Here is a 110,759-nt window from a genome sequence, read left to right on the forward strand (position 1 = left end):
AGCGCCGGGCGTTCCACTAGGCCGTTGGTCATGTGTCGCCTGGGCTGGCGCTATCGCGGGGCAAGCCCGCTCCCACGCCACCCCGAGCCCGCAGGGTTATTCCTGCATCTGTGGGAGCGGGCTTGACCCGCGATAGGGCCCGCCCAGGCACCGATCATTTCAGGGAGAGTGAGCCATGAACACAGACGACACCACACCCCGCACCACTGCGGGCAAAACCAAGTTCTACCAAGGCGAAGGCATGACCGCCCCGCTGTTCTGCATCGAGCCCGGTATCCCCTGCCAGCATGCGCGGGACCAGGCCTCAGAGCTGATGGGCTGCGTGCGGGACCTGACCATCGCCGGGATCATGGAGGAAAAGCCGCAACTGCTGTGGGCGTCGTATTACCTGAGCGCGCTGGCCAAGGCGCTGATGGATGATGCGGAGCTTGGGATGAAGCACTGAGCCCTTTGTTGCCTGGGCAGGCCTGTTCGCCGGCCAGGCCTGCGCCTGCAGGGGGCGCAGGTCCCTTGGACAGGCCGGCCAGTACCCGAGGCTCAACCGCCGAAAAGGCGAGGATCAAGGATAATCGGGGCCACGAAATCAGGCGTTCGCGTGCCCGCAGGCACCATGTAAGGATCATCCATCGGCAGCTTGTCCAAGGCCCTCAGCACGACCTCATCAAGCTGCGAATCGCCGCTGCTTTCGAGAAGGGAGACGGTGGGGCGACCCTGCTCTGCCGGGAACCGATACGACACTTTAAGCGTCATCGCCTCGGTGTAGCTGAAGTTCTTGAGCGACGCCCCGCGTCTGACCTGTAGGCTCTGAAGGCTCATGAACCCGCTGATCCAGAGCTGGTTGTACTTCTCCACCTGTGCGGCATCCAGCGACATACCGTTGGCCAGAAGCGTACGCATGGCCACCCACGCAGGGTCACGGAATTTGCGGGTCATCCACATGTACAGTTTCAAGGCGCCCTGCACATCCTGCGGCCCGCCCTTGCCCTGCTCCATCAACCCCCCCAGCCCCACCACACCACCTGGGCCGGCCTGCTTGAAGAGGGCGCGCGCCCGGACGAAGTCGACCGGCTCGCCGATACCGTCACGCGCCATACGGCCCAGCTCGGCGTAGGCAGAGGGGTCGTTGGGGGCTGCTTGCAGGTAAAGCATGCGGGCGCGGTACAGGTCCTGCGGCACCCCATTACCGGCTTCGTAGAGGGTGCCCAGCAGATGCTGACACAGCGCATGGCCTTGCTCGCTGGCCATCGTGACCTGCCGTACATCGTCCGGCCGGGCAGTTCGGTGGTTCAAAACGCGGTAACAGGCTTTGGATTGGTCATCGCGGTGGCTGAAGTCGATGGTTCCGAGTGCCCCGTACAGGTTGCTGATGCCATCGAGGTAAGTCTCTATGGATGTACGGGGTTGCGGTTTGAGGTAGGCCCTGAGGTATTCCTCGGCGTCCTGGCCCAGCATTTCCAAGGCCTGGCAAACGCCGGCGGTGGCCATCAGGGCAATGAATGTGAGGTAGCGGATCATGAGCTGGCGGTGTCCATACGTGTCATGGGGGCGATCCATCGATGTTGCGCGGTGCGCATGCTATCAGGCGTGCCCAAGGCGAGTCATTGCTGATGAAGCCCATGGCCATCATGTTGCGCACACGGCAGATTGCTGTTGGGGGCCTGCGTTCTCAAATTCACTCAATGAAACGAGCAAACGGGGTAGGTGCGTTGACGTCCAGCCAGCGAGGGGCGGAAATTAAAGGTAGGTCATAATGAAAGTTACCTCTGTATTTGCCGTCCCCGCTTCTAGCGATTCAGAAGGTAGGCGATAGTAGCTAGCGCTCAGTGGGATCTGGAAGTCCCCCCCACTGCTGTTGTAATCGGCGAATTTCTGAGGGATTTCGAGGGGTATGGGGTTGTCGTTAGTGTCGAATAATTGCAGCGCTATTCCTTTGGCGGTTGAAGATGCATTAAGTGAAACGACACCTCGGGAAGTGTCGACTGGCTGAGTGTTTGCCTTTAAAGTGTAGTTTACGTTTTTAATGCTACTAGGGCAGCCTATCAGCCGTATATTAAAATGCACTTTCCTTGCGATACCAGCAGAGTATTCGAAATCACTCAACTTGTAGTCAGTTCCCATTTCGACACGAACATCTGGCGTCTCGCAAGACATCGGCGTTATGACGCTGCCATTTATTTTAATCCCCAAAGCATATATTTCTTCATACTGTCGGTAACCAAGGATCCCCGCTGGAATTTTGACACCACCATGTATATCACCTGTTTTAACCAACTGTATTGAGAGCGAGCTTCTGTTAAATCCATATTCATTGGGCCTATTAACTACAGCAGGGTATCCCAAAGTAAAACTCTCTGTTCTGTGATTGTAATACCTCCAAGAAACTCCTGTGTTGCCTATAGGGAACAGCTCCGACCCTGGAGTGGTGTCGCCTACGTTGTTTTTAACTCCGGACCTGCAATCGGCAAGGCATCGAACTGTGCTATTTATAGGATAAAGATCCAAGCGCGGACTTTCAAATATGACAGTTCCATTTGGAGTGTCTCGTGCTACTGATATTGTCGCTGGGATATCAATTGTTCTGAAGTTAAGTTCATTCCCAGGAAGAAATTGAACGACTGCCGCCTTCGCACCCACTGAACAGGCCAAGAGAAAGTTAAGCACGGATATTTGCGTTAATGTCATCTGCAGGACTGGCCTATGGATTAGCTCTATAAATGCCACCTAACCTTATTGGCACAAGACAATTTAATGCGCAGCTTTTTCAGCTAACAAGATGGCGACGCTTTGAAAGCATAAGACATGAAGCTATGCTGGATGAATAAGACGGTTCTTAAACAGGAAATGCGAGCCAGATAACTCATCAACGTGAAGAAACGCTTCACAAATCAGTGGGACGCTTAGGCGCTCAGCTCGCAGCAGCTCTTCGAATGGCAGAAGATGACACACCCTGAAACCCTCACCGAAATCCAGCGTGCGGCGCGGTTCTTCTACCTTCAGCAACGTGTTTTCATTGGCAAGTGCACCAGGCAGACCCTCGGCACCATGACCACCGGCCCGGCTATGAACCTGCTACGCATCGAGGAGAACCTCTCTAACGCCTGGCCGGCACCTACGTCGAGAACCTGTCCTGGCTCGATATGGATAAACAAGCGCTGGGCTCGCCGCGCATTGTGCACAAGGCAGGGCCACGGCTGGACTTGCAGGATGGGTCTGCGGGTTCAGCGGGCTGGGCTGGATGTTGCAAAAATGCCAACATTTTCCTCACTAACTGCTGGCAATAGGGTCATTGGATTTTCCCCGGCGATATCCCCCATCCAGCACTTATCGCCGATCGGATCGGACGAATCTCCCCGCGCTTGGTAAACTGGCGCCCATCTACCTTTCCATCGCCTGCCAGCGGCCCGCCGCCTGGCTCCGTCGAGTGCGTGCCCCAGCCTTATGCCATCACCAACCGCTACCTCCCCTGCCCTGCGTCCTGAGCCGTCCCGCCGCTTCAGCGTTGCGCCGATGATGGACTGGACAGACCGCCACTGCCGGTTCTTCCTGCGCCTGCTGTCGAAAAACGCCCTGCTGTACACCGAAATGGTCACCACCGGCGCGCTGTTGCACAACGACGCCCAGCGCTTCCTGCGCCACGATGAATCCGAGCACCCACTGGCCCTGCAACTGGGCGGCAGCGTGCCGGCCGACCTGGCGGCCTGTGCGCGGCTGGCCGAGCAGGCGGGTTATGACGAGGTCAACCTCAACGTCGGCTGCCCCAGCGACCGGGTGCAGAACAACATGATCGGCGCCTGCCTGATGGGCCACCCGGCGCTGGTGAGCGATTGCGTCAAGGCCATGCAGGATGCGGTCGGTATTCCGGTGACGGTCAAGCACCGCATCGGCATCAACGGCCGCGACAGCTATGCCGAGCTGTGCGACTTCGTGGGCCAGGTGCGCGATGCTGGCTGCCGCAGTTTCACCGTGCATGCGCGCATCGCCATTCTTGAAGGGCTGTCGCCCAAGGAGAACCGCGAGATCCCGCCGCTGCGCTATGACGTGGCGGCGCAGTTGAAAGCGGACTTCCCGGACCTGGAGCTGGTGCTCAACGGTGGCATCAAGACGCTCGAAGAGTGCCGCACCCACTTGCAGACCTTCGATGGGGTGATGCTGGGGCGCGAGGCGTACCACAACCCGTACCTGCTGGCCGAGGTTGACCAGCAGTTGTTTGGCAGCGAGGCGCCGGTGGTGAGCCGCAGCGAGGCGATGGAGCGGTTGCGGCCTTATATCGTCGCGCATATGCAAAGTGGCGGTGCGATGCACCATATCACCCGGCATATTCTCGGGCTGGGCCAGGGGTTCCCGGGGGCGCGGCGCTTCCGGCAGTTGCTGTCGGCGGATATTCACAAGACCGACACGCCGCTGGCGGTGCTGGACCAGGCGGCGGAGTTGTTGCAGGGGCGGTAAGGGAACCTGGGGTGGGGTTTTGCATCGAAGGCTTAGCCTTTAATGCAACCTCGGGCCATCAGGCCCGGGGCTGCTGCGCAACCCATCGCGGGGCAAGCCCGCTCCCACGCAGACAGCGTGGGCGCGAACGTGCCGGCGATGGGCCCCGATCCGTATCCGGCGGGCCTTGAGTGGCCGCCGGGGCTCGGGTAATGTCGAGTCATTGCACAGGACAGAGCACGCCCATGACCTCCAAGCTGGAACAACTCAAGCAGTTCACCACCGTGGTCGCCGACACCGGGGACCTGGACGCCATCACCCGGCTCAAGCCGGTCGATGCCACCACCAACCCGTCGCTGCTGCTCAAGGCCGCTGCCATCCCGGGTTACGCCGACCTGCTGAAAAAGGTCAAGGCCGAGGCCAAGGGCAATGTCGACCTGGCTTGCGACACCTTCGCGGTGGCCGTGGGCGCGGGCATTTTGCAAGCCATCCCTGGGCGGATCTCCACTGAAGTGGATGCGCGCCTATCGTTCGACGAGCCGGCACTGCTGAAAAAGGCCCGCCTGCTGATCGAACTGTACGAAGCCTCCGGTATTTCCCGCGACCGCGTGCTGATCAAGCTGGCCTCCACCTGGGAGGGCATCCGCGCCGCCGAGAAGCTCGAGAAGGAAGGCATCCAGACCAACCTCACCCTGCTGTTCTCCTTCGCCCAGGCCCAGGCCTGCGCCGATGCCGGGGTGTTCCTGATCTCGCCGTTCGTGGGGCGCATCTACGACTGGTACAAGAAAAGCACCGGCAAGGACTACGTAGGCGCCGAAGACCCGGGCGTGCAGTCGGTCACGCGCATCTACGACTACTACAAGACCAACGGCTACAACACCGTGGTGATGGGCGCGAGCTTCCGCAATATCGGCCAGATCGAGCAACTGGCCGGCTGCGATCGCCTGACCATCAGCCCGGAGCTGCTGCAGCAGCTGTCGGACGATCAGGGCGAGCTGCCGCGCATTCTCAAGCCGGGCAATGCCGGTGAGGCCAAGCAGCAGTTGAACGAAAGCCAGTTCCGCTGGGCGATGAACGAGGACGCCATGGCCACCGAGAAACTGGCCGAGGGCATCCGCCAGTTCGCCCGCGACCAGGAAAAGCTCGAGAAGCTGATGGCAGAAAAGGCCTGATACATATCGGGTTTGCCAAGCGGGCGGGAAGTGCGCAGCATTTTCCGCCCGTTTTGTTTTGCCACCCTGCAAAGCATTTGAATTCAAGGGCCTCTTCGCGGGGCAAGCCCCCAGAGCCGTCGATGACCTCCCGCGCCCCATTGCCCCTAGTTCTTGCAGGCCCGCTACTGCGCCGCCTCGAACCCCAGCGCCTGGCCATCTGGCTAGTCGGCTCGCAACCGCTGCTGCCCGAATTCATCCTCGGCTACCCGGGCATCACCCCGAGCCTTCACTGCACTACCCTCGCGGTCGGCGCTCGGGCATTCGTACACCTGCTGGACATCCATTTCGACAAACCGCTGCCCTGCGACATCGCGCTTGAATACGACCTGCTGATCAACGGCCAGGGCATCGCCGACTGGGCGCCGCACCTGCTCTACCCCGGCAGCACCCGGCCAGATTTCGTGCTGCGCGAGCGCCTCGACCAGGTGCTCCACGGTTCATGCCGCAAGCCGCACCATCCGGCGGCCGACGGCCTGCTGTGCGCCGACCGCCTGCTGGCCGCCTGCACCCAGCCGCAACAACGCCCCGCCGTGCTGTTGATGACCGGCGACCAGGTGTACGCCGATGACGTCGCCGGCCCCATGCTGCGGGCAATCCATGAACTGATCGAGCGCCTCGGGCTGTTCGACGAGCCGCTGGAGGGCGCCGTGGTCGACAGCGGCGCGGCGCTCTACCGACACCCGGCCTGCTACTACCACCGCGCCGACCTGCTGCCGGCCCAGGAGAGCAACGAAACCCTGCGCGAGCGCTTCTTCGGCGGCAAGCGCAAGCCGATCTTCTCGTCCAGCAATGCCGACAACCACCTGGTGACTTTCGCCGAGGTGATGGCCATGTACCTGCTGGTGTGGTCGCCGACGCCGTGGGCGCTGGTGCGGCTGGACATGCCGGCGGATCTCACCGAGCAGCGCCAGGCGCGCTACCGCCACGAACTGCCGCTGATCGAAGCGTTCCGCGATGGCCTGGGCCAGGTGGCGCGGGTCATGGCCCACCTGCCCTGTCTGATGATCTTCGACGACCACGACATCACCGATGACTGGAACCTCTCGGCGCAGTGGGAACAGACCGCCTATGGCCACCCGTTCTCGCGGCGCATCATCGGCAACGCGCTGCTCGGCTACCTGCTGTGCCAGGGTTGGGGCAACGACCCGGACGCCTGCGCGCCGCTGATCGAGCAGTGCCAACGCTTTGCCCAGCAGCGTGCCAGCCAGGATGAACTGATCGGCGAGCTGCTGCGCTTCCAGGGTTGGCAATATGAGCTGCCCAGCAACCCGCCGCTGCTGGTGCTGGACACTCGCACCCGCCGCTGGCGCAGCGAAAGCAACCTGGGCAAACCGTCCGGCCTGCTCGACTGGGAAGCGCTGTGCGAACTGCAGCAGGCGCTGATCGACCATCCTTCGGCGGTGATCGTCTCGCCGGCGCCGATCTTCGGGGTCAAGCTGATCGAAACCGTGCAGCGGGTTTTCAGTGCGCTGGGCTATCCACTGCTGGTGGATGCCGAGAACTGGATGGCCCACCGCGGCGCGGCACAGGTGATCCTCAACATCTTCCGCCACTCGCGCACGCCGGGGCATTACGTGGTGCTTTCGGGCGACGTGCATTACTCGTTCGTCTATGAAGTGCTGATCCGCCACCGTCAACGCAGCCCGCACCTGTGGCAGGTGACCAGCAGCGGTATCAAGAACGAGTTTCCCCGGCGCCTGCTGGATGTGCTCGACCGGCTCAACCGCTGGCTGTATTCACCGCGCTCGCCGCTCAACTGGTTCACCAAGCGTCGGGAGATGGAGGTGGTGCCGCGGGTGCCCAGCCACAGCAAGGCCGGTGAGCGGCTGTGGAACAGCGCGGGGCTGGGGCAGGTGTTTTTCGATGAGCAGGGGCGGCCGGAGCGGGTGTATCAGCTGAATGCCGATGGCACGGCGGCGACCGAATTCATCCAGGGCTGAAACAATCGCGGGGCAAGCCCGCTCCCACGCCGAATTGTGGGAGCGGGCTTGCCCCGCGATGAATATCAGTCAGGAACGCTCGAGCGCGCTCACCAGGTCGTGGAACGCCTCGCGGTTGGAGTCGTTCAGCCCCATGAGAATCTTGTGCGCCTCCAGCACCTTGGAACGCACCACGTCTTCGCTCTGATCCTGCGACGGCAGGTCGGTCAGGCACTCGGGGCATGGCACCGGGCGGTCGACGATGTTGAACACCTGGTCGAAGCCCATGGACTGCAACAGGCGCGAGATGTCCGGGTTGGTGGTGACCACGGTCGGCAGCAGGCCAATTTTCTGCCGCGACAGGATCGACAGCTTGGCCAACAGGCCCAGCGTGGTGCTGTCGATGCTTTCGGTTTCGGTCAGGTCGATGACGATGGCCGAGAAGTTCAGCGCAGTGAAAATCTTCTCGATCGTCGCATCCAGCGCCGAACACAGGGTCAGGCGCACTTCACCGACAAATTTCAGAACGAAGGTGCCGCTCTGTTCGGCGAACTGGATTCTACCGGTACTCATTCAAGGTTCCTGCTCAACACCAATAGGGCGATATCATCCGGCATCTCCCCAAGCGTAGCCAATTCGAATCGTTGGCGCAGCCCCTCCAGGCTACCCCCCGCTTCCTTGACGATTTCCGGCAAGGTCGCTTCCTTATCTTTGAGTGTGCCCCCTGGCAAAAGGTCCAGAATGCCATCGGACATGAGCGTGAGGCTGAACTGCGGTGGCAGCTCCAGCACCAGGTCCTGGTAGCTGGCCTCATCGAACAGCCCCACCGGCAGGCCGCGGCCTTCCAGGTAGCGGACTTCACCCGGGGTGTACAGCACCGGCAACGGCAAATGGCCGCCGACACTGTAGGTGAGCAGGCCGGTTTCCTCGTCGATGACGCCACCGACCATGGTCACATGCTTGCCCAGCTTGCAGTTGATCAGCCCGCGGTTGATGTGGCTGAGCACTTCAGAAGGCTTGAACTCGCGCAACTTGCTGCCGCGCTTGAATTCGAACAGCAAACGCGTGGTCATGAACTTGAGCAGCACGGTCACGAACGCCGACGACGCGCCATGGCCGGAAACGTCTGCCAGGTAGAACGCAATGCGCCGGTCATCCACGCGGAAGTAGTCGGCGAAATCACCCGACAGGTACAGCGACGGGATGATCTGGTGCTCGAAGGTGTATTCGCCGGCAACCCAAGGGTTCTCGGGCAGCATGTTCATCTGCACCTGGCGCCCGGCGGTCTGGTCTTCCTGCAGCAGGTGCAGGCTGGCCTCGAGCTCGCGGTTGGCGGCTTCGAGCTTGTCGCGGTAGCGCTGGTTCTCCAGCACCAGGCGCGAGCGGTCGAGCGCGCGGCGCACCGAGTGCTCGAGCACGGCGAGGTCTTCAAGCGGCTTGATCAGGTAATCGGCGGCGCCCAGGCGCAAGGCCTCGACCGCGTCGCTCATGACACCGGCACCGGACACCACGATCACCGGCAACTGCGGCGCGCGCTCGCTGATCTGGCGGATCAGTTCGAGGCCGCCCATCTGCGGCATGCGCAGATCGCAGATCACGAGGTCGGGCTGGTGTTCTTCGAAGACCTGAAGGCCCTGCTGGCCGTTCCCGGCCTGGAGGACGCTGAAGCCACTGTCTTCCAGATAGGCGGCGAGGCTGGCACGGACCACATCGTCGTCATCGATAATCAGCAGCGTTGCACTGGTTTTCTGCATGTGGGCGAACGGCGCCGATTTGGTTGGCGTAGCGGGCGTCGGCAAGCCGGCGCAACGCTACTGGAATACTGTGTGATCACTCACTCTCTGAGTTGTAGGACAAGAAAACTCGCCCGGCAAATAGCAGTGGTGCCCTGTAAGGCGCAGACGGTACTCCCATCCGCCGGGCGTTTCAAGCACACAAGGGTCGAGTGCTGCGCAGTAATCACTCGTGGTTATTACGGGCTGTGTTTCGCACACTGTTATGCATATCCGCAGGCCCCCGCAGACGTTGCAGGCCTGCTCAGCAACTGGCGATTGCCGATGCAATTTGCCCGGACGTATGATCGGCGCTACAGCCTGCACAGCGGCGCAACCGATGGAAAGGACCGAGCATGCACCTGACGCCCGACAGCCACAGTGAAAAACGCGATTTCATCCGCATGCGCATCGACACCGAGGTCAGCCTGCTGCATGAGGGCCAGGTGATCGCTGCGGTGTGCCTGGACCTGTCCAGCAGCGGGATGCAGGTGCAGGCGCCACAGCGCTTCCAGGTGGGCGACCGCATCGAGGTGCGCATCGACTCCGACCACCCTGCCCTCAAGGGCCTGCATGCCAGCACCGAAGTGGTGTGGATTGCCGACCAACCAGGCGGCGAACAGAAGTTCGGCCTGCGCATCCTGGCCATGCACTGAACGCAAGACGCAAAAAGGCGACCCGAGGGTTAATGCCGGTCAGTTAAGCCCATTGGGGTCGCTGCGCGACCCTTCGCGGGTAAACCCGCTCCCACAGTACAGCGCTCGATTCAGACTTTGCGCGATCCTGTGGGAGCGGGTTTACCCGCGAAGGGCTGCAAAGCAGCCCCAACTAACTGACTGGCATTAACCCAAAGGTCGCCTTTTTCACATCGACAAGGCTTAGAAGTCGTCTTCGACTTCGCCGTCCTTGACCTTGAACTCACGGTTCTGCAGGTAGGCGTTGCGGATGAAGATGTACTTGTCACCCTGAATCAGCTTCTCGGCAGGCAACAGGCTGGCGCGGGTATCGATCACGTCCAGCGCGAAGATCGAGTTGCGCGTCGGCACGTGGTCGATATAGCGGTAGGGTTCGGTGTAGGTGTCCGGGTACTTGGCCAGGCCGTCACGCACGGTGCTTGGGCCGAGCAGCGGGATGACCACGTAGGGGCCGCTGGGCACGCCCCAGTAACCGAGGGTCTGGCCGAAGTCTTCGTCGCTGCGCTGCAGGCCCATCTTGGTGCCGACATCGAAGAAGCCGCCCAGGCCGAAGGTGGTGTTGACGATCAAACGAGCCGTGTCGATGCCCGCCGCACGCGGCTTGAGTTGCAGCACGTTGTTGGCCAGGTTGGTCACATCACCCAGGTTGCGGAAGATGTTGTGGATGCCATCTTCGAGGAACTGCGGGGTGACGGCCTGGTAACCCTGGGCCAGGGGCTTGAGGGCGTAGGTATCCAGCACATCGTTGAACTTGAAGATCGGTCGGTTGACCGTCTCCCACGGGTCGTCCTCGGTGGCCGCCTGGGTGGCTGCCACGGGCGCCAGCAACAGGCTGGCGCAGACACAGGCCTGGGTGAGTCGCTCGATCACTCCGGCACCGATCCTACGCATAGATGTTTCTCCATCGGATTTCACGGCGGCAACGGCCCTCGGCGCGCTGCGAACAAGGCGCCAGTATAATGGCTCGCTGGCTGATAAACAGCTTTACATATATTTGCTCAACATTTTGTGAACAACTGTTGCAGTCATCGCACGGTAACAAACGCCCGATAGCCTGCAGGGTATTTCAGGGAAGTTGCCATGCAAGACGCACCCGCCTTTACTGCCGTGCTGTTCGGCCTGCGTGGCTGCCTGGTCCAGGCCAGCAACGGCAGCCCCCTGCCCGCCCCCGGCGCCCTGGCCTTGCTGGCCAGTCTGCGCGCCCGGCAAGTGCCCTGCATCTGGCTCGACGAGGTCAGCCCCAGCGCGAGCAAACAACTGACCCGCGTACTCCCTGACTGGCTGCCGGGCCTGCCCGGCAACGGCTGCAAATGGCCGGCGCCCGATGCCTGCTGGCACGCCCTGATGGCCCTCGAAAGCCAGCGACTGGACGGCTGCGTGCTGATCAGTGGCGAACCGCTGCTGCTGCAGTCGGGCCTGAACGCCGGGTTGTGGACCGTCGGCCTGGCCGCCTGCAGCCCGTCCTGCGACCAGGCCTCAAGCCAGTGGCAGGCCATGACCCAACAGGAGCAGGAGCGTGCCCGCGGCAAGGCCACGCTCGAGCTGTTCGGCCTGGGCGTGCATTCGGTCATCGACCATCTGGAGTCCCTCGACACCTGCCTGTCGGACATCGCCCTACGCCGACACAAGGGCGAGAAGCCCTGACACATCCGCGTTGATACGGGTCATGCAAAGCACCGGCAGGTGGATTACGCTAGAGGTCAGGCACGAACCTTTACCATTGCGCCGAGGTCCATGCCTTGCCAAGCCATTGATGGAGAACGAACAATGCCTGCCCGCGAACTGCAAGAGCGCCTCAACAGCCTGCGCGAGCAACTGGACCGCAACGTGCCGCTTTCGGAAGAAGAGCTGGCCAACCTGCATGAAGAAGCCCGGCAGATCGAGGCTCAACTGAAACTCGAGGAAGCCACGCCGGACAACAACCTGGTGGATGGCGTGAACCTCGCCATCGAGCGCTTCGAGGCCGACCATCCCGACCTGACCGCCACCTTGCGCAGCATCGTCAATTCGTTGCACAGCATGGGGATCTGACCCCTCAAATCGATCGGGGCTGCGTTGCAGCCCATCGCGGGCAAGCCCGCTCCCACAGGTACAGCGCAGGCCGTGAAGGTGCGCGATACATGTGGGAGCGGGCTTGCCCGCGATGGGCCGCAGCGCGGCCCCGATTTACTGACGAACCAAGCGCAGGTTCTGCGGGCTGATCGCCCGCGTGCTGCGGTAAGGGTTGATGTCCAGCCCACCCCGGCGCACATACCGCGCATACACGGTCAGGTGCTCCGGCTGCAGCAGCTTCTTCAAATCCAGGTAGATGCGCTCCACGCACTGCTCATGGAAATCGGCATGCTGGCGGAAGCTGATCAGATAGGTCAGCAAGCTGGCGTGATCCAGCGCCCGCCCCTTGTACTCCACCACCACACTGCCCCAGTCCGGCTGGCCGGTCACCGGGCAGTTGGACTTGAGCAGGTGGCTGTGCACGGTCTCTTCCACCACACGCTCTGCGGAGCAGCGCAGCAACTCGGGCTGTGGCTGTTCGTAGTTGCTGATGGTGATATCCAGCGCATCGATGCATTGGCCCGGCAAGGCGGTCACACCTTGCGCTTCGACCTCGGCCAGGGTGCGCACCTTGACCAGCACCGGCTTGCCGGCGGCACCGGACAGGTCTTTCTCAAGGCAGGCCTGCAGCTCGGCCAGCGACGCGAACACGGTCTGGTTCAGCGAGTTGAGGTACAGCTTGAACGACTTCGATTCGATGATGTTCGGCGAGTCGCAGGGAATGGCGAACTCGGCGATGGCCACCACCGGTTTGCCCGACGGCAGCAGCCAGGACAGCTCGAAGCAGTTCCAGAAATCCACGCCCTGCCACGGCAGGGCGTCGCCGCTGACCCCAAGCTCGGCCCACTTGGCCAGGCGCGGAATGGGGAACAGCAGCTCGGGGGTGTAGGTGGCGATGTATTCGCTGGACTTGCCCAGCGGGGAGTGTTCGGCAGCGGGATGCATGGAAACTGACCTGAAGGTTCGAAAATGCCCCTAGTCTACCGGTTTTACACCCCGCCTTGGAGCGCAAGCTACTCGATGGTCAACGGGCCGACCATGCCGGCCTGGTAGTGCCCGGGTACGTTGCAGGCGAACTCGATGGGCGCCGAGCTGCGGAAGGTCCAGGTCAGCTCGGCGCGCTGGCCGGGCTGCACCAGCACGGTGTTGCCGCCGCCGTGCACGTGGCCGCCCTGGCTCATCTGGCCGTGGTCCATCTGGCCATGGTCCATGCCCTCGTGGTTCATGCCGGCGGTGAAGATCTTGCCCTGCATCGCCACCATTTCTTTCTGGTGCTCGGCATGCATGGCCTTGTCACCCAGGTTGAACTCGTGGGGCAGCTGGCCTTCGTTGACCAGTACGAAACGTACCGTTTCACCGGCCTTGACCTTGAGGCTCTTGGGCTCGAAGGCGATGTCCTTGAGCACGACCTCGACAGTACGGGTAGCCTTGGCTGCCGGCGCCGGCTCGCCGAAGGCAAAGTGCTGTGCTTCGTCGGCGAAGGTGGGCAGGCTGACCAGCGCAAGGGCGGCGGTGATGAACAGGTGCTTCATGTTAACTCCGGGAACTGCAGCGAGAATGAGGCCATTTTGGAAAGCGCCGGCTGGCAGCTGGCTGACAGGAAGATTACAACTTTGTCAGCTTGGGCGAGGCAGCGGATCGTCACGTATGATTTCGAGCACTGTCTTTGTGGGAGCGGGTTTACCCGCGAATGCTGCAGTGAATGCACCGACGCATTCGCGGGTAAACCCGCTCCCACAGGGCCCGAGAGACCCTTCAGAACTGTGGACACCCATGAAACTACTGATCGTCGAAGACCAGGCCAAGACCGGCCAATACCTGGCCCAGGGCCTGAGCGAGGCCGGTTTCAACACCGAGCTGGCCGGTGACGGCGACACTGGCCAGCACCTGGCGCTGACCGGCGACCACGATCTGCTGATCCTCGACGTGATGCTGCCCGGGCGCAATGGCTGGCAGATCCTCCAGGCGGTGCGCCAGGCGGGCCTGGCCACCCCGGTGCTGTTCCTCACCGCCCGCGATGCCGTCGAAGACCGCGTGCACGGCCTGGAGCTGGGCGCCGACGATTACCTGGTCAAGCCGTTCGCCTTCTCCGAGCTGCTGGCCCGCGTGCGCAGCCTGCTGCGCCGCGGCGCCAGCGCCAGCCAGGACACCTGCCTGATGCTCGCCGACCTGCGCCTGGACCTGATCCGCCGCCGCGCCGAACGCTCGGGCCAACGCATCGACCTGACAGCCAAGGAGTTCGCCCTGCTCGAACTGCTGCTGCGCCGCCAGGGCGAGGTGCTGCCCAAGTCGCTGATCGCATCCCAGGTGTGGGACATGAATTTCGACAGCGACACCAATGTCATCGAAGTGGCCATCCGCCGCCTGCGTCTGAAGATCGACGACAGCCACGCCACCAAGCTGATCCACACCGTGCGCGGCATGGGATATGTGCTCGAAGAGCGCCAGGACTGATGCGCCGCCTGTCCCTCGGCGGCCGCCTGGCCCTGCTGTTCGCCGCCTGCACCGCCAGCGTCTCGCTGGGCGCCGGGCTGTTGTTCAGCCGCGCCAGCGAACAGCACTTCGTCGAACTCGACCAGCAGTTGCTCAGCGGCCGGCTGTCATTGATGCGCAGCCTGCTCGAGGGTGTGGCCACGCCTGAGCAGCTGCGCTCACGCCTGCCCCTGTTGCGCGACGAACTGAGCCACCAGTCCGAGCTGGCCCTGCGTTTGCGGGGCGCCGACGGCACAACCTGGTTCGACAGCCGTCCCGGCCTGCCGGACGAACCGCGCGACGCGGGCCTTGCGACCCTGCATACCAGCGGCATCGACTACCGCAGCCTGAGCACCGCGCTGGCAGACCACCAGCCAAGCGCCCCGCAGCTAACCCTTTTCCTCGATATCACCCATCACCAACACTTCCTGCAGAGCATGCAGCGCCTGATCTGGCTCACCGTCGGCCTGTCCGCGCTGGCCACCGCGCTGCTCGGCGCCTGGGCCGCGCGCCGCGGGCTCAAGCCGCTGCGGCAGATGGGCAAGGTGGCCGCCAGCGTCAACGCCCGCTCACTGACCACGCGCCTGCCGCTGGCGCAGTTGCCCGAAGAGCTGGCCGAGCTGGGCGCCACGGTCAACGCCATGCTGCAGCGTCTGGATGACGCCTTCCAGCGCCTGTCGGCGTTCTCTGCCGACATCGCCCACGAGCTGCGTACGCCGCTGTCCAACCTGCTCACCCACACCCAGGTCACCCTCACCCGCCCGCGCAGCCTCGAGGAATACCGCGAAGCGTTGCACGGCAATCTGGAAGAGCTGCAGTGGATGGCCCAGCTGGTCAACGACATGCTCTACCTGGCCAAGGCCGACCACGGCCTGCTGATGCCCAGCCGCCAGCCACTGGACCTGGCGGCGGAGGTGGATGCATTGCTGGAGTACTACGCGCCGCTGGCCGAAGACGCCGAGGTGCGGCTGCTGCGCGAGGGGGCGGCGCACACCGAAGGTGACCGGCACATGCTGCGCCGGGCCCTGTCCAACCTGCTGGACAACGCCCTGCGCTTCACCCCTGCCGCAGGCGAGATCCGCGTGACGCTGGAGCCCGGGCTGCGCATCTTGGTGGCCAATCAGGGGCCGGCAATTGCGCCAGCCTTGCTGGAGCGGTTGTTCGACCGTTTCTATCGGGCAGACCCGGCCCGCCAGGAAGGCAGCAGCGAGCATGCAGGGTTGGGCTTGGCGATCACCCGCTCGATCGTGCAGGCGCATGGGGGAAGCATCAGGGCAGAGTGCGCGGATGGCTGGACGCGGTTTGTGATCGAGCTGCCTGACAGACCGTGAACCGGGGCTGCTTTGCAGCCCATCGCGGGGCAAGCCCGCTCCCACAGGGCTCGCGCAAGCCTGCTTTTTGTGGGAGCGGGCTTGCCCCGCGATGACAACCTGAAACCTTACTCGTAGCGCAACGCCATCGCCGGCTCGATCTGCGAGGCGCGATACGCCGGGTAGATGGTCGCCAGGAAGCTCATCACCAGCCCCGCCGTGCAAATCAGCGCCACATCGCCCCACTGCAATTCGGACGGCAGGCTGCTGATGAAGTAGATGTCGGAGGTAAAGATGTGCTGGCCGCTGACCCGCTCCAGCCAACCGACCACCGCGCTGACGTTCAACGCCAGGGCCACCCCGAGCACACCACCGAGCAAGGTGCCGACGATGCCGATCAGGCTGCCCTGGACCATGAAGGTGCCCATGATCTGCGCAGGGGTGGCGCCGATGGTACGCAGGATGGCGATGTCCGCGCCCTTGTCGTTCACCACCATCACCAGCGTGGCAATGATGTTGAACGCCGCCACCGCGATGATCATCATCAGCAGCAGGCCGATCATGGTCTTTTCCATCTTCATGGCGCTGAACAGGCTGCCCTGGGTGTGCGACCAGTCATCGGCGCGGTAGGCATCACCGAGGCCTGCGGCAATGGCCTTGGACACCTGCGGCGCGGCATACAGGTCATGCAGCTTGAGGCGCACGCCCTGCACCTGGCCCGGGGCCCAGCGCTGCATCTCGCCGGCGTCGGCGATGTGGATGTAGGCCTGGGAGCCATCCAGTTCGGCGCCCACCTTGAAGATGCCGACCACGGTCAGACGCTGCATGCGTGGGGTGATGCCGCCCGGTTCCTTGCTGACTTCGGGGACGATCAAGGTCAGCTTGTCACCGGTGTTGAGGCGAAAGCGCCGGGCCGTCAGCTCGCCGATGACCACCCCGTAGTCGCCCGGCTGCAACGCCTCAAGGCTGCCCTGGACGATGTGCTGGGTGACGATGGAGACCTTGCCTTCCTCGGCAGGGTCGATACCGGCGACCTGGATCGGCTGCATCGCCCCCCGGTACGACAGCATGCCTTCCATTTCGGTGATGGGTGCTGCGGCCATCACCGCCGGGTTGGCTTCGGCGCTGCCGGCGACCTTGCGCCAGTCATTCAGCGGCTGCACACCCAGGATGGCGGCATGCGGCACCAGGCCAAGCACGCGCGAGCTCATCTCGCGCTGAAAGCCGTTCATCACCGACAACACCGTGATCATTGCCAGCACGCCCAGCGACAGCCCGATCATCGAGGTCATGGAGATGAACGAGATGAAGTGGTTGCGACGCTTGGCACGGGTGTAGCGAGCACCGATGAACAAGGACAAGGGTCTGAACATGAACCGGGTTACCCAATATAAGTGTGAACCGGGGCGCCTCAGGGCGCCCCGCGCAGGCGATTCAGATCGCCACCAGGCGCCCGTCTTCCAGGCTCAGCACGCGATCCATCTGGCGCGCCAGGTTGAGGTCGTGGGTCACCACCAAAAACGCGGTCTGCGATTGCGTGGACAGCTCACGCATCAGCTCCTGGATACCCAGGGCGGTGTGGTGGTCGAGGTTGCCGGTCGGCTCGTCGAGCATCACCAGGCCTGGGCGGTTGACCAAGGCGCGGGCGATCGCCACGCGCTGGCGCTCACCGCCGGACAATTCGGCCGGCTTGTGATTCAGGCGATGGCCCAGGCCGACGCGCTTGAGCAGTGCTTCAGCACGCTCGCGGGCCTCGGCGATCGGCGTCTTGCCGATCAGCAGCGGCATGCAGGCGTTCTCCAGCGCGGTGAACTCTGCCAGCAGGTGGTGGAACTGGTAGACGAAGCCCAGCGCGCGGTTGCGCAGCAGCCCGCGGGCACGCTCGCCGAGGGCCGAGAGCTCTTCACCAGCCAGCCAGACACTGCCCTGGGTCGGGGTGTCGAGGCCGCCCAGCAGGTTGAGCAAGGTACTCTTGCCCGAGCCCGAACTGCCGACAATGGCTACCCGTTCACCCGGGTGCAGCTCAAGGTTCAAGCCGGACAGCACCTGGACCGACTCCGGGCCCTCGTCGTAGCTCTTGCCCAGGTTGCGGCAACTCAACACGGCTTTATCACTCATGCGCGACTCACTCATAACGTAGCGCCTCTGCAGGCTGGGTGCGCGAGGCACGCCAGGCCGGGTACAGGGTGGCGAAGAAACTCAGGACCAATGCCGCACCGCAGACCATCCACACATCCTGTGCCTGGAGCTGCGAAGGCAGGTAATCGATGAAGTACACGTCGGCATTGAGGAACTTGTGCCCGATCAGCGTCTCGATGCCGGCGATCGCCGCACTGACGTTGAGCGCGCCGAGGATGCCGACGACCGCGCCGATCAAGGTACCTACCACACCGATCACCGTGCCCTGGACCATGAAGATGGCCATGATCTGGCCCGGCGTCGCGCCCAGGGTACGCAGGATGGCGATGTCGCCGCGCTTGTCGTTGACCACCATCACCAGGGTGGAAATGATGTTGAACGCCGCCACCGCCACGATCAGCAGCAACAACAGGCCGATCATGGATTTCTCCATGCGGATGGCCTGGTAGAGGTTGCCGTGGGTGCGGGTCCAGTCACGCGGGTAGAACTCCTGTTCGCCCAGCTGCTGGGCGATGGCCCAGGCGGCACGTGGGGCCTGGAACAGGTCGTCGAACTTGAGGCGAATGCCCTGGACCTGGTCGGGTTTCCAGCGGTGCAGGCGCGACAGGTCGGTAATGTTGGTGAGGCCGAGATAACCGTCGATCTCGCCGGCGCCGACGTGGAAGATGCCGACCACGGTGAAGCGCTTCATGCGCGGGAACATGCCCGCTGGCGTGACGCTGACTTCGGGGGCGACGAAGGTCAGCTTGTCGCCGATGCCGACGCCGAGCTTCTGCGCGGCCTTGTCGCCGATCATGATGCCCCACTCGCCCGGTGCCAGCTTGTCGAGGCTGCCATCGAGCACGAACTTGTCGATGATCGACACTTCACGCTCGTGCGCTGGGTCCACGCCATTGAGCAGCACTTTCTGCACCTTGCCTTCATGCGTCAGCAGGCCCTGCATCTGGGTGAACGGCGCAACCGCCAACACCTGCGGATTCTGCTTTACTTTGGAGGCAAGGCCCTGCCAGTCGTCGAGCGGCTGGCCGGTCTCCAGCGTGGCATGGGGGATCATCCCCAGCACGCGGGTACGCATCTCGTGATCGAAGCCGTTCATGACCGACAACACCACGATCATCACCACCACGCCCAGGGCGAGGCCGATCATCGAAGTGAGTGAAATGAACGAGACAAAGTGATTGCGACGTTTGGCACGGGTGTAACGCGTACCAATGAATACGAAAAGAGGTCTGAACATGTCGGGGCTTGTTCGGATGAAAGGGAACGTCCTTGTGGCGATGCGCCTACGGCGGCTTTACACTCGGACCACCGCCGTAACCTTGGGTTCGCCATGACGACATTAGACGAAGAAGATCGCCGCGAATACTACCGCATCGAAGATCGGATCGCACTTCAAATCAGCCCCCTCAGCGCGGCCGAAGCCCTTGAGACAGAACTGTTGCAGGATGATTCCGAGCTGTTCAACCTGCTCAGCGAACTGCACTTGTCCGACTTCGAGTCGCAGCACCTGCTGCGCCAGCTGAGCGAAAAGGACCGTACCCTCGCCGCCTTCCTGCGCGCCCAGAACAAACGCCTCGACCTGCTCAGCGCCGTGGTCGCGCAAACCCTGCTCGGCGAAGTCGGCCAACCGCAGCCGGTGATCATTTCCGAAGGCGGCATCGAGTTCGCCCAGCGCCAACAGATCAGCGCCGGCACGCGGGTGAAAGTGAAGATGGTGCTGATGCCGCGCGCCCATGGTTTGCTCCTGCGTGGCCGCGTCACCCATTGCGACCCGCGCCCCGATGGCAGCTTCGAGGTGGGCACCGAATTCATCGACATGACCGACGCCCAACGCCAGCTGCTGGCGCGCTACATCCTGCAGCGCCAGCAACAGCAACGGCGCCAGGCACTGGAACAGAACAACCCCGCCTCCTGAGCCATCTTCTCTCTGATTTGAAGGAACGAACGTGACCCTGATCTATGGCCATCGCGGCGCCAAGGGCGAAGCCCCCGAGAACACCCTGACCAGCTTCCGCCAATGCCTGTCCCACGGCGTGAACCGCTGTGAACTCGACCTGCACCTGTCGGCCGACAACGAACTGATGGTGATCCACGACCCTACGCTCAAGCGCACCACTGGCCGGCGCGGCAAGGTGGTCGAGCACGCGGCTGCCGACCTGGTCACCTACGACGCGCGCCAGGGCGGCCCGGGCCATGTGCAGCCTTGCACCATCCCGCGCCTGGAAGAGCTGTTCGAGAAATGCCCGTTCGAGCATTGGCAACTTGAAGTGAAGAGCGCCTCGCGCACCCGCGCCGCCACCACCGTGCTGGCGATTCGCGAACTGGCCCAGCAGCATGGCCTGCTGGACAAGGTCACCATCACCTCGAGCTCACGGGAAGTGCTGGGCGCCGCCCAGGAACTGGTGCCCGACGTGAAGCGCGGCCTGGTGGCCGAATACGCCTGGCTCGACCCGCTGAAGGTCGCACAGAACTACGGTTGCGAGATGCTGGCGTTGAACTGGACGCTGTGCACCCCCGAGCGCCTGATCAAGGCGCAGCGCCAGGGTTTGCACGTGTCGGTGTGGACGGTCAACGAACCGGCACTGATGCGCCGGCTCGCTGATTTTGGCGTGGACAGCCTGATTACAGACTTTCCCGGTTTGGCCAAGACCACCCTCGGGTAGGGCTGAAATCGGTCTCCCCGACCGGCTCAGGCCACCGGCCGGAGCCGCTCAAAAAAGCCGGTTCAGGCCGTCGTAGGCAGCTACCCGATAGGCTTCGGCCATGGTCGGGTAGTTGAAGGTGGTGTTGACGAAGTACTTCAGATTGTTCTGCTCACCCGGCTGGTTCATGATCGCCTGGCCGATGTGGACGATTTCCGAAGCCTGGTAGCCGAAGCAGTGCACGCCGAGGATTTCCAAGGTTTCGCGGTGGAACAGGATCTTCAGCATGCCTTGCGGCTCACCGGCGATCTGCGCGCGTGCCATGCTCTTGAAGAAAGCCTTGCCCACTTCGTACGGCACCTTGGCCTGGGTCAGCTCCTGCTCGTTCTTGCCGATCGAGCTGATCTCCGGAATGGTATAGATGCCGGTTGGCACGTCATCGACGAAGCGCCAGCTGCCGTTGTCGACGATGCTGCCAGCGGCGGAGCGGCCCTGGTCGTGGGCGGCACTGGCCAGGCTCGGCCAGCCGATCACGTCGCCGGCGCCGTAGATGTTCGGCACGCTGGTGCGGTAGCTCTTGTCGACTTCGATCTGGCCACGGCTGTTGACCTTGATACCGATGTTCTCCAGGCCCAGCTTGTCGGTGTTGCCGGTACGGCCGTTGCACCACAGCAAGGCGTCGGCCTTGATCTTCTTGCCCGACTTCAGGTGCAGGATCACCCCGTTGTCCAGCCCTTCGACCCGGTCGTACTCCTCGTTGTGGCGTACGGTGATGTTGTTGTTGCTGAAGTGGTAGCTCAGCGCCTGGGAGATTTCCGAATCGAGGAAGCTCAGCAGTTGGCCACGGTTGTCGACCAGCTCCACCAGCACGCCCAGGCCGCTGAAGATCGAGGCGTATTCGCAACCGATCACCCCGGCACCGTAGACGATCAGCTTGCGCGGGGTGTGGCTGAGGCTGAGGATGGTGTCGCTGTCGTAGACGCGCGGGTGGTGGAAGTCGATGTCGGCCGGGCGGTAGGGGCGCGAGCCGGTGGCGATGATGATCTGCTTGGCGTTGAGCTTCTCGACCACACCGTTGGGGCAGACCACTTCGACGGTTTGCTCGTCGGCGAAGCTGCCGGTGCCGGTGAACACGTCGACGCGGTTACGGGCGTAGTAGCCGGTACGCGAAGCGACCTGCTTGCTGATCACCTTCTCGGCGCTCTTGAGCACGTCGGGGAACGAGAACCAGCGCGGTTCGCCGATGGCGCGGAACATCGGGTTGGTGTTGAACTGCATGATCTGCCGCACGGAGTGACGCAGCGCCTTGGACGGGATGGTGCCCAGGTGGGTGCAGTTGCCGCCGACCTGGCGACGGCTGTCGACCATGGCCACCTTGCGCCCTGCTTTGGCGGCGTTCATTGCCGCGCCTTCTCCGGCCGGGCCGGAACCCAACACCACTACGTCGTAGTTGTAGACAGCCATGCGTACTCCTTCAGAACTGGCCCGCCGGCCGGCTGGCCGCGGGGCGCGATCATGTCGCCTTAGCGCCATGAGAAAATTCGGGTGCAGTCTAATCAAGCGTGAACGCCGCGCACATTAACCCTTGGTCGCGTCGTAGGCCACTTTTGCCTGCACTACATGTGGTTTCACCGAATCCATGGTGGCGATCATCCGTGGCTTGCCTTTCATTCGCCTTTCAGCGCCCGCTCGAACGCCGGGGTGGAACGGGAGACGAAGCCACCTTCGGCCCGAGTCACCAGCACCGCGGCGATACCTTGGGCAATGGCGAAGTCCCAGCCCTGCTGCGGCCCCAGGATCAACAACAGGGTCGAGTAGCCGTCGGCCAGCAAGGCCGAAGCGTCAAGCACGGTCACCGAGGCCAGGTCATGTTCGACCGGGCGCCCGAGGCGGGCATCGAAGGTGTGCGAAAAGCGCTGGCCATTGTCCTCGAAATACTGCCGATAGTCACCCGAGGTCGACACCGCCAGCCCTTGCACGGCAATGACCTGGCGGGCGACCTGACGATCTTCGCGGGGCAGCTCCAGGGCCACCCGCCAGGGGCTGCCATCGGGCTTGCGGCCCACGGCCTTGAGCTCGCCGGTGGCCTCGGCGAGGAAGCTGTCGATGCCCATCTTTTGCAGGTGCGCGGCGATCAGGTCGACCGCATGGCCGGCGGCGATGCTGTTGAAGTCCAGCTCGATCGGCGCGTCCTTGCACAGGTTTTCGCCCTCGATGCGCAAGTGGCGGTAGCCGACCCGCTGACGGGCCAGGGCCAGCGCCTGGGCGTCGGGCACCTTGAGTTGGCGGGCTTGCGGGCCGAAACCCCAGAGGTCCAGCAGCGGCTCGACGGTGAGGTCGAAGGCGCCCTGGCTCTGCTCGGCCAGATGCTGGCCGAAGGTGACCAGTTCGAGCATGTCGGCATCGACGGGCAGGCACTGGTTGGCCGGCAGCTGGTTGAAGCGGCTGACGGTGGAGTCACCGCGGTAGGTGGAGTAATGCGCGTCGATGGACTGCAGGATGTTTTCGACGGCCGCCTGCACCCGCTCCGGCGCCGGGCCGCCGGCCTGGCGCACGTACTGGATGCTGTAGCTGCTGCCCATGGTCGGGCCGCCGAAGCGTTCGAGGGTGGGGCCCTGTTCGCAGCCAGCCAGGAGCATCAGGATGGACAAGAGTGCTGCGCGCAAATTGAATGTCTCGATAGTCAGGGCCGACCTTATCGCGGGGCAAGTCCGCTCCCACGCCAATCGCAGGACACCTCGTGGGAGCGGGCTTGCCCCGCGATATGGCCATTACAAAAACACCAATGCCAGGCGAAAAAAAACGGGAACCCGAAGGTTCCCGTTTTTTCAACGCATTACAAGCGGATCAGCGTGGAAACGCTGGCGGGTTCACACCGGCCATGTCTTCCATCACACGAACCACCTGGCAGCTGTAGCCGAACTCGTTGTCGTACCAGACGTACAGGACAACGCGGTTGTCGCTGCAGATGGTCGCTTCAGCGTCGACCACACCGGCGTGGCGCGAACCGACGAAGTCGGTGGAAACCACTTCCTGGGAGCTCACGTAGTCGATCTGCTTGTGCAGCTCGGAGTGCATGGCGGTCTGGCGCAGGTACTCGTTGAGCTCTTCGCGGTTGGTGGCCTTCTCAAGGTTCAGGTTGAGGATGGCCATCGACACGTTTGGCGTCGGAACGCGGATCGCGTTGCCGGTCAGCTTGCCCTTGAGCACTGGCAGTGCCTTGGCGGCTGCGGTGGCGGCACCGGTTTCGGTGATGACCATGTTCAGCGGCGCGGCGCGGCCACGACGGCTGCCCTTGTGGAAGTTGTCGATCAGGTTCTGGTCGTTGGTGAACGAGTGAACGGTTTCGACGTGGCCGTTGACGATGCCGTACTGGTCGTTGATGGCCTTGAGCACCGGCACGATGGCGTTGGTGGTGCAGGACGCAGCGGAGATGATCTTGTCATCGGCGCTGATGTCGCCATGGTTGATGCCGTGCACGATGTTCTTCAGCGCGCCCTTGCCCGGTGCGGTGAGGATCACGCGGGCAGCGCCCGGGCAGGCCAGGTGCTGGCCCAGGCCGTCGGCGTCACGCCATACGCCGGTGTTGTCGACGATCAGCGCATCCTTGATGCCGTACTGGGTGTAGTCGACTTCGCTCGGGCTCTTGGCGTAGATCACCTGGATCAGGTTGCCGTTGGCGGTGATGGTGTTGTTGGCTTCGTCGATGGTGATGGTGCCATCGAACGGGCCGTGCACCGAGTCACGACGCAGCAGGCTGGCGCGCTTGACCAGGTCGTTTTCGGCACCCTTGCGCACGACGATGGCGCGCAGGCGCAGGCCGTCGCCACCACCGGTCTTTTCGATCAGGATCCGCGCCAGCAGGCGGCCGATACGGCCGAAGCCGTACAGCACGACGTCGGTGCCCTTGCGTGCGGAGGCGTTCTGCTGACCGACCACATCGGCCAGCTCTTCACGCACGAACTGCTCGGCAGTGCGGCCATTGCCTTCCTGCTTGAACTTGTTGGCCAGCTTGCCCAGGTCAACCGAAGCGGCGCCCAGTTTCAGCTCGCTCATGGCCTTGAGCAGGGGGAATGTCTCGTGGACGGACAGTTCGGTTTCGTCGGTCTGACGGTGACGCGCAAAGCGGTGGGCCTTGAGAATCGAGATAACCGAACGGTTGATCAGGCTGCGGCCATAGATCGAGCTCACCACATTGTTGTTGCGGTAGAGCTGACCGATAAGCGGGATCATCGCTTCAGCCAGGGCTTCACGATCGATCCACTCACCAAGACACTGGTCGGGCTTCTGAGTCACGGTAACCTTCCACATGTAGGGGAACAAAAAAGGGGCTACATTATGACGCCCCGCGGCGTATCGGGCAATGAGCGCCTGTCGCCGGCCACAAGCCCCGTCGCCACGCCCTTTCGAGCCTGACAGCGCGCCCGCTCACCGGTACAATCGACCTCTTTGCCGCAACGCTTGGAGTCGGATCTTCCGTGTCAGTTCTGCGCCTACCGCAAATGTCGGCCACGGCCGGCAAACACACCTGGGGCAACCTGCCCGGTGCCGCCTTGAGCCTGGCCATCGCCGAAGCCGCCAGCAGTGCCGGCCGCTTCACCTTGCTGCTGACCGCCGACAGCCAGGCCGCCGATCGCCTGGAGCAGGAGCTGCGCTTCTTTGCCCCGGACCTGCCGGTGCTGCCCTTCCCCGACTGGGAAACGCTGCCCTACGACCTGTTCTCGCCGCACCAGGACATCATCTCGCAGCGCATCGCCAGCCTGTACCGGCTGCCGGAGCTGGACCACGGCATCCTGGTGGTGCCGGTGACCACCGCCCTGCACCGCCTGGCCCCCACGCGCTTCTTGCTGGGCAGCAGCCTGGTGCTGGACGTGGGCCAGAAGATCGACGTCGAGCAGATGCGCACGCGCCTCGAGGCCAGCGGCTACCGCTGCGTCGACACGGTCTACGAGCATGGCGAGTTCGCCGTGCGCGGGGCGCTGATCGACCTGTTCCCCATGGGCAGCAAGCAGCCGTACCGCATCGACCTGTTCGATGACGAGATCGAGACACTGCGCACCTTCGACCCGGAGACCCAGCGCTCGATCGACAAGGTCGACTCGGTACGCCTGCTGCCGGCCCGCGAGTTCCCCATGCACAAGGACGAGGTGACCCGCTTCAAGGCCCGCTTCCGCGAGCGCTTCGATGTGGACTTCCGGCGCAGCGCGATCTTCCAGGACCTGACCAGCGGCATCATCCCGGCCGGCATCGAGTACTACCTGCCGCTGTTCTTCGAAGAAACCTCTACCCTGTTCGACTACCTGCCGGCGGACACCCAGGTGTTCTCCCTGCCGGGCGTGGAGCAGGCCGCCGAACACTTCTGGAGCGACGTACGCGGGCGCTATGAAGAGCGCCGCGGCGACCTCAGCCGCCCGCTGCTGCCGCCGGCCGAGCTGTTCATGCCGGTCGAGGACTGCTTCGCCAAGCTCAAGCAGTGGCCCCGCGTGGTGGTCAGCACCGATGACCTCGAGGCCGGCGTGGGCCGCGAGCGCTTCCCGGCACGCGCCCTGCCCAACCTGGCCATCGAGGCCAAGGCCAACCAGCCGCTGGCGGCGCTGTCGAACTTCCTCGAGCAGTTCCCGGGCCGCGTGCTGTTCACCGCCGAGTCCGCCGGCCGGCGCGAAGTGCTGCTGGAGCTGCTCGAACGCCTGAAGCTGCGCCCGCAGACCGTCGAGGGCTGGGCCGACTTCATCACCGGCAGCGAGCGCCTGGCGATCACCATCGCCCCGCTCGACGACGGTCTGCTGCTGGACGACCCGGCCGTTGCCCTGGTGGCCGAAAGCCCCTTGTTCGGCCAGCGCGTGATGCAGCGCCGGCGCCGCGACAAACGCGGCGAGGCAGCCAACGACGCGGTGATCAAGAACCTTACCGAGCTGCGCGAAGGCGCGCCGGTGGTGCACATCGACCATGGCGTGGGCCGCTACCTGGGCCTGGCCACGCTGGAAATCGACAGCCAGGCCGCCGAGTTCCTCACCCTTGAATACGCCGAAGGCGCCAAGCTCTACGTGCCGGTCGCCAACCTGCACCTGATCGCCCGCTACACCGGCAGCGACGACGCCCTGGCACCGCTGCACCGGCTGGGTTCGGAAGCCTGGCAGAAGGCCAAGCGCAAAGCCGCCGAACAGGTGCGCGACGTCGCCGCCGAACTGCTCGACATCTATGCCCGCCGCGCCGCGCGCAAAGGCTACGCCTTCGCCGACCCGGCCGCCGACTACGCCACCTTCAGCGCCGGCTTCCCGTTCGAGGAAACCCCCGACCAGCAGAACGCCATCGAAGCCGTGCGCGAGGACATGCTCGCCGCCAAGCCGATGGACCGCCTGGTGTGCGGCGATGTCGGCTTCGGCAAGACCGAGGTGGCCATGCGCGCGGCATTCATCGCCGTGCACAGCGGCCGCCAGGTGGCGGTGCTGGTGCCGACCACCCTGCTCGCCCAGCAGCACTACAACAGCTTCCGTGACCGCTTCGCCGACTGGCCGGTGACGGTCGAGGTGATGAGCCGCTTCAAGTCGGCCAAGGAGGTCAGCGCCGCTGCCGCCGACCTCGCCGAAGGCAAGATCGACATCCTCATCGGCACCCACAAGCTTTTGCAGGACGATGTGCGCTTCAAGGACCTGGGCCTGGCGATCATCGACGAGGAACACCGTTTCGGCGTGCGCCAGAAAGAGCAGCTCAAGGCCCTGCGCAGCGAAGTGGACATCCTCACCCTGACCGCCACGCCGATCCCGCGAACGCTGAACATGGCGGTGTCGGGCATGCGCGACCTGTCGATCATCGCCACCCCGCCGGCGCGTCGCCTGTCGGTACGCACCTTCGTCATGGAGCAGAACAAGAGCACGGTCAAGGAAGCGCTGCTGCGTGAGCTGCTGCGCGGCGGCCAGGTGTACTACCTGCACAACGACGTGAAGACCATCGAGAAGTGCGCCGCCGAACTGGCCGAGCTGGTCCCGGAAGCACGCATCGGCATCGGCCACGGGCAGATGCGCGAGCGCGAGCTCGAACAGGTGATGAGCGACTTCTACCACAAGCGTTTCAACGTGCTGATCGCCTCGACCATCATCGAAACCGGTATCGACGTGCCCAGCGCCAACACCATCGTCATCGAGCGCGCCGACAAGTTCGGCCTGGCGCAGTTGCACCAGCTGCGCGGCCGGGTTGGCCGCAGCCACCACCAGGCCTACGCCTACCTGCTGACGCCGCCGCGCCAGCAGATCAGCGCCGATGCCGAAAAGCGCCTGGAAGCCATCGCCAACACCCAGGACCTGGGTGCCGGCTTCGTCCTGGCCACCAACGACCTGGAGATCCGCGGCGCCGGCGAGCTGCTCGGCGACGGCCAGAGCGGGCAGATCCAGGCGGTCGGTTTCACCCTGTACATGGAAATGCTCGAGCGCGCGGTCAAGGCCATCCGCAAGGGCAACCAGCCGAACCTCGAGCAACCGCTTGGCGGCGGCCCGGAGATCAACCTGCGCCTGCCGGCGCTGATCCCCGAGGACTACCTGCCGGATGTGCATGCGCGCCTGATCCTCTACAAACGCATCGCCTCGGCGGCGGACGAGGAAGGCCTCAAGGACCTGCAGGTCGAGATGATCGACCGCTTCGGCCTGCTGCCCGAGCCGAGCAAGAACCTTATGCGCCTGACCCTGCTCAAGCTGCAGGCGGAAAAGCTCGGCATCAAGAAAGTCGATGCCGGCCCCAATGGCGGCAAGCTCGAGTTCGAGGCGCAAACCCCGGTCGACCCGCTGACCCTGATCAAGCTGATCCAGGGCCAGCCCAAACGCTACAAGTTCGAAGGTGCAACCCAGTTCCGCTTCATGGTGCCGATGGAACGCCCCGAAGAACGCTTCAATACTCTGGAGGCGCTGTTCGAGCGCCTGACCCCACAGCCAAACTAAGGAAGTTCCATGCGTGCCATCCGTTGCCTGACCCTGCTGCTGGCGTTGTTCGCCCCGACCGCCTTCGCCGCCGGCCCCTATCAGGTGGAAATGATCCTGGTGCGGCAGAACGCCGTGCCGGCGATCACCAGCCCGTTCGCCCCGGAAGACTGGAGCGCCGGCGCGCCCCGCCTGGAAAAAGCCGCCGAGCGCCCGGCCGGCCTGGGTGACGAAATCACCCGCCTGCAGGCCACCGCCGACTACACCGTGCTGTTGCACAAAGCCTGGCAGCAGGACGGCGAGACCATTGCCCTGAGCGCCGGCAACGAGCAGTTCGGCCACTTCCCCATCGAAGGCAACCTGAGCATCAAGGAAGATCGCTTCATCGCCGTCGACGCCAACTTCTGGGTCAACCAGCTCGACAGCAATGGCAGCGTGCTGCAGAGCGAACAGCTCAAGCAGAGCAACAGCAACATGAAGGCTGGCCAGCTGACCTTCCTCGACGGCGGCCACCTGGCCGTGCTGATCAAGGTATCGCCTGCCGGCATGCGCAAGATGCCGCTGCCGGACCCGGAGATGATGGAGCAGTGAGGTGAGCGAAAGCGATGCGCAGTTCCTCGTCCGTAATCACGACGGCTGGACGTTCGCGTTCGACCGCGGGGCACTGCAGCGCGGCCTGAAGTATGCCGAAGAGGGCAGAAGCGAGATCGTGTCGATCCTCGACATGACCATCCGCGCCGAATGCCATGGCTCCGCTGGCCGCGTCTATTACCAGCGGATCACGCTGGACATGACCGAAGACGGCCTGACGTGTGACGGTACCTGTTCATGCCCGGTAGGCGGGAACTGCAAGCACTGTGCAGCGGCCTTGTTCGTCCTTGGGCGCGGCGCCGAGCATGTCGAAGGTGACCAAGTACTCCCGGCGGCCCACTCGCCAGCCGCGGCGCACTCCCTGGACTTGCCGCCCGAGCTTGCGCACTGGGTGGAGGCGCTCGAGGTACCGGCGACGCCCGCCAGCGAGCCGGCCAAGCGCAAGGGCCCAGCGCTCTACTACCTGCTGGATATCGATCACGGCCGGTGCATGCTCAGCGTGTTCAAGGGCACGCGCCAGGCCGACGGCACCTTGAAACTGACACGCCCCGGCTCGATGTCGGAGCTGATCTATTACACACCGCGCTATGTGACTGACGAAGACCTGCGCACGCTGCGCCTGATCGATGCCATGAGCAAGGATTACGCCCTGCCCATTGCCCGCCTGGAAGGCAAGAAAGGTGCGGACCTTTATGAGTACGCGCTGGCAACCGGCCGGCTGCTGTACAGCGAACAGCAGACCCCGCTCGCCCCAGGGCCCGACCTGCATGCCGATTTTCGCTGGGTGCGGCTGGACAATGGCAGCTACCGCGGCGCCTGGCACCATGAAGACAAGGCGCACTGGCTGGCATTGCCACTGGAACCGCTTTTCTACGTAGACCCGCAAACGGGACAGACCGGCAAACTGCTGCATGATCTCGACCCGTTCATCGCCAGCCAGCTGGCCAGCGCCCCCACGGTCCCGGAACACCTGATCGTGCCCCTGAGCCACCGCCTGAACGCCCTGAATCGCCAGGTACCGACGCCCACGACGGTGCGCAGTGAGCAGATCGAGGACATCCAGCCCACGGCGCGCCTGACCCTCGGCAGCCTCGAATACAGCGCCTACACACCCAAGACCGGGCGCATGCAGCGGCAGATGCAGCACCGCGCCGCGCTGTCGTTCGATTACGATGGCCTACGCACCAGCGGCAACGACAGCAAGCCGCTGACCCGCCTGGTCGACAGCACCAGCCAGCGTATCCGCCGCCAGCCCCAGGCCGAGCAGGCGCTGCGCAATGCGTTGCGCGATGCCGGCTTCAAACCCGCCACCCGCCAGAGCAAAGCGCTGCCCGACAGCGCCGGCGAGATGTATCAGTTGGCCGATGACGAAGCCTGGCTGCGCTTTGCCCGCGAGGGCCTGCCGCGCCTGCGCGAAGCAGGCTGGGCAGTGGATGTGCACCGCGATTTCGCCTTCAATTTGCACGAGGTCGACGACTGGTACGCCACCATCGACGAAGCGCCGGGCCATGAATGGTTCGATCTGGAACTGGGTATCGTGGTCGAGGGCCAGCGCCACAGCCTGCTGCCGATCGTCCTGCAGTTGCTGCGCAGCAGCCCGGAGCTGCTGCGCGCCAGCGAGCTGGCACGGCGCAGCGACGACGAACACCTGCTGATCGACCTCAACCGCGCCCGCCACGACAGCCCTGCCCTGCGCGTCGCCCTGCCCTACGGGCGCATCAAGGCGGTGATGGGCACCCTCGGCGAGCTGTACCTGCACGAAGACGCCGTAGGCCCGAGCCTGCGCCTGGAGCGCGCCGACGCCGCGCGCCTGAACGACATCGAACACCTGCCCCTGCTCTGGGAAGGTGGCGCTCAGGTGCGCGACCTGGGCCGGCGCCTGCGCGACGCCCGCGACCTGCAGGTGCAAGCACCCAAAGGCCTCAATGCCACCCTGCGCCCCTATCAGCAGCAAGGCCTGAACTGGCTGCAAGCCCAGCGCGAGATGGGCACCGGCGCCATCCTCGGCGACGACATGGGCCTGGGCAAAACCCTGCAGACGCTTGCCCACCTGCTGCTGGAGAAAGAGGCCGGGCGCCTGACGCAACCAGCCCTGGCGGTGATGCCCACCAGCCTGGTGCCCAACTGGCTCGACGAAGCCCAGCGTTTCGCCCCCGAGCTACGTGTGCTGGCCCTGCACGGCCCAGGCCGCAACAAACATTTCCCCACATTGGGCGACTACGACCTGGTGCTGACCACCTACGCGCTGGTACCCCGCGACCTTGAACACCTCAAGCCGCAGCCCTGGCACCTGCTGGTACTGGACGAGGCGCAGAACATCAAGAGCAGCACCAGCAAGGCTGCCCAGGCCGTGCGCGAGCTGCAGGCCACCCAGCGGCTATGCCTCACCGGCACGCCCATGGAAAACAACCTGGGCGAGCTGTGGTCGTTGTTCCATTTCCTGATGCCCGGCTGGCTGGGCGACAGCAAGCGCTTTACCCAGGACTACCGCACCCCGATCGAACGCCACGGCGACACCGAGCGCATGGCCCACCTGGCCAGCCGCATCCGCCCGTTCCTGCTGCGCCGCACCAAGGAACAAGTGGCCACCGAGCTGCCGGCCAAGACCGAGATGGTCCACTGGGTCGAACTCAGTGACGCCCAGCGTGACACCTACGAGGCGGTAAGGGTGGCGATGGACAAGAAGGTCCGCGACGAGATCGCTCGTAACGGCGCGGCGCGCAGCCAGATCATCATCCTCGACGCCCTGCTCAAGCTGCGCCAGGTGTGCTGCGACCTGCGCCTGGTCCAGGGCACCGAAAGCAAGGGCAACTTCGCCGACAAGGGCAAGCTGGGCAGCCTGCTGGAGATGCTCGAGGAGCTGCTCAGCGAGGGGCGCAAGGTCCTGCTGTTCTCGCAGTTCACCTCGATGCTGGCGCTGATCGAGTTCGAGCTGGAGAAACGCGGCATCCGCTACAGCCTGCTGACCGGCGATACCCGCGATCGCCGCGCCCCGGTGCAGCAGTTCCAGAACGGCGACAGTGAGGTGTTCCTGATCAGCCTCAAGGCCGGCGGCACCGGCCTGAACCTGACCGCAGCCGACACCGTGATCCACTACGACCCGTGGTGGAACCCGGCCAGCGAAAACCAGGCCACCGACCGCGCCTATCGCATCGGCCAGGACAAGCCGGTGTTCGTGTTCAAGCTGATCACTCGGGGTACGGTTGAAGAGAAGATCCAGCAATTGCAGCAGGAGAAGGCAGCGCTGGCGGCCGGGCTGCTCGATGGTGGGCAGGCCGGGCAGTGGCGGTTGGGGGATGAGGAGATCGACGCGCTGTTCGCCCCCCTGCCGGGCAAGCGCGGGCGTTAATCTGGGTTAGCCAGTGCCGGCCCTTCGCGGGGCAAGCCCGCTCCCACGGGGACAGTGTCGAGCTCAAGGGCTTGTGGGAGCGGGCTTGCCCCGCGATGAGGGGCGAGGTCAATCGACCAGTTGTGCCTCTTTCAACGCACCCAGCGCCTGCAGCCAACGCGGCTGCTGGCGGTAATCGGTGCATGCGAAGCCCTGCCCGCGCATGCGCGCGATGCGCGGCGACGGCTTGACCTTCATGCGCTGCGCTGCGCTCAGGGCCAGCTCCGCCGCCGCCCGGTCGTTGCACACCAAGCCCATGTCGCAACCGGCGCTCAAAGCCGCTTCGATACGGCTAGCGGCATCGCCCACCACATGAGCGCCCGCCATCGACAGGTCATCGCTGAAGATCACCCCATCGAAGCCCATCTCGCCACGCAGGATGTCCTGCAACCAGCGGCGCGAGAAGCCAGCCGGCTGGTTGTCTACCTGCGGGTAGATGACGTGGGCCGGCATCACTGCCGCCAACTGGCCGCTGAGGCGGCTGAACGGCACCAGGTCTGCGGCGCGCAGTTGCTCCAGGCTGCGCTCATCGACCGGGATGGCAACGTGGGAGTCGGCCTCGGCCCAGCCGTGCCCGGGGAAGTGCTTGCCGCAGGCAGCCATGCCGGCGGCATTCATGCCACGGATGAAGGCCCCGGCCAATTGCGTGGCACGCTCGGGGTTACCTTCAAAGGCCCGGCTGCCCACTACGGCGCTGCGCTGATGGTCGAGGTCGAGCACCGGCGCGAAGCTCAGGTCCAGGCCAACCGCCAGGACTTCAGTCGCCATCAACCAGCCGCATTGCTCGGCCAGGTACTCGGCGTTGTCGTTGTCGGCGATCGCGCGCATGGCCGGCAGGCGCACGAAACCTTGGCGCAGACGCTGCACCCGGCCGCCTTCCTGGTCCACTGCAAGGATGAGTTCGGGGCGCACGGCACGGATCGACGCGCACAGCTCGCGCACCTGGCGCGGGCTGTCGATATTGCGGGCGAAGATGATCAAGCCGGCCACTTCGGGCTGGCGCAGCAGATGGCGGTCTTCGGCAGTCAGCCATTTGCCGGCGATATCTACCATCAGAGAGCCTTGCAGGCTGGCGGTCATAGCGAGTCCTTCATTGAAGATTCAGGGAGGCCCAGTACGGGCAAGCGGCCTCGTCTATCCGTACCGGGCAATGGGCGGGTACGCGATCGAACAAGGCAAGCAAATCGTCGTTGCGCAGGCGTACACAGCCATGGGACAGCGGAGTGCCCATAGGTTCAGTGTCGGGTGTGCCATGCAGATAGATGTAACGCTGGAAGGTATCGACCGGGCCCAGCCGGTTGTAACCCGGTTCGCAGCCGCTGAGCCAGAGGATGCGCGTGAGGATCCAGTCACGATCGGGAAACTGCGCTTGCAGCGCCGGCGACCAGACTTCACCCGTCCAGCGCCGGCTGCTGAGCACCGCGCCCTCCGGCAAGCCGCTGCCAATCTTGGCGCGCACCTGATGCAGGCCACGCGGCGTGCACCCGGAGCCTCTGCGCTCTCCTGCGCCATTGAGCGCCGTGGAAATCGGCAGGCGCAGTTGCAATACGCCATGGGCGAAGCCATAGAGGCATTGATCAGCGAGGGAAATGTGCAGGAAATCGAGGTCGGGCATGGCGCTAGCTTATCTGAAGCGCCCTGCTCCGCCCAGTGTGTCAGGCCTTGGCCGGGGCGCTGGTTTTGCTGCGTGGGCGCAGCTGTGCGGCAGCCATGGCCTCGTCGGTGACGCCCGTGTCGGCGCGCATGCCGGCTGCCAGGAACGGCACCATCAGGCGCATCACCTGCTCGATCGAGGTATTGATACCGAAGTCGGTCTCGGCGATGGCGCGCAGGGCCTTGATCCCGGACATGCTGAACGCCGCAGCACCCAGCATGAAATGCACACGCCAGAACAACTCCAGCGGAGGAATGCGCGGGGCCGCCTCGTTGACCAGCAGCATGTAGCGGCGGAACACCTTGCCGTACATGTCTTCCAGGTAGCGCCGCAGGTGTCCCTGGCTCTGGCTGAAGGCCAGGCCCAGCAGGCGCATGAAGATGGACAGGTCGTTGTTGCTGCGCGGCTGTACCGCAAGGGCCTGCTCGACCAGCATCTCCAGCAGCTCTTCAAGCGAAGCCTTGTGCTCGGGGCGCGCCTGGTGGCGCTCCAGCTCACGCTCGAGGCTGGCGCAGAACGGCCCGAGGAACCGCGAGAAAACCGCCTGGATCAGGGCCTTCTTCGAACCGAAGTGATAGTTCACCGCCGCCAGGTTGACCCCCGCCTTGCTGGTAATCAGCCGCAATGAGGTTTCCGCGAACCCGCGTTCCGCGAACAGCTGCTCCGCCGCATCGAGGATGCGTTCAACGGTTTCCGATTGGGCCATGACTACTCCGCCTGACAAACAGTTGTTTGAAACATACGTTTCAGGCCTGCTGATGTCAAGGCTCGGTGACCGGGCAGTCGCCATTTAAAAGCGCCAAGGCACAAGCTGCAAGCGCCAAGATGCGCGGGGCTTTTGATCTTTCTTGCTGCTTGCAGCTTGCAGCTGGCAACCCACTGTATATAATCCCAGTCACTGTATAAAAAGACAGAGTCCTCGCCCATGCTGAAACTGACGCCACGCCAAGCCGAGATCCTGGCTTTCATCAAACGCTGCCTCGAAGACAACGGCTTCCCTCCGACCCGCGCCGAGATCGCTCAGGAACTGGGCTTCAAATCGCCCAATGCGGCCGAGGAACATCTCAAGGCACTGGCACGCAAGGGCGCCATCGAGATGACCCCAGGCGCCTCGCGCGGCATCCGCATCCCCGGCCTGGAAGCCAAGGCCGAAGAGAACGGCCTGCCAATCATTGGCCGAGTCGCCGCAGGTGCGCCGATCCTCGCTGAACAGCACATCGAAGATTCCTGCAGCATCAACCCTGCATTCTTCCACCCCCGCGCCGATTACCTGCTGCGCGTGCACGGCATGAGCATGAAGGACATCGGCATCTTCGACGGCGACCTGCTCGCCGTGCATACCACCCGCGAGGCCCGCAACGGCCAGGTGGTGGTCGCGCGCATCGGTGACGAAGTAACCGTCAAACGCTTCCAGCGTGAAGGCAGCAAGGTCTGGCTGATTGCTGAAAACCCGGAATTCGCCCCTATCGAAGTCGACCTGAAAGAACAGGAACTGGTGATTGAGGGCTTGAGCGTCGGCGTCCTGCGCCGCTGATCGAGGAGGCGTCATGCAGCCGTTCACCACTGCACCGCAACAAGTCCAGTTGCCACTGTTCGAGGCATTTTTCGCCAATCCGGTCTTGCCAGGTTTCAAGGCCCGCGAGCAGCCGCGCAAAAGCCATCAGCCCGAGCTGTTCAGCGAACTGGCTCTGCGCGGCGCCCCCGGCCATTGCCAAAGCCTGTTGGCGCCTGTTTTGCGCGAGCTCAGCGAAGAAGACGACAGCCGCTGGCTCACCCTGATCGCCCCGCCCGCCAGCCTCACGCAGGCATGGTTGCGCGATGCCGGCCTCAACCGCGAACGCATCCTGCTGCTTCAGCCAGGCAGCAACCAGAACGCCCTGCAGCTGGCTTGCGAAGCATTGCGCCTGGGCCACAGCCATACCGTCGTCAGCTGGCTGGGTAGCGTGAGCAACAGCGCTCGGCAACAGCTGCTGCGCGCCGCCGCCAGCGGAAAAGCACAAAGCCTGAACATCCGCCTTGGCTGATGTTCAGGCTTTGCCTGTCATCTGTTTGTAGCCGTGAACCTCTAGCGTGGTTCAGTGAAGGACTCGTGGCCCTTCATCACGCTCGAAATCGCCCTCTACCAAGCGACCGGCCATTTGCACACCGACGCTGAGCATGGCCTTGGCCACTTCCACATGCTGTCCTTGCAGGAATGCCTTGGCATCCTCGGAGAAATCCAGGGTTACCAGGGAACCTTCATCCTCGGCGCGGCGCAGCTCGATCCGGCCATCAGGCAACTCGACAATTTCTAGAAAGGACGTTGACATACTTGGGGCCTGCTTTTCACGAAAGGCCGATAGTGTATCAGCCATGATTGCTGTCAGCACTCACTCAGCGCGTCGCGGAATCGTCTCACCAAGCCCTTCAAGTTCTTGCGCCACTCTTCAAGCTCTTCTTGCGAGAGCTCTAGCGGCTCGGCCTCATCCAGATTGACCGCCTGGATCAACGGCTGGGTAACGTCGGTTTTCGCGCTTTTCTTCGCGACCGGCGGTCGGAACAAATCGGCATAAGCTGCAAGCAGTCGAGCCAGCCAGGTTTCCGGCTGCCGTGCCAGTTCCAGCATCTCTGCCATCTCCGGAATTGCCACGCTCTGCAGCACCTCATCGTTGAGCAGCAGCTCGGCCCGTGCCGCAGCCGCCTGTGGCAGGCGGTAGTAACCCGCGATCTCGTGGCACAACCCCAGCAACGCGCCATACAGGTGGAACAACGCCGCCTCGCGTTCGGCCTGGACCAAGCCCTGGGCGTTCATGGCACCGCTTGTGGTGGCCTTGGCCATGGACTCCAGCGCAAGGCCGGCAAAGAACAGTTTCTGATTGGTGCGGGTGTAGAGTTCCTGGGCCATTTTCGATGACCTCCCATGGGCAGCAAGGCGATGCTGCAGTGTCGGGGATTGGCAAGCATTACCGCAAGCACAAACGATCGCGGGGCAAGCCCGCCCCCACCAAGCAGTGGGAGCGGGCTTGCCCCGCGATTAGGCTGCGCTCAGATCAGCGCTTGTCTTCGACCTTCCATGCCTTGCCGTCGTAGAACGCCTTCCAGCCAGTCGGCTTACCGTCGACTTCAGACTGAACGTACTGCTCCTTGGTCTTGCGGCTGTAACGGATCACTGCCGGGCGGCCTTCGGGGTCTTTTTGCGGCGCTTCGCAGAGGAAGTGGTATTTCGGATCGATCTCGTGCTTGTGCGGCACGATTTCCAGCACCAGCGGCGCACGGGTTTCGCGGTTCTTGGGGAACTGGCTGGCGGCCAGGAACAGACCCGAGGCACCGTCACGCAGCACGTAGGTGTCGTCGACCTTCTCGCACTTGAGCTCGGGCATGTCCACCTTGTCCATCTTCGGCGGCGCCGCCTCGCCGCTTTTGAGCAGCTTGCGGGTGTTCTTGCACGTTGCGTTGGTGCAACCGAAGAACTTGCCGAAACGGCCGGTCTTGAGCTGCATCTCGCTGCCGCACTTGTCGCATTCCAGGCTCGGCCCTTCGTAACCCTTGATGCGGTAGCTGCCCTCTTCGATCTCGTAGCCGACGCAATCCGGGTTGTTGCCACAGATGTGCAGCTTGCGCTTCTCGTCGAGCAGGTAGGCGTCCATCGCGGTCGAGCAGATAGGGCAGCGATGCTTGCCACGCAATACCAGCGACTCGGACTCACCTTCGTCGTCGGCAGCGATCTCGTCGCCCGGCACCAGGTTCACCGTGGCCTTGCAACGCTCTTTGGGTGGCAGGCTATAGCCCGAGCAACCCAGGAACACGCCGGTGGAAGCGGTACGGATCATCATCGGCCGCCCGCATTCCTTGCACTCGATATTGGTTGGGGTCGGCTGGTTGGCACGCATGCCATGCTCGCTGGACTCGGCGGTCTGCAGCTTCTTGCTGAAGTCACCGTAGAACTCGTCCAGCACGTTCTTCCAGTCACGCTCGCCCTGGGCCACGTCGTCGAGGTTTTCTTCCATGCCTGCGGTGAAGCCGTAGTCCATCAGGTTGGAGAAACTCTCCGACAGGCGCTCAGTGACGATGTCGCCCATCTTCTCGGAGTAGAAGCGGCGGTTGTGCAAGGTCACATAACCGCGATCCTGAATGGTCGAAATGATCGCGGCATAGGTCGATGGTCGGCCGATACCACGCTTTTCCATTTCCTTGACCAGGCTGGCTTCGGTGAAGCGCGCCGGTGGCTTGGTGAAGTGCTGGCTAGGGTCGATCTGGATCAGCTTGAGCGCTTCGCCCTGCGCCATGTCTGGCAGCACGTCGTCTTCGCCTGGCTTGCTCTGCTGCGGCAAGACGCGGGTGTAACCGTCGAACTTGAGGATGCGGCCTTTGGCACGCAGCTCGAAATCGCCAGCCGCCACGGTAACGCTGGTGGACAGGTACTGCGCCGGCGGCATCTGGCAGGCCAGGAACTGGCGCCAGATCAGTTCGTACAGGCGCTCGGCATCACGCTCCATGCCGGTGAGCTTGGTCGGGTGGGTGTTGACGTCGGACGGGCGAATCGCCTCGTGCGCTTCCTGGGCCCCTTCCTTGCTGCCGTAGACGATGGGCGCGGCCGGCAGGTACTGCTTGCCGAACTCTTTCTCGATGTAGCTGCGCGCCATTTCCACGGCATCGACCGACAGGTTGGTCGAGTCGGTACGCATGTAAGTGATGTAACCGGCTTCATACAGACGCTGGGCCATCATCATGGTTTTCTTCACCCCATAGCCCAGGCGGTTGCTCGCGGCTTGCTGCAGGGTGGAAGTGATGAACGGTGCCGAGGGCTTGCTGCTGGTCGGCCGGTCTTCGCGCTTGCTGACGCTGTAGCTCGACGCCTTGAGCTTCTCCAGGGCGGCCATGGCCTGGGCTTCGTTGAGCGGCTTGAAGGCTTCGCCCTTCTCGCGCGCCACTTCGAAGCGCACCTTGGCGTTCTTGGCGGTGCCCAGGTCGGCGTGGACTTCCCAGTACTCTTCCGGATTGAAGGCGCGGATCTCGCGCTCACGCTCGACGACCAGCTTCACCGCCACCGACTGCACACGGCCAGCGGACAGGCCACGGGCGATCTTGGCCCACAGCAACGGCGAAACCATGTAACCCACCACACGATCGAGGAAGCGACGCGCCTGCTGGGCATTGACCCGAGCGATGTCGAGTTCGCCCGGATGCGAGAACGCTTCCTGGATGGCTTTCTTGGTAATTTCGTTGAACACCACACGCTTGTAGCGGGTGTCATCACCACCGATTGCTTCGCGCAGGTGCCAGGCAATGGCTTCCCCCTCGCGATCCAAGTCGGTTGCGAGATAGATGGTGTCGGCATCCTTGGCCAGGCGGCGCAGCTCTTCGATCACCTTCTCCTTGCCGGGAAGGATCTCGTACTTGGCTTTCCAGCCGGCCTCAGGGTCGACGCCCATGCGCGCCACCAGCGTGCGGCGGGCCTTTTCCTTGGGCGACAGTGCCGGCGCCTCAGCTGCGGCCTTGCCACGCTTGGCCGCCGGCTCCTTGCTCGCACTGGCGGAACCGCTGGTGGGGAGGTCGCGGATATGGCCGATACTCGACTTCACCACGTACTGGTTGCCCAGGTACTTGTTGATGGTCTTGGCCTTGGCCGGGGATTCCACAATGACCAGCGATTTGCCCATGGATCGGAGTATTCCTGAATCTGAAGATGAAAAACGCGTCAGGTGCCGGACGCGGCACCGCTATATATAGTGGCAAAACAGTGAGGTCAAGCGCGAACGCTCAGTCGCCGGCCTTGGCCAACAACCCGGACAGCCCTTCTTCGGCCTCGACCAAAGCAAAGCGTGGCACCTGCTCGCCGTCAACCTCGACCGACTCCAGGAACATCGAAAGCGGCCTCACCCACAGGCCGAATTCGCCGTACAGGGCCTGGTAGAACACCACCCACTCCTCGGTCTCGGAGTGGCGCGCAGCGCCGAACACACGATACTCGGGGCCCTTGTAGTGCCGGTACACACCGGGTTGTATCTGCATGTCGCCCTGCCTCTTGAACAAATCCTGTAAAAAACAAAAACCGGGGCACAGGGCCCCGGTTGCTGCCTTGCGACGCGATCAGACGCGTTCGAAGACAGTGGTGATGCCTTGACCCAGGCCGACGCACATGGTCGCCACGCCGAGCGTGCCGCCATTCTGCTTCATGACGTTGAGCAGGGTGCCGGAAATTCGCGCACCCGAGCAACCGAACGGGTGGCCCAAAGCGATGGCGCCGCCGTGCAGGTTAACCTTCTCATCCATCTTGTCGAGCACTTTCAGATCTTTCAGCACCGGCAGGGCCTGTGCAGCGAAGGCTTCGTTGAGCTCGATGAAGTCGATGTCAGCCATGCTCAGGCCGGCGCGCTTGAGGGCTTTCTGCGTCGAAGGCACCGGGCCGTAACCCATGATGGCCGGGTCCACGCCCGCCACCGCCATCGAGCGGATCACCGCCAGCGGCTGGATGCCCAGGTCCATGGCGCGCTGGCCGGACATGACGATCATGCACGAAGCGCCGTCAGTGATCTGCGACGAAGTACCGGCGGTAACGGTGCCCCCTTTCGGGTTGAAGGCCGGCTTGAGCGATGCCAGGCCTTCGAGGGTGGTTTCCGGGCGAATGGTCTCGTCGAAGTCGAAGACCTTCAGGAAGCCGTTCTCGTCATAGCCCTGCATCGGGATGATCTCGTCCTTGAACTTGCCTTCCACCGTCGCCTTGTGGGCGAGCTGGTGCGAACGCAGGCCGAACAGGTCCTGCTGCTCGCGGCTGATGCCGTGCATCTTGCCCAGCATCTCGGCGGTCAGGCCCATCATCCCGGAGGCCTTGGCGGCGTGCAGGGACATGTGCGGGTTCGGGTCCACGCCGTGCATCATGCTCACGTGGCCCATGTGCTCGACACCGCCGATGACGAACACGTCACCGTTGCCGGTCATGATCGCCTGGGCGGCGGTATGCAGCGCGCTCATCGACGAGCCGCACAGGCGGCTGACGGTTTGCGCGGCAGAAGTGTGCGGGATCTGGGTCATCAGCGACGCCATGCGCGCGATGTTCCAGCCCTGCTCCAGGGTCTGGTTGACGCAGCCCCAGATCACGTCCTCGACTTCTTTCGGATCGACCTTGTCGTTGCGCTCCAGCAGCTTGCTGATCAGGTGCGCGGACATGTCTTCGGCACGGGTGTTGCGGTGCATGCCACCCTTGGAGCGGCCCATCGGCGTGCGACCGAAGTCAACAATCACCACGTCTCTTGGATTCAGGCTCATATCAGTATTCTCGCTCTAGCTCGTTGGGCGCTCAGTTGAAGAAGCGCTGGCCGCTCTTGGCCATTTCGCGCAGCTTCGCAGTGGGGTGGTACAGCGGCCCCAGGTCGGCGTACTTGTCGGCCAGCGCGACGAACTCGGCGACCCCGATCGAATCGATGTAGCGCAGCGCGCCACCGCGGAATGGAGGGAAACCGATGCCGTAGACCAGGCCCATGTCGGCTTCGGCGGCGGTTTCGACGATGCCGTCTTCCAGGCAGCGCACGGTCTCCAGGCACAGCGGGACCATCATCCAGTTGATGATGTCTTCGTCGCTAACCTCACGCTGTTCGAAGACGATCGGCTTGAGTACGTCGAGCACGTCGGCATCGAAGACTTTCTTCGGCTTGCCGCGCTTGTCGGTCTCGTAGGCGTAGAAGCCCTTGCCGTTCTTCTGGCCCAGGCGGTTGGCCTCGTACAGCGCGTCGACGGCAGAACGACGATCGTCCTTCATGCGGTCCGGGAAGCCATCAGCCATCACGTCACGGCCATGGTGGCCGGTGTCGATACCGACCACATCCATCAGGTAGGCCGGGCCCATCGGCCAGCCGAACTTTTCCATGACCTTGTCGATGCGCACGAAGTCGACACCGGCGCTGACCAGCTTGGCGAAGCCGCCGAAGTACGGGAACAGCACGCGGTTGACCAGGAAGCCCGGGCAGTCGTTGACCACGATCGGGTTCTTGCCCATTTTCTTGGCGTAGGCCACGGTGGTGGCAACGGCCACTTCACTGGACTTCTCGCCACGGATGACTTCGACCAGCGGCATCATGTGCACCGGGTTGAAGAAGTGCATGCCGACGAAGTTCTCGGGACGTTTGAGTGCCTTGGCCAGCAGGTTGATCGAGATGGTCGAGGTGTTGGAGGCCAGAATGGCGTCCTCTTTCACCTGCCCTTCCACCTCGGCCAGGACCGCTTGCTTGACCTTCGGGTTCTCGACCACGGCCTCGACCACGATATCGACGTTGGCGAAATCGCCATACGACAGGGTCGGGCGAATGGCGTTGAGCGCTTCGGCCATCTTCGCAGGGGTCAGGCGGCCTTTCTCGACGCGCTTGCCGAGCAGCTTGGACGCCTCGTTCAGGCCCAGCTGGATGGCTTCCTCGCGGATGTCCTTCATCAGGATCGGCGTGCCCTTGACGGCCGACTGATAGGCGATGCCGCCGCCCATGATGCCGGCGCCGAGCACGGCGGCCTGCTTCACGTCGTGGGCGATCTCGTCATGGGCCTTGGCCTTGCGCTTGAGCTCCTGGTCGTTCAGGAACAGGCCGATCAGGCTCTCGGCAACCGAGGTCTTGGCCAGCTTGGCGAAGCCAGCAGCCTCGACTTCCAGCGCCTTGTCACGGCCGAAGTTGGCGGCCTTCTGGATGCTCTTGATGGCTTCGACCGGCGCCGGGTAGTTCGGGCCGGCCTGGCCTGCTACGAAGCCCTTGGCAGTCTCGAAGGCCATCATCTGTTCGATGGCGTTGAGCTTGAGCTTCTCGAGCTTGGGCTGGCGCTTGGCCTTGTAGTCCAGCTCGCCACTGATGGCGCGCTTGATCAGGTCCAGGGCACCCGCCTGCAGCAGCTCAGGGGTAACCACGGCATCGACGGCGCCGACTTTCAGGGCGTCTTCGGCACGGTTTTCCTTGCCCGAGGCGATCCACTCGATGGCGTTGTCCGAGCCAACCAGGCGCGGCAGGCGCACGGTACCGCCAAAGCCTGGGTAGATGCCCAGCTTGACTTCCGGCAGGCCGATCTTGGCAGTGCTGGACATGATCCGGTAATCGGCGGCCAGGCACATCTCCAGGCCACCGCCCAGGGCGATGCCGTTGATGGCGGCGACCGTCGGCACTTCGAGGTCTTCGAAGGCGTTGAAGATACGGTTGGCTTCCAGGTTGCCGGCAACCAGCTCGGCCTCGGGCAGCTTGAAGTTATCGACAAACTCGGTGATGTCGGCGCCGACGATGAACACGTCCTTGCCACTGCTGACGATCACGCCCTTGACCGAAGCGTCGGCCTTGATGGCGTCGACGGCCTCGCGCAGCTCGTTCAGAGTGAGGCGGTTGAACTTGTTGACGGACTCACCCTTGAGGTCGAACTTCAGTTCGACGATGCCGCTTTCAAGAGCCTTAACCGTGATGGCTTTACCTTCGTAAATCATCAACTGATCTCCACGATATGGAAGCTGAACTGTACACGCCGATCGCTGGCGCAAGAGCCGGTCTGCCGGTGTCTTGCCGCAGGCACACCCGTCGGCGCGCTAATCGGGTTCTGTAAGAGCGATCTGACATACAAACGCTCAATTCATACGCCCGTTTGATTTGGGTGTGCACACATTCTCCGAAAAGATCGGCGTTGTCAAATGCTCTCAAGCACCTTGAAAACGCGACTTTCCAGTCATTTTGTACGCTGCAGGCATGAAGCATGATGACAGTGATCGCCGACCATTCATGTCAGCGATAGACCATGGGCAAGCGCTGACGGCCGCATTTTGTTAAACACGCTCGCCAACACTGGCTACACTGCCAGGTGTTCAACGTGTTCCCGGCCTGCCTGGCCTTTTCTGCGCAGCAGAACGCAAAGCGGCGCGCTGGAGCCTTTCGGTTCCTGCGCGCCGCTTTGTCGTTGTGCAATGGAAGTCAGGCGAGGGTTTCAAGCGTTGCGGCAATATCCTGCAAAACAGATTCATCGCCACGCTCTCCCCAGAACAGGGCGATCATCCTGGTGTCGGCCTCGGCCTTGTAGACGCTCTCGGGCAAGCGCCCAAAGGCCTCGAGCAACCGCGGATCCTCGCAGGGTTCGCGGTAGCGGTCCCACCACACACCCGGGCTGACCTGCCAGTAGCACCAGCTGTCATCACGCCCCTTGCGCCGTGCCCGGTGGTACTGCGGGCAAGGGCTGGGCGGCTGTTTTTCCAACCAGTGCGGCCAGTCCTGCGGCGCCAGGTGCATGGCCAGGCCCATGCGCCGCCCCTCCAGGCGCAGATTCATCTGCCGGCTCTGCTTGCGCGAGGGGCGCAACCAGGCGAGCGGGCTGAGAATCAGTGCAAGGATTGACACCACCAGCCATACCGTCATATCTGTAGACCTTATAAAGCGTTGCAAATGAGCGGGTTACTCATGCTTCACGGACGACCCGCGCGAAAGCGACCATACTTCTTCTATCGCGATTGTCAGGAGTACAGCTCATGTCCTACGAACATCTTCTGGTCGCCGTCGACCTGACCGAAGAATGCGACCCGGTGATCAAGCGCGCCAAAGCGATCGCCCTGGCCAGCGGCGCGAAGGTCTCCCTGGTGCACATCGTCGAGCCCATGGCCATGGCCTTTGGCGGTGACGTGCCGATGGACCTCTCGCAGTTGCAGCAGCAACAGTTCGATCAGGCCAAGGAACGCATGGACCGCCTGTTCAACAAGTACCCGGACATCAACCGCGGCGATTCACACCTGGTTTATGGCCAGCCGCGCCAGGAAATTCACCAATTGGCGAAAGACCAGAAGTGCGACCTGATCGTGGTCGGCAGCCATGGCCGGCATGGCCTGGCACTGCTGCTGGGCAGCACCGCCAACGATGTGCTGCATGGCGCGCCGTGCGACGTATTGGCAGTACGCCTGCTGAAAAAAACCGAGTGATGCCTTGATCGCGGGGCAAGTCGGAGCGGCGATCCGACTTGCCCCGCGATGATGTCAGCCTTCCAGCTCAGCCCAGCGCTCTACCAGCGCATCCAGCTCACCCTGCAGCTTCTCGATCTTGGCCAGCACCGCCGAAGTCTCGGCAATCGGCCGCTGATAGAAGCCCGCAGCGTTCACTTCTTCCTGCGCCTGGGCCATGCGCTGCTCCACCTCGTCGATTTGCCCTGGCAGCATCTCCAGCTCACGCTGCAGCTTGTAGCTGAGTTTTTTCTTCGACGCGTCGGGGGCCGCAGCAACCGGAGCGGGGGCAACCGGCTCCGCCACTTTCTCGACCACTGCACTGTTGAGTTCGGACTTGCCGCCCTTGCTTTCGGTCACGCCCAGCAGCTTCGGCGAACCACCCTGGCGAATCCAGTCTTCGTAGCCGCCCACGTACTCGCGCACGCGCCCTTCACCTTCGAACACCAGGGTGCTGGTGACCACGTTATCGAGGAAAGCCCGGTCGTGGCTGACCATCAGTACCGTGCCTTTGTAGTTCGACAGCACTTCTTCGAGCAGCTCGAGGGTTTCCACGTCCAGGTCGTTGGTCGGTTCGTCCAGCACCAGCAGGTTGGCTGGCTTGCTGAACAGCTTGGCCAGCAGCAGGCGGGCACGCTCACCACCGGACAAGGCCTTGACCGGGGTACGGGCACGCTGGGGGCTGAACAGGAAATCGCCGAGGTAGCTCAGCACATGACGGCTCTGGCCATCGATTTCGATGAAGTCGCGGCCTTCGGCCAGGTTATCGATAACGGTCTTCTCCAGATCGAGCTGGTGACGCATCTGGTCGAAGTAGGCCACTTCCAGCTTGGTGCCGATCTCGACCTTGCCCGCTGTCGGCTGCAGATCACCCAACATCAGCTTGAGCAACGTGGTCTTGCCCGTGCCGTTGGCGCCGAGCAGGCCGATACGGTCCTGGCGCTGCAGCACCATGGAGAAGTCCTTGACCAGCTTCGGCCCGCCCTGATGCGCGAAGCTGACGTCTTCGAGCAACATCACTTGCTTGCCGGACTTGTCCGCCACTTCGATCTGGATGTTCGCCTTGCCCTGGCGCTCGCGGCGCTCGCCACGCTCCACACGCAGCGCCTTGAGCGCGCGCACGCGGCCTTCGTTACGGGTACGCCGGGCCTTGATGCCCTGGCGGATCCACACCTCTTCCTGGGCCAGGCGCTTGTCGAACAGCGCATTGGCGGTCGCCTCGGCAGCCAGTTCGGCCTCCTTGTGCACCAGGAAGCTGGCGTAGTCGCCGTTCCAGTCGATCAGGCCGCCACGATCCAGCTCCAGGATGCGCGTCGCCAGGTTCTGCAGGAATGAACGGTCGTGGGTGATGAACAGCACCGCACCGTTGAAGCTGTTCAAGGCCTCTTCCAGCCAGGCGATGGCGCCGATGTCCAGGTGGTTGGTGGGCTCGTCGAGCAGCAGCAGGTCCGGTTCGGACACCAGCGCCTGGGCCAGCAGCACACGGCGGCGCCAGCCACCGGACAGCTCGGCCAGGGTCTTGTCGGCCGGCAGTTGCAGGCGGCTGAGGGTGCTTTCGACCACCTGCTGCAGACGCCAGCCATCACGCGCTTCCAGCTCGTGCTGAACGTGCATCAGCTTGTCCAGGTCTTCGGCAGTGTGGATGTTCAGGCTCAGGTGGTGGTACTCGGCCAGCAGCTCACCCACGCCATCCAGGCCAGCGGCCACCACGTCGAACACCGTGCGCTCGTCGGCCACCGGCAGTTCCTGCGGCAGTTCACCGATCTTGAGGCCCGGGGCACGCCAGATATCACCATCGTCGGCTTTCTGCTCGCCCTTGATCAGGCGCAGCATGCTTGACTTGCCTGTACCGTTGCGGCCGATGATGCACACCCGCTCACCACGGGCGATCTGCCAGGAAACCTTGTCCAGCAACGGCATGGCGCCGAATGCGAGGGACACATCGCTGAATTTGAGCAGGGTCATGATCATCTCCAAAAACCGGGCGCGCATTCTACCCGACTTGCCTGCGCACGGCATTAAAACCGCGTTGCCAGCAGCATCGCGTCGGATAACAACTCGATACAAGCACAGTGCTTTCACCGGCCCACGGCAAACGGCTAAGCTAGGCAGTAATACCCAACAGTGCTGGCTCCGCCGTCACTCTCTATGGTTCAACTGCCCGGACGTATCATGCGCAGCCGCCTGTTACAAATTGCTTCCTGCCTATTGCTCACCGCAACCGCTGCGAGTGCCGCACAGGCCGCCGACCTCACCCAGCAGCGCCAGTACTACGACGAAGCCAAGCGCGCCCTGGCCAAAGGCGACAAGGGCCCCTACCTGCGCTACGCGCAAGCCCTGCGCGACTACCCGCTGACGCCCTACCTCACCTATGACGAGCTCACCGCCCGGCTCAAAAGTGCCAGCAACGAGGAAATCGAAGGCTTCCTCGCCGCCCACGGCGACCTGCCCCAGGCCAACTGGATGAAACTGCGCTGGTTGCGCTGGCTGGCCGAACGCGGCGAATGGAACACCTTCGTCAAATACTACGACCCCAAACTCAACTTCACCGAGCTGGACTGCCTCAACGGCCAGTACCAGTTGAGCCACGGCCAGCGCGCCCAGGGCTTCGCTACGGCAGACAAGCTATGGAACGTCGGCAAATCGCAACCGGAGGCCTGCGACACGCTGTTCGCCATGTGGGCGGCCGAAGGGCAACTGACCGAGGCCAAACGCTGGCAGCGCGCCAAACTGGCGGCTCAGGCACGCAACTACGGGCTGGCCAACAACCTGGTGAAAACCCTCACCACCCTGGCGCCCCAGGGCAAGCTGCTGATCGATGTGGCGCAGAAGCCCGAACTGCTCAACCAGCCTTCGCGCTTCACCCCGGTCAACGAAGCCATGTCCGACGTGGTCAGCCTCGGCCTGCGCCGCCTGGCACGCCAGGATCCCGAGCAAGCCATGGCGCTGCTCGATGACTACGCCCAGCGCATGCACTTCTCCCGCGACGAAAAGGTCGCCATCGCCCGCGAAATCGGCCTCACGCTTGCACGTCGCTATGACCCGCGCGCGCTGGACCTCATGACCCGTTACGACCCCGAACTGCGCGACAACACCGTCAGCGAGTGGCGCATGCGTCTGCTGCTGCGCCTGGGCCGCTGGGAAGATGCCTATGAGCTGAGCAAACGCCTGCCGCAGGACCTGGCCAGCAGCAACCGCTGGAAGTACTGGCAAGCCCGCAGCCTGGAACTGGCGCAACCCAACAACCCGCAGATCCCGCTGCTGTACAAGACCGTGGCCCGCGAGCGTGACTTCTATGGCTTCCTCGCCGCCGACCGGGCACAGACCGCCTACCAGTTGAACAACAAGCCATTGCTGCTCAGCCAGCAGGTGATCAACAAGGTACGCAATACCCCCGGCGTGCGCCGTGCCCTGGAGTTCCATGCCCGCGGCCAGATCGTCGAAGGCCGGCGCGAGTGGTACCACGTCAGCCGCCACTTCAGCCGTGACGAAATGGTCGCCCAGGCGCGCCTCGCCTATGACATGCGCTGGTACTTCCCGGCCATTCGCACCATCAGCCAGGCTCAGTACTGGGACGACCTGGACATCCGCTTCCCCATGGCCCACCGCGACACCCTGGTGCGCGAAGCCAAGGTGCGCGGCCTGCACTCGAGCTGGGTGTTCGCCATCACCCGCCAGGAAAGCGCATTCATGGAAGACGCCCGCTCCAGCGTTGGCGCCAGCGGCCTGATGCAACTGATGCCCGCCACCGCCAAGGAGACCGCGCGCAAGTTCAGCATCCCGCTGGCCTCCCCGGCCCAGGTGCTCAACCCGGACAAGAACATCCAGCTCGGCGCCGCCTACCTGAGCCAGGTCCACAGCCAGTTCAACGGCAACCGCGTGCTGGCCTCGGCCGCCTACAACGCCGGCCCCGGCCGCGTACGGCAATGGCTCAAGGGTGCCAAGCACCTGAGCTTCGACGTGTGGGTCGAGTCGATTCCGTTCGACGAGACACGCCAGTACGTACAGAACGTACTGTCGTATTCGGTGATCTACGGGCAAAAGCTCAATTCGCCGCAACCGCTGGTGGATTGGCATGAGCGGTATTTCGACGATATGTGATCGGAGCTCTGTCGCGGGGCAAGCCCGCTCCCCCGCCACCACATGTATCTTGTGGCGTGGGAGCGGGCTTGCCCCGCGATGAAACTATTCGAGAACCTCGACGCTCATCCCCACCTTCAGCTCCCCCGCGCCATCCACCGCCATGTTCTGGCCGAACAGCACATCCCCTTCTTTCTCACGGAACGTCTTGAGCGTGGTCAGCGGTTCACGGTCAGGGCTGCGCTCGCCCGTGGCGGGGTCGAGTGTGGTGAGGATGCAACGCACGCTGGGCTTGAGCACTCGAAAGGTCATGTCGCCAATACGGATGCGCTTCCAGCGGTCTTCGGCAAATGCCTCGGCGCCCTCGACCACCAGGTTCGGGCGAAAACGCAGCATCTCCATGGGGCGCCCGACGCGTGCGCTCAGCTCGTCCAGGGAAGCCTGGCCGATCAGTAACAACGGAAAACCATCAGGGAACGCGGCGCGGTCGCTGTTCAGGCCATAACCGCTGGGCAGGTACCTCGCCCGCTGATCAGGGCAATGCACCAGCCGCACCGGCTTGCCCAACAGCTCGCTGAGCCACGCCGCTGCCGCATCCCCCGCATCGGGCACGCGCAGGGTGTCACGCCAGATGGTGACACCACGCAACTCATCGTCTGCAGGTGGCACTGGCACATCCAATGCAGCCCGTCCGGGCGCGGTGAGCAGCAATTGGCCATTCGCGCCGTAGTCGGCAGTGATCTGCCCGAGCGCGGGCCACGCCCGCTGCGTGAGGAAACGACCGTTCTCGGCCTCCACCACCAGCCAGCGCCGATCACCGTCCAGGCCCAGGTAATCGACCGGCGAGCGCTGCAGGCTCTGCGCCTGCGTCGACTTCACCGGATAGCGATACAACGCACTCAGAATCATCCCTGCCTCACCCTGTGCCAGTAAAAGCCCAAGCTTATACCGGACACAGGTGCAGCAGGTATCAGGCCGAAGCGGTATCCAGGCTCAGGCGCTGACGCACCACATCCACCAGGCGGTCAGGCTGGAACTTGGAGAGGAAGTTGTCGCAACCGACCTTCTTCACCATCGACTCGTTGAAGCTGCCCGACAGCGAGGTGTGCAGCACCACGTACAAGCTCCTCAGGCGTGGATCGTTGCGAATCTCGGTGGTCAGTCGGTAGCCGTCCATCTCGGGCATTTCCGCATCGGTGAAGATCATCAGCAGCTTCTCGCAGACATCCTCCCCGGCATCGGCCCAACCCTTGAGCAGGCGCAGCGCCTTAAGGCCATCACTGGCCACGTGCAGCTTCACGCCCAACTGGGACAAGGTATCGCGCAACTGCGCCAGGGCCACGGTGGAGTCATCCACCAGCAGCACTTCACGACCACGGGCACGAGCCAGCACCGGGTCTTCGAGTTTGTCGCGGGACACTTTGGCGCTATAGGGCACGATCTCGGCCAGCACCTTTTCCACGTCGATGATTTCCACCAACTGCTCTTCGACCTTGGTGATCGCCGTCAGGTAGTGCTGGCGGCCAGCGCTGGTCGGCGGCGGCATGATCGCCTCCCAGTTCATGTTGACGATGCGGTCGACCCCGCCCACCAGGAAGGCCTGCACCGAACGGTTGTACTCGGTGACGATGATGGTGCTGCCCGGCCCCGGCTGCAGTGGCCGCATGCCGATGGCCTGGGACAGGTCAATCACCGGCAGCGTCTGCCCACGCAGGTTGACCACGCCACAGACGAATGAATGGCGCTGCGGCATCAGCGTCAACTTGGGCAGTTGCAGCACTTCCTGCACCTTGAACACGTTGATGGCGAACAGTTGCCGGCCAGCCAGACGGAACATGAGAATTTCCAGGCGGTTCTCACCCACCAGTTGCGTACGTTGGTCTACCGTGTCGAGAATGCCGGCCATTTGAACAACCCCCTGGCTTGTGTCGGGAAAAGTGATTGCATTCGCCCTGTATCGGCGGGTTGCCGCGTAGCTTGACCCCAAGCGGAAAAAGCTGCGAACAACGATTGATATCACTTTACCATCATGCTTTACTGCCGCCACGCCCCACTGCAAGACAACCCCGCAACGAAGCATTCGCCCATATCTTCATCAGGGAAACCCCTACCCGCAATCGGGTGCAACCTGATGTTCGCAATATCCTTTAGCCATTAATGTGACGCCATTCTCAATGCATGAATGGAGTCAGGCTTTTGCTCGCGATCGTCCAGGTATGGCCCACCCCTGCTCTAGCCCTGCACGCTGGAGTGACCTGATGGATAACGCACCGCTGCCCAGCAGCGTCCTGCAGGGCTTCCTGCTGGATGCGCAAACCCTGCTGAGCAAGGCACAGGAATGCCTGCAGCACCTCGAATTGATCGGCAACGACCCCGACGCCTGCCACTGCCTTGACGAAAGCCTTGACCTGCTGGCACTGCGCGCCGACACCCTTGGCCTGCTTGAAGTGGCGCACTACACCCGCACCCTGCAACAGCTGCTCGCCCCTGCCTGCCGGCAGCGACACCTGCAGGGCAAGTCATTGCCGGCACTGGCAGCGTGCCTGACCCTGCTGGCGTGGCAATTGGAGCTGGTCGACCCGCTCACCGGCCGCCTGGGCCTAGACAGCGAAGAACAACATCTGCTGCTGAACGAACTGGCCAGTGCACTTGGGCAACCGTGCGTGCCCGGCCTGGGCAGCGACGCCAACTGCACGTCGGCGCATGCCGGCCTGTAATGTTAAAACCGCCACGACCGACAACTAACAGGCTGCTCTTGCGTTGCAACTAAGCGAGACCATCGTCCAACTTGCAAAGTTGCACAAGTTGCCCAGAATCTGCACGTCAGGGTTTACCTTAGTTGCACTTACCCCCTCGCCCTCGCACAGCGGCTGCGGCACTGTGCCAGCCTGCGGATTGCACGGATACTTCGCAATAGCCAGTGAATTCTGAGCTTTCAAGCAGTTGCACCCCCGCGACCAAAGCAAACCGAAGTGTTAACATGCGTGCATTCGAACGCGTGCTCCGTCGATACCGGGCATTTGCATTCGAGCCCGATGCTTACTTGAAAACGGGACGCCAAACCTCTGGCCAAACCTGTGTAACGCCTCCAACAGCAATAATTTATTGGCATCCCTCCCTATGTTCCCAGGCTTGACGTTTTTCCAGCGCTGCCGCTCTAGCATCGCCCTGCTGCGTTGGGCAACCGCGCTGTTGTGCCTGGCCTCACTGGCAGCCAACCTGCTTTTCTACTGGCAAGCGCAACCATTGCCCGGCAGCCTGCTGCTAGTACAGGTACTGGCGATGCTCGGCGTTGCCTGGCAATTGCGCCACGGCGCGCATTCGATCAGCTTGCGCCCGGCGGAGCTTGCCGACCGCATGCTCAAAGTGCAGGAGAGCGAGCGCCAGCACCTGAGCCGAGAACTGCACGACGATATCGGCCAGTTGTTGACCGCTGCCAAGCTGCAGCTCGACTGGCTGCAACGCCGGATCCCCGAGCAGTTGCAGGCCCAGTGCACGACCCTGCGCAGTACCCTGGACCATACCTTGAGCAACGTTCGCGACCTGTCCGCCCTCCTCAACCCGCGGCAACTGGCTAGCCTGGGGCTTGAGGCCAGCCTGCGCGCGCACCTGCAGAGCACCTTGCACAGCAGCGACCTGCACTGGAGCCTGGACTGCCACCAGCGCCTGGGCGGCATCAGCGAGGAGGTCTCCATGGCGGCATTCCGCATCACCCAGGAAGCGGTCACCAACGTGCTGCGCCATGCCAACGCCCGCAACCTGCTGATTCGCCTGCAACGCACACCGCCAGGCCTTGCCCTGTCGATTCAGGACGATGGCTGCGGCTTCGTGCCCGCCCAATACCCGGCCGAGGCTGGCCAACGCGGCATGGCTGGCATGCAGGAGCGGGCCACCGCCCTGCAAGGCAGCCTGACCGTCAACAGCCAGCCAGGCCAAGGCTGCCAGATCGACGCCCTGTTCCCGTGGCCGCCACGCAGCCAGGAACGAGCCAGGACCTCCCCCCATCATGACGTGTAGATTGCTGCTGGTAGACGACCATTCGCTGATTCGCGCCGGTGTGCGCGCCCTGGTATCGGACCTGCCCGACTACCTGGTGGTCGGCGAAGTCGAGGATGGCGGCCAGTTGCTGGAGCAGGTCCAGCGACTGGCGCCGGACATTGTCCTGCTGGACATATCCATGCGCTCGACCAGCGGTCTGGACGCGCTTGCGCAGCTACGCGCAAACGGTTGCGATTGCAAGGTACTGATGCTGTCCATGCACACCGACCCCGACCTGATCATGCGCGCCCTTGAAAGCGGCGCCCATGGCTACCTGCTCAAGGACACCAGCGCCACCGAGCTGGAACAGGCCCTCGCCGCACTGCGCAACAACGAGCGTTATCTGAGCCCGGCCATCGCCCATACCGTGATCAACCAGGCGCTGCTGCGCGCTCAGAGCGGCAAGCCACCCAGCGAAGAGCGCCACAACCTGACCGCTCGCCAGCTGGAGATCCTGCGCCTGATCGTGCGCGGCAAATCTACCCGCGAGATCGCCAATGGCCTGGGGTTGTCGATCAAGACCGTGGAAACCCACCGTTCGCAAATCATGAAACGTCTGCAGATCTACGACGTGGCAGGCCTGGTGCTGTTCGCCGTGCGCGAAAAGATCATCAGCCTGGACGACTGAGCAACGGCGAATCCGCCGGCAGATGCAGGCGCAGTGCCCGGGGCACGGCCTCGAAACGCAGGCTGTCGGCCTGCAGCGGCTCGCCGTCGAGATTGATGTCCAGGCCTTGTGCACACTTGATCTCCACCCATGGCAGCCGCGCCCGCACGAACAGTTCCTCCCCCGCCAGCAGACCACGCAAAGCCCCCACCATTTCCTGCGGCGCCGGCAGGATACCGATGTCCAGCAGGCCATCGTCAGCCTTGGCGTCCGGGCAGAGCACATGCCCGCCACCGGCCTGGCGCCCGTTGCCGATGCCCAGCGCCAGCAGCTCGCCCTGCCACTCGAAACCCGGCCCGTGCAAGCTGACCGAGGCGGCCTGCAACTCACTGAAGCGCGACAGGCCGGTGAACAGGTAGGCCGCCGCCCCCAGCACTTTCTTGAGGTCCTCCGAGGTATTGGCGGTGACCTGGCTGCCAAAGCCGCCGGTCGCCATGTTGAGGAACAACTGGTCGCCCACCCGCCCCAAATCAATCGACAGCGCCGGCGCGTCCAGCAGCGCAAGCGCCGCCGCCGGCTCCAACGGCACCCCGGCGGCCCTGGCGAAGTCATTGGCCGTGCCAAGGGGTAGCAACGCCAGGTTTGGCCGAGTGTCGGCGGCTCCCTGCGCCACAGCCTCGGCCACGTCACGCAAGGTGCCATCACCACCCCCTGCCACCACCAGCGGATAGCCTGCGGCCTGCGCCTCCTCGACCACACGCCGGGCGTCGCCGGCCTCCCAGGTGAGGCGCACATCCAGCTGCCAGCCGCGCTCACGCAGCTGGCCCACGGCCTCGCGCACCTCGTCGTTGGTCGCCTGCTTGCCATGCAGGATCAGCAATGCCTTGCGCTCGTTCATCGTTGTTCTCCATGGAAAAGCCCTACCGCAATCTCGACCACCATCAACCTGAGATTGCTCCCTGAGCTAAGCGATTAAAGCTGACTTCACACAATTGACATTGAAAGCCCAAGCATACGGGCGCATGATTCGACAAATATTTGGCCATCAATGACAACACAAACAACGAAAGTCATTTTATTGACTTTTTGCCGCCAGATGCCTGACAGGTCGTGATTTCCGTTCGCTGCGCTGCCACACAGCGCCCTGAGTAGAGGCTATGACTATGTGCGTTCTGACCCCTTTTATCGTCGCTGGCGGTGCTGGCACACGATTGTGGTCGGCTTCCCGTGAAGCCATGCCCAAACCCGGCGTCTTCAACCTGGTGATGTTCGAAGTGCAGAGCGGCGAGCACCTGGGCGAGGACGGCATCGTACGCTTTACTGATATCTATGGACGCGCCCCGGCAGTCGCCATCGGTTGACTGCCAGCGGGCGCGTCTTGGCTTCCAGGGCCGATAACCGGCCACGCAACGAGGAATCCGGCTCATGCGCATACTCTGGACCCTGCCCTACCTGCCCTGGCCAACCACCAGCGGCAGCAAGACCCGGCAATATCACCTGCTGCGCCAACTGGCGCAGCGTGGTCACCGGATCACCTTGCTGGTGCAGTCCAAGGTGCCGCTGGGCGATGCCGCGCGCGAGGCCCTGGAGCCCTTGCTCGAACGCCTGATCGTGCTGCCCCGGCGCCCGCTGCACAGCCCACTGAACCTGCTGGCCTCACCGATCATCGACTACCCCATGCGAGCGATCGTCAATGGCCTGGCACCGTGCCTGCGGCATCGCTTCGAGCAGTTGCTGGACGAACCCTGGGATGTCATCCAGGTCGAGCACAGCTACGGTTTCCAGCCCTTCGAAAAGGCCCTGCAGGCCCGTGGCCTGCCCTTCATGCTCAGCGAACATTTCCTTGAATCGGTGATGGGCGGCGCCTGCCACGACCGCCTGCCGCTGTGGCTGCGCCCCTTCAATGCCTTCGACCGCTGGCGCTATCGCCGCTGGGAGCAGCGCGTGCTGCGTCAACCCAGCGAAGTGGTGGCGGTCAGTAACCACGATGCCGAACTGATCGAGCAGATCAGCGGGCGAGCGGTCAACGTGGTGGTCAATGGTGTCGATTGCGACTACTTCGAAGCTGTCCGGCCGTGCCCCCACAGTCAGCGCCTGCTATTCGTCGGCAACTTCGAGTACGGGGCGAACCTCGAGGCCATCGAGTGGGCCCTGGAAGAAATCCTGCCACAGGTGTGGATGAGCAATCCGGCCGTACGCCTGGCCATTGCCGGGCATGCGCTGCCGGCCAGCTGGAAACTGCATTGGAACGACCCGCGCATCGAGTGGGTCGGCTACCGCCCCGACCTGCGCGAAGTGCAACGGCGCTCGGCGCTGTTCTTCGCACCGCTGCGCTATGCCGGCGGCTCAAAGGTGAAAATCCTCGAAGCGATGGCCGCGGGCCTGCCGGTGATCAGCACCGGCAAGGGCGTTTCGGGGCTGGCGGCCAACAATGGCGAGCACTATCTGGGCAGCGACGACAGCGGCCAGTTGGCCTTGTTGATCACCCAACTGCTCAACCAACCCTGGCGCATGGCCCAACTGGGTGAAGCCGGCCGCCAGTTCGCCCGCCAGCGCCACGACTGGAGTGTCGCGGCGCAACAGCTGGAAAGCGTGCACATTCGCCTGACCCAGCTGGCCCCTGCGGGCGCATCGCCCAGCGGTGAAGTGCTAGCCGAGTAGCTCACTGAAGGGAATGAACGGCACCAGCTCGCCTTGGCGCGGCGTGCTGCCCTCACGCACCTCCACCACCCCTTCGGCCCAGGCAGCGCTGCGCAGCACCCCGGAGCTCTGGTTCTTGTAGATGCGTACCTGGCCGTCTTCGATGCGCGCCCTCAGGTATTCCCGACGATTGCCCGGCTTGGGCCAGTCGAAACCCGCTGGCACGCTGAAACGCAGCGGTGCGACATCGGCCACGCCCTGACGGCGCAGCAGGTACGGACGGGCCAGCAGGCCGAACGTGACCAGGGTCGAAGCGGGATTGCCCGGCAGGCCGATCACCGGTACGCCCTGGTAGTGACCGAAGGTCAGGGGCTTGCCCGGCTTGATCGCCAGCTTCCACAACACCAGCTCACCGGCTTCGCGCAGGGCCAGGCCAAGGTAGTCGGCCTCACCCACCGACACGCCGCCGGTGGACAGGATCAGGTCGACATTGCCCAGCCCGGCCAGGCATTGGCGGGTGCGCTCAAGGTCGTCAGCCAGAATGCCGGCATCCACCACTTCACAACCCAGGCGCTGCAACCAGCTGACCAGCAAGCGCCGATTGCTGTTGTAGATCTGCCCCGGGCCCAGCGGCAAGCCGGGCTCGACCAGTTCGTCGCCGGTGGACAGCACCGCCACCCTGGGCCGGCGCACCACGTCGAGGCGAGCAAAACCCAGGGTCGCCGCCAGGCCCAACTGGATCGGCCCCAGACGTGTGCCGGCGCTCATCACCGGCTCGCCGACACGGGTCTCCTGGCCTTTGGGGCGCACGTTCTGGTCGATGGCCAGCGGTTCGAGGAAGCGCACCCGGCCATCCTCCAGCACTTCGGCGTTTTCCTGCATCTCGACGCAATCGGCCCCTTCAGGCAATGGCGCACCGGTGAAGATCCGCGCACAGGTGCCTGGCTGCAGGGGCTGCGGTGCGTGGCCAGCGAAAATGCGCTGGCTCACTGGCAGCGCCTCACCCTGCCAATCGGCCAGGCGCAGCGCATAGCCATCCATGGCACTGTTGGGCCAGGGCGGCAGGTCGAGCTGGGCTACCAGCTCACGCGCCAGCACGCGGCCTTCGGCCTCGGCCAGCGCCACTTCTTCGGTGTCACCGATCGGCGCGGCCTCGGCCAGCGCCAGCAGGCGTTCGAGGGCTTCTTCCACCGGCATCAACGGCCGGACGGGCGCAGCCTCAACCACGGCTGTCACAGGCCGCTGCCTGTTTCAGGTGAGGGACGAAGTTGCAGGGGCGATGGCGGGCGTCGAGCTGCTCGGCGAGGATGCCATCCCAGCCGGTGCGCACGGCATTGGTCGAACCCGGCAGGCAGCACACCAGGGTGCCATTGGCCAGGCCCGCCAAGGCCCGGGACTGCACGGTCGAGGTGCCGATATCGGCCACCGAGATCTGCCGGAACAGCTCGCCGAAACCCTCGACCTGCTTGTCCAGCAGGCAGGCCACGGCTTCAGGGGTGCTGTCACGGCCGGTGAAACCGGTACCGCCGGTGATCAACACCACCTGCACCTGCTCATCGGCGATCCAGGTCGCGACCTGGGCGCGGATCTTGTACAGGTCATCCTTGAGCAGCACCCGGGCGGCGAGCTGATGCCCGGCCGCCGTGAGGCGATCGACGAACAGCTGGCCGGAGGTGTCGGTATCGAAGGTACGGGTGTCGCTGACCGTCAGTACAGCGATGTTCAACGGCACGAAGGGGGTATCTGCCTTGGCTTTCATGGGGGTCCGTCGCAGGGAAACTGGGATGTGCGCTGTTATATCACAGGCCGGCCGAGCGCTGCCCCGCCGTTGCTCCCGGTCAATGCCCTGGCCTGAGCGCTATGCTGCACTGGACAAGGAACTTGCGTAGGCGCCCTGCGTCATAACGTCATCAAGCACACTCGAACCAGGAGAAACACGATGATCCAACGGACCCTTCCCGCTTTCCTGCTTGCCCTGGGCCTGGGCGCCCTCGCCGGCTGCGCCTCGCCAGCCGTCATTACCCTGAACGATGGCCGCGAGATCCAGGCGGTGGATACCCCGAGCTATGACGAAGACTCCGGCTTCTACGAATTCGAACAGCTCGACGGCAAGCGCACGCGCATCAACAAAGACCAGATCCGCACGGTCAAAGAGCTCTGATCCAGCCCCTGCATTTCGACGCAACTCCTTTTTGCAACAAGGGGTTGCGTTGAAAAAAACGATGCAGTAGCATTTTGGCCATCGGAGTGTAGCGCAGCCAGGTAGCGCGTCTCGTTCGGGACGAGAAGGCCGCAGGTTCGAATCCTGTCTCTCCGACCAAATCCCCGAAAAGCCCGCCAAGTGCGGGCTTTTTTGTGCCCGAATCGCATCGCGGGGCAAGCCCGCTCCCACCGTGGGAGCGGGCTTGCCCCGCGATTGGCGATTACCTAGCCGACACCGCCGTATCCGGCATCACCGGCACATGCAGCAGTTGCAGCCGTGCACTGCTCCATTCGCGGGTCTTGTTGGTCAGCGCCAGGTCGTTGTTCAGCTTCTGGCCGTAGGTCGGCACGATCGCTTTCAGCTTGGCCTGCCATTCAGGGCTCTTGATGCGGTCCTTGAAGGTCTTCTCCAGCACCGTCAGCATGATCGGCGCGGCGGTCGAGGCGCCGGGCGACGCGCCCAGCAGCGCGGCGATGCTGCCGTCCTCGGCGGCCACCACCTCGGTGCCGAACTGCAGGATACCGCCGTGCACAGGGTCCTTCTTGATCACCTGCACCCGCTGGCCGGCCTGCAGCAGCTTCCAGTCCTCGTTCCTGGCGTTGGGGAAATACTCGCGCAGGGCCGCCATGCGGTCATCGAAGCTCAACATCAGCTGGCCCATCAGGTAGGTGCTCAGGTCGATGTTGTCGATACCGGCATGCAGCATGGGGCTGACGTTGTGGCTAGTCAGCGAGGCGAACATGTCCAGCAGCGAGCCGTGCTTCAGGTACTTGGTGGAGAAGGTCGCGAACGGACCGAACAGCAGCACCTGCTTGCCATCGATCATCCGGGTGTCGAGGTGCGGCACCGACATCGGTGGCGCACCGACCGACGCCTTGCCGTACAGCTTGGCCTGGTGCCGGGCGACCGTGTCAGGGTTGTCGGTCATCAGGAACTGGCCACCCACCGGGAAACCGGCATAGCCGTCGGCTTCCGGGATGCCGGATTTCTGCAGCAGCTTGAGTGCACCGCCCCCGGCGCCGATGAACACGAACTTGGCCTTGACGCTGGTCTGCGCGCCGCCGTTGGCCAGGTCGGCCACCACCACGTTCCAGCTGCCGTCTTCATTGCGCACGATATCGCGCACCTCATGGCCCAGGTGCAGTTGGACATTGGGGTTGCGGGTCATCGATGCGAACAGCTGGCGGGTGATCTCGCCGAAGTTCACATCGGTACCGATGGCCATACGCGTGGCCGCGACTTTCTGCCCCGGGTCACGCCCTTCCATCACCAGCGGCGCCCACTGGCGGATCTGCTCGCGGTCTTCGGAGATCTGCATGCCGCGGAACAGCGAGCTGTGCTGCAGCGCCGCCACGCGCTTGTGCAGGAAAGCGATGTTCTCCTCACCCCAGACGAAGCTCATGTGCGGCACATTGGTGATGAACGAAGGCGGGTTGCTCAGCACGCCCTGTTCGACCTGGTAGGCCCAGAACTGCTTGGACACCTCGAACTGCTCGTTGACGTTGACCGCCTTGCTGATGTCGATGCTGCCGTCCTTGCCTTCGCTGGTGTAGTTCAGCTCGCAAAAGGCAGAGTGACCGGTACCGGCGTTGTTCCAGGCGTTGGAGCTTTCTTCGGCGACCTGCTCCATGCGCTCGTAGACGTCGACCTTCCAGCCCGGCTCAAGCTCGGTGAGGTAGGTCCCCAGGCTCGCACTCATGATGCCGCCGCCGATCAGCAGCACATCGACGGTCTTTTGTGGCTCCGCAGGCTTGGAGCAACCGATGACGCCCAGGCACAGGAGCGTCAGCAGGATTTTCTTCATTGGATCTATCCGGTTGTGATGTAAGCGCGGCCTCGATAGCGAAGAGCGTGCCAACCGGTTGTAAGCCAGATTTCATGGGGGGCGGCATCAGGCCGCATGGCGACAAACCGCCACGGACAGGGGGAAGATCGCGCCCGGATGGCGGATTTCCCCCGCGATGGCACCCTCAGGCGGTCAGGCGCGAGGTGACCTCGCCCAACTGCCCCGACAACCCGTGCAATCGTTGCCCGGCCTGCTCGGTATGCTGCACCGCCTGTTGGTTGGCCGTGGCGATACGGGTGATCTCGATCAGGTTGCGCGAGATATCTTCGGCAACGCTGGTCTGCTCCTCGGCCGCCGTGGCGATCTGCCGGTTCATGTCGCGGATCGCCTCCACCGCCAGGGTGATGCGCTGCAGCATCTGCCCGGCCTGCTGCACCTGTTCGGCGCCCTCTTCACTGCGCTGCTGGCCACTCTCGATGGCCTTGACCGCCTCAACCGCGCCCGACTGCACCGCTTCGATGATCTGGTGGATTTCGGCGATCGACGCCGCCGTGCGCTGGGCCAGGCTGCGCACCTCGTCCGCCACTACCGCAAAGCCACGCCCGGCCTCGCCGGCACGCGCCGCCTCGATGGCCGCGTTGAGCGCCAACAGGTTGGTCTGCTCGGCAATGCCGCGGATCACCTCGAGCACCTTGCCGATGCGCGTGCTGTCGTTCTCCAGATGGCGAATCACCGCAGCCGTGCCGGCGATCTCGCGGTTGACCAGGCCGATGATATCGATGGTCTGCTGCATCACCTGCTCACCGGCCTGGGCGCTGTGGTCGGCGTCGTCCGCCGCGCGGGCCGCCTCGGCGGCATGGCGCGCGACTTCCTGGGCGGTGGCGGACATCTCGTGCATGGCGGTGGCGACCTGGTCGGTGCGCTGGAACTGGTCATGGGTGCCGCTGGCCATGTCGCCGGCGATGTTGCGCAGCTGGCCGCTGGCGCTCTCCAGCTCTTCGGCATTGTCCTTGAGGCGGCCGACGGTGTCGGCAAGGAAGTCGCGCAGGGTGTTGGCGGCACGCGCCAGTCGCCCCAGCTCGTCCTCGCGACGGCTGTCGACCCGCGCACCGAAGCGGCCCTGGCTGAGCTGGGCGACATAGTCGATCAACTGGCGAATCGGCTCGACCAGGCTGCGGTTGATCAGCCACAGGCTCAGCAGCCCGACCAGCACGGCCGACGCCAACATCACCAGCACGCCGAGCCATACGGTGCGCTCGGCGTCGGCATTGATTTCGGCCGCACGGCCACGGGCGTCACTGCGCAACTGCTCGACCAGCGCGCTCATCTGGTCGCTGGTGGCGCGATCCACGCCCTTGACCGCCACATCGCCGGCCACCGGGTCACCGCCAGCGGCGAGGAAGGCCTGGCGGCCCTGCTCGTAAGCCACACCCAACTGCCGGTGGCTGGCCTTGAGCTGTTCCAGGCGCGGTTTGAGCGCCGAGTCGCTGCTTTCGATCAGCTGGCCGAGCAGGGTCTGAACCTGCTGCTCGCGGGCCTGGAACTGCTGCCAGTACTTGTCCAGCTCGGCCGGCTGGCGGCCGCGCAGCAGCACGTTCTTCCACTCCTGCACCTGGATCTTGAACTGCAGGTTGGCTTCATCGATCAACTGCGAGGCCTGCAAGGGCCCGTCCACCAGCTGGGCATAGCCGCGCACGCTGGAAGACAGGAACTGGAAGCACACCAGGGCGATCAGCAAGATCGCCGCCAGGCTGCCGCCGAGCAGGGTGAGAATTTGCACTCTGAGGGATTTACGCAACATCGTGGATCTCGGAACAAGGAGGTAAGGAAGCGGACACGACAGCGCCGCCGACTAAAGACATCCTTGTCCTCGTTCGCAGGCCAAAAAAAAGCTGCCATCGATCGATAGCAGCCAGGTCGAGCACATACGCAACAGCTGAGCCAGATACTCTCAGGCAATTGCTACAGAATTGTTACAAACTCGCGACAGCCTCAGCCATTGTTGAACTGCAGCGCCGCCAGGCGCGCATACAGCGGGCTTTCTTCCACCAGCTGGCGGTGCGTGCCTACCGCCACCAGACGCCCCTGGTCGATCACCGCGATGCGGTCGGCATGCTGCACCGTGGCCAGGCGGTGGGCGATCACCAGCGTGGTGCGCCCGGCCATCAGCTGCGGCAACGCTTGCTGAATCAAGTGCTCGCTCTGCGCATCGAGGGCACTGGTGGCCTCGTCCAGCAGCAGGATCGGCGCATCCACCAGCAGCGCCCGGGCAATCGCCAGGCGCTGGCGCTGGCCGCCGGACAACCCAATGCCACCCTCCCCCAGCCGGGTCTGGTAACCCTGCGGCAACTGGGCGATGAACTCGTGGGCATGGGCGCTGCGCGCCGCCGCCTCGACCTCGGCCTGGCTGGCCTCGGGGCGGCCATAACGGATGTTGGCCTCGACCGTGCCGCGGAACAACGCCGGTTGCTGGGCCACCAAGGCGAACTGGCGGCGCAGCTCGGCCACCTCCAGGCCGGTGATCGGCTGGCCATCGAGCAGGATGCTGCCGCCCTGGGGGTCGTAGAAGCGCAGCAACAGGTCGAACAGGGTCGACTTGCCGGCACCCGACGGCCCGACCAACGCGACCGTCTGGCCGGGCTGCACCTGCAGGCTCAGGCCATCGATGGCGGCCACCGCCGGGCGCGACGGGTAGGCGAAGCGCACTTCGCGCAGCTCGATGGCGCCACTGGCGCGCCCGCCTGCCAGGCTGACGGCCTGGCGCGGCGCCAGGATCGCACTCTGCGCCGCCAGCAACTCGGCAATGCGCTCGGCAGCACCCGCTGCCCGCTGCAGTTCGCCGATCACCTCGCTCAAGGTGCCAAAGGCACTGCCGACGATCAGGCTGTAGAACACGAAGGCCGCCAGCTCGCCGCCGGAAATGCGCCCGGCGATCACATCCATGCCCCCCACCCAGAGCATCACCCCCACTGCCCCCAGCACCAGCACGATCACCAGGGTGATCAGCCAGGCACGCTGGGCGATGCGCCGTCGCGCCACGCCGAACGCCGCTTCCACGGTCTCGGCGAACAGCATGCGGTCACGGGCTTCGTGGTTGTAGGCCTGCACGGTCTTGATCTGCCCGAGGCTCTCGGCGACATAGCTGCCGACATCGGCGACCCGGTCCTGGCTTTGCCGCGACAGGCTGCGCACCCGCCGGCCGAACAACAGGATCGGCGCCAGCACCAGCGGCAAGGCCAACACCACGATGCTGGTGAGCTTGGGGTTGGTGACGAACAGCAGAATCACCCCGCCCACCACCATCAGGGCATTGCGCAGGAACATCGACAAGGACGAGCCGATCACCGACTGCAGCAAGGTGGTATCGGCGGTCAGCCGCGACTGGATCTCCGAGCTGCGGTTGTCCTCGAAGAACCCCGGGTGCAGCCCCAGCAGATGATCGAACACCGCCCGACGGATGTCGGCGACGCAGCGTTCACCGATCCATGACACCAGATAGAAGCGGGCGAAAGTCCCCACGGCCAGGGCCAGCACCAACAGCAGGAACAGGCCGATGGTCTGGTTGAGCTGGTGCATGGAGCCGGTCATGAAGCCCTGGTCCACCAGCAAGCGAATGCCCTGCCCCATGGACAGGGTGATGCCGGCGGTGACCACCAGCGCCAGCAAGGCCAGCAGGGCCTGGCGGCGGTAAGGGCGCAGGAACTGCCAGCCCAGGTGCAGGGCACGACGCTGGCGGGAAGAAATCGGTTCAGGCATGGCGAGCATGTTCGGCAGGAAGATGGGCCAAGCCTACCACTCGTCCACCTCGCAGGAACTGATCCACCTCTGAAGGCCTCGCATCAGACATAACGGACGGCGTGGGCAAAAAGGCCTTATGCCCTGCCTATCACCTTTCGTTCTAAGGTGCCGCTGGAGCTTTGCCACGCTTTCTGTTGGACTGGCTCTGTCATGCCTCGCCAGCTGTCACAGGCCAGTCATGGCAACGCGGTACGTTTGAGCTTGAACCTGAAGAGGAGACAGGACATGAGCTTGCAGCACGGTAATGAGACGCCCAAGACCCCGAAGCATCCGCAACCTCAGGCCTGCGGTTCGATCATCGATGGCCAGGGCCGCGAAGTGCCGATCACCGAGCAGATGATCCAGAAAGCCTGCAAGGACCTGGAAGAAAGCCGGGTCAAGAAAGTCGGCAAAGAATAAAACAAGAATTCCTTCGAACCCGGCGCACGCGCCGGGTTTTTATTTGCCGGTCAGGCTGTCAAACCAGCACCGCGCCCAACGCACTCACCACCTGCGCCAACTGCGGTGCCTCGCCCCGCAGGCGCACCGCCAACCCTTCGATCTCGCGCCGCACCGGATACTGCTTGCGCAGCAGGTCGAAGGCCGCACGCTGCTCGGCAGGGTCGTCGCTCAGGCTGCGACGGAAATCGGCATCGTCACGGCGCGGGTCGTACACCGCCCGGCACAGGGTGGCCAGCGCCCAGGCCGGCTCGGCGCCGGCATCCAGCTCGATCTGCGCCAGCGCAGGTGCCGGCAGCAGGTCCGCCAGTCGTACCTGCTCGGGCTCACCCTGCGCGCGACAGAATGCCTGGTAGATCTGCGCCGTACCGCGCTGCTTGCCGTCCAGGCTGTAGCCGGCGATATGCGGGGTGGCCAGGGTGCACAGGTCGGCCAGTTGCAGGTCCACCTGCGGCTCGCCTTCCCACACGTCGAGCACTGCGTGCAGGTCTTCGCGATCCAGCAGCAGCTCGCGCAGCGCAGCATTGTCCACCACCGGGCCACGGCTGGCATTGATCAGCCAGGCGCCGGGGCGCAGGCGCGCCAGGTGCGCTTCATCGAGCAGGTGCCAGGTCGAGTGTTCACCACCACGCTGCAGCGGCGTGTGCAGGCTGATCACGTCGCACTGCTCGACGATGGTCGCAAGGTCGACGAAATCGCCCCCCTCGCGGGCCTGGCGCAGAGGGTCGCACACCAGCACCTTCCAGCCCAGGCCATGCAGTACACGCACCAGGCGCCCGCCGACTTCGCCGGCACCAACCACGCCATAGACCCGCTTGCCCAGCTCGACACCCTCGAGTTCGGCCAGGGTCAGCAAGCTGCCCAGCACATAATCGACCACGCCACGGGCGTTGCAACCCGGGGCGCTGCTCCAGTGGATGCCGGCTTGGGCGAAGTAGTCGAGGGCGAGGTGATCGGTACCGATGGTGCAGGTGCCCACGAAGCGCACCTTGCTGCCTTCAAGCAGTTGCCGGTCGACGCGGGTCACCGAGCGCACCAGCAGCACGTCGGCGTCCTTCACGCAGGCGGCATCGATGGCCCGGCCGGGGTAGCGGCGGATCTCGCCGAAACCGGCAAAGAAGGCATCGAGCAGCGGGATGTTTTCGTCGGCAACTATCAGCATGGCGCTCTCCTGTCAGGGGAGCGCAGTGTAGCCTGATCGCGCCGGCCTCAGTCGGCCTTCTTGCGGATCCAGTACAGGAAGGTGCCGGCCTCTTCCTGCTGGCCGACCAGTTCGTGGCCGAGGAAGTTGCAGAACTTGGGGATGTCGCGGCGGGTCGAGGGGTCGGTGGCGATCACCTTGAGCAGGCCGCCGGCGGCCAGGTTGCGCACATGCTGGTGCAACATCATCACCGGCTCCGGGCAGTTCAGGCCGGTGGCGTCGAGGATGGCGTCGGGGGTGAAATCGGTCATGAAAGGCTCCGCGAAATGATCGTCATTGTGGCGCATCCGGCGAGGTGCTCCAAGGGGCTGCTGCGCAGCCCAATCGCCGGCAAGTCGCAGCGGCGAACCGCGGCTCCCACATGGGCCGTGCAACCCTTGACCTGTGGGAGCCGGCTTGCCGGCGATTGGTTTCAACGCGGTTTCAGGTCCAGCCGACGCAGGTGGCAGGTCACTTCCTCGCGGTCGTGGTACAGCTGCTTGCAGGCGATCGACACCTTGACCTTGCGCGCCTTGAAGCCTTCCTCGATGCGGTCGAGCAACTTGCGTACCTCGGCGTGACGCTGCTTCATCGGCAGCTTGAGGTTGACCACCGCCTCGCGGCACAGCCCCTCGCCCAGCCAGGTCTCGATCAGCGACGCGGTGCGTGCAGGCTTCTCGACGATGTCGCAGACCATCCAGTCCACGGTCTGTTTCGGCTTCCAGGTAAAGCCGTCGGCCATCAGGTGCGTGACCAGCCCGGTGTCCATCAGGCTTTCGGCCATCGGCCCGTTGTCGATGGCGGTGACCAGCATGCCGCGCTTGACCAGCTGGTAGGTCCAGCCACCGGGCGCAGCCCCCAGATCGACACCGGTCATGTCGTCGTTCAGGCGCTGGTCCCACTGCTCGCGCGGGATGAACTGGTGCCAGGCTTCTTCCAGCTTGAGGGTCGAACGGCTGGGCGCTTCCCGTGGGAACTTAAGGCGCGGGATGCCCATTGGCCACAGCGCCTGGTTACCCGCTTCGGCCTGGCCCAGGAATACCCGCCGGCCACTGATGAAGGTCAACAGCAGGCGCGGACGCTGCGCGTCGTCGATCAGCCGCCCGGCCTTCTCCAGCGCCTTGCGCAGAGGCACTTCGAACTTGCGGCAGAAGGTCGACAGCTCCTTGCCGTCGTTGGTGTCGAGCACCTCCAGCCACAGGCTGCCGAACACCGGCAGCTCGGCCAGGTGCTCGAGCAGCACGCTGATGCGGTCGCTCTCGGGCAACTCGATGTAGCTGCCGCGCGCCCACTGGCGCGGGAAGATCAGCTGGTCGAAACGCATTTCACGCATCAGCCGCGCGGCACCGTCGGGCTCGCTGCAGACGAATTCGGCGCAGGCACTGTTTGGCTTGCCTTTGGCATAGCCGGCCACGCCCAGGTGGGCGGCGTGTTCGCTGATTTCGGCGCAGACCTCGCCCTCGAAGCCGGGCCGGCAATGCATGAACAGGGTATTCATCTCTAACTCCACATCACTGGCGCAGGCGGCGCCAGCCTTGACCCGGCGCAACACAAGGTGCGCCCGGGCGGCGAATGATAAAGGAAGATCGGAACCCGCGACACGCCCCACCGGTCCAGAAAAGGGTCGGGCCCGGCAAACGGGGCTAACCTGACTGTTCAGCCAGGTCCGTGCCGTGCGGACCGATTCACAGCGGTGACACTGGCGATCCTTTGGCAGTCGCCGGGCACCGGAGCACAAGGAGTTGTCAATGCCCTCGCTCGATAGCCTGAAAACCCTCAAGTCGCTGAAGGTGGCCGACCACACCTACCACTATTTCAGCCTCGCCGAAGCCGCCCGCCAGCTGGGCGACCTGCAACAGCTGCCGATGTCGCTGAAAGTGCTGCTGGAAAACCTGCTGCGCTGGGAGGACGGCAAGACCGTCACCGGCGACGATCTGCACGCCTTGGCCGAGTGGCTCAAGGATCGCCGCTCGGACCGCGAGATCCAGTACCGCCCGGCGCGGGTACTGATGCAGGACTTCACCGGTGTGCCAGCCGTGGTCGACCTGGCGGCCATGCGCGCGGCCATGCACAAGGCCGGTGGCGACCCGCAGCGCATCAATCCGCTGTCGCCGGTGGACCTGGTGATCGACCACTCGGTGATGGTCGACCGATACGCCAGCCCCGCCGCTTTCGCCCAGAACGTCGACATCGAGATGCAGCGCAATGGCGAGCGCTACGCGTTCCTGCGCTGGGGCCAGAACGCCTTCGACAATTTCCGCGTGGTGCCGCCGGGCACCGGTATCTGCCACCAGGTCAACCTGGAATACCTCGGGCGCACGGTCTGGACCCGCGACGAGGACGGGCGCACCTACGCCTTCCCCGACACCCTGGTCGGCACCGACTCGCACACCACCATGATCAACGGCCTGGGCGTGCTCGGCTGGGGCGTGGGCGGCATCGAAGCCGAGGCGGCGATGCTCGGCCAGCCGGTGTCGATGCTGATCCCCGAGGTGATCGGCTTCAAGCTCACCGGCAAGCTGCGCGAGGGCATCACCGCCACCGACCTGGTGCTGACCGTGACGCAGATGCTGCGCAAGAAAGGTGTGGTGGGCAAATTCGTCGAGTTTTACGGCGACGGCCTGGCCGACCTGCCACTGGCCGACCGCGCCACGATCGCCAACATGGCCCCGGAATACGGCGCCACCTGCGGCTTCTTCCCGGTCGACCAGGTGACCCTCGACTACCTGCGCCTGTCGGGCCGCCCGGAGCAGGCGGTGCAACTGGTCGAGGCCTATTGCAAGGCCCAGGGCCTGTGGCGCCTGCCCGGCCAGGAACCGCTGTTCAGCGACAGCCTGGCGCTGGACATGCACGAGGTCGAAGCCAGCCTGGCCGGCCCCAAGCGCCCGCAGGACCGGGTCGCCCTGAATCAGGTTCGCCAGGCCTTCGACCACTTCATCGAACTGCAACCCAAGCCACTGGCCAAGGACGTCGGTCGCCTGGAAAGCGAAGGCGGTGGCGGCGTGGCCGTGGGCAATGCCGACCAGGCAGGCGAGATCGATTACAAGCATGCCGGCCAGACCCACACCCTGCGTGACGGCGCGGTGGTGATCGCCGCCATCACCTCGTGCACCAACACCTCCAACCCGAGTGTGATGATGGCTGCCGGGCTGGTGGCAAAAAAAGCCGTGGAAAAGGGCCTGCAGCGCAAGCCCTGGGTCAAGAGTTCGCTGGCCCCCGGCTCCAAGGTGGTCACCGACTACTACAAGGCCGCCGGCCTGACCCCTTACCTGGACCAGCTGGGCTTCGACCTGGTGGGCTATGGCTGCACCACCTGCATCGGCAACTCCGGGCCCCTCGACGAGGCCATCGAACAGGCCATCGGCAGCGCCGACCTGACGGTCGCCTCGGTGCTGTCGGGCAACCGCAACTTCGAGGGCCGGGTGCATCCGCTGGTGAAAACCAACTGGCTGGCCTCGCCACCGCTGGTGGTGGCCTACGCCCTGGCCGGCAGCGTGCGCCTGGACCTGAGCCAGGATGCCCTGGGCACCGGCAAGGATGGCCAACCGGTGTATCTGCGCGATATCTGGCCCAGCCAGCAGGAGATTGCCGAAGCGGTCAGCAACGTCGACACGCGCATGTTCCACAAGGAGTACGCCGAAGTGTTCGCCGGTGACGCCCAGTGGCAGGCCATCGAGGTACCCCAGGCGGCCACCTATGTCTGGCAGGACGATTCCACCTACATCCAGCACCCGCCGTTCTTCGACGACATTGGCGGCCCGCTGCCGCAGATTACCGATGTGCAAGGGGCGCGCATCCTCGCCCTGCTTGGCGACTCGGTGACCACCGACCATATTTCTCCGGCCGGCAACATCAAGGCCGAAAGCCCCGCCGGGCGCTACCTGCGCGACAAGGGTGTGGAGCCGCGCGACTTTAACTCCTATGGCTCGCGCCGCGGCAACCACGAAGTGATGATGCGCGGCACCTTCGCCAATATCCGCATCCGCAACGAAATGCTCGGTGGAGAGGAAGGCGGCAATACCCTGCATGTGCCGAGTGGCGAAAAGCTGTCGATCTATGACGCCGCCATGCGCTACCAGCAGGAAGGTACGCCGCTGGTGGTGATCGCCGGTCAGGAATACGGCACCGGCTCCAGCCGCGACTGGGCGGCCAAGGGCACCAACCTGCTGGGGGTGAAGGCCGTGCTGGCGGAAAGCTTCGAGCGCATCCACCGCTCCAACCTGGTGGGCATGGGCGTGTTGCCGCTGCAGTTCAAGGCCGGTGACGACCGTAAGCGCCTGGGGCTGACCGGCAAGGAGCGCATCGATGTGCTAGGGCTGAGTAACGCGCAGATCCGCCCGGGGATGAGCCTGCCAGTGCGTATTACCCGTGAGGATGGGCAACAACAGCAGATCGAGGTGCTGTGCCGGATCGACACGCTCAATGAGGTGGAGTACTTCAAATCGGGGGGCATCCTGCACTATGTGCTGCGGCAACTGATTGCGGGGTGATCATGGCCAGGGGCCATTTATTGGCTCCTGATCAGGTGTCCTGTAGGGCGCGAGCGCAGTCGAAGCAGTTCCGGACTCGCTACCACAAGGATTTTGCATGTCGTTGCCCCACTGGATCGCGCTGGGCCTGCTGGCCCTCGGCTACTGCTTCGCACTGGCCCACGGCAGCCTCGGCCTGGCTGCCCTGCCCAGCCTGCTCGCCCTGCTGTGCACCGCCCTGCTGGTACGGCGCAGGGTGCGCTGGCAACAGACCCTCGGCCATCTGCTGTTCATTTGCATGGCGGCGGCACTGGCCCTGCATTGGCTGCCGGGCTTCAACAGCGCCAAGGTCATCGACAAGGCCGTCTTCAGCCAAGGCACGGTGCCGTTCTCGATGTACCTGAACCTGGACAAGCCGCTGATCGGCCTGTGGTTGCTGCTGGCCTGTCCGTGGCTGGTGGTGCTGCGCGGGCGCGGGCTGGCGCTGAGCCTGCTCGCCATCCTGCCACTGACCCTGCTGGCCTGCCTGGGCGGCGCCTGGGCCCTGGGGCTGGTGGCCTGGGCCCCGAAATGGCCGGACCAGGCCTGGCTGTGGCTGTTGAACAACCTGCTGCTGGTCAGCCTGACCGAAGAACTGCTGTTTCGCGGTTACATCCAGGGCGGCCTGCAACGTCTGTTCAGGCATGACGGCCTGGCGTTGCTGGTTGCGGCGCTGCTGTTCGGCCTGGCGCACCTGGGGGGCGGCTGGCAGTGGTTCTACCTGGCGACCCTGGCAGGGGTGGGTTACGGCCTGGCGTACCGCCATGGCGGGCTGGTGGCTGCGGTAGCCTGCCATGCCTGCGTCAACCTGGCGCACTTCGCGGGCTTCAGTTATCCGATGCTGGTACTTGGCTGAGCAATCGGTCATGATCCGACCTGATCGTCATAAACCATAAATAAAGCTGCAATATTGACGGTAACGTACGCGAACGCGTGGGCTTAAAGCACAACTGCGATGTTCATCCGTTGCCCCAGATCAATGCCAGTTAAATATTCATTCAATAAAACCAGCGGCTTGCCGATACCTGTCGAAAGCCTTGCGGATTGAACAGCCAATGCGTAACAACCAGCCGATTACCCAGAGAGAACGGACTTTCCCTGCCCAACAGCGGTTGATCTCCACGACCAATGCCAAAGGCGTGATCACCTACTGCAACGATGCCTTCGTCGAGATCAGCGGTTTCTCCCGCGAGGAACTCATGGGCGCGGCGCACAACCTGGTGCGTCACCCCGACGTACCGCCTGCGGTGTTTGCCCACATGTGGCAGACCCTCAAGCAAGGCCTGCCATGGATGGGCATCGTCAAGAACCGTTGCAAGTCCGGCGACCACTATTGGGTCAACGCCTACGTCACCCCTGTGTTCGAGAAAAACCAGGTGGTTGGCTATGAATCGGTGCGGGTCAAACCCACCGCCGAGCAGATCCGCCGCGCCGAAGCCTTGTACCAGCGCATCAACCAGGGCAAGTCGGCGATCCCGCGCCGCGACCAGTGGCTGCCGGTGCTGCAGGACTGGCTGCCGTTCATCCTGATCAGCCAGGTCGGCTTCCTGATCGGCAACTGGCTCGGCCACTCCTGGGGCTTCGCCCTGGCCGCCGGCCTGTCGGTGCCGCTGGGCCTGCTCGGCCTGAGCTGGCAGCAGCGCGGCCTCAAGCGCCTGCTGCGCCTGGCCGAACAGAGCACGTCCGACCCGCTGATCGCGCAGATGTACACCGACAGCCGTGGCGTCCAGGCGCGCCTGGAAATGGCCATGCTCAGCCAGGACGCACGGATGAAGACCTGCCTGACCCGCCTGCAGGACAGCGCCGAACAGCTCAGCGACCAGGCCCGCCAGTCCGACACCCTGGCCCACCAGAGCTCGTCGGGCCTGGAGCGCCAGCGCGTGGAAACCGAGCAGGTGGCCGCCGCCGTCAACCAGATGGCCGCCACTACCCAGGAAGTGGCCAACCACGTTCAGCGCACCGCCGATGCCACCCAGGAAGCCAACCGCCTGACCAGCCAGGGCCGCAACATTGCCGGCGAAACCCGTGACGCCATCGAACGCCTGTCGGCTGCCGTGGGCGAAACTGGCCTGACCGTGACGCAACTGGCCAAGGACAGCGACGAGATCGGTGGCGTGGTCGATGTGATCAAGGGCATTGCCGACCAGACCAACCTGCTGGCGCTCAACGCCGCCATCGAAGCAGCCCGTGCCGGTGAGATGGGCCGCGGTTTTGCCGTGGTTGCCGACGAGGTTCGCCAGCTGGCCCAGCGCACCGCCGAGTCCACCGGGCAGATCCACGGCCTGATCGCCAAGCTGCAGCAAACCGCCAACAACGCGGTGCAGACCATGGAAACCGGCCACCGCCAGGCCCAGGAGGGTGTCGAGCGGGTCATGCAAGCCGACGAGGCGCTGGTGGGCATCAGCGAAGCGGTCGCCAACATCACCGACATGGCCACCCAGATCGCCGCCGCCACCGAAGAGCAGACCGCGGTGGCCGAAGAGATCAGCCGCAACATCAGCACCATTGCCGACCTGGCCGACCAGACCGCCGGCCAGGCCCAGCGCTCGGCGCTGCTCAGCGAAGAGCTGACCAGCACCGCTGGCACGCAGTACTCGCTGGTGGAGCGCTTCAACCGCTAAAGCCTGAAAGAACCATCGCGGGGCAAGCCCGCTCCCACGAATCCTGTGCAGAGTGCCAGATTTGTGGGAGCGGGCTTGCCCCGCGATGCTTTTACCAGTCGAGCGTCAACCGACTCTCGAAATACCGCTCCTGCCCTGTCAACGGATCCTCGAAGCGCAGGCTCTGGGCCAGTAGCTTCAATGGCCGCTCATAGTCATCCTGTTCATCGACCAGCTGCGGATAGAACGGGTCGTTGCAGATCCCCGCCCCCAGCGCTGCCATGTGCACCCGCAACTGATGGGTCTTGCCCGTCACCGGCGACAGGCCATAGCGCCACAACCCACCGTTCTTTTCCAGCACACAGGCATGGGTTTCGCTGTTATCGGCCCCCTGCACTTCATGCATGCGGAAGAACGGCTCGCCATGCACCAGGCGGCTGCAACGCACCAACGGGAAATCATGCTGCGGCAGCGCAGCGGCGATGGCCTGGTAGTGCTTGTCGATGCGCCGCTCGGGGAACAGGCGCTGATAGGCACCCCGGGTTTGCGGGTTGGCCGAGAACAACACCAGCCCTGCGGTGTGGCGGTCGATGCGGTGCAGGGGCACCAGGTGCGGGTTGTCCAGCCGGCGAATCAAACGGCGTAGCAGGGTCTGCTCGACATACTCGCCAGTGGGCGTCACGGGCAGGAAATGCGGCTTGTCCGCCACCACCAGATGCTCGTCCATGTGCAGGATCTGCTCCTGTACCGGGATTGGCTTCTCGTTGGGTACTTCACGAAAGTAATGCAGGCGCATGCCCTGGCGGTAGGCAAGGTCGGCGGCAATCGCCTGACCTTGTGCGTCCAGCACCCGCCCCCGGGCGAAACGGTCCAGCCACTGCTCACGGTCGATGCCCTTGAAGTGATCGCACAGGCAATCGAGCACTGTCGCCCAGCGCCCGGGCGGCAGGCATACCGTGCTGGCTTGCAGGTGGGCAGGGTTGAAAGGCGTGGTCATCGTCGGGCTCTGCTGATCGGTAGCCGGGCATTATCCCCCAGCCTGCGCGGCGCAACCAGCCTCGCCGGCCGGCTCGCAGCGCGCCTTGAGCCAACGCAGCACCTGCACCGCATCCCAGCGCCCGGGGTCGAACAAGGCGTAGCTCAGGCCCTGGTAGCCAACCACGTCCAGCGGCCGGTGAAAGCCGGCGCGCTGGAACAATGCCTCGATCTCGGCGAAACAGGTATTGAAATGGACCTTGCCGAACGGCGTCTGCTCATCGGTGACGATGCCGTCGAGGCGCAGTTCCAGCACGGCGTCGCACACACGCTCCGGGGCCATGTGGTTGATGCTGTACTTGAGTTGCTCGACATTGAGCATGGCTTCACCTCGATACTGTATTTATATACAGCATACGGAGCGGGCCACGCCGTCGTCAATGCGCGCCTCAGCGCAGGAAGGCCACCACCTGCTCGGCATCGAAGGGCCAGTTCAGCTCGGCCCCGGTGTCACAACGGCGCAATACCGGGATAGTCAGGCTGTAGCGCTCGAACTGCGCCTCGTCGTCGGCAATATCGACCAGTTCGACCAGCAAGCCATGCTCGACGAACGGCATCAACATGGCCTCGGCCACTTCACACAGATGGCACCCAAGGGTGCCGAACAGCTGGCATTCAGGGAGCATGGGGCAAACCCGGAAATCGCAGTTGAGGGATGCTTATTCTAGGTCCGTGCTTGCCATCGCGCACCTGCGCCGGATCAATCCTGGCTGGTGGCGCCAATGCGGTGCAGCGACAGGTCGGCGCCCTGGAACTCCTGTTCATGGCTCAGGCGCAGGCCGTGTACCGCCTTGATCAGGCCATACACGACAAAACCACCGGCCAGCGCTACCAGTACACCAGCCAAGCTGCCAAGCAACTGGCTGACCAGGCTTACGCCCCCCAGGCCACCCAGCGCCGCCTGGCCGAACACGCCACAGGCGATACCGCCCCACACCCCGCACACACCGTGCAGCGGCCAGACACCGAGCACATCGTCGATCTTCCAACGGTTCTGCGCCGCGGTGAAGCACCAGACGAACAGGCCGCCGGCGATCAGGCCGGTGGCCAGCGCGCCGATCGGGTGCATCAGGTCAGAACCGGCGCAGACCGCCACCAAGCCTGCCAGCGGGCCGTTATGCAGGAAGCCGGGGTCGTTGCGCCCGGCCACCAGCGCCGACACGGTGCCGCCAACCATGGCCATCAGCGAGTTGATCGCCACCAGGCCGCTCACCCCTTGCAGTGTCTGCGCGCTCATCACGTTGAAGCCGAACCAGCCGATGATCAGGATCCACGAGCCCAGTGCCAGGAACGGAATGCTCGACGGCGCGAACGCCACCAGCCGGCCATCGCGATAACGGCCACGGCGTGCGCCCAGCAGGATCACCGCCGCCAGCGCCAGCCAGCCGCCCATGGCATGCACCACCACGGAGCCGGCAAAGTCATGGAAGGGTGCACCGATACGGGCCTGCAGCCAGGCCTGCCAGCCGAAGTTGCCATTCCACACAACCCCCTCGAAGAAGGGGTAGATGAACGCCACGATCAGCGCCGTGGCGCACAACTGCGGGACGAACCGCGCACGCTCGGCGATGCCGCCGGAGATGATCGCCGGGATTGCAGCAGCGAATGTCAGCAGGAAGAAGCACTTGACCAGCGCATAGCCATGATCGTTGGCCAGCACGGCCGCGGGCTGGAAGAAGGTCACGCCGTAGGCGATCCAGTAACCGATGAAGAAGTACGCCAGCGCCGAGATGGCGAAGTCGCTGAGGATCTTCGACAGGGCGTTGACCTGGTTCTTGTGGCGCACGGTACCGACTTCGAGAAAGGCGAAGCCGGCGTGCATGGCCAGCACCAGGATGGCGCCCATGAGGATGAACAGGGTGTTGGAGCCATGGACCAGGGAGTCCATCGCGCTGTGCATGTTTTCCATGTAGAGGCAGGCCTGCAAAAAGGCACCAGGACAGTTCAAGAACCGGCATCCCTGCACCGAATCGGTGCCAGGCGCCTGCCCCACTTCTGTGAGCGGGTGAACGCCTGCGTGGTTTTTTCTTGGGTTTGTCGTGGATTGGGTTAAGGTTTAGCGTCATCCGCAGGGCGGTTGCACGGTTTCGGCGCGCACGCTTGCGAGCGCGCCTCGAACATAAGCAAGCGCTGTACCAGCACATCGTGCTGAACCTTCCGCGCCCGCCATCACTCGAAATAGCCACACACATCCACAGGGAGAGGCCCACATGGCCAGCAAATCGGCAAAGACTGCTCAAGACATACTGATGGCTGACTTCCAGGCCTTGGTCCGCGACACCGAGAAGCTGCTCGCCGACACCGCCAACCTGGCCGGCGACCAGGCCGACGAGCTGCGCGAACAGATCCACGAGCGCCTGACCCAGGCCCGTGAAACCCTGCAACTGACCCAGGACTCGGTACGCCAGCGCGGTCAGGCAGCCCTGGGCAGCGCCGAGCAATATGTGCAGGAGAACCCTTGGCAGGCCATCGGTATCGCTGCCGGCGTCGGCCTGCTGATCGGCCTGCTGGCCAAGCGCTGAGGAGCCGCCATGGACAACGACGCCATCGGCGCCGGCGCGTCCGGCAGGCGCCTGGGCGCCGCGATGCTGGGCCTGCTGCACAGCCACATCGAGCTGTTCGGCATCGAGCTCCAGGAGCAGAAGGGGCGTACCCTGCGCCTGCTGCTGTTCGCCGGCCTGGCGCTGGTGTTCGCCCTGCTGCTGCTCACCGCCCTGTCCGGGCTGGTACTGGTGCTGCTGTGGGACAGCTATCGGCTGGCCGGGATCATCGGCCTGTGCCTGTTCTACGGCATCGCCGCGCTGTACTGCGGCCTGCGCCTGAAAGCGGCGGTATTCGATGAATCCTCGCCGTTCAGCGCCACGCTCGAAGAACTGGCCAAGGACCGGGAGCGCCTGCTGCCATGAACCTGCCCGAAATGCCAAACACCCGTAACCCGCGCGAGCTGCGCAAGGCGCTGCTGCGCCTGCGCATGGAGATGCACCGCCAGCAGATCAGCCACGAAACCACCCAGGTGCTCGAACCGGTTCGCCGCCTGCGCGGCATGGGCAGCTCGTTCGGCGAGGGCCTGGGGGTCAAGCACGGCTCGCTGTGGGGGCTGGGCGCCATCGTCGCGCTGGGCTTTCTCACTGGCAAAGGCGTGCGCAGCGGCAACCTCCGTCGCCTGCTGCAGCTGGGCACCAGCCTGGCGCCGCTGATCCGCCTGTTTCTGAGCGGCGGTCGGCGCACCTGAACGTCGTGCGCGCCCTTGCCAGGGCGCGCCAGACGCAGGAAGCTATGCCGATTCAACGACCGGAGATCGAGCCTTGGACTGGCACACCCTGCTGACCCGCGAACGCCTGGGCAAAGCCCTCTACAGCCCTGAAGAGCTCGGCCGCAGCCCCTTCCACAAGGACCACGACCGCATCATCTTTTCCGGCGCCTTCCGCCGCCTGGGGCGCAAGACCCAGGTACATCCGGTCACCAGCAACGATCATATCCACACCCGCCTCACCCATTCGCTGGAAGTCAGCTGCGTTGGCCGCTCGCTGGGCATGCGCGTTGGCGAAACCCTGCGCGGTGCCCTGCCCGACTGGTGCGAGCCCAGCGACCTGGGGATGATCGTGCAGTCGGCCTGCCTGGCCCACGACATCGGCAACCCACCCTTCGGCCACTCCGGCGAAGACGCCATCCGCCACTGGTTCCAGCAGGCCGCCGGGCGCGGCTGGCTGGACGACATGAGCGACGACCAACGCGCCGACTTCCTCAACTTCGAGGGCAACGCGCAAGGCTTTCGTGTGCTCACCCAGCTCGAATACCACCAGTTCGACGGTGGCACGCGCCTGACCTACGCGACGCTGGGCACCTACCTCAAGTACCCCTGGACCTCGCGCCATGCCGACGCGCAGGGCTACAAGAAGCACAAGTTCGGTTGCTACCAGAGCGAGCTGCCCCTGCTCGAGCAGATCGCCGGCAAGCTGGGCCTGCCGCAGCTCGAACACCAACGCTGGGCCCGGCACCCGCTGGTCTACCTGATGGAGGCCGCCGACGACATCTGCTACGCCCTGATCGACCTCGAAGACGGCCTGGAGATGGACCTGCTGCAGTACGCCGAAGTCGAAGCGCTGCTGCTCGACCTGGTCGGCGATGACCTGCCGGAAACCTACCGCCAGCTCGGCCCCAACGAATCCCGCCGGCGCAAGCTGGCAATCCTGCGCGGCAAAGCCATCGAACACTTGACCAACGCCGCCGCGCAAGCCTTCGTCGAACAGCAAGACGCCCTGCTCGCCGGCCGCCTGCCCGGCGATCTGGTCGAGCACATGCACGGCCCGGCCCAGCGCTGCGTGCTGCAGGCCAAGGACATGGCACGCAAGAAGATCTTCCAGGACAAGCGCAAGACCCTGCATGAAATCGGCGCCTACACCACCCTGGAGATCCTCCTCAATACCTTCTGCGGCGCGGCGCTGGAGCAGCATGGCGGGCGTACGCCGTCGTTCAAGAGCCGGCGCGTGCTGGACTTGATCGGCAACAACGCGCCCAATCCACATGGCTCGCTGCATGGCGCCTTCCTGCGCATGATCGATTTCATCGCCGGCATGACCGACAGCTATGCCAGTGAAATGGCCTGCGAGATGACCGGGCGCACCAGCCCAACTTGAGCCAGGGCGGTGACGGTAGTGTGGTTATTGCCTTCACCGCCTAACTTGTAAGACTCTTCCCACAAAAACTAAGAACTTTAAACATTAACTCACGAGGTAACTAAGAAAACGTCAAAAATCAATAAAACCGCCTAAAAATCCACAATCTTCGTAGCACACACACGCTCTCGCCGTAAGGAATTTCCTATATACATAAATTAGCCTGAGCATCCCTGCCCGCCATCATTCAACTGAGCTAATGTGCCGACTGCTTTCGCCTCGCCGCATGGAATGTTGAATATGCAAACAGTCTTTATCGTCGACGATCATCCCGTTATCCGCCTGGCTATCCGGATGTTGCTGGAGAACCAGGGTTACAACGTCCTGGGCGAATCTGACAATGGTGTCGATGCCATGCAGATGATTCGTGAATGCCGCCCCGAGCTGGTCATCCTCGACATCAGCATCCCCAAGCTCGACGGCCTCGAGATGCTGTCGCGCTTCCAGTCCATGGCCATTCCGCTCAAAGTCCTGGTACTGACCGCACAATCACCCGCGCTGTTCGCGATTCGCTGCATGCACTCCGGCGCCGCGGGCTACGTCTGCAAGCAGGAAGACCTGGGCGAACTGCTCAGCGCCATCAAGGCGGTACTGTCCGGCTATAACTACTTCCCCAGCCAGGCACTCAACGCTGCGCAAAAAAACTGCAACAAAGAACTGGAGTTGTTCCGCCAGGTCAATGACCGCGAACTGATGGTGCTGCAACTCTTCGCTCAAGGCCGTAGCAACAAGGAAATCGCCAAGGGCATGTTTCTCAGCAACAAGACGGTCAGCACCTACAAGAAACGCCTTATGCACAAATTGCAGGCCAGCACCCTGGTGGAGCTGATCGACGTCGCCAAACGCAACGCGCTGGTCTGAGGTCGTGATGTGGAAGTACCTCGGTATATCGCTGCTGTGCCTGAGCCTGGGCGCCCCCATGCCGACTGTCTGCGCGAACATCGACGTAGGTAAAAGCTACGCCCTGCTCAGCCGCTCGGCACCGACCCCGATCCACCCCGCCCTGACCCTGGAGCAACGCAACTGGCTAGCCACCCGCCATGAACTGGTACTCGGCACTTCCGCACCTGACTACCCACCATTCGACATTGCCAGCGGAGGGCGCGAATACCAGGGCTTGACCGCCGACTACGCAGGCCTGATCGGCAATGCCTTGGGCCTGTCAGTGCGGGTGCAACGCTTTCCCAGCCGGCCAGCGGCAGTCGCGGCGCTCAAGAGCGGGCGCATTGATCTGCTCGGTAGCGCCAATGGCTATGAAGCCACCACCCAGGGGCTGGCGCTCTCACGCCCCTACGCCATCGACCAACCCGTGCTGGTAACCCGGGAAGACGAAACCCGCGCCCTGGACACCGGCCTGGACGGCATGCGCCTGAGCATGCTCTATCACTACCTGCCGCCCGAAGAGATCCGCGCCAACTACCCCCAGGCCGAGCTGCTGACCTTCGAGTCCTCCACCCAGGCGCTCAATGCCGTGGCCTTCGAGCAGGCCGACGTGTTCATCGGCGACACGGTCTCCACGCACTACCTGATCAGCCAGGGGCACCTGCCGCGCCTGCGCATGGCCAACTTCGGCAAGCATGAGGCCGTGGGTTTCAGTTTTGCCATGCGTGACGATGACCCGATGCTGCTGACCCTGGTCAACGCCGCCCTCGACGCCCAGTCGAGCGCCACCCGCAACGATATCTTCAAGCGCTGGAGTGCCAGCAGCGGCAGCCTGTTGACTGATCGCAAGCTGCAGCTGTCGACACGGGAAGAAAACTGGCTGCGCAATCACCCGGTGATGCGGGTCGTGGTCAACGACACCGCAGCCCCGCTGTCCTTCCTCGACGGCAACGGCCGGCTACGCGGCATCGTCGCCGACCTGCTCGAACTCATCCGCTTGCGCACCGGCTTGCGCTTCGACATTGGCCGCGCCAGTGGCGATGGCGACATGATCGATCAGCTTGAGTCCGGCCGCACCGACATCATCGCCACGCACTCCACCGACACCCGCCCAGGCAACCCGCTGCAACTCAGCAGGCCCTACCTGGAAAGCGCCTACGTGCTGGTCAGTCGCAACGGCAAGCACCAGCCTGTCAATCTGAAGCAGCTCAAGGGCAAGCGGGTCGCGGTACCCCGTGACAGCAGCGTGGCCGCACTGCTCAATGCCAAGCACCCATTGATTCATCAGGTAGCCACCGACAGCACCTACTACTCCCTGGCCCTGCTGGGCAGCGGCACCGTGGATGCCGCGATCGCCACACTGATCGACGCCAACCACATGCTGGCCAGCAACAACGACCTGGTGATCCGCACCACTGTCGGCACCGAGCCTGCGACCTTCTCGCTGGCCACCCTGCCCCAGGCCAGCGAACTGGCTTCGATCCTCGACAAGGCGCTGCTGAGCATCACTCCGGAGGAGCTGGGGGTGATCAACAGTCGCTGGCGGGATCACGGCGCTGCCGACGATGCCTATTGGCGCAATTACCGCAGGGTGATCCTGCAGGTGGTCGCGGTCATCGGTGTGCTGCTGGTACTGGCACTGGTGTGGAATGCCCGGCTGCGCCGCCAGATCAAACAGCGTCAACGCGCCGAGCGGGCGCTCAACGACCAGCTGGAGTTCATGGGCGCCTTGCTCAATGGCACGCCACACCCCATGTACGTGCGTGACCGCGAAGGGCGCCTGCAAAGTTGCAACGACAGCTACCTGCAAGCGGTCGGCGCCAGTCTCGAGCAGATCATAGGCAAGCGCTTGCAGGACACCTGTTGCAGCGACTGCGACTACACCCGGCAGATCCAGGACGATTACCGACGCGTGATGGAGCAAGGCAAACCCTTGATCCTCGATCGCCCTCTGCGGCTGAGGGACAAGGATCTGACCATCTACCATTGGATCCTCCCCTACCGCGACTCGCTGGGAGAAATGCAGGGCATCATCGGCGGCTGGATCGACATCAGCGAACGCCGCAACCTGGTCCAGGACCTGCGACTGGCCAAGCAACAGGCCGATGACGCCAACCGCGCCAAGAGCACTTTCCTCGCCACCATCAGCCACGAAATCCGCACCCCGATGAACGCCTTGATCGGCATGCTCGAACTCGCCTCGCGGCGTGCCGAACAGGGCCAACTGGACCGCCCGGCCCTGGAGATTGCCCATCACTCGGCCAGGGACCTGCTGGGGTTGATCGGCGATATCCTCGACATCGCGCGGATCGAGTCGGGCCATTTGTCCCTGGCCCCAGAACCAGTGGAGCTGGCAGCGCTGGTCGAGTCCGTCGGACGTGTATTCGACGGACTGGCCCGACAAAAAGGCCTGGCGCTCGAAGTGGCGATCGCCGCCGAGGCGCGCTGCCATGCGCTGCTCGACCCGCTGCGGTTCAAACAGGTGCTGTCGAACCTGGTGAGCAACGCGATCAAGTTCACCGATCAGGGCCAGGTGAGCATCAGCGTCAAACTCTGCAGCAGTGGCGAGCCACTGACCCAGACCCTGGACATGGAAGTCCGCGACACCGGCATCGGCATCCACGAGCAGGAACTCGAGCAGCTGTTCACCCCTTTTGTGCAGGCCAACCCCTACAGCGACGGCGCTCGGGCCGGCACCGGCCTTGGGCTGGTGATAAGCCGAAGCCTGTGCGCAATGATGGGCGGCGAACTGACCCTGCAGAGCCTGCATGGCGTAGGTACACGGGTAAGGCTGCGCATGCCCTTGCAGTGCGTTGCCCCGGTCGAGCCGAGGCCCCAGGACGCGAGCGACATCGAGCGCCCGGATCCACGACTGAGGATCCTGGTGATCGACGATCACCCGGCCAACCTGTTGCTGATAGCACAACAGTTGAACTACCTGGGCTTGCGCCAGGACAGCGCCCGCGATGGCCGCGAAGGATTGCGCAAATGGCGCGAAGGCTGTTTCGACGTACTCATCGTTGACTGCAACATGCCGCAGATGAACGGCTACGAACTGGCCAGGACCGTGCGCGCAGAGGAACGCCTGCACGGCAGGCCACGCTGCACCCTGATCGGCTATACCGCCAACGCCCAACCCGAAGTGCGCCAGCAGTGCCTGGATGCGGGGATGGACGACTGCCTGCTCAAACCCATCGGCTTGCAGGTGCTCAGCCAGCGGCTGGCGTCCATTGCCCGTAACACCAGGCCGTGCAAGGAAGGCTGCGACGAGTGCGGTCATCGCTTCCATCTGCAGGGCCTGAGCGCCATTGTCGGCGACAGCGCCAGTGACCGCGACCGCCTCCTCGGCACCTTGCACCTGAGCCTGCAACAGGACCTGGGCATTCTGATGACCATCGACCCGCAGCAAGACGCCGATGCGCTTGCCGCACAGGCGCACAAGATCCTCAGCGCGGCGCGAATGCTGGATGCCAGGTCGTTGATTCAGGCGTGTGAACTACTGGGAGAGCCCGGGTTGCCCCTGGCAGAGATGAAACTGTACCGTCAGGCACTTGCACGGCACATGCGCCGTGTGGAGAAAGCCCTGGCCCGGCAATTGGGCCGCCAGGCCGAGCCAAGGTGAAGCGGCGCCCTCTCGGGCACCGCCGCCACGGATCAGGAAGCCGGGTTGATCGGCTTTTCCGGATACCAGGCGTCCAGCAGTGGGCTGACTTCGATGTTGGTCAGTTCGCTGCGACCTTTGAGCCAGGCTTCGACAGCAGCGCGCTGCGCTTCTTCCACCGAGCCACGGGTGGCCTTGCAGACCAGGCCGAAGTCATCGCCGCCGACATAGTCCAGGCCGTTGGCGTCCATGGCTTCGGTCAGGAAGGCGTCGAGGAAGGCATCGATGGCTTCATCGGACAGGTCTTCCTTGAAGCCCAGGTTCAGTTCGAAACCCAGCTCCTGGAATTCATCCACGCACAGTTTCTTGCGCAGACGACGGGAACGGTTGGTAGCCATGAAACAATCCTCTCAAGTATTAACGCGCGGCACTTTACCAGTTTCCGGCGAGCTGCGGCGCATTTGTGTCGAACGGGGCGCATACAACGTGCGCTTGGGGCATAATGCGCACTCGTTTACGTGCTGGGGCCATCATTCTTACAGCCCCATGTTCTTTTTCCCTCGCCTGCAGGGTTCATCTATCCATGATCAAGACGTTCCGCCCACTATTGCTCGCCGGCCTGCTCCTGCCACTCGCCCTGCCCAGCCAGGCCGCCGCCGTCAACACCAGCTTGCCGGCCAAGGTGCAGCAGGCCCTCAAGACCAACAAGCTGCAAGACTCCGCCCTGTCCCTGGTGATGCTGCCGCTCAATGGCCCCGGCACCGCGACCGTGTTCAACGCCGACGTTTCGGTGAACCCGGCCTCGACCATGAAACTGGTCACCACCTATGCCGCGCTCGAGCTGCTGGGCCCCACCTTCCAGTGGAAGACCGAGTTCTACACCGACGGTACCCTGAGCAACGGTGTGCTTAACGGCAACCTCTACCTCAAGGGCGGTGGCGACCCCAAGCTGAACATGGAAAAGCTCTGGCTGCTGATGCGCGACCTGCGCGCCAACGGCGTGCGCACCGTGACCGGCGACCTGGTCCTGGACCGCAGCCATTTCGTGCAGCCCAACCTGCCACAGTTCAATGACGACGGCGGCGACGACAACAAGCCGTTCCTGGTCAAGCCCGATTCGCTGCTGGTCAATCTCAAGGCGCTGCGCTTCGTCGCCCGCAACGACGGTGGCAAGGTCACGGTGGCGGTCGAGCCGCCGATCGCCAGCATCCGCATCGACAACCAGGTCAAGGCCGTGGCGGGCAAGCAGTGCACTGGCGAAGTGCGCTACAACCCGGTGACCCAGGCCGACGGCGTCAGCGTGACGGTCAGCGGCCAACTGGCTGAAGGCTGCAACTCGCAGACTTACCTGTCGCTGCTGGACCACCCGACCTATGCCGCCGGCGCCGTGCGGGCCATCTGGAACGAGCTGGGCGGCAGCATCCAGGGCAGCGACCGCATCGAGAACGTGCCCAAGAGCGCCCGCCTGCTGGCCCGGGCCTTCTCGCCGGACCTGGTCGAAGTGATCCGCGACATCAACAAGTACAGCAACAACACCATGGCCCAGCAGCTGTTCCTCAGCCTCGGCGCGCAGTTCCGCACCGACGCCGATGGTGACGATGCCCGTGCCGCCCAGCGCGTGGTGCGTCAGTGGCTGGCGAAGAAAGGCATCACTGCGCCGCACCTGGTGATGGAGAACGGTTCGGGCCTGTCCCGCGCGGAACGGGTCAGCACCCGCGAGATGGCCGCACTGCTGCAGGCTGCCTGGAACAGCCCGTACGCCGCCGAGTTCATAAGCTCGATGCCACTGGTGGGCATGGATGGCACCATGCGCAAGCGCCTCAAGCGCACGGCCATGAGCGGTGAGGCCCACATCAAGACCGGCACCCTCAATACCGTCCGCGCGATCGCTGGCTTCAGCCGCGACAGCAATGGCAACACCTGGGCGGTCGCAGCCATCCTCAACGACCCCAAACCCTGGGGCGCTTCGCAGGTGCTGGACCAGGTACTGCTTGACCTCTACCGGCAACCGAAGCTGGCCAATGGGACGGCGGGCATCGCGCCCTGATGTCGGCCTGAACGGGCTGTACGAGCAAACGACAAAGGGGCGCATGGCGCCCCTTTGTCGTATCTGCCTGCGTTTAAATCATCGCAAGCTGCGCCCCCACAGTTAGAACGCTTGGTGTCAAAGCGCGCGTACCCTGTGGGAGCGGCGGTTCGCCGCTGCGATTTACCCGCGAACACCGGCAGAGCCGGTGCCATCCAACGCGCCGCCTGCTTCGCGGTGGTCCGGCACTCCGGTAAACCCGCTCCCACAGGAATTGCACCGCTCCTACAAACAGGCAAAAAAAAGCCCGCCAGTGTGAGAGCGGGCAAGGACCTACGAAGATTCTTCTAGCGACCAACTAGCTTCCACGATAGGTCGAGTAGCTGTACGGCGAGATCAGCAGCGGCACATGGTAGTGCTCTTGCTGCTCGTCGATACCAAAGCGCAGCACGACAACGTCAAGGAACGCCGCAGCCGGCAGTTGCACGCCGCGAGCGCGGTAATAATCGCCAGCGCTGAACTGCAGCTGGTAAACGCCGGTACGGTAGTCGTCACCCTGCAACAGCGGCGCATCGACGCGGCCATCGCTGTTGGTCAGCACGGTGTTGATCAACTCCAGCTGCTGGCCTTCGACACGGTACAACTCAACCTTGATCGAGCTGCCCGGGCAGCCATGCGCGGCGTCCAGTACGTGTGTGGTCAAACGTCCCATTTGCTTGTCGCCTCTTGTCGTATGCGTGGGCAAAAAATACACGGCATGCACCGGGCACGGGGGCCAGCGGTGTGCGGGAATGACGCCATTAAGACAGTTTCTCAAAAAATTGTACACAATTTTTTAAACCCTTCTTGCAGCTCGCCCGCTCACCCCTGAAAACAGGCCACCAATCGCAAAGACAGGCAGCAAGCAGGCATCACCGTCATTAGCTGACCAATCAGGCAGGTTTCTTGCAAGCCGTTTCAGGGCGACAAATGGGAAGAAATGCGGAAAAACAGGCTTACAAAGTATTTAAGAAGTTGTATACAATCAGCCCATCCGGTGGTGCGACATCCCGACGCGGCCCGCCCACCACCCGCACTAACGTACAAGAAGGAAGACTGCAGTGAGCGCTGACTACCCTCGCGACCTGATCGGTTACGGCAACAACCCACCTCATCCGCAATGGCCGGGGAATGCCCGCATTGCACTGTCCTTCGTGCTCAATTACGAAGAAGGTGGCGAGCGCAACATCCTGCACGGCGACAAAGAGTCCGAGGCTTTCCTGTCTGAAATGGTTGCCGCCCAGCCATTGCAGGGCCAACGCAACATGAGCATGGAATCGCTCTACGAATACGGCAGCCGCGCCGGTGTATGGCGCCTGCTCAAGCTGTTCAAGGATAGCGGCGTGCCGCTGACCATCTTCGCCGTGGCCATGGCCGCCCAGCGCCACCCCGACGTGATCCGCGCCATGGCCGAGGCCGGCCACGAGATCTGCAGCCACGGCTACCGCTGGATCGACTACCAGAACATGGAAGAAGCGCAAGAGCGCGAGCACATGCTCGAAGCCATCCGCATCCTCACCGAACTGACCGGCGAGCGCCCGGTGGGCTGGTACACCGGCCGCACCGGCCCGAACACCCGGCGCCTGGTGATGGAGGAAGGCGGCTTCCTCTACGACAGCGACACCTACGACGACGACCTGCCCTACTGGGAACCGAACAACCCGACCGGCAAGCCGCACCTGGTGATCCCCTACACCCTGGACACCAATGACATGCGCTTCACCCAGGTACAGGGTTTCAACTGCGGCGAGCAGTTCTTCCAGTACCTCAAGGACGCCTTTGACGTGCTCTACGCCGAAGGCGCCGAAGCCCCGAAAATGCTCTCCATCGGCCTGCACTGCCGCCTGGTCGGCCGCCCGGCGCGGCTGGCCGCGCTCAAGCGCTTCGTCGATTACGCCAAGAGCCATGAGCAGGTCTGGTTCGCCCGTCGCGTGGACATCGCCCGCCACTGGCACGCCACCCACCCGTACAAGAAAGAGAACGCCTGATGACCGCCTTCAACACCCTCAAACCGTCCAGCCTGGACCGCGCTGCCTTCGTCGAAGCCTTTGCCGACATCTACGAGCACTCGCCGTGGGTCGCCGAAAAAGCCTACGACCTCGGCCAACTGGCTGAACTGGACGAGATCGAAGCGCTGCATCAGCGCATGAGCGACATCCTGCTCAGCGCCAACCACAGCGACCAGTTGGCCCTGATCAACGCTCACCCGGACCTGGCCGGCAAAGCCGCCGTACAGGGCGAGTTGACCGAATCGAGCACCAACGAGCAGGCCGGCGCCGGTATCCACCAATGCACCGCCGAGGAGTTCGCCCGTTTCACCGAACTGAACGACGCCTACAAAGCCAAGTTCCAGTTCCCGTTCATCATGGCGGTCAAGGGCAGCAACCGGCACCAGATCCTCGCCTCCTTCGAAAAGCGCATCCACAACGACAAGGATGCCGAGTTCAAGGAAGCCCTGGCGCAGATCAACCTGATCGCCCTGTTCCGCCTGCTGCAGCTTTGAGGATTGAGCCCAGGCCCGGCCCGAGTGCGTGACGCGTCCGTACCCAGGGCCAGGCCTGAAAAGCCAGTCCACCCAAATCAAGAACAACGAACATAGAAGAGATAACCGCATGCGCACCCTGATGATCGAGCCCCTGACCAAAGAAGCCTTTGCCCCGTTCGGTGATGTGATCGAAACCGATGGCAGCGACCACTTCATGATCAACAACGGCTCGACCATGCGCTTCCACAAGCTCGCCACGGTCGAGACCGCCGAGCCTGAGGACAAGGCGATCATCAGCATCTTCCGCGCCGACGCGCTGGAAATGCCGCTGACCGTGCGCATGCTGGAACGCCATCCGCTGGGCAGCCAGGCTTTCATCCCGCTGCTCGGCAACCCCTTTCTGATCGTGGTCGCGCCAGTTGGCGATGCACCTGTATCAGGCTTGGTCCGCGCCTTCCGCAGTAACGGCAGGCAGGGCATCAATTACCATCGCGGCGTTTGGCACCACCCGGTGCTTACGATCGAAAAGCGGGATGATTTCCTGGTGGTTGATCGCAGTGGTTCTGGCAACAACTGCGATGAGCATTACTTCCCCGAGGAACAGATGTTGATCCTCAATCCCCACCAATAAGAAAGGGTCGGTCATCGATGTGGTGACCGGCGAGAGGTAACTACTGTGGAAGCACACCTTCACGAATGGCTGAACCTGAGCATTCGCTGGGTTCACATGATCACCGGCGTCGCCTGGATCGGTGCATCGTTCTACTTCGTCTGGCTGGAGAACCACCTGAACCGAAGCAACCCGCGCGATGGGTTGTCGGGTGACCTTTGGGCCATCCACGGTGGCGGTATCTACCACCTGGAAAAATACAAGCTCGCGCCACCGAAAATGCCCGAGAACCTGCACTGGTTCAAATGGGAAGCCTACTTCACCTGGATGTCCGGGATCGCCTTGCTGTGCGTGGTGTTCTACTGGAACCCGGCCCTGTACCTGCTGGCACCCGGCAGCACCCTGAGCGGTGCCGAGGGCGTGGCCATCGGTATCGGTTCGCTGATCGCCGGCTGGTTCGTCTACGACTTCCTCTGCGACTCGCCCCTGGGCAAGAAACCGGCCCTGCTGGGTGGCGTGCTGTTCGTGCTGATCATCGCCGCATGCTGGGGCTTCAGCCTGGTATTCAGCGGCCGCGGCGCTTACCTGCACACCGGCGCGATCATCGGCACCATCATGGTCGGTAACGTGTTCCGCATCATCATGCCGGCCCAGCGCCAGCTGGTGGCGGCCATCGAGAACAACCAGACCCCCGATCCGGTACTACCGGCCAAGGGCCTGCTGCGCTCGCGCCACAACAACTACTTCACCCTGCCGGTGCTGTTCATCATGATCAGCAACCACTTCCCGAGCACCTACGGCAGCCAGTACAACTGGCTGATCCTGGCCGGGATCGCGGTGGCCGCGGTACTGATCCGTCACTACTTCAACACCCGCCACGACAGCAACAAGTACGCCTGGACCCTGCCTGTCGGCGCCCTGGCGATGATCTGCCTGGCCTACGTGACCGGCCCCAAGCCGCTGCCGACTGCCCCTGAGCAGGCTGCTGCGAAGGTCGAGTACCAGCCGTTGCCAGCCACGGCCGTGGGTGGCAAGACCGCCGCCGAGCTGCGCGCCGAGGAGGCTGCCAAGCCTGCCGAAGCACCTGCTGCTCAAGCCCCGGCAACCGCCCAGGCCGCCACCGGTGGTTTCGACAAGATCCACACCGTCATCCAGGAACGCTGCACCGTGTGCCACTCGTCCAAACCGACCAGCCCACTGTTCAGCGCCGCCCCTGCCGGCGTGATGTTCGACACCCCGCAGCAGATCCAGGCCCAGGCCGCGCGCATCCAGGCGCAGGCCGTCGCCAGCCAGATCATGCCGCTGGGCAACATCACTCAGATGACCGTTGAAGAGCGCAAGCTGGTCGGCGACTGGATCGCCAAAGGCGCCCAGGTCAACTGACTGGATACGCCCACTCACTCTCGTGGGAGCGGGCTTGCCCCGCGATGAGGCCGGTACTGCCGGCCTCTGTTTCACCTTCAAAGCAACAAGCAAGCATCGAGCGTGCGTCTTCACCCGGGAACCACAGCCTCCTCAACCAGGCCTGCCAGGTGAAGCCGCCCGCTTGGATCCGAGAATAAAAACAAAACTCGAGGTGCTGCATGTCCGAGTCACCCAAGGCGTACATTCCTGTTGCGCCGCCACGACAGCCCCTGCCCCTGTTCCAGCTGATCCTGGTGGGTTTGCAACACGTTCTGCTGATGTACGGTGGCGCCATTGCCGTGCCGCTGATCATCGGCCAGGCCGCCGGCCTGTCCCGCGAGGAAGTCGCCTTCCTGATCAACGCCGACCTGCTGGTCGCCGGCGTTGCCACCATCATCCAATCCTTCGGTATCGGCCCGGTCGGCATCCGCATGCCGGTCATGATGGGCGCCAGCTTCGCCGCCGTCGGCAGCATGGTGGCCATGGCCGGCATGCCCGGCGTCGGTTTGCAGGGGATCTTCGGCGCGACCATCGCCGCCGGTTTCTTCGGCATGCTGATCGCGCCATTCATGTCCAAGGTCGTGCGTTTCTTCCCTCCCCTGGTAACCGGCACGGTCATCACCTCCATCGGCCTCTCGCTGTTCCCGGTGGCGGTCAACTGGGCCGGTGGTGGCCATGAGGCCGAGACCTTCGGCTCGCCGATCTACCTGATGGTCGCCGGCCTGGTGCTGGCGGTGATCCTGCTGATCAATCGCTTCATGCGCGGTTTCTGGGTCAACGTTTCGGTACTGGTGGGCATGGGCCTGGGCTACGTGCTCGCCGGTTCCATCGGCATGGTCGACCTGTCCGGCCTGAACGAGGCGCCTTGGCTGCAGGTGGTCACCCCCCTGCACTTCGGCATGCCGACCTTCAGCCTGGCGCCGATCCTGTCGATGTGCCTGGTGGTGGTGATCATCTTCGTCGAGTCCACCGGCATGTTCCTGGCCCTGGGCAAGGTCACCGACCGTGAAGTTACCCCAGGGATGCTGCGCCGCGGCCTGCTGTGCGACGCCGGGGCATCGTTCATCGCCGGGTTCTTCAACACCTTCACCCACTCCTCGTTCGCCCAGAACATCGGCCTGGTGCAGATGACCGGAGTGCGCTGCCGCTACGTAACGGTGATGGCAGGCGGCTTGCTGATCCTGCTCAGCCTGCTGCCCAAGGCGGCCTTCCTGATCGCCTCGATCCCGCCTGCAGTACTGGGCGGCGCGTCCATCGCCATGTTCGGCATGGTCACCGCCACCGGGATCAAGATCCTCCAGGAAGCGGACATCTCCGACCGTCGCAACCAGTTGCTGGTTGCGGTCAGCGTCGGCTTCGGCCTGATCCCCGTGGTCCGCCCGGAGTTCTTCGCACAGATGCCGCAGTGGATGGAACCCATCACCCACAGTGGCATCGCCATGGCCACCCTCAGCGCCCTGGTGCTGAACCTGCTGTTCAACATCCTCGGTGGCGCCGAACGCGCCGCGCACAACGACGCCTGCCACCAGCATTGAGGACCAGGGGCGGCAGCGTTTGCCGCCCCGCTTTACCACCTGCAGTAACCGCATCACCGTCGGCCCGCCGGAATGGGCCGTCCGGGGCGCCTGCGCGCCGAAAAAACCGCCAACAAAAACAATAAGTCCGGGAAACACAACATGAAGCGCATCACTTCCTCGCTGTTGCTGGGCAGCAGCCTGCTGGCCACCCTCCCTTCCCACGCCGGCGAATGGCTGCAGTGGCACGGCGAAAGCCTGACCTACCTGTATGGCAAGGATTTCAAGGTCAACCCCGATATCCAGCAGACCATCACCTTCGAGCACGCCAACAAGTGGAAGTACGGCGACACCTTCCTGTTCGTCGACAAGATCTTCTACAACGGCAAGCCCGACCCGAGCAAAGGCGTGACCACCTACTACGGCGAGTTCAGCCCGCGCCTGTCGTTCGGCAAGATCCTCGACCGCAACCTGAGCTTCGGCCCGGTCAAGGACGTGCTGCTGGCCATGACCTACGAACGCGGCGAAGGCGACAACGAGGCCTACCTGATCGGCCCCGGCTTCGACCTGAACATTCCCGGCTTCAACTACTTCACCCTGAACTTCTACCTGCGCAACACCGAAGGCAGCCGCCCGGGCGACAACGTCTGGCAGATCACCCCCGGTTGGTCCTACACCATTCCCGTGGGCCGCTCCGACATCCTGATCGACGGCTACATGGACTGGGTCACCGACAACGACCAGACCCGCCGTGGCACCTACCACTCCAACCTGCACTTCAACCCACAGGTCAAATACGACCTGGGCAAGGCCCTGAACCTGGGCGCCAAGCAGCTTTACGTGGGCTTCGAGTACAGCTACTGGAAGGACAAATACGGCATCGACAGCCGCGGCAACCTGGAAAGCAATCAGAGCGTCGCCAGCGCTCTCATCAAAGTGCATTTCTGATAACCTGACCAAACGCACAACTTTGTAACACGGTGCTCCAGGACGGAGCACTTGAGGACCGGCGCGCAAGCCAGTAATCTGCGCGCCCCCTCGATCGGGGCAGGAAGGATCCTGCCCACGTTTGCTGACCGCTCAGTCAATGAATTCGGGCGGTTGGTCAACGTGTTGCCAGCCTGAAAGAACCATGTTCATCCGTTCAGCAAGACGTCGAGCAGGATGGTTGTGGCCAACCCGGAAAAGTTGGCGCAGCTCTTGCCAAACAGCTGTGGCCAATCGAAAAAAGCTGACTCAAAAGACAAAAAACGGCGCCCGAGCGCTGACAACAGATCCAATCAAGGGAGCGACACACGCAATGCGCATCATCAATAGCCTGATCCTCGCCGGCGGCCTGCTGGCCTGTGGCGCCAGCCAAGCCGGTGACCTGCTGCAGTGGCAGAACAACAGCCTGACCTACCTGTGGGGCAAGAACTTCAAGGTCAACCCCGAAATCCAGCAGACGGTGACCTTCGAGCACGCCGACGGCTGGAAATACGGCGACAACTTCTTCTTCCTCGACAAGATCTTCTACCAGGGCAAGAAGGACGCCAGCAACGGCCCGAACACCTACTACGGTGAGTTCAGCCCACGCCTGTCGTTCGGCAAGATCTTCGACCAGAAGATCGAGTTTGGTCCGGTCAAGGACGTGCTGCTAGCCATGACCTACGAGTTCGGCGAGGGTGACACCGAGTCCTACCTGATCGGCCCAGGCTTCGACCTGGCCATCCCAGGCTTCGACTACTTCCAGCTGAACTTCTACCAGCGCACCACCGATGGCAGCCGCCCGGGCGACAACGTGTGGCAGATCACTCCAGTGTGGTCGTACACCATTCCAGTCGGCGATTCCGACGTGCTGATCGACGGCTTCATGGATTGGGTAGTGGACAACGACGAGAACCGTCGCGGCACCTACCAGGCCAACCTGCACTTCAATCCGCAGATCAAATACGACCTGGGTAAAGCGCTGCACCTGGGAGAGAAGCAGCTGTACGTCGGTATCGAGTACGACTACTGGAAGAACAAGTACGGCATCAAGGACAGCGACGCCTTCACCACTGATCAGAACACCATGAGCTTCCTGGTCAAGGTTCACTTCTGATCTGAAGCCAGTGCATAACCTGTAGGAGCGGCCTCGTGCCGCGAAAGGGCTGCGCAGCAGCCCCGGTGATTTTGCATGATGTCGAGATCCTGGGGCCGCTTCGCGCCCCTATCGCGACACAAGGCCGCTCCTACAGGCGAACCGGGGCAAGCCCCGACCAGGCGCTTCAGTTTGCCGGCTTTACCGCCCGCCACACCTTGCTCACGACAGCAACCACCGCCAGCACCACCGCCCCGGCGACGACCCCCGCCGCTCCATTGAGCAAAGCCCCGGTCAATGCCCCGCCCCGCCCTTCGCTGAACGCCTCGATGGCGTGATGCAGCGGTGCAATGCCGTGCACCAGGATGCCGCCACCGACCAGGAACATCGCCGCAGTACCAATCACCGACAGGCTCTTCATCAGGTATGGCGCCGCACGCAGGATGCCGTTGCCGACGGCCCGGGTGACGCTTGAGGCCTTCTTGCTCATCCATAGGCCGAGGTCATCGAGCTTGACGATGCCGCCCACCAGGCCATACACACCCACGGTCATGACAATGGCGATGCCCGACAGCACGATGATCTGCTGAGTCAGCGGCGCATCGGCGACGGTACCCAGGGTGATGGCGATGATCTCGGCGGAGAGAATGAAATCGGTGCGCACCGCGCCCTTGATCTTGTCTTTCTCGAATGCCACCAGGTCGACATTGGCATCGGCGACGGCTTCTTTACGCGCCTCGTGCTGCGCCTCGTCCTCTTCCTTGCTGTGCAGGAACTTGTGCGCCAGCTTCTCGAACCCCTCGAAGCACAGGTAGGCGCCACCGACCATCAGCAGCGGCGTCACCGCCCACGGGATGAACGCGCTGATCAACAGCGCCGCCGGCACCAGGATCGCCTTGTTGGCCATCGAGCCCTTGGCCACCGCCCACACCACCGGGATCTCGCGCTCGGCGCGCACGCCGGAAACCTGCTGGGCATTGAGCGCCAGGTCGTCACCGAGCACGCCGGCGGTCTTTTTCGCCGCGACCTTGGTCATCAGCGAGACATCGTCGAGTACCGTGGCGATGTCGTCGATCAGTACCAGTAGACTGCTTCCTGCCATGTTTGCCTGTATCCCATGTTTTGAGTGCTGCGGATTCTAGCCGAAAGTCGCTGCCTTGAGCGCCCGTCGGGGCGGGTGCTACCATGCCGGACCCCTCACGGAGGGGGCCATACACGAGGAAGACCCCCGACAATGAGCACCATTCGCGAGCGCAACAAGGAACTGATCCTGCGCGCGGCCAGTGAAGAATTCGCCGACAAGGGCTTCGCCGCCACCAAGACCAGCGATATCGCGGCCAAGGCCGGCCTGCCCAAGCCGAACGTGTACTACTACTTCAAGTCGAAGGAAAACCTCTACCGCGAGGTGCTCGAGAGCATCATCGCGCCGATCATGCAGGCTTCGACGCCGTTCAGCGCCGATGGCGACCCCAAGGAAGTGCTGAGCGCCTACATCCGCTCGAAGATTCTCATCTCCCGCGACCTGCCCCACGCCTCGAAAGTGTTCGCCAGCGAGATCATGCACGGCGCGCCGCACCTGTCGCCGCGCCAGGTCGAGCAGCTCAACGAGCAGGCCCGGCACAACATCGAGTGCATCCAGCGCTGGATCGACCGCGGGCAGATCGCCCACGTCGACCCGCACCACCTCATGTTCAGCATCTGGGCGGCGACGCAGACTTACGCGGATTTCGACTGGCAGATTGCCGTGGTGACGGGGAAGGCCAAATTGGCCGACAGTGACTACGATGCGGCGGCGGAAACCATCATTCGCCTGGTGCTGAAGGGCTGCGAGCCCGAGGCGGCCTGAACCACCGCGATTGCCTCATTCGCGGGTAAACCCGCTCCCACAGGTTCACCACAACCTTCAACATTGTGGTGAACCTGTGGGAGCGGGTTTACCCGCGAAAGGGCCGGTAGCGTCAATAAAGAATCAGGCAGCCACCCCCGCATCCGCCGTCAGCCCCGCCGCCTCGATCGCACTGATCGCACACTGCTCGTCGATATCCGACGTATCCCCGCTGATCCCTACCGCACCCAGCACCTTGCCGTCCTGATCGCGAATCAGCACGCCACCGGGCACCGGCACCACCGGCCGCTCACCCAAGCCATTGAGCGCGGCATAGAACGCCGGCCGCTGCTGCGAATCCAGCGCCAGCAGGCGCGAGCCCTTGCCCAGGGCCACTGCGCCCCAGGCCTTGCCGATGGCCACGTCCGGGCGCAGCAGGCTGGCACCATCCTCCCGTTGCAGCGCCAGCAGGTGCCCGCCGGCATCCAGCACCGCCACGGTCAGTGGCGCTGCGTTGATCTTGCGGCCTGCAGCAAGCGCGGCGTTTACCACGCCGACGGCGACTTTAAGGGTCAATGCGTTCATGAAAAGGTCCTCTTCTTGTTGTGAGAAGCCCTGAGGGCAGTTGAAAACCGATGAGAGAATAGAACACAACAGAGATATGTTTTGTATACAATAATTTGACGCAATCGTACCGACTGCGACGAAATGCCGCTTTTCACGGCCCCGAGAGCCAATCAAAGCCTGCCGACGAAAATGGATTGACCTTTGGGTCGAAGCGTGAATACACTCTGTCGCAAAGCAAGTTGTATACAATTACAAAATCGATGAGGCACAAACCATGAGCAAAATGAGAGCAATCGATGCAGCCGTTCTGGTCATGCGCCGTGAAGGTGTAGATACCGCGTTCGGCATTCCTGGCGCCGCGATCAACCCGCTTTACTCGGCCCTGAAAAAAGTCGGTGGCATCGATCACGTCCTCGCTCGCCACGTCGAAGGTGCCTCGCACATGGCCGAGGGCTACACCCGCGCCAACCCGGGCAACATCGGCGTATGCATCGGCACCTCCGGCCCTGCCGGCACCGACATGGTCACCGGCCTGTACAGTGCGTCGGCCGACTCCATCCCGATCCTGTGCATCACCGGCCAGGCTCCGCGTGCCCGCCTGCACAAGGAAGACTTCCAGGCCGTCGACATCACCAGCATCGTCAAGCCGGTGACCAAGTGGGCGACCACCGTGCTGGAGCCAGGCCAGGTGCCTTACGCGTTCCAGAAGGCCTTCTATGAAATGCGCACCGGCCGCCCAGGCCCTGTGCTGATCGACCTGCCGTTCGACGTGCAGATGGCCGAGATCGAATTCGACATCGACGCCTACGAGCCGCTGCCGGTCAACAAGCCGTCCGCCACCCGCGTACAGGCCGAGAAAGCCCTGGCCCTGCTCAATGACGCCGAGCGCCCACTGCTGGTAGCCGGCGGCGGCATCATCAACGCCGACGCCAGCGACAAGCTGGTCGAGTTCGCCGAACTGACCGGCGTACCGGTAGTCCCGACCCTGATGGGCTGGGGCACCATCCCTGACGACCACGCACTGATGGTCGGCATGGTCGGCCTGCAGACCTCGCACCGCTACGGCAACGCGACCATGCTCAAATCCGACCTGGTGTTCGGTATCGGCAACCGCTGGGCCAACCGCCACACCGGCTCCGTCGACGTCTACACCGAAGGCCGCAAGTTCGTGCACGTGGACATCGAACCGACCCAGATCGGCCGCGTGTTCACCCCGGACCTGGGTATCGTTTCCGATGCCGGCAAGGCGCTGGACGTGTTCCTCGAAGTGGCCCGCGAGTGGAAAGCCGCCGGCAAGCTGAAGTGCCGCAAGGCCTGGCTGGAAGACTGCCAGCAGCGCAAGGCGACCCTGCAGCGCAAGACCAACTTCGACAACGTCCCGGTCAAGCCACAGCGCGTGTACCAGGAAATGAACGAAGTGTTCGGCAAGGACACCACCTACGTCAGCACCATCGGCCTGTCGCAGATCGCCGGCGCGCAGTTCCTGCACGTGTACAAGCCACGCCACTGGATCAACTGCGGCCAGGCCGGCCCGCTGGGCTGGACCATCCCTGCCGCCCTGGGCGTGGTCAAGGCCGACCCGAAACGCAAGGTTGTCGCGCTGTCCGGTGACTACGACTTCCAGTTCATGATCGAAGAGCTGGCAGTGGGTGCGCAGTTCAACCTGCCGTACGTCCACGTGCTGGTGAACAACGCCTACCTCGGCCTGATCCGCCAGGCGCAGCGTGGCTTCGACATGGATTACTGTGTACAACTGGCGTTCGAGAACATCAACGCCACCGACGCCGCCACCTATGGTGTCGACCACGTCGCCGTGGTCGAAGGCCTGGGCTGCAAGGCCATCCGCGTGTTCGAACCGGCCGAGATCGCCCCTGCCCTGCTCAAGGCGCAGAAGATGGCCGAAGAGTTCCGCGTACCGGTCGTGGTCGAAGTGATCCTCGAGCGTGTCACCAACATTTCCATGGGCACCGAGATCAACGCGGTCAACGAGTTCGAAGACCTCGCCCTGGTCGGCAACGACGCGCCAACCGCCATCTCGATGCTCGACTGATTGCCTGACGCCCCCGCGCACCGGCGTGCCGGGGGCCCTCATTGCAAGGAGACAACCATGCCTCGCTTCGCTGCCAACCTGTCCATGCTGTTCACCGAACAGGACTTCCTGGCCCGCTTCAAGGCCGCCGCCGATGCTGGCTTCAGCGGTGTCGAATACCTCTTCCCGTATGACTTCAGCGCCGCCGAGATCAAGCAGCAGCTCGACGCCCACGGCCTGACCCAGGTGCTGTTCAACCTGCCGGCCGGCGACTGGGCCAAGGGTGAGCGCGGCATCACCTGCCACCCGGACCGCGTCGAAGAGTTCCGCGCCGGCGTCGACAAGGCCATCGAATACGCCAAGGTGCTGGGCAACACCCAGGTCAACGCCCTGGCCGGAATCCGCCCGCAAGGCCCGGATTGCGCCACCGTTCGCAAGACCTTCGTGGAAAACCTGCGCTACGCCGCCGACAAGCTCAAGGCCGCCGGGATCCGCCTGGTCATGGAAATGATCAACACCCGCGACATCCCCGGTTTCTACCTGAACACCACCCAGCAGGCCCTGGAAATCCAGGCCGAAGTGGGCAGCGACAACCTGTTCCTGCAGTACGACATCTACCACATGCAGATCATGGAAGGTGACCTGGCCCGCACCCTGGAAGCCAACCTGGCGCTGATCAACCACGTGCAGCTGGCCGACAACCCGGGCCGCCACGAGCCGGGCACCGGCGAGATCAACTACCGCTTCCTGTTCGAGCACCTGGACCGCATCGGTTACCAGGGCTGGGTGGGCGCGGAGTACAAGCCCAAGACCACCACCGAGGCGGGCCTGGGCTGGCTGAAGACTCACAACGCTATCTGAACAGCTGAATAAAACGAAACCCGTGGGAGCGGGCTTGCCCCGCGATTGCGATGCTGGCCTTGATGCCGCCATCGCGGGGCAAGCCCGCTCCCACAGGGTCCGCACACAAATACAAGAGGCACATTCTCATGGCTAAAATCGGTTTCATCGGCACCGGCATCATGGGCAACCCCATGGCCCAGAACCTGCAAAAAGCAGGTCACAGCATCTTCGTATCGACCCACCACGACGCAGCTCCTGCCAACCTGATCGCCGCCGGCGGCGTGGCCCTGGCCAACCCCAAGGAAGTGGCCCAGGAAGCTGAATTCATCATCGTCATGGTGCCCGACACCCCGCAGGTCGAAAGCGTCCTGTTCGGTGAAAACGGCGTTGCCGAAGGCGTCGGCCCGAACAAAGTCGTGATCGACATGAGCTCGATCTCGCCGACCGCCACCAAGGCCTTCGCCGAGAAGATCAAGGCCACCGGCGCCGCCTACCTGGACGCCCCGGTGTCCGGCGGTGAAGTCGGCGCCAAGGCCGCCACCCTGAGCATCATGGTCGGTGGCTGCCCGAAAGCCTTCGAACGCGCCCTGCCGCTGTTCGAAGCCATGGGCAAGAACATCACCCGCGTCGGCGGCAACGGTGACGGCCAGACCGCCAAGGTCGCCAACCAGATCATCGTCGCCCTGAACATCCAGGCCGTTGCCGAAGCGCTGCTGTTCGCTGCCAAGAACGGCGCGGACCCTGCCAAGGTACGTGAGGCCCTGATGGGCGGCTTCGCCTCCTCGAAGATCCTCGAAGTACACGCCGAGCGCATGATCAAAGGCACCTTCGACCCAGGCTTCCGCATCAACCTGCACCAGAAGGACCTGAACCTGGCCCTGCAAGGCGCCAAGGAGCTGGGCATCAACCTGCCCAACACCTCCAATGCCCAGCAAGTGTTCAACACCTGCCAGGCCCTGGGCGGCGGCAACTGGGACCACTCGGCGCTGATCAAAGGCCTGGAGCACATGGCCAACTTCTCGATCCGCGACGACAAATAAGCTTCAAGCTGTAAGCCTCAAGCGGCAAGCAAAAGCAGATCTGCTTTTACTTGCAGCTTGTAGCTTGAAGCTTGCAGCTGTGGGGACCGCCCCTGGTTCGGCCTGCACGGAGGCAGTTCCAGGGGCGTTTTTGATTCTGCAGAACAACAATAATTCTGGGAGCCTGCCATGTCGGTCGATCCACAAAACCTCCTGCGCGAACTGTTCGACACAGCCATCGCCGCCGCCCACCCCCGTCAGGTCCTCGAACCCTACCTGCCCGCCGACCGCAGCGGCCGGGTCATCGTCATCGGTGCAGGCAAAGCCGCCGCCGCCATGGCCGAAGTGGTCGAAAAGAGCTGGCAGGGCGAAGTTTCCGGCCTGGTCGTCACCCGCTACGGCCACGGCGCCAACTGCCAGAAGATCGAAGTGGTCGAAGCCGCCCACCCGGTCCCCGACGCCGCCGGCCTGGCCGTGGCCAAGCGCGTGCTCGAGCTGGTCAGCAACCTCACCGAAGACGACCGCGTCATCTTCCTGCTCTCCGGCGGCGGCTCGGCCCTGCTGGCCCTGCCCGCCGAAGGCCTGACCCTGGCCGACAAGCAGCAGATCAACAAGGCGCTGCTCAAGTCCGGCGCCGCCATCGACGAGATGAACTGCGTGCGCAAGCACCTCTCGGCGATCAAGGGCGGCCGTCTGGCCAAGGCCTGCTGGCCGGCCACCGTCTACACCTACGCGATTTCCGACGTACCGGGCGACCTGGCCACGGTCATCGCCTCCGGCCCTACCGTGGCCGACCCAAGCACCTCGGCCGATGCCCTGGCGATCCTCAAGCGCTACAACATCGAAGCGCCCAAGGCCGTCATCGACTGGCTCAACAACCCGGCCTCCGAAACCGTCAAGGCCGACGATCCGGCCCTGGCCCGCAGCCACTTCCAGCTGATCGCCAAACCCCAGCAGTCGCTGGAAGCCGCCGCCGTGAAGGCCCGCCAGGCCGGTTTCAGCCCGCTGATCCTCGGCGACCTGGAAGGCGAATCGCGGGAAGTGGCCAAGGTCCACGCCGGCATCGCCCGGCAGATCGTCCTGCATGGCCAGCCGCTGAAGGCGCCCTGCGTGATCCTCTCCGGCGGCGAGACCACCGTCACCGTGCGCGGCAACGGCCGCGGCGGGCGCAACGCCGAGTTCCTGCTCAGCCTCACCGAAAGCCTCAAGGGCCTGCCGGGCGTGTACGCCCTGGCCGGTGACACCGACGGCATCGACGGCTCGGAAGAGAACGCCGGCGCCTTCATGACCCCGGCCAGCTACGCCCGCGCCGAGGCCCTGGGCCTGTCGGCCAGCGATGAGCTGGACAACAACAACGGCTACGGCTATTTCGCCGCCCTCGATGCGCTGATCGTCACCGAGCCGACCCGCACCAACGTCAACGACTTCCGCGCCATCCTGATCCTCGAGACCCCGCAATCATGACGCCTGATAAAAAAGTAAAAATCCTCGCCACCCTCGGGCCTGCGATCAAAGGCATCGATGACATCCGCCAGCTGGTCGAAGCCGGGGTGAACATCTTCCGCCTCAACTTCAGCCACGGCGAACACGCCGACCACGCCCTGCGCTACCAGTGGATTCGCGAAGTCGAGCAGCAGCTCAACTACCCGCTGGGCATCCTCATGGACCTGCAAGGCCCGAAACTGCGCGTTGGCCGCTTCGCCGACGGCAAGGTGCAACTGCAGCGTGGCCAGGCCCTGCGCCTGGACCTGGACAAGACCCCGGGCGACAGCCGCCGGGTCAACCTGCCGCACCCGGAGATCATCGCCGCGCTGGAGCCCGGCATGGACCTGCTGCTCGATGACGGCAAGCTGCGCCTGCGGGTGACCGCCAAGCACAGCGATGCCATCGACACCGAAGTGCTGGCCGGCGGCGAGCTGTCCGACCGCAAGGGCGTCAACGTGCCGCAAGCCGTGCTCGACCTGTCCCCGCTCACCGAGAAAGACCGCCGCGACCTTACCTTCGGCCTGGAGCTGGGCGTGGACTGGGTGGCCCTGTCGTTCGTGCAGCGCCCGCAAGACATCGTCGAGGCGCGCCAGCTGATCGGCGACCGCGCCTACCTGATGGCCAAGATCGAGAAGCCTTCGGCGGTCGAGCAGTTGCAGGCCATCGCCGAGCTGTCCGACGCGATCATGGTCGCCCGTGGCGACCTGGGCGTGGAAGTGCCGGCCGAGAGCGTGCCGCAGATCCAGAAGCAGATCATCAACACCTGCCGCCAGCTGGGCAAACCGGTGGTGGTGGCCACGCAGATGCTCGAATCGATGCGCTTCTCCCCTGCCCCGACCCGCGCCGAAGTCACCGACGTGGCCAACGCCGTGGCCGAGGGTGCTGACGCGGTGATGCTGTCGGCCGAGACCGCCTCGGGTGACTACCCGCTGGAAGCGGTGCAGATGATGAGCAAGATCATCCGCCAGGTTGAAAACGGCCCGGACTACCAGGCCCAGCTCGATGTGGGCCGGCCCAAGGCCGAGGCCACCGTGTCGGATGCCATCAGCTGCGCGATCCGCCGTATCAGCGGCATTTTGCCGGTGGCGGTGCTGGTCAACTACAGCGAGTCGGGCAACTCGACCCTGCGCGCCGCCCGCGAGCGGCCACGGGCGCCGATCCTCAACCTGACGCCCAACCTCAACACCGCACGGCGCCTGAGCGTGGCCTGGGGTGTGCACTCGGTGGTCAACGACCGCCTGCGCCAGGTCGACGAGGTGGTTTCCACCGCGCTGGAGATCGCCCAGGCACAAGGCATGGCCAGCCGCGGCGACACGCTGCTGATCACCGCCGGTGTGCCTTTCGGCAAGCCAGGTTCGACTAATACGCTGCGGATCGAGACGCTGGTGTAACCCCGTGGGAGCGGGCTTGTCGGGACGCCGCACCGCCCGCGATGGCGCCAGCAGGCATGGCATTGATGCCTGTGCTGACGCCATCGCGGGTCAAGCCCGCTCCCACGCTACCCGTTGCTGACCCAAGACATTGCGGAAAACCGAGGCCCAAAGAGGCCCACCGCTGACCACTCACCTTGCTGACTGCCCATGTACACCAAAAATTTCGTCAACCCGTGCCCTGACTGGGCCACGGCGCTGCTCAACGGTTTCAGCCAGGTGCTGTTGCTGCGCAACCCCCTGTGCGGCCTGTGCTGCCTGCTGGCCATCCTGCTGACCGCCCCTTCGCTGGTCGGCGGCGCCCTGCTCGGCGCCCTCGCCGGCCTGCTCACCGCCCAACGTCGCGGCTATGACCGTGCCGACCGCCAGGCCGGGCTGTACTGCTACAACGGCGTGCTGATCGGCATCCTGATCAGCGCCGTGCTGCCCTGGTCGGCCATCCTGCCGCCGCTGATCATCGCCGCCGGGGGGCTGTCGAGCATGCTCACCCATCAATGGCGCAAGCGCGGCGGCAAGTTGCTGGTGGCCTACACCGCGCCTTTCGTGCTGCTTGGATGGGCCGCGCTGCTGCTGGCCGCCCCCACCGCCAACAGCTACGTCGAGGCCGACCCGCTGTATGCCATGCTGCGCGGCATCGGGCAGATCTTTCTGCTCGACAAGCCGATGGCCGGGTTGCTGATCGTCATCGGGATGTACTTTGCCAATCCCTATGCAGCCACCTGGGCGGTGATTGGCGCAACGATCGGTGGCGGTGTCGCGCTGCTGGCTGGCGAGGCGCAAGGGGCCTGGCTCGGACTGTACGGCTTCAACGCGGCATTGGCTGCGCTGGCCTTCAGCCGTCAGGGCGAGCGCCCTTGGATGACGTTGCTGGCCATCGCCCTGGCGCTGTTGCTGCAACCGCTGTTCAACCTGCTGCCGATCGCCGGGCTGACCGCGCCGTTCGTGGTCGCCTGCTGGCTGATGCACCTGGGCAGCCACCTGGCGCAGCTCAACCAACGCCGCAACGCGCCCCGCTTGCACAGCTGATACCCAGCCCCTAGGCTCTGCCCATTTGCACAATGGAACGCGCCCATGGAAAACCCAGCAAGCCTGCGCGAGCGGCTTTACATCATCGTCTTCCAGACCGACACCGTCGCCGGCCGGCGTTTCGACAAAGCCCTGCTGCTGATCATCCTCGCCAGCCTGGTCACGGTGATCCTCGACAGCATCGACGAAGTACACCAGGGCTACGCCGGCCTGCTGGCCGCCATCGAGTGGGGTTTCACGGCGATCTTCCTCGCCGAATACATCACCCGCCTGTACTGCTCGCCCAAACCGCTGCGCTACGCCTTCAGCTTCTATGGGCTGGTGGACCTGCTGGCGATCGTGCCGGGGATCATCGCCCTGTACTACAGCGACGCCCAGTACCTGCTGATCATCCGCGTCATCCGTATGCTGCGGATCTTCCGCGTGCTCAAGCTCAGCCCCTACCTCAAGCAGGCCCACTACCTGCTGGCGGCGCTGCAGGGCAGCAAGCAGAAGATCATCGTGTTCCTGGTCAGCGTGTCGACCCTGGTCACCGTGTTCGGCACCCTGATGTACGTGATCGAAGGACCTGAGCATGGCTTTACCAGCATCCCCAAGGGTATCTACTGGGCCATCGTCACCCTTACCACCGTGGGCTTCGGCGATATCGTGCCCAAGACCCCGCTGGGGCAGGTGCTGTCGTCACTGGTGATGATCACCGGTTACTCGATCATCGCCGTGCCCACCGGCATCTTCACCGCCGAACTGGCCAACGCGCTGCGTGGGGAACAGTTGCAGCACGACTGCCCGACCTGCGCCAAGAACCACCATGAACATGGTGCGGCCTTCTGTTCGCGGTGTGGCAATGCGTTGTTTACCAAACATTGAGGCCGTCTGTACCGGCCCCGTGGGAGCGGGCTTGCCCCGCGATAGGGCCGGTACAGGCAACGGCATAACCAAAGCTGTTTTTGTTCTTTAGCCCGCACAGGGCCACCCGCTATAGTCGCAGGCACTCTGCCACTCTCCTTTCAATAACAAGGACGCAACGTGAAAAAACTCTTCAGCGCCTCGCTGCTCGCCGCAGGCCTTGCCCTTGGCAACCTGGCCCAGGCCGCCCCGACCCTGCTCAACGTTTCCTATGACGTGATGCGTGACTTCTACAAGGACTACAACCCGGCCTTCCAGAAGCACTGGGAAGCCGAGCACAAAGAGAAGGTCAACCTGCAGATGTCCTTCGGCGGTTCGAGCAAGCAGGCCCGCGCCGTGATCGACGGCCTGCCGGCCGATGTCATCACCATGAACATGGCCACCGACATCAATGCCCTGGCCGACAACGGCAAGCTGGTACCGGACAACTGGGTGACCCGCCTGCCGAACAACAGCGCGCCGTTCACCTCTGCCACCGTGTTCATCGTGCGCAAGGGCAACCCGAAAGCGCTGAAGGACTGGCCCGACCTGCTCAAGGACGGCGTGCAAGTGATCGTGCCCAACCCCAAGACCTCGGGTAACGGCCGCTACACCTACCTGTCGGCCTGGGGCTATGTGCTCAAGCAAGGCGGCGACGAAACCAAGGCTCGCGACTTTGTCGGCAAACTGTTCAAGCAGGCACCGGTGCTCGATACCGGTGGCCGCGCCGCCACCACCACCTTCATGACCAACCAGATCGGCGACGTGCTGGTGACCTTCGAGAACGAAGCCGAAATGATCGCCCGCGAGTTCGGCCGCGACCAGTTCGAAGTGGTCTACCCAAGCGTGTCGGCTGAAGCCGAGCCGCCGGTGAGCGTGGTCGACAAGGTGGTGGCCAAGAAAGGCACCCAGGCCGTGGCCGAGGAATACCTGAAGTACCTGTGGTCGCCTGAAGCCCAGGAAATCGCCGCCAACAACTACCTGCGCCCGCGTGACGCTGCGGTACTGGCCAAGTACACCGACCGCTTCCCGAAAGTCGACTTCCTCTCGGTGGAGAAGACCTTCGGTGACTGGCGCACCGTGCAGAAGACCCACTTCAACGACGGTGGCGTGTTCGACCAGATCTATACCAACAAGTAGTAATTGATTTAGGCAGGTCCGGCCCCTTCGCGGGTAAACCCGCTCCCACAGGAATCGCTACAGGTCTGAATACTGTAGGGTCCCTGTGGGAGCGGGTTTACCCGCGAAGAGGCCGGCAAAGTCAACATCACACCTGGCGGAATACCAGGGCCTTCAACCCACCCTCCGGGTCCGCATCGGGAAACTCCGGCGGGTTCTCCAACCGCTCGACAAACTCAAGCCCCGGCGCATGCTCAGCCATGCCGTCAATTAGAAACTGCGACTCGATCCCCGGGTCGTTGACACACGCCAGCACCGTCCCGCCTGCATTCAACAACTCCGGCAAGCGGCGCAGGATCTTCCCGTAGTCCTGGGTCAGCACGAAGCTGCCACGCTGGAAGGTCGGCGGGTCGATGATGATCAGATCGTACGGCCCGTACTTGCGCACCTTGCCCCACGACTTGAACAGCTCATGCCCCAGGTAGGCAACGCGCGATGCGTCATGGCCATTGAGCCGGTGGTTGTCACGCCCACGGGACAGCGCCGACTTGGCCATGTCCAGGTTGACCACCTGCTCGGCGCCCCCGGCAATCGCCGCCACCGAAAAGCCACAGGTATAAGCGAACAGGTTGAGCACCCGCTTGCCGGCCGCCTGCTCACGCACCCAACGCCGGCCGTAGCGCATGTCGAGGAACAGGCCGTTGTTCTGTCGCACGCCCAGGTCGAGCAGGTACTTCAGGCCATCCTCGGTAACTTCGCGCTGCTGGCAGGGTTCACCGAGCAGCCACTGGCCAGGGCTGTCGGGCAGGTAGCGGTGCTGCAACAGCATGGCCTGGCCGGTCCATTGCGGGCGTTCGGCCAGGCTGCGCAGCATCGCTTCGAGTTCAGCCAGCTGGCCCTCGGGCGGTTCACGGAACAGTGCGACCGACAGCACCCCGTCAAGCCAGTCGACGGTGATCTGCTCCAGCCCCGGCCAGCAGCGCCCGCGGCCATGGAACAGACGGCGGGTCTCGGTCGGGGCGGGTTCGAGGGCGGCGAGCAGGTGCTGCTCGAGGGTGGCGATGGCTGGGCTCATGTCGGTCTTGATCGGGCAAAAGCGCCATTCTACCCGCTCAGCCGCAGCGGGTGCCGCCATCGATGAAAGGGATGCGTGGGTTGCCCGCATTTTTGTCGCTTTTTCGCCCGTGCCGTGCCGGGGATAGTTCGGCCACCTCCACTGAACACGGATCACTGCCATGCCACCACTCAAGATCGAATTTTTCCACGACGTCGTCTGCGCCTGGTGCTTCGTCCTCGCCCCGCGCCTGAAGCTGCTGCAGGAGGAACTGAACCTGGATATCCAGCACCGCAGCTTCATCCTCCAGACCAGCCGCGCGGCAATGATCGAACGCTTCGGCTCGATGCCCGAAGCCAAGCACACCATACTCGGCCACTGGCAGTCGTGCGCCCATGCCGAAGACGTCAAGCGCATCAATATCGAAGGCATGCGCCAGCAGGGCTTCGAATACCCTACCGGCCTGCTCGCCGGCCTGGCCTGCCAGGCTGCCAAGGCGCTGGAGGGCAACCCCGGCCACGAGCGCCTGTTCGACCGCCTGCAGGAGGCCCACCTGGTGCACAGCCGCAACATCGGTGACCAGGCCACGGTGCTGGCCGTGGCGGCCGAGGCCGGTTTCGAGCCCGAAGCGTTCGCCGCAGCGCTGCAACAGCAAGCACCGCAATTGCTCGAACAGGACCTGGCCCTGGGACGGCGCCTGAACGTCAGCTCGGTGCCTAGCCTGTTGATCGACGGCCGCTTCCTGATCTGCGGCGCCCTGACCTTCGAGCAGCTGCGCCGGACCATCACCCTGGCCCGGGCCGACCTGAGTGCTCACTCCGAGGTACAGGCTACGCCGTAAGCACTGTCGGGGTTCCATGACCGGCATTGCTCGCACAACAACTGCGCCAGCAGCTTCACCTCGGGGTTGTGCCGATAGGCCTCCGGGTATCCCAGGTACAGCGGCACCTCGCGCTCACGCTGGTGCTGCAGGGCGACCCGGCTCAGGCGCTCGTCCCTGAGCCCGTCGCGCACCCGGTGCTGGGGCAGCCAGGCAAAGCCCAGGCCGCGCTCGACGAAGCTTTCGGCGGCCGCCAGGCTGCTCACCGTCCAGCGCTGGGAAGTCCCTAGCCAGCCGCTGTTCTGCGAATGGCGCGTGCCGGAGTCGCGAATCACCACCTGCCGGTAAGGCTTCATGTCGTCCAGGCTCAACTCGCCCTGTAGCTGGCTCAACGGATGGCCAGTACCGACCACGCAAACCAGCGAGACATTGAGCAGCAGCACCTGCACGCAACCGGGCGGCAGGCTGCTGGCGATGGCCAGCTCGACCTTGCCATCCTCCAGCAGCTCGCGGCCACCCGACAGCGCGGTTTCGTACAAGCGGATGCGGTGGTCCGGGTAGTGCCCGGCAAAATCCAGCAACGCCTGCTGCAGGGCATCAAGGGGGAAGAGTACATCCACCGCCAGCGCCTGCTCGGTAAACAGGCCCGGCTGGTACTGGTTGGCCAGGCGTTCGAGCTTCTGCGCCGCCCCAAGCAGGTGCTTGGCCTGGGGCAACAACGCCTGGCCCAGTGGCGTCAGCACGGCCTTGCGGCCCTCGATGACAAACAGCTCCTGCCCCAGCAACTGCTCCATGCGGCCGACCGCATGGCTGACCGCCGACTGCGACTTGTACAGGTGCTCGCCGGCCTGCTGGAAACCGCCGCATTCGACGGTGCTGACGAACGCGCGCCACTGTTCGAGACTGATCCTGGAAAACACCCCACCCTCCGACTCATCCTTGTCAGACGGCGTTGTACCACAAGCGCTGCCCTATTCCGAACGCGTCACCCCGCGCACCCGCGCCGGCCGGAACCACCAGCCCTGTTGCATCCCCGCCGCCGCCAGCAGGATCAGCGCCACCCCCAGCCATTGCAACGGCGCCAGTCGATGACCGAAGGCCACCCAGTCCACCAGGATCGCCGCGATCGGGTAGATGAACGACAGTGCGCCGGTCAGCGCGGTGGGCAGGCGCTGGATGGCGCTGTACAGCAGCACGTACATCAGCCCGGTATGGACGATGCCCAAGGTCACCAGGCTGCCCAATGCCGGCCACTCACCCGGCAGGCCGCCGAGCTTCACCCACGGCGCCAGCAGCATCACCCCGGTGCTCACCTGGATCAGCGCGATCAGGTGCGGCGGCGTGCCGGTCAGGCGCTTGATGATCAGTGCCGCCAGCGCATAGAGGAACGCGGCACCCAGCGCCAGGCCGATGCCCAGCAAGTACTCGCTGCCGCTGGCTTGCCCGGCGCCATGGGCACTGACGATGGCCAGCATGCCGACGAAGGCCACGCCCAGCCAGGTCAGCTTGGCCAGGGTGATCTTCTCGCCGAGAAACAGCGCCGCCAGCCCCACCAGCATGAACGGCTGGACGTTGTATACCGCCGTGCCGATGGCGATCGATGCCCGCGAGTAAGAGGCGAACAGCAGCACCCAGTTGCCGACGATCGCCACCCCGCTGAGCACCGCCAGCAGGAAAGTGGCACGGGTCAGCACGCCGGGCTTGAGAAAGCCCATGGCCGCGCAGATCAGCAGCAAGGTGCCGGCGCCGAACACGCAGCGCCAGAACACCACCTCCAGCACCGGCTGCCCGGACACCAGCACGAACCAGCCGATGGTCCCGGAGATCAGCATGGCGGCGACCATTTCCAGGGAGCCGCGGCGTAGCGAATTGTCCATCTCATACCTCCTGTACACGATGGCCACAGTATGCGCGGGGTGTCGATGGACCTTCCAGCGGATAGCGAAGGCAGATTTACCCATTCGCCTTTACTATCAAGGCCAATCACCGGAATTGCCTAACGAGGTAGCCATGACTGACGACATCGACCAGCTGTTGATCAACGCCCTGATGGAGGACTCCCGCCGCTCGCTCAAGGCCCTGGCGCAGATCAGCGGGCTGTCCGCGCCCAGCGTCAGCGAGCGCCTGCGCCGCCTGGAGGAGCGTGGCGTGCTGCGTGGCTATACGGTGGAGGTGGACCCACGCTGCTTTGGTTACCAGTTGCAGGCCATCGTGCGCGTGCGCCCATTGCCGGGGAAATTGCAGGAGGTTGAGCGGCAGATCGTCGCCATTCCCGAGTTCACCGAGTGCGACAAGGTCATTGGTGAGGACTGCTTCATCGCCCGCCTGCATGTGCGTTCGATGGAGCAGTTGGACACCCTGCTCGACCTGCTCAATGTGCTGGCCGAGACTAATACCGCGATCATCAAGAAGACCCCGGTGAAGCGCAGGCTGCCGCCGATGGCTTGAAGATGGGCACTTGGGCGCGCACAGAGATGTCGCGCTGAAGTGCTCCTACGAAGACCGGCCAATATCCATGCAACGTCTGCAACCCCTGACGTTGCTACTGGCCACGAAGATTCAGATTAAAGCCCTTACTTGTAGTCCATTTCCCAAACATACTCTTGCCGCCTTTTTTCCGTTGCGGTCGCTTTGGCAGCACTCTAGTCTCGGCCGGTCGCTGCAAATCAGCGATCGGCTTTGACAGGCCGCGACGCGGCACTTGCACTGTTTTGCCATCTATGGCGGCTGTGCATGGGGCACGCTTGCGTGCGCCGGTTTTTGTGTCCGCCGGTCTGTCAACCTATGCATAGCTGCCACCTACCTGTTTGACAGCAGTCCGGTAGCGGCCCCATCAAAGGGCACAAAACCATGCTGAAGATCGTCCCCGATCCACCCCACAACCACCATTCCCTCGAAGACACCCTGATCCAGGCCTCGGAATACGCCTTGTGCGCGCAGGCTGTGGCGCAACAGGCCATTTCGCTGCAACCCAAGCCGCCCGCGTCGATTCTGATCATGGCGTTGATGCATGAGATCGAAGCGCTGCGGGTGCTGCTTGAGTCAGCATTGATTCAGGTGCAGATGCCGCAGATGGAGCGCCGGGCGTTCCACTAGGCCGTAGGTCTAGTGTCGCCTGGGCTGGCGCCATCGCGGGGCAAGCCCGCTCCCACGCAACCCTCCGCCCGCAGCGTTATACCTGCGTGGGAGCGGCGGTGCGCCGATGCGACTTGACCCGCGATAGCGCCCGCCCAGGCACCGATCATTTCAGGGAGAGTGAGCCATGAACACAGACAACACCACGCCCCGCACCACTGCGGGCAAAACCAAGTTCTACCAAGGCGAAGGCATGACCGCCCCGCTGTTCTGCATCG

Annotated in this window: 100 protein-coding genes, 1 tRNA gene and 2 pseudogenes; 56 read left to right on the top strand and 47 right to left on the bottom strand. The window is 63.8% G+C overall.

Annotated features, from left to right (window positions below):
* Nucleotides 1–175: 175 nt before the first annotated feature.
* Complete coding sequence (locus tag F6X61_RS01750; RefSeq protein ID WP_125463394.1) at nt 176–445, top strand: DUF3077 domain-containing protein; 270 nt, start codon at nt 176–178, stop codon at nt 443–445.
* Nucleotides 446–537: 92 nt separating this feature from the next.
* Here F6X61_RS01750 and F6X61_RS01755 read toward each other — a convergent pair whose 3' ends face one another.
* Together F6X61_RS01755 and F6X61_RS01760 are read right to left on the bottom strand one after the other, a co-directional pair.
* Nucleotides 538–1,515, bottom strand: a complete 978-nt coding sequence (locus tag F6X61_RS01755; RefSeq protein WP_178125734.1) for an SEL1-like repeat protein — start codon at nt 1,513–1,515, stop codon at nt 538–540.
* Between the two features lie 219 nt (nt 1,516–1,734).
* Nucleotides 1,735–2,661, bottom strand: a complete 927-nt coding sequence (locus tag F6X61_RS01760) for a fimbrial protein (RefSeq protein ID WP_178125735.1) — start codon at nt 2,659–2,661, stop codon at nt 1,735–1,737.
* A 240-nt stretch (nt 2,662–2,901) separates the two neighbouring features.
* Here F6X61_RS01760 and F6X61_RS01765 point away from each other — a divergent pair.
* The 4 genes and pseudogenes from F6X61_RS01765 to F6X61_RS01780 all read left to right on the top strand — a co-directional run.
* Nucleotides 2,902–3,137, top strand: a pseudogene (locus F6X61_RS01765) (DNA adenine methylase); the annotation flags it as partial.
* Nucleotides 3,138–3,438: 301 nt separating this feature from the next.
* Entirely contained in the window at nt 3,439–4,446 is a 1,008-nt protein-coding gene (dusA, locus tag F6X61_RS01770; RefSeq protein WP_153785110.1) for a tRNA dihydrouridine(20/20a) synthase DusA, read from the top strand.
* Nucleotides 4,447–4,670: 224 nt separating this feature from the next.
* On the top strand, nt 4,671–5,597 hold the full coding sequence (tal, locus tag F6X61_RS01775) for a transaldolase (RefSeq protein ID WP_153785111.1): 927 nt from the start codon (nt 4,671–4,673) through the stop codon (nt 5,595–5,597).
* A gap of 122 nt (nt 5,598–5,719) precedes the next feature.
* Nucleotides 5,720–7,579 (top strand): alkaline phosphatase D family protein, encoded by a 1,860-nt coding sequence (locus F6X61_RS01780; protein WP_153785112.1) that lies wholly within the window; start codon nt 5,720–5,722, stop codon nt 7,577–7,579.
* A 69-nt stretch (nt 7,580–7,648) separates the two neighbouring features.
* On the opposite strand, the gene rssC is transcribed toward F6X61_RS01780, so the two are convergent.
* Together rssC and rssB are read right to left on the bottom strand one after the other, a co-directional pair.
* Nucleotides 7,649–8,131: an anti-sigma factor antagonist RssC gene (gene rssC, locus F6X61_RS01785; RefSeq protein ID WP_110993518.1), complete on the bottom strand. Its 483-nt coding sequence runs from the start codon at nt 8,129–8,131 to the stop codon at nt 7,649–7,651.
* Nucleotides 8,128–9,312 (bottom strand): two-component system response regulator RssB, encoded by a 1,185-nt coding sequence (gene rssB, locus F6X61_RS01790; protein WP_153785113.1) that lies wholly within the window; start codon nt 9,310–9,312, stop codon nt 8,128–8,130. Before rssB ends, rssC begins: the two co-directional genes overlap by 4 nt.
* 374 nt (nt 9,313–9,686) lie before the next feature.
* Between rssB and F6X61_RS01795 the strand changes: the two genes are divergently transcribed.
* Nucleotides 9,687–9,986 carry a PilZ domain-containing protein gene (locus F6X61_RS01795; protein WP_125463388.1) on the top strand — a complete coding sequence of 100 codons (300 nt, stop codon included), beginning with the start codon at nt 9,687–9,689 and terminating at the stop codon, nt 9,984–9,986.
* Between the two features lie 222 nt (nt 9,987–10,208).
* Here the strand turns inward: F6X61_RS01795 and F6X61_RS01800 are convergent, their stop codons facing one another.
* The gene (locus F6X61_RS01800) at nt 10,209–10,916 is read right to left on the bottom strand and encodes a VacJ family lipoprotein (protein WP_110993522.1); all 708 of its coding nucleotides are present in this window, start codon (nt 10,914–10,916) and stop codon (nt 10,209–10,211) included.
* 189 nt (nt 10,917–11,105) lie between these two features.
* Here F6X61_RS01800 and F6X61_RS01805 point away from each other — a divergent pair, with 189 nt between their 5' ends.
* Together F6X61_RS01805 and F6X61_RS01810 are read left to right on the top strand one after the other, a co-directional pair.
* Entirely contained in the window at nt 11,106–11,669 is a 564-nt protein-coding gene (locus F6X61_RS01805; RefSeq protein WP_153785114.1) for a phosphonoacetaldehyde phosphonohydrolase-related protein, read from the top strand.
* 123 nt (nt 11,670–11,792) lie between these two features.
* Nucleotides 11,793–12,056, top strand: coding sequence for a DUF4404 family protein (locus F6X61_RS01810; protein ID WP_153785115.1), 264 nt, complete (start codon nt 11,793–11,795; stop codon nt 12,054–12,056).
* Between the two features lie 135 nt (nt 12,057–12,191).
* Here the strand turns inward: F6X61_RS01810 and queF are convergent, their stop codons facing one another.
* Together queF and F6X61_RS01820 are read right to left on the bottom strand one after the other, a co-directional pair.
* The gene (gene queF, locus F6X61_RS01815) at nt 12,192–13,022 is read right to left on the bottom strand and encodes an NADPH-dependent 7-cyano-7-deazaguanine reductase QueF (RefSeq protein WP_153785116.1); all 831 of its coding nucleotides are present in this window, start codon (nt 13,020–13,022) and stop codon (nt 12,192–12,194) included.
* Nucleotides 13,023–13,090: 68 nt separating this feature from the next.
* Nucleotides 13,091–13,609, bottom strand: coding sequence for a plastocyanin/azurin family copper-binding protein (locus F6X61_RS01820; protein ID WP_153785117.1), 519 nt, complete (start codon nt 13,607–13,609; stop codon nt 13,091–13,093).
* Nucleotides 13,610–13,850: 241 nt separating this feature from the next.
* On the opposite strand from F6X61_RS01820, the gene F6X61_RS01825 reads away from it, so the two are divergent.
* Nucleotides 13,851–14,531, top strand: a complete 681-nt coding sequence (locus tag F6X61_RS01825; RefSeq protein ID WP_125463384.1) for a heavy metal response regulator transcription factor — start codon at nt 13,851–13,853, stop codon at nt 14,529–14,531.
* Entirely contained in the window at nt 14,528–15,880 is a 1,353-nt protein-coding gene (locus F6X61_RS01830) for a heavy metal sensor histidine kinase (protein ID WP_153785183.1), read from the top strand. The genes F6X61_RS01825 and F6X61_RS01830 overlap by 4 nt, the downstream gene beginning before the upstream one ends.
* A gap of 107 nt (nt 15,881–15,987) precedes the next feature.
* Here F6X61_RS01830 and F6X61_RS01835 read toward each other — a convergent pair whose 3' ends face one another.
* The 3 genes from F6X61_RS01835 to F6X61_RS01845 form a co-directional block, all read right to left on the bottom strand.
* Complete coding sequence (locus tag F6X61_RS01835; protein WP_153785118.1) at nt 15,988–17,232, bottom strand: lipoprotein-releasing ABC transporter permease subunit; 1,245 nt, start codon at nt 17,230–17,232, stop codon at nt 15,988–15,990.
* Between the two features lie 61 nt (nt 17,233–17,293).
* Nucleotides 17,294–17,977 (bottom strand): lipoprotein-releasing ABC transporter ATP-binding protein LolD, encoded by a 684-nt coding sequence (gene lolD / locus F6X61_RS01840; RefSeq protein ID WP_178125737.1) that lies wholly within the window; start codon nt 17,975–17,977, stop codon nt 17,294–17,296.
* A 7-nt stretch (nt 17,978–17,984) separates the two neighbouring features.
* The gene (locus F6X61_RS01845) at nt 17,985–19,235 is read right to left on the bottom strand and encodes a lipoprotein-releasing ABC transporter permease subunit (RefSeq protein ID WP_153785119.1); all 1,251 of its coding nucleotides are present in this window, start codon (nt 19,233–19,235) and stop codon (nt 17,985–17,987) included.
* A 93-nt stretch (nt 19,236–19,328) separates the two neighbouring features.
* Between F6X61_RS01845 and F6X61_RS01850 the strand changes: the two genes are divergently transcribed.
* Together F6X61_RS01850 and F6X61_RS01855 are read left to right on the top strand one after the other, a co-directional pair.
* Nucleotides 19,329–19,913, top strand: coding sequence for a PilZ domain-containing protein (locus F6X61_RS01850; RefSeq protein WP_125858002.1), 585 nt, complete (start codon nt 19,329–19,331; stop codon nt 19,911–19,913).
* Nucleotides 19,914–19,944: 31 nt separating this feature from the next.
* Nucleotides 19,945–20,661, top strand: a complete 717-nt coding sequence (locus tag F6X61_RS01855; protein WP_153785120.1) for a glycerophosphodiester phosphodiesterase — start codon at nt 19,945–19,947, stop codon at nt 20,659–20,661.
* A 48-nt stretch (nt 20,662–20,709) separates the two neighbouring features.
* Here the strand turns inward: F6X61_RS01855 and sthA are convergent, their stop codons facing one another.
* The 3 genes from sthA to F6X61_RS01870 form a co-directional block, all read right to left on the bottom strand.
* Nucleotides 20,710–22,104 (bottom strand): Si-specific NAD(P)(+) transhydrogenase, encoded by a 1,395-nt coding sequence (sthA, locus tag F6X61_RS01860; RefSeq protein WP_110993534.1) that lies wholly within the window; start codon nt 22,102–22,104, stop codon nt 20,710–20,712.
* A 203-nt stretch (nt 22,105–22,307) separates the two neighbouring features.
* Nucleotides 22,308–23,306 carry an FAD:protein FMN transferase gene (locus tag F6X61_RS01865; RefSeq protein ID WP_153785121.1) on the bottom strand — a complete coding sequence of 333 codons (999 nt, stop codon included), beginning with the start codon at nt 23,304–23,306 and terminating at the stop codon, nt 22,308–22,310.
* A 181-nt stretch (nt 23,307–23,487) separates the two neighbouring features.
* Entirely contained in the window at nt 23,488–24,951 is a 1,464-nt protein-coding gene (locus F6X61_RS01870; RefSeq protein WP_110993536.1) for a glyceraldehyde-3-phosphate dehydrogenase, read from the bottom strand.
* A gap of 167 nt (nt 24,952–25,118) precedes the next feature.
* Here F6X61_RS01870 and mfd point away from each other — a divergent pair, with 167 nt between their 5' ends.
* Genes mfd through F6X61_RS01885 form a run of 3 tightly spaced genes read left to right on the top strand, consistent with a single transcriptional unit; the run spans nt 25,119 to nt 32,487 of the window.
* Nucleotides 25,119–28,568, top strand: a complete 3,450-nt coding sequence (gene mfd, locus F6X61_RS01875; RefSeq protein ID WP_153785122.1) for a transcription-repair coupling factor — start codon at nt 25,119–25,121, stop codon at nt 28,566–28,568.
* Between the two features lie 9 nt (nt 28,569–28,577).
* Complete coding sequence (locus F6X61_RS01880) at nt 28,578–29,138, top strand: CsiV family protein (RefSeq protein ID WP_153785123.1); 561 nt, start codon at nt 28,578–28,580, stop codon at nt 29,136–29,138.
* Between the two features lies 1 nt (nt 29,139).
* Nucleotides 29,140–32,487: a DEAD/DEAH box helicase gene (locus F6X61_RS01885; protein ID WP_153785124.1), complete on the top strand. Its 3,348-nt coding sequence runs from the start codon at nt 29,140–29,142 to the stop codon at nt 32,485–32,487.
* Between the two features lie 108 nt (nt 32,488–32,595).
* Here the strand turns inward: F6X61_RS01885 and nagZ are convergent, their stop codons facing one another.
* From nagZ to F6X61_RS01900, 3 genes are read right to left on the bottom strand one after another with little or no spacing between them, the layout of a single operon-like run.
* Nucleotides 32,596–33,594 (bottom strand): beta-N-acetylhexosaminidase, encoded by a 999-nt coding sequence (gene nagZ / locus F6X61_RS01890; RefSeq protein ID WP_178125739.1) that lies wholly within the window; start codon nt 33,592–33,594, stop codon nt 32,596–32,598.
* A gap of 22 nt (nt 33,595–33,616) precedes the next feature.
* On the bottom strand, nt 33,617–34,141 hold the full coding sequence (locus F6X61_RS01895) for a L,D-transpeptidase (RefSeq protein WP_153785126.1): 525 nt from the start codon (nt 34,139–34,141) through the stop codon (nt 33,617–33,619).
* Nucleotides 34,142–34,181: 40 nt separating this feature from the next.
* On the bottom strand, nt 34,182–34,886 hold the full coding sequence (locus tag F6X61_RS01900; protein WP_153785127.1) for a TetR/AcrR family transcriptional regulator: 705 nt from the start codon (nt 34,884–34,886) through the stop codon (nt 34,182–34,184).
* 219 nt (nt 34,887–35,105) lie between these two features.
* Between F6X61_RS01900 and lexA the strand changes: the two genes are divergently transcribed.
* Together lexA and sulA are read left to right on the top strand one after the other, a co-directional pair.
* The gene (gene lexA / locus F6X61_RS01905) at nt 35,106–35,714 is read left to right on the top strand and encodes a transcriptional repressor LexA (protein WP_153785128.1); all 609 of its coding nucleotides are present in this window, start codon (nt 35,106–35,108) and stop codon (nt 35,712–35,714) included.
* A 13-nt stretch (nt 35,715–35,727) separates the two neighbouring features.
* The gene (gene sulA / locus F6X61_RS01910; protein ID WP_153785129.1) at nt 35,728–36,204 is read left to right on the top strand and encodes an SOS-induced cell division inhibitor SulA; all 477 of its coding nucleotides are present in this window, start codon (nt 35,728–35,730) and stop codon (nt 36,202–36,204) included.
* 51 nt (nt 36,205–36,255) lie between these two features.
* Here the strand turns inward: sulA and F6X61_RS01915 are convergent, their stop codons facing one another.
* From F6X61_RS01915 to F6X61_RS01945, 7 genes are all read right to left on the bottom strand, one after another.
* The gene (locus F6X61_RS01915; RefSeq protein WP_043215749.1) at nt 36,256–36,489 is read right to left on the bottom strand and encodes a hypothetical protein; all 234 of its coding nucleotides are present in this window, start codon (nt 36,487–36,489) and stop codon (nt 36,256–36,258) included.
* 53 nt (nt 36,490–36,542) lie between these two features.
* The gene (locus F6X61_RS01920) at nt 36,543–37,064 is read right to left on the bottom strand and encodes a DUF6586 family protein (RefSeq protein ID WP_153785130.1); all 522 of its coding nucleotides are present in this window, start codon (nt 37,062–37,064) and stop codon (nt 36,543–36,545) included.
* Between the two features lie 145 nt (nt 37,065–37,209).
* Nucleotides 37,210–39,819 (bottom strand): type I DNA topoisomerase, encoded by a 2,610-nt coding sequence (topA, locus tag F6X61_RS01925; protein ID WP_153785131.1) that lies wholly within the window; start codon nt 39,817–39,819, stop codon nt 37,210–37,212.
* Between the two features lie 100 nt (nt 39,820–39,919).
* Entirely contained in the window at nt 39,920–40,171 is a 252-nt protein-coding gene (locus F6X61_RS01930; protein WP_110993547.1) for a DUF1653 domain-containing protein, read from the bottom strand.
* A 78-nt stretch (nt 40,172–40,249) separates the two neighbouring features.
* Complete coding sequence (gene fadA / locus F6X61_RS01935) at nt 40,250–41,425, bottom strand: acetyl-CoA C-acyltransferase FadA (RefSeq protein WP_110993548.1); 1,176 nt, start codon at nt 41,423–41,425, stop codon at nt 40,250–40,252.
* A gap of 31 nt (nt 41,426–41,456) precedes the next feature.
* Nucleotides 41,457–43,604, bottom strand: coding sequence for a fatty acid oxidation complex subunit alpha FadB (gene fadB / locus F6X61_RS01940; RefSeq protein ID WP_153785132.1), 2,148 nt, complete (start codon nt 43,602–43,604; stop codon nt 41,457–41,459).
* A gap of 478 nt (nt 43,605–44,082) precedes the next feature.
* Complete coding sequence (locus F6X61_RS01945) at nt 44,083–44,520, bottom strand: hypothetical protein (protein ID WP_153785133.1); 438 nt, start codon at nt 44,518–44,520, stop codon at nt 44,083–44,085.
* Between the two features lie 110 nt (nt 44,521–44,630).
* On the opposite strand from F6X61_RS01945, the gene F6X61_RS01950 reads away from it, so the two are divergent.
* Nucleotides 44,631–45,074: a universal stress protein gene (locus F6X61_RS01950; protein WP_153785134.1), complete on the top strand. Its 444-nt coding sequence runs from the start codon at nt 44,631–44,633 to the stop codon at nt 45,072–45,074.
* 54 nt (nt 45,075–45,128) lie between these two features.
* Here F6X61_RS01950 and F6X61_RS01955 read toward each other — a convergent pair whose 3' ends face one another.
* The gene (locus F6X61_RS01955) at nt 45,129–47,057 is read right to left on the bottom strand and encodes an ATP-binding cassette domain-containing protein (RefSeq protein WP_153785135.1); all 1,929 of its coding nucleotides are present in this window, start codon (nt 47,055–47,057) and stop codon (nt 45,129–45,131) included.
* 207 nt (nt 47,058–47,264) lie between these two features.
* Here F6X61_RS01955 and F6X61_RS01960 point away from each other — a divergent pair, with 207 nt between their 5' ends.
* Nucleotides 47,265–49,193 (top strand): transglycosylase SLT domain-containing protein, encoded by a 1,929-nt coding sequence (locus F6X61_RS01960; RefSeq protein WP_153785136.1) that lies wholly within the window; start codon nt 47,265–47,267, stop codon nt 49,191–49,193.
* An 84-nt stretch (nt 49,194–49,277) separates the two neighbouring features.
* On the opposite strand, the gene F6X61_RS01965 is transcribed toward F6X61_RS01960, so the two are convergent.
* Both F6X61_RS01965 and F6X61_RS01970 read right to left on the bottom strand, forming a co-directional pair.
* Nucleotides 49,278–50,081: an MOSC domain-containing protein gene (locus F6X61_RS01965; protein ID WP_153785137.1), complete on the bottom strand. Its 804-nt coding sequence runs from the start codon at nt 50,079–50,081 to the stop codon at nt 49,278–49,280.
* 61 nt (nt 50,082–50,142) lie between these two features.
* Nucleotides 50,143–51,078 (bottom strand): chemotaxis protein CheV, encoded by a 936-nt coding sequence (locus F6X61_RS01970; RefSeq protein WP_153785138.1) that lies wholly within the window; start codon nt 51,076–51,078, stop codon nt 50,143–50,145.
* Between the two features lie 352 nt (nt 51,079–51,430).
* Between F6X61_RS01970 and F6X61_RS01975 the strand changes: the two genes are divergently transcribed.
* From F6X61_RS01975 to F6X61_RS01985, 3 genes are all read left to right on the top strand, one after another.
* The gene (locus F6X61_RS01975; RefSeq protein WP_153785139.1) at nt 51,431–51,889 is read left to right on the top strand and encodes a histidine kinase; all 459 of its coding nucleotides are present in this window, start codon (nt 51,431–51,433) and stop codon (nt 51,887–51,889) included.
* Between the two features lie 403 nt (nt 51,890–52,292).
* Nucleotides 52,293–53,189 (top strand): sensor histidine kinase, encoded by an 897-nt coding sequence (locus F6X61_RS01980; protein ID WP_153785140.1) that lies wholly within the window; start codon nt 52,293–52,295, stop codon nt 53,187–53,189.
* The gene (locus F6X61_RS01985; RefSeq protein ID WP_153785141.1) at nt 53,179–53,838 is read left to right on the top strand and encodes a response regulator transcription factor; all 660 of its coding nucleotides are present in this window, start codon (nt 53,179–53,181) and stop codon (nt 53,836–53,838) included. Before F6X61_RS01980 ends, F6X61_RS01985 begins: the two co-directional genes overlap by 11 nt.
* Here the strand turns inward: F6X61_RS01985 and yegS are convergent.
* Nucleotides 53,822–54,715 carry a lipid kinase YegS gene (gene yegS / locus F6X61_RS01990; protein WP_153785142.1) on the bottom strand — a complete coding sequence of 298 codons (894 nt, stop codon included), beginning with the start codon at nt 54,713–54,715 and terminating at the stop codon, nt 53,822–53,824. The genes F6X61_RS01985 and yegS overlap by 17 nt on opposite strands.
* Before the next feature lie 265 nt (nt 54,716–54,980).
* Here yegS and F6X61_RS27450 point away from each other — a divergent pair, with 265 nt between their 5' ends.
* Together F6X61_RS27450 and F6X61_RS02000 are read left to right on the top strand one after the other, a co-directional pair.
* On the top strand, nt 54,981–55,178 hold the full coding sequence (locus F6X61_RS27450) for a hypothetical protein (protein ID WP_371923646.1): 198 nt from the start codon (nt 54,981–54,983) through the stop codon (nt 55,176–55,178).
* A 64-nt stretch (nt 55,179–55,242) separates the two neighbouring features.
* A complete protein-coding gene (locus F6X61_RS02000; RefSeq protein ID WP_153785143.1) occupies nt 55,243–56,478 on the top strand; it encodes a glycosyltransferase family 4 protein in 1,236 nt (411 codons plus the stop codon).
* Here F6X61_RS02000 and glp read toward each other — a convergent pair.
* Nucleotides 56,467–57,654, bottom strand: coding sequence for a gephyrin-like molybdotransferase Glp (gene glp / locus F6X61_RS02005; RefSeq protein WP_178125740.1), 1,188 nt, complete (start codon nt 57,652–57,654; stop codon nt 56,467–56,469). The genes F6X61_RS02000 and glp overlap by 12 nt on opposite strands.
* A gap of 22 nt (nt 57,655–57,676) precedes the next feature.
* Nucleotides 57,677–58,216 (bottom strand): molybdenum cofactor biosynthesis protein B, encoded by a 540-nt coding sequence (gene moaB / locus F6X61_RS02010; RefSeq protein WP_153785145.1) that lies wholly within the window; start codon nt 58,214–58,216, stop codon nt 57,677–57,679.
* Between the two features lie 180 nt (nt 58,217–58,396).
* Here moaB and F6X61_RS02015 point away from each other — a divergent pair, with 180 nt between their 5' ends.
* Both F6X61_RS02015 and F6X61_RS02020 read left to right on the top strand, forming a co-directional pair.
* Nucleotides 58,397–58,618: a YgdI/YgdR family lipoprotein gene (locus F6X61_RS02015; RefSeq protein ID WP_110993561.1), complete on the top strand. Its 222-nt coding sequence runs from the start codon at nt 58,397–58,399 to the stop codon at nt 58,616–58,618.
* 82 nt (nt 58,619–58,700) lie between these two features.
* Nucleotides 58,701–58,777, top strand: a tRNA-Pro gene (locus F6X61_RS02020).
* Between the two features lie 103 nt (nt 58,778–58,880).
* Here the strand turns inward: F6X61_RS02020 and mqo are convergent.
* From mqo to F6X61_RS02035, 4 genes and pseudogenes are all read right to left on the bottom strand, one after another.
* The gene (mqo, locus tag F6X61_RS02025; RefSeq protein ID WP_153785146.1) at nt 58,881–60,464 is read right to left on the bottom strand and encodes a malate dehydrogenase (quinone); all 1,584 of its coding nucleotides are present in this window, start codon (nt 60,462–60,464) and stop codon (nt 58,881–58,883) included.
* 166 nt (nt 60,465–60,630) lie between these two features.
* On the bottom strand, nt 60,631–61,398 hold the full coding sequence (locus F6X61_RS27455; RefSeq protein WP_371923647.1) for a methyl-accepting chemotaxis protein: 768 nt from the start codon (nt 61,396–61,398) through the stop codon (nt 60,631–60,633).
* Between the two features lie 165 nt (nt 61,399–61,563).
* Nucleotides 61,564–62,247 (bottom strand): annotated as a pseudogene (locus tag F6X61_RS27460) (methyl-accepting chemotaxis protein); the annotation flags it as partial.
* Between the two features lie 191 nt (nt 62,248–62,438).
* Nucleotides 62,439–64,202 (bottom strand): ABC transporter transmembrane domain-containing protein, encoded by a 1,764-nt coding sequence (locus tag F6X61_RS02035; protein WP_153785148.1) that lies wholly within the window; start codon nt 64,200–64,202, stop codon nt 62,439–62,441.
* A gap of 267 nt (nt 64,203–64,469) precedes the next feature.
* On the opposite strand from F6X61_RS02035, the gene F6X61_RS26880 reads away from it, so the two are divergent.
* The gene (locus F6X61_RS26880) at nt 64,470–64,643 is read left to right on the top strand and encodes a PA1571 family protein (protein ID WP_178125738.1); all 174 of its coding nucleotides are present in this window, start codon (nt 64,470–64,472) and stop codon (nt 64,641–64,643) included.
* Nucleotides 64,644–64,701: 58 nt separating this feature from the next.
* Here F6X61_RS26880 and pdxB read toward each other — a convergent pair whose 3' ends face one another.
* The 3 genes from pdxB to rlmM all read right to left on the bottom strand — a co-directional run bounded on the left by pdxB (nt 64,702) and on the right by rlmM (nt 67,360).
* Nucleotides 64,702–65,844, bottom strand: a complete 1,143-nt coding sequence (pdxB, locus tag F6X61_RS02040; RefSeq protein WP_153785149.1) for a 4-phosphoerythronate dehydrogenase PdxB — start codon at nt 65,842–65,844, stop codon at nt 64,702–64,704.
* A 47-nt stretch (nt 65,845–65,891) separates the two neighbouring features.
* Nucleotides 65,892–66,134, bottom strand: coding sequence for a sulfurtransferase TusA (gene tusA / locus F6X61_RS02045; protein ID WP_153785150.1), 243 nt, complete (start codon nt 66,132–66,134; stop codon nt 65,892–65,894).
* Nucleotides 66,135–66,295: 161 nt separating this feature from the next.
* On the bottom strand, nt 66,296–67,360 hold the full coding sequence (gene rlmM, locus F6X61_RS02050) for a 23S rRNA (cytidine(2498)-2'-O)-methyltransferase RlmM (RefSeq protein WP_153785151.1): 1,065 nt from the start codon (nt 67,358–67,360) through the stop codon (nt 66,296–66,298).
* A gap of 250 nt (nt 67,361–67,610) precedes the next feature.
* Between rlmM and acnA the strand changes: the two genes are divergently transcribed.
* From acnA to F6X61_RS02065, 3 genes are all read left to right on the top strand, one after another.
* Nucleotides 67,611–70,352: an aconitate hydratase AcnA gene (acnA, locus tag F6X61_RS02055; protein ID WP_153785152.1), complete on the top strand. Its 2,742-nt coding sequence runs from the start codon at nt 67,611–67,613 to the stop codon at nt 70,350–70,352.
* Nucleotides 70,353–70,449: 97 nt separating this feature from the next.
* Nucleotides 70,450–71,226, top strand: coding sequence for a CPBP family intramembrane glutamic endopeptidase (locus F6X61_RS02060; protein WP_153785153.1), 777 nt, complete (start codon nt 70,450–70,452; stop codon nt 71,224–71,226).
* Between the two features lie 199 nt (nt 71,227–71,425).
* On the top strand, nt 71,426–72,991 hold the full coding sequence (locus F6X61_RS02065; RefSeq protein ID WP_153785154.1) for a PAS domain-containing methyl-accepting chemotaxis protein: 1,566 nt from the start codon (nt 71,426–71,428) through the stop codon (nt 72,989–72,991).
* 91 nt (nt 72,992–73,082) lie between these two features.
* Here the strand turns inward: F6X61_RS02065 and F6X61_RS02070 are convergent, their stop codons facing one another.
* From F6X61_RS02070 to F6X61_RS02085, 4 genes are all read right to left on the bottom strand, one after another.
* Complete coding sequence (locus F6X61_RS02070) at nt 73,083–73,967, bottom strand: pseudouridine synthase (RefSeq protein ID WP_153785155.1); 885 nt, start codon at nt 73,965–73,967, stop codon at nt 73,083–73,085.
* Between the two features lie 30 nt (nt 73,968–73,997).
* Nucleotides 73,998–74,327 (bottom strand): transcriptional regulator, encoded by a 330-nt coding sequence (locus tag F6X61_RS02075; protein WP_110993572.1) that lies wholly within the window; start codon nt 74,325–74,327, stop codon nt 73,998–74,000.
* Between the two features lie 67 nt (nt 74,328–74,394).
* A complete protein-coding gene (locus tag F6X61_RS02080) occupies nt 74,395–74,631 on the bottom strand; it encodes a glutaredoxin family protein (protein WP_153785156.1) in 237 nt (78 codons plus the stop codon).
* Nucleotides 74,632–74,705: 74 nt separating this feature from the next.
* On the bottom strand, nt 74,706–75,914 hold the full coding sequence (locus F6X61_RS02085) for an ammonium transporter (protein WP_153785157.1): 1,209 nt from the start codon (nt 75,912–75,914) through the stop codon (nt 74,706–74,708).
* 301 nt (nt 75,915–76,215) lie between these two features.
* On the opposite strand from F6X61_RS02085, the gene F6X61_RS02090 reads away from it, so the two are divergent.
* The 6 genes from F6X61_RS02090 to F6X61_RS02115 all read left to right on the top strand — a co-directional run bounded on the left by F6X61_RS02090 (nt 76,216) and on the right by F6X61_RS02115 (nt 83,185).
* On the top strand, nt 76,216–76,527 hold the full coding sequence (locus tag F6X61_RS02090) for a YqjD family protein (protein WP_153785158.1): 312 nt from the start codon (nt 76,216–76,218) through the stop codon (nt 76,525–76,527).
* 9 nt (nt 76,528–76,536) lie between these two features.
* The gene (locus F6X61_RS02095) at nt 76,537–76,911 is read left to right on the top strand and encodes a phage holin family protein (RefSeq protein WP_110993575.1); all 375 of its coding nucleotides are present in this window, start codon (nt 76,537–76,539) and stop codon (nt 76,909–76,911) included.
* Nucleotides 76,908–77,237, top strand: a complete 330-nt coding sequence (locus tag F6X61_RS02100) for a hypothetical protein (protein ID WP_153785159.1) — start codon at nt 76,908–76,910, stop codon at nt 77,235–77,237. Before F6X61_RS02095 ends, F6X61_RS02100 begins: the two co-directional genes overlap by 4 nt.
* A gap of 73 nt (nt 77,238–77,310) precedes the next feature.
* Nucleotides 77,311–78,642: a deoxyguanosinetriphosphate triphosphohydrolase gene (locus F6X61_RS02105; protein WP_153785160.1), complete on the top strand. Its 1,332-nt coding sequence runs from the start codon at nt 77,311–77,313 to the stop codon at nt 78,640–78,642.
* Nucleotides 78,643–78,921: 279 nt separating this feature from the next.
* Nucleotides 78,922–79,542 (top strand): response regulator transcription factor, encoded by a 621-nt coding sequence (locus F6X61_RS02110; RefSeq protein ID WP_153785161.1) that lies wholly within the window; start codon nt 78,922–78,924, stop codon nt 79,540–79,542.
* 58 nt (nt 79,543–79,600) lie between these two features.
* Nucleotides 79,601–83,185 carry a transporter substrate-binding domain-containing protein gene (locus tag F6X61_RS02115; protein ID WP_256671268.1) on the top strand — a complete coding sequence of 1,195 codons (3,585 nt, stop codon included), beginning with the start codon at nt 79,601–79,603 and terminating at the stop codon, nt 83,183–83,185.
* 32 nt (nt 83,186–83,217) lie between these two features.
* Here F6X61_RS02115 and F6X61_RS02120 read toward each other — a convergent pair whose 3' ends face one another.
* Nucleotides 83,218–83,562, bottom strand: coding sequence for a YggL family protein (locus tag F6X61_RS02120; RefSeq protein ID WP_110993580.1), 345 nt, complete (start codon nt 83,560–83,562; stop codon nt 83,218–83,220).
* A 185-nt stretch (nt 83,563–83,747) separates the two neighbouring features.
* On the opposite strand from F6X61_RS02120, the gene dacB reads away from it, so the two are divergent.
* Nucleotides 83,748–85,211 (top strand): D-alanyl-D-alanine carboxypeptidase/D-alanyl-D-alanine-endopeptidase, encoded by a 1,464-nt coding sequence (gene dacB, locus F6X61_RS02125; protein ID WP_153785163.1) that lies wholly within the window; start codon nt 83,748–83,750, stop codon nt 85,209–85,211.
* Between the two features lie 337 nt (nt 85,212–85,548).
* On the opposite strand, the gene uraH is transcribed toward dacB, so the two are convergent.
* A complete protein-coding gene (gene uraH / locus F6X61_RS02130) occupies nt 85,549–85,902 on the bottom strand; it encodes a hydroxyisourate hydrolase (RefSeq protein WP_110993583.1) in 354 nt (117 codons plus the stop codon).
* A gap of 388 nt (nt 85,903–86,290) precedes the next feature.
* On the opposite strand from uraH, the gene puuE reads away from it, so the two are divergent.
* From puuE to F6X61_RS02165, 7 genes are all read left to right on the top strand, one after another.
* The gene (gene puuE, locus F6X61_RS02135) at nt 86,291–87,217 is read left to right on the top strand and encodes an allantoinase PuuE (RefSeq protein WP_125463336.1); all 927 of its coding nucleotides are present in this window, start codon (nt 86,291–86,293) and stop codon (nt 87,215–87,217) included.
* A complete protein-coding gene (gene uraD / locus F6X61_RS02140; RefSeq protein WP_153785164.1) occupies nt 87,217–87,732 on the top strand; it encodes a 2-oxo-4-hydroxy-4-carboxy-5-ureidoimidazoline decarboxylase in 516 nt (171 codons plus the stop codon). Before puuE ends, uraD begins: the two co-directional genes overlap by 1 nt.
* 109 nt (nt 87,733–87,841) lie before the next feature.
* Complete coding sequence (locus tag F6X61_RS02145; protein WP_046856488.1) at nt 87,842–88,345, top strand: ureidoglycolate lyase; 504 nt, start codon at nt 87,842–87,844, stop codon at nt 88,343–88,345.
* A 45-nt stretch (nt 88,346–88,390) separates the two neighbouring features.
* Entirely contained in the window at nt 88,391–89,707 is a 1,317-nt protein-coding gene (locus F6X61_RS02150) for a urate hydroxylase PuuD (protein WP_153785165.1), read from the top strand.
* Nucleotides 89,708–89,907: 200 nt separating this feature from the next.
* On the top strand, nt 89,908–91,263 hold the full coding sequence (locus F6X61_RS02155) for a nucleobase:cation symporter-2 family protein (protein WP_153785166.1): 1,356 nt from the start codon (nt 89,908–89,910) through the stop codon (nt 91,261–91,263).
* Between the two features lie 141 nt (nt 91,264–91,404).
* Nucleotides 91,405–92,190: an outer membrane protein OmpK gene (locus F6X61_RS02160; RefSeq protein WP_125463333.1), complete on the top strand. Its 786-nt coding sequence runs from the start codon at nt 91,405–91,407 to the stop codon at nt 92,188–92,190.
* Between the two features lie 352 nt (nt 92,191–92,542).
* Complete coding sequence (locus tag F6X61_RS02165) at nt 92,543–93,325, top strand: outer membrane protein OmpK (RefSeq protein WP_153785167.1); 783 nt, start codon at nt 92,543–92,545, stop codon at nt 93,323–93,325.
* Between the two features lie 166 nt (nt 93,326–93,491).
* Here F6X61_RS02165 and F6X61_RS02170 read toward each other — a convergent pair whose 3' ends face one another.
* The gene (locus tag F6X61_RS02170; protein WP_153785168.1) at nt 93,492–94,406 is read right to left on the bottom strand and encodes a DUF808 domain-containing protein; all 915 of its coding nucleotides are present in this window, start codon (nt 94,404–94,406) and stop codon (nt 93,492–93,494) included.
* 132 nt (nt 94,407–94,538) lie between these two features.
* Here F6X61_RS02170 and F6X61_RS02175 point away from each other — a divergent pair, with 132 nt between their 5' ends.
* A complete protein-coding gene (locus F6X61_RS02175) occupies nt 94,539–95,150 on the top strand; it encodes a TetR/AcrR family transcriptional regulator (protein ID WP_110993592.1) in 612 nt (203 codons plus the stop codon).
* 123 nt (nt 95,151–95,273) lie between these two features.
* Here the strand turns inward: F6X61_RS02175 and F6X61_RS02180 are convergent, their stop codons facing one another.
* Nucleotides 95,274–95,714 carry a heme-binding protein gene (locus F6X61_RS02180; protein WP_153785169.1) on the bottom strand — a complete coding sequence of 147 codons (441 nt, stop codon included), beginning with the start codon at nt 95,712–95,714 and terminating at the stop codon, nt 95,274–95,276.
* A 256-nt stretch (nt 95,715–95,970) separates the two neighbouring features.
* Between F6X61_RS02180 and gcl the strand changes: the two genes are divergently transcribed.
* From gcl to F6X61_RS02220, 8 genes are all read left to right on the top strand, one after another.
* Nucleotides 95,971–97,746 (top strand): glyoxylate carboligase, encoded by a 1,776-nt coding sequence (gene gcl, locus F6X61_RS02185; protein ID WP_153785170.1) that lies wholly within the window; start codon nt 95,971–95,973, stop codon nt 97,744–97,746.
* 57 nt (nt 97,747–97,803) lie between these two features.
* Nucleotides 97,804–98,586, top strand: a complete 783-nt coding sequence (hyi, locus tag F6X61_RS02190; protein WP_153785171.1) for a hydroxypyruvate isomerase — start codon at nt 97,804–97,806, stop codon at nt 98,584–98,586.
* A 128-nt stretch (nt 98,587–98,714) separates the two neighbouring features.
* The gene (locus F6X61_RS02195; RefSeq protein WP_023631172.1) at nt 98,715–99,608 is read left to right on the top strand and encodes a 2-hydroxy-3-oxopropionate reductase; all 894 of its coding nucleotides are present in this window, start codon (nt 98,715–98,717) and stop codon (nt 99,606–99,608) included.
* Nucleotides 99,609–99,776: 168 nt separating this feature from the next.
* Nucleotides 99,777–101,051, top strand: coding sequence for a glycerate kinase (locus F6X61_RS02200; RefSeq protein ID WP_153785172.1), 1,275 nt, complete (start codon nt 99,777–99,779; stop codon nt 101,049–101,051).
* Nucleotides 101,048–102,463, top strand: coding sequence for a pyruvate kinase (pyk, locus tag F6X61_RS02205; protein ID WP_153785173.1), 1,416 nt, complete (start codon nt 101,048–101,050; stop codon nt 102,461–102,463). Before F6X61_RS02200 ends, pyk begins: the two co-directional genes overlap by 4 nt.
* A gap of 189 nt (nt 102,464–102,652) precedes the next feature.
* A complete protein-coding gene (locus F6X61_RS02210; protein ID WP_153785174.1) occupies nt 102,653–103,528 on the top strand; it encodes an urea transporter in 876 nt (291 codons plus the stop codon).
* A gap of 45 nt (nt 103,529–103,573) precedes the next feature.
* Complete coding sequence (locus F6X61_RS02215) at nt 103,574–104,395, top strand: ion transporter (RefSeq protein ID WP_153785175.1); 822 nt, start codon at nt 103,574–103,576, stop codon at nt 104,393–104,395.
* A 159-nt stretch (nt 104,396–104,554) separates the two neighbouring features.
* On the top strand, nt 104,555–105,553 hold the full coding sequence (locus F6X61_RS02220) for a sulfate ABC transporter substrate-binding protein (RefSeq protein ID WP_153785176.1): 999 nt from the start codon (nt 104,555–104,557) through the stop codon (nt 105,551–105,553).
* A 127-nt stretch (nt 105,554–105,680) separates the two neighbouring features.
* On the opposite strand, the gene F6X61_RS02225 is transcribed toward F6X61_RS02220, so the two are convergent.
* Complete coding sequence (locus F6X61_RS02225; protein WP_153785177.1) at nt 105,681–106,607, bottom strand: class I SAM-dependent methyltransferase; 927 nt, start codon at nt 106,605–106,607, stop codon at nt 105,681–105,683.
* Between the two features lie 160 nt (nt 106,608–106,767).
* On the opposite strand from F6X61_RS02225, the gene F6X61_RS02230 reads away from it, so the two are divergent.
* A complete protein-coding gene (locus F6X61_RS02230; protein WP_153785178.1) occupies nt 106,768–107,427 on the top strand; it encodes a DsbA family protein in 660 nt (219 codons plus the stop codon).
* Here F6X61_RS02230 and F6X61_RS02235 read toward each other — a convergent pair.
* Both F6X61_RS02235 and F6X61_RS02240 read right to left on the bottom strand, forming a co-directional pair.
* Complete coding sequence (locus F6X61_RS02235; RefSeq protein ID WP_153785179.1) at nt 107,400–108,326, bottom strand: LysR family transcriptional regulator; 927 nt, start codon at nt 108,324–108,326, stop codon at nt 107,400–107,402. The two genes, F6X61_RS02230 and F6X61_RS02235, sit on opposite strands and share 28 nt — an antisense overlap.
* 51 nt (nt 108,327–108,377) lie before the next feature.
* A complete protein-coding gene (locus F6X61_RS02240; RefSeq protein ID WP_153785180.1) occupies nt 108,378–109,283 on the bottom strand; it encodes a DMT family transporter in 906 nt (301 codons plus the stop codon).
* Nucleotides 109,284–109,416: 133 nt separating this feature from the next.
* Here F6X61_RS02240 and F6X61_RS02245 point away from each other — a divergent pair, with 133 nt between their 5' ends.
* Together F6X61_RS02245 and F6X61_RS02250 are read left to right on the top strand one after the other, a co-directional pair.
* The gene (locus F6X61_RS02245; protein WP_153785181.1) at nt 109,417–109,854 is read left to right on the top strand and encodes an Lrp/AsnC family transcriptional regulator; all 438 of its coding nucleotides are present in this window, start codon (nt 109,417–109,419) and stop codon (nt 109,852–109,854) included.
* A gap of 402 nt (nt 109,855–110,256) precedes the next feature.
* Nucleotides 110,257–110,502, top strand: coding sequence for a hypothetical protein (locus tag F6X61_RS02250; protein WP_153785182.1), 246 nt, complete (start codon nt 110,257–110,259; stop codon nt 110,500–110,502).
* Nucleotides 110,503–110,759 lie beyond the last annotated feature (257 nt).

It is taken from the genome of Pseudomonas sp. EMN2, from assembly GCF_009650555.1.
GTDB classification, from domain to species: domain Bacteria; phylum Pseudomonadota; class Gammaproteobacteria; order Pseudomonadales; family Pseudomonadaceae; genus Aquipseudomonas; species Aquipseudomonas sichuanensis.

Excerpts from the sequence above, each read along its gene's own strand:
- F6X61_RS01750 (WP_125463394.1), top strand. The coding sequence starts at position 176 with ATGAACACAGACGACACCACACCCCGCACCACTGCGGGCAAAACCAAG.
- F6X61_RS01755 (WP_178125734.1), bottom strand. The coding sequence starts at position 1,515 with ATGATCCGCTACCTCACATTCATTGCCCTGATGGCCACCGCCGGCGTT.
- dusA (WP_153785110.1), top strand. The coding sequence starts at position 3,439 with ATGCCATCACCAACCGCTACCTCCCCTGCCCTGCGTCCTGAGCCGTCC.
- tal (WP_153785111.1), top strand. The coding sequence starts at position 4,671 with ATGACCTCCAAGCTGGAACAACTCAAGCAGTTCACCACCGTGGTCGCC.
- F6X61_RS01780 (WP_153785112.1), top strand. The coding sequence starts at position 5,720 with ATGACCTCCCGCGCCCCATTGCCCCTAGTTCTTGCAGGCCCGCTACTG.
- rssC (WP_110993518.1), bottom strand. The coding sequence starts at position 8,131 with ATGAGTACCGGTAGAATCCAGTTCGCCGAACAGAGCGGCACCTTCGTT.
- rssB (WP_153785113.1), bottom strand. The coding sequence starts at position 9,312 with ATGCAGAAAACCAGTGCAACGCTGCTGATTATCGATGACGACGATGTG.
- F6X61_RS01795 (WP_125463388.1), top strand. The coding sequence starts at position 9,687 with ATGCACCTGACGCCCGACAGCCACAGTGAAAAACGCGATTTCATCCGC.
- F6X61_RS01800 (WP_110993522.1), bottom strand. The coding sequence starts at position 10,916 with ATGCGTAGGATCGGTGCCGGAGTGATCGAGCGACTCACCCAGGCCTGT.
- F6X61_RS01805 (WP_153785114.1), top strand. The coding sequence starts at position 11,106 with ATGCAAGACGCACCCGCCTTTACTGCCGTGCTGTTCGGCCTGCGTGGC.
- F6X61_RS01810 (WP_153785115.1), top strand. The coding sequence starts at position 11,793 with ATGCCTGCCCGCGAACTGCAAGAGCGCCTCAACAGCCTGCGCGAGCAA.
- queF (WP_153785116.1), bottom strand. The coding sequence starts at position 13,022 with ATGCATCCCGCTGCCGAACACTCCCCGCTGGGCAAGTCCAGCGAATAC.
- F6X61_RS01820 (WP_153785117.1), bottom strand. The coding sequence starts at position 13,609 with ATGAAGCACCTGTTCATCACCGCCGCCCTTGCGCTGGTCAGCCTGCCC.
- F6X61_RS01825 (WP_125463384.1), top strand. The coding sequence starts at position 13,851 with ATGAAACTACTGATCGTCGAAGACCAGGCCAAGACCGGCCAATACCTG.
- F6X61_RS01835 (WP_153785118.1), bottom strand. The coding sequence starts at position 17,232 with ATGTTCAGACCCTTGTCCTTGTTCATCGGTGCTCGCTACACCCGTGCC.
- lolD (WP_178125737.1), bottom strand. The coding sequence starts at position 17,977 with ATGAGTGATAAAGCCGTGTTGAGTTGCCGCAACCTGGGCAAGAGCTAC.
- F6X61_RS01845 (WP_153785119.1), bottom strand. The coding sequence starts at position 19,235 with ATGTTCAGACCTCTTTTCGTATTCATTGGTACGCGTTACACCCGTGCC.
- F6X61_RS01850 (WP_125858002.1), top strand. The coding sequence starts at position 19,329 with ATGACGACATTAGACGAAGAAGATCGCCGCGAATACTACCGCATCGAA.
- sthA (WP_110993534.1), bottom strand. The coding sequence starts at position 22,104 with ATGGCTGTCTACAACTACGACGTAGTGGTGTTGGGTTCCGGCCCGGCC.
- F6X61_RS01870 (WP_110993536.1), bottom strand. The coding sequence starts at position 24,951 with ATGTGGAAGGTTACCGTGACTCAGAAGCCCGACCAGTGTCTTGGTGAG.
- F6X61_RS01880 (WP_153785123.1), top strand. The coding sequence starts at position 28,578 with ATGCGTGCCATCCGTTGCCTGACCCTGCTGCTGGCGTTGTTCGCCCCG.
- F6X61_RS01895 (WP_153785126.1), bottom strand. The coding sequence starts at position 34,141 with ATGCCCGACCTCGATTTCCTGCACATTTCCCTCGCTGATCAATGCCTC.
- F6X61_RS01900 (WP_153785127.1), bottom strand. The coding sequence starts at position 34,886 with ATGGCCCAATCGGAAACCGTTGAACGCATCCTCGATGCGGCGGAGCAG.
- lexA (WP_153785128.1), top strand. The coding sequence starts at position 35,106 with ATGCTGAAACTGACGCCACGCCAAGCCGAGATCCTGGCTTTCATCAAA.
- sulA (WP_153785129.1), top strand. The coding sequence starts at position 35,728 with ATGCAGCCGTTCACCACTGCACCGCAACAAGTCCAGTTGCCACTGTTC.
- F6X61_RS01915 (WP_043215749.1), bottom strand. The coding sequence starts at position 36,489 with ATGTCAACGTCCTTTCTAGAAATTGTCGAGTTGCCTGATGGCCGGATC.
- F6X61_RS01920 (WP_153785130.1), bottom strand. The coding sequence starts at position 37,064 with ATGGCCCAGGAACTCTACACCCGCACCAATCAGAAACTGTTCTTTGCC.
- topA (WP_153785131.1), bottom strand. The coding sequence starts at position 39,819 with ATGGGCAAATCGCTGGTCATTGTGGAATCCCCGGCCAAGGCCAAGACC.
- F6X61_RS01930 (WP_110993547.1), bottom strand. The coding sequence starts at position 40,171 with ATGCAGATACAACCCGGTGTGTACCGGCACTACAAGGGCCCCGAGTAT.
- fadA (WP_110993548.1), bottom strand. The coding sequence starts at position 41,425 with ATGAGCCTGAATCCAAGAGACGTGGTGATTGTTGACTTCGGTCGCACG.
- fadB (WP_153785132.1), bottom strand. The coding sequence starts at position 43,604 with ATGATTTACGAAGGTAAAGCCATCACGGTTAAGGCTCTTGAAAGCGGC.
- F6X61_RS01945 (WP_153785133.1), bottom strand. The coding sequence starts at position 44,520 with ATGACGGTATGGCTGGTGGTGTCAATCCTTGCACTGATTCTCAGCCCG.
- F6X61_RS01950 (WP_153785134.1), top strand. The coding sequence starts at position 44,631 with ATGTCCTACGAACATCTTCTGGTCGCCGTCGACCTGACCGAAGAATGC.
- F6X61_RS01955 (WP_153785135.1), bottom strand. The coding sequence starts at position 47,057 with ATGACCCTGCTCAAATTCAGCGATGTGTCCCTCGCATTCGGCGCCATG.
- F6X61_RS01960 (WP_153785136.1), top strand. The coding sequence starts at position 47,265 with ATGCGCAGCCGCCTGTTACAAATTGCTTCCTGCCTATTGCTCACCGCA.
- F6X61_RS01965 (WP_153785137.1), bottom strand. The coding sequence starts at position 50,081 with ATGATTCTGAGTGCGTTGTATCGCTATCCGGTGAAGTCGACGCAGGCG.
- F6X61_RS01970 (WP_153785138.1), bottom strand. The coding sequence starts at position 51,078 with ATGGCCGGCATTCTCGACACGGTAGACCAACGTACGCAACTGGTGGGT.
- F6X61_RS01975 (WP_153785139.1), top strand. The coding sequence starts at position 51,431 with ATGGATAACGCACCGCTGCCCAGCAGCGTCCTGCAGGGCTTCCTGCTG.
- F6X61_RS01980 (WP_153785140.1), top strand. The coding sequence starts at position 52,293 with ATGTTCCCAGGCTTGACGTTTTTCCAGCGCTGCCGCTCTAGCATCGCC.
- F6X61_RS01985 (WP_153785141.1), top strand. The coding sequence starts at position 53,179 with ATGACGTGTAGATTGCTGCTGGTAGACGACCATTCGCTGATTCGCGCC.
- yegS (WP_153785142.1), bottom strand. The coding sequence starts at position 54,715 with ATGAACGAGCGCAAGGCATTGCTGATCCTGCATGGCAAGCAGGCGACC.
- F6X61_RS27450 (WP_371923646.1), top strand. The coding sequence starts at position 54,981 with ATGTGCGTTCTGACCCCTTTTATCGTCGCTGGCGGTGCTGGCACACGA.
- F6X61_RS02000 (WP_153785143.1), top strand. The coding sequence starts at position 55,243 with ATGCGCATACTCTGGACCCTGCCCTACCTGCCCTGGCCAACCACCAGC.
- glp (WP_178125740.1), bottom strand. The coding sequence starts at position 57,654 with ATGCCGGTGGAAGAAGCCCTCGAACGCCTGCTGGCGCTGGCCGAGGCC.
- moaB (WP_153785145.1), bottom strand. The coding sequence starts at position 58,216 with ATGAAAGCCAAGGCAGATACCCCCTTCGTGCCGTTGAACATCGCTGTA.
- F6X61_RS02015 (WP_110993561.1), top strand. The coding sequence starts at position 58,397 with ATGATCCAACGGACCCTTCCCGCTTTCCTGCTTGCCCTGGGCCTGGGC.
- mqo (WP_153785146.1), bottom strand. The coding sequence starts at position 60,464 with ATGAAGAAAATCCTGCTGACGCTCCTGTGCCTGGGCGTCATCGGTTGC.
- F6X61_RS27455 (WP_371923647.1), bottom strand. The coding sequence starts at position 61,398 with ATGGCCAGCGGCACCCATGACCAGTTCCAGCGCACCGACCAGGTCGCC.
- F6X61_RS02035 (WP_153785148.1), bottom strand. The coding sequence starts at position 64,202 with ATGCCTGAACCGATTTCTTCCCGCCAGCGTCGTGCCCTGCACCTGGGC.
- F6X61_RS26880 (WP_178125738.1), top strand. The coding sequence starts at position 64,470 with ATGAGCTTGCAGCACGGTAATGAGACGCCCAAGACCCCGAAGCATCCG.
- pdxB (WP_153785149.1), bottom strand. The coding sequence starts at position 65,844 with ATGCTGATAGTTGCCGACGAAAACATCCCGCTGCTCGATGCCTTCTTT.
- tusA (WP_153785150.1), bottom strand. The coding sequence starts at position 66,134 with ATGACCGATTTCACCCCCGACGCCATCCTCGACGCCACCGGCCTGAAC.
- rlmM (WP_153785151.1), bottom strand. The coding sequence starts at position 67,360 with ATGAATACCCTGTTCATGCATTGCCGGCCCGGCTTCGAGGGCGAGGTC.
- acnA (WP_153785152.1), top strand. The coding sequence starts at position 67,611 with ATGCCCTCGCTCGATAGCCTGAAAACCCTCAAGTCGCTGAAGGTGGCC.
- F6X61_RS02060 (WP_153785153.1), top strand. The coding sequence starts at position 70,450 with ATGTCGTTGCCCCACTGGATCGCGCTGGGCCTGCTGGCCCTCGGCTAC.
- F6X61_RS02065 (WP_153785154.1), top strand. The coding sequence starts at position 71,426 with ATGCGTAACAACCAGCCGATTACCCAGAGAGAACGGACTTTCCCTGCC.
- F6X61_RS02070 (WP_153785155.1), bottom strand. The coding sequence starts at position 73,967 with ATGACCACGCCTTTCAACCCTGCCCACCTGCAAGCCAGCACGGTATGC.
- F6X61_RS02075 (WP_110993572.1), bottom strand. The coding sequence starts at position 74,327 with ATGCTCAATGTCGAGCAACTCAAGTACAGCATCAACCACATGGCCCCG.
- F6X61_RS02080 (WP_153785156.1), bottom strand. The coding sequence starts at position 74,631 with ATGCTCCCTGAATGCCAGCTGTTCGGCACCCTTGGGTGCCATCTGTGT.
- F6X61_RS02085 (WP_153785157.1), bottom strand. The coding sequence starts at position 75,914 with ATGGAAAACATGCACAGCGCGATGGACTCCCTGGTCCATGGCTCCAAC.
- F6X61_RS02090 (WP_153785158.1), top strand. The coding sequence starts at position 76,216 with ATGGCCAGCAAATCGGCAAAGACTGCTCAAGACATACTGATGGCTGAC.
- F6X61_RS02095 (WP_110993575.1), top strand. The coding sequence starts at position 76,537 with ATGGACAACGACGCCATCGGCGCCGGCGCGTCCGGCAGGCGCCTGGGC.
- F6X61_RS02100 (WP_153785159.1), top strand. The coding sequence starts at position 76,908 with ATGAACCTGCCCGAAATGCCAAACACCCGTAACCCGCGCGAGCTGCGC.
- F6X61_RS02110 (WP_153785161.1), top strand. The coding sequence starts at position 78,922 with ATGCAAACAGTCTTTATCGTCGACGATCATCCCGTTATCCGCCTGGCT.
- F6X61_RS02115 (WP_256671268.1), top strand. The coding sequence starts at position 79,601 with ATGCCGACTGTCTGCGCGAACATCGACGTAGGTAAAAGCTACGCCCTG.
- F6X61_RS02120 (WP_110993580.1), bottom strand. The coding sequence starts at position 83,562 with ATGGCTACCAACCGTTCCCGTCGTCTGCGCAAGAAACTGTGCGTGGAT.
- dacB (WP_153785163.1), top strand. The coding sequence starts at position 83,748 with ATGATCAAGACGTTCCGCCCACTATTGCTCGCCGGCCTGCTCCTGCCA.
- uraH (WP_110993583.1), bottom strand. The coding sequence starts at position 85,902 with ATGGGACGTTTGACCACACACGTACTGGACGCCGCGCATGGCTGCCCG.
- uraD (WP_153785164.1), top strand. The coding sequence starts at position 87,217 with ATGACCGCCTTCAACACCCTCAAACCGTCCAGCCTGGACCGCGCTGCC.
- F6X61_RS02145 (WP_046856488.1), top strand. The coding sequence starts at position 87,842 with ATGCGCACCCTGATGATCGAGCCCCTGACCAAAGAAGCCTTTGCCCCG.
- F6X61_RS02155 (WP_153785166.1), top strand. The coding sequence starts at position 89,908 with ATGTCCGAGTCACCCAAGGCGTACATTCCTGTTGCGCCGCCACGACAG.
- F6X61_RS02160 (WP_125463333.1), top strand. The coding sequence starts at position 91,405 with ATGAAGCGCATCACTTCCTCGCTGTTGCTGGGCAGCAGCCTGCTGGCC.
- F6X61_RS02165 (WP_153785167.1), top strand. The coding sequence starts at position 92,543 with ATGCGCATCATCAATAGCCTGATCCTCGCCGGCGGCCTGCTGGCCTGT.
- F6X61_RS02170 (WP_153785168.1), bottom strand. The coding sequence starts at position 94,406 with ATGGCAGGAAGCAGTCTACTGGTACTGATCGACGACATCGCCACGGTA.
- F6X61_RS02175 (WP_110993592.1), top strand. The coding sequence starts at position 94,539 with ATGAGCACCATTCGCGAGCGCAACAAGGAACTGATCCTGCGCGCGGCC.
- F6X61_RS02180 (WP_153785169.1), bottom strand. The coding sequence starts at position 95,714 with ATGAACGCATTGACCCTTAAAGTCGCCGTCGGCGTGGTAAACGCCGCG.
- gcl (WP_153785170.1), top strand. The coding sequence starts at position 95,971 with ATGAGCAAAATGAGAGCAATCGATGCAGCCGTTCTGGTCATGCGCCGT.
- hyi (WP_153785171.1), top strand. The coding sequence starts at position 97,804 with ATGCCTCGCTTCGCTGCCAACCTGTCCATGCTGTTCACCGAACAGGAC.
- F6X61_RS02195 (WP_023631172.1), top strand. The coding sequence starts at position 98,715 with ATGGCTAAAATCGGTTTCATCGGCACCGGCATCATGGGCAACCCCATG.
- F6X61_RS02200 (WP_153785172.1), top strand. The coding sequence starts at position 99,777 with ATGTCGGTCGATCCACAAAACCTCCTGCGCGAACTGTTCGACACAGCC.
- pyk (WP_153785173.1), top strand. The coding sequence starts at position 101,048 with ATGACGCCTGATAAAAAAGTAAAAATCCTCGCCACCCTCGGGCCTGCG.
- F6X61_RS02210 (WP_153785174.1), top strand. The coding sequence starts at position 102,653 with ATGTACACCAAAAATTTCGTCAACCCGTGCCCTGACTGGGCCACGGCG.
- F6X61_RS02215 (WP_153785175.1), top strand. The coding sequence starts at position 103,574 with ATGGAAAACCCAGCAAGCCTGCGCGAGCGGCTTTACATCATCGTCTTC.
- F6X61_RS02225 (WP_153785177.1), bottom strand. The coding sequence starts at position 106,607 with ATGAGCCCAGCCATCGCCACCCTCGAGCAGCACCTGCTCGCCGCCCTC.
- F6X61_RS02230 (WP_153785178.1), top strand. The coding sequence starts at position 106,768 with ATGCCACCACTCAAGATCGAATTTTTCCACGACGTCGTCTGCGCCTGG.
- F6X61_RS02240 (WP_153785180.1), bottom strand. The coding sequence starts at position 109,283 with ATGGACAATTCGCTACGCCGCGGCTCCCTGGAAATGGTCGCCGCCATG.
- F6X61_RS02245 (WP_153785181.1), top strand. The coding sequence starts at position 109,417 with ATGACTGACGACATCGACCAGCTGTTGATCAACGCCCTGATGGAGGAC.
- F6X61_RS02250 (WP_153785182.1), top strand. The coding sequence starts at position 110,257 with ATGCTGAAGATCGTCCCCGATCCACCCCACAACCACCATTCCCTCGAA.